We start from the raw sequence: 104,171 nt of genomic DNA, 5'->3' as shown, positions 1-104,171 counted from the left end.
GGCATCGGCGGCTGCATCGTCGGCGGCTACGTCTGCGACCGCATGGACCGCAAGCAGGCCTACCTGCTGTTCGGCCTGGTGATGGCGGCCTCGTCGCTCGCCATGGCCTTCGGGCCGCGCACGCCCATCACCTTCCTGCTGTTCGCGACCGCCTACAACATCGCCGTGGGTCTCAGCTACGCGGCCTATTCGGCGGTGACGCTGGAAGCCATCGGCCGCGGGGCCGCGGCGACCAAGTTCAACCTGATCTCCTCCATCTCCAACGTGCCGCTGCTGGTCGTGGTGCTGGTCGACGGCTGGGCGCAGAGCCGCTGGGGTTCCAGCGGCATGCTGGTCGGCGAAACGATCATCGGGGTTGCGGGGGTGATGCTCTACGCGGTGGTCGCCTACGCCACGCGAAACCTGACATGGGCCAGGCTGACGGGCCGCCCCGCCGCCGCCTAGGCCGCGCCGCGCAGCACCCGCGCCCGGCGGGCGTGGGCATGGGCGATGGCGACGGCCAAGGCGTCGGCGGCGTCGGCGGTGGTGTCGCCGGCGGTCGGCAGCAGGCGACGGATCATGAAGCCCACCTGGGTCTTGTCGGCCGCGCCCGTCCCCACCACCGCCTTCTTGACCACCGTGGCGGCATATTCGGCCACCGGCAGCCCGGCCCGGGCCGGGGCGATCAGGCAGCAGGCCCGCGCATGGCCGAGCTTCAGCGTCGAGGCGGCGTTGGTGTTGACGAAGGTCTCCTCGACCGCGGCCTCGTCGGGGGCGTGGGCGGCGATCACCTCGCAGATCCCCTCGAACAGGGTCAGCAGGCGGATGGCGAAGTCGGCCGTCTCGTCGGGCTTGATCACCCCGTGGGCCACATGGGTCAGTCGCGCGCCCTCGATGCTCACCACGCCCCAGCCGGTGCGGCGGAGCCCGGGGTCTAGACCGAGGATGCGGACGGGGCGATTCGGGGTCATGGCGTCACCGGCGAGGATGCCCGGTGGCGCGGCTCAGCGCCAGAAGTGGAAGTTGCCGTAGCCGATGCGGATCGCGTCGATGGGCACGCCGAGATTGGCGGAGAGCGTCATGCCGCCGCCGAACAGGAGCCGTCCGCCCACCGGCGAGATGAAGATCAGCAGGAACAGGCCGACCATGGCCAGGCCCTCGAACTTGCGGATGCCCGGCGTCCATTCGAGCGGCAGGAACGGCCGGATCGCGCCGAACCCGTCCAGCCCCGGGATCGGCAGCAGGTTGAGGATCAGGGCCGTGGCCTGCAGGAAGGCCAGGAACGCCGCCGCCGGGAACAGCGCGCTGTCGGTGCCTGCGCCCATCCAGATGCGCAGCACGATGGCGAGCCCCAGCAGCACCATCAGCGTCGCCATCGGCCCGGCGAGCGCCGCGGCCGCCCGCCAGAAGGGTCCGCGCATCAGGTCATTGCGCAGATAGACCGCCCCGCCCGGAAAGCCGATGCCGCCCAGCGCCAGGAAGATCAGCGGCAAAACGAGGCTGGTCCCCAGGTCGCCGTACTTGCGCGGATCGAAGGCCAGATAGCCCTTGGCGCGCACCGTCACGTCGCCGGCCATGTAGCCGGTCAGGGCATGGCTGAACTCGTGGGCCATCACCGAAAGGGTCCAGCCCAGCATGGTGAAGGCGAAGGTCAGCGGCTTCACCGCCAGGCCGCGGTCGAGGCCGTAGCCGGCGGCGACGAAGGCTGCGAGGACCGCCACGCCCACCAGGTTGTTCGGCGGCGAGGGCGACTTGGCCGGCGCGGCCGGCGGCGGCGGTGGAGACTCCGGCCGGGGCGCAGGCGTCGGCGGGACGGCGGTCACCCCACCACCACCTTCTCCTCGCCCCACCAGAGCGGCGACTTCGGCAGGTCGATGAACCGCTTCTCGTCTTCCAGCAGCAGGGCGCCGGCGGCCTGGGCTTCCGGCCGCTGGCCGTTCTCGAGAATGGCCTGCAGGCTGTCGAACCGCAGCTCGGCCACGCCATCGAATTCCTCCGGCGCAGCGCGGCTGGTCCGCAGCGCCGAATGGGTCTCGGCCGGCAGCGAGTGCAGCTGCACATAGCGGCGGATGCGCAGGGTCTCGGCCACGCTCGCCACCAGGGGCCCGTGGGTGTTGAACCAGTAGTCCTGGAAGGCCGCGCGGCTCAGGTGCGGCAGCCGCACCAGGCAGAAGGTCAGCTTGATCATCCGCTCTTAGCCCTCGACGCCCACCAGCTGCAGGAAGCTCACCACCGGCACGGGCCTGGCGTGCGGCGCCTCCGGCTTGGCCTCGACCCACAGCGGGATGACCACCCAGGCCGTGGGGAAAGCCTTCAGCGTCTTGTCCTCCATCCCGCCCAGGTGCGGACAGCGAGCCAGCGAGGCCTCGGCGCAGGCGCGGTGCAGGGGCGCGATGGCGCCGCAGTTGAGCAGGGCCTGGCCGTCGGCCATGTCGGCGGGCAGGGCGGGGCCGAAGCCGCGGAGGCGGAGCTCTCCCGCGGTGGTCGGGTGGCCGGTCTGGCTCCAGCGGTCGCCCTCGGCGGTCGGCTGGCCGCACATCGGGCACAGCATCTCGCGCACCGACTTGCGTTGCCGGAACAGGTGGTTGCGGGAATAGAGCGGCCGGCCGCGGCCGGGTTTCTCCGCCTGGGCGATGGCCAGCTCGCCGTCGACGCTGGGGCAGGGCCCGACGCCGAGCTGTGGCTCTTCCGACCAGCTGGTCACCCAGGGCACGTCGAGCCCGACCTTCAGCCGCGAGGTCGCCTCGCTCACTGCGGCGCGCCCGGCGCAGGCGCCGCCGGGGCGGGCGCAACCGCTGGCGCGGCGGCCGGCGCGGGCGCCGTGGTGCGGCGCACGGTGAGGATCGGCACGGGATGGGCCAGCATCTCGCCCTTCATCACGCCGACGCCCTTCACCGGGTCGCGCGGCGCGGCCAGCAGGGTCTTGACCACCTCCATGCCCTCGACCACCCGGCCGAAGGCGGCATAGCCGGGATTGGCCTTGGGATCCTTGGGATCGGCGTCGAGATAGGTCTGGTCGCCGACGCAGATCGAGAAGTTGGCGGTCGCCGTCCCCGGCGCATAGCGGGTCATGGAGATGGTCCCGTCGGTGTGCGACAGGCCGGTCTTGGCCGTGCTCTCGTGGGCGATCGGCGGATAGAGCTTCTTGGGGTCCGTGCCCGCCCCGCCCTGCAGGATGCCGTAGGTGAAGGTCTTGTCGCCCGGCGGGGTGGATGACCGGTAGAAGGTCGCCCCGTCCAGCTTCCGGGTGTCCACGTAGTGCAGGAAGTTGCGCACGGTGATCGGCGCCTTGTCGGCATAGAGCTCGAGGACGATGTCGCCTTGCGGCGTGTGCATCTTTACGAACGGATTGGTCGAGGCGGCGGTTTGCGCGAAGGCGGGCGCGGCGGCGAGGCTCATGACGAGGGCGAGGAGCGTGCGTTTGGTCAGCATGGCCGCCACTTAAGCCCACTCCGCCGGCAAAGTCAGCGGCAGGGCGTCACGGTGTCGATCTGGCCCTTGGAGCGCACCCCCGCCGCGGTCAGGACGATGGTCTGCAAGGTCTCGGCGCAGATGTGGCGGCTGCGCTGCGGATTGGCGATCACTGCGTCCTCGTGGCCCACGATCCTGGCGCTCCGGCCGTCCGGCGCGATCCGCACCGACACGATCGCCACCGTCTCGCGGGTGCGGGACTTTGCGAAGAACCTGGTCGCCTGGGCGCGGGCCTGGGCGAGCGTGCTGGTTCCATAGACGACGATCCGGCCGTCCTTGGCGCGGGCCTGGTCGGTGAAAGCCGCGTCCGGCGTCGCGAGGGCGAAGAAGCCGACCACGTCGCCCGCGTTCCAGGCCTTCTCCTGCCGCGCCACGAAGGCCCTCGCCTCCGCCTCGTTCAGCCGTGCGGGCGCAGCTTGCGCGGCGCCGGCCAGGACGGCGGCAACGATGGCCAGGCGCAGGCCGGCGGTCACGGCGTCATTCCCCCGCGTCTCCGATAGATATTAGACCTTCGACAAACATCGCGCGCCGAAACGCGCCAGGGCCTATGATGGCCCCATGACATATCAGGTGGAATTCGAGATGCTGGTCGGCGCCAGCAGGACGGTCGCCGTCGTCGAGGGTCAAGAGGTCACCATCCAGCGGGTCAAGGACACGCTGCGCCAGGGCGCCGCCGTCCACGCCACGGTCCGCACCGCCGCCGGCGTCACCGTCTGGTCCGGCAAGCACGCCTGAGGGCGAGGCCCTCGAGGCGCGCAGCCGGCCTCGGCCATCACATCGGCGGCTTGGCGCCGTTCTCCCCGACCGAGATCGAACCGGTGGCCATGGTGCCGTCGGCGTTCTTGCGCACCACCATGAACACCGGCACGCCCGCCTTCACCAGCTCGCGCGCGCCGCCGGTGATCTGCACCACGGGAACATTGGCCGGCACCACGATGTGGCGCATGCCCGAGCCATTGTAGGCGACGTCCAACTCGCGGCTGCCCTTCTTGCCGGCCACCACCTTGCCGACCGTGCCGTTGGTCATCTTCGAGCCCGGCTTCAGGTCCCAGTCGTAGTGGCCTTCGCCCATCTTCACGCCCGGCGGGAAGACGTGGACCTCGAGCGCCGAGCCTGAGCCCTCGCCCTTGGGCATGTTGGTGGTGCCGATGAAGCTGCCGGGCTGGATGGCGTCGATGGCCACCGGCTTCATGACCGCCACGGTCCAGGTCGGGGCCAGCGAGACCTTCTGCTCCACGCCCTTGTCGGTCTTCACGGTGACGGCGTCGGCGGCCAGCGCGGTGACCTTGCCGCGCACGATAGTCGGCCCGGGCGGGGCGGCGGGCGCCTGGGCGGCGGCGACGGAGGCGAGCAGGGCGAGCGTGGCGGCCCCAATGGCGGCCCTGGCGGCGATCTTGAGCATGGCGTTTTCCCGAATGCGAGGCGGCAGGCGCCGTTCGCCGGCGCTCTGAACGGCGATCACATAGCGAGGTTATCCCTCGGCGGTCAAACGGCCAGGCTGGCGCCCAAAGGAAAACGGCGGCCGCCGGGGCGACCGCCGTCCTCAGGGATCCGGACCGCTGCGCCTAGGTCTTGGCGCCGGCGATCTTGGCCTGCAGCTTCTTGGCCATGTCGGAGTGCATCTGCACCTTCGGCACGGCCTTGCCGGCGCCGGCTTTCAGCCCCGCGTCGGAGCCGTCCTTGGCGTAGCCCTGCATCAGGGTGAGCGCCTCGTCGTGGGCCGCCACCTGCTGGTCCATGTAGGTTTTGTCGAAGTCGCCGGCGTTGGCGGCCTTGAGGTTGTCGAGGAAGCCCTTGCGGCGCTGATCGAGATCGGCGGGCGGCGTCTGGCCGGCGGCCTTCACCAGCGGTCCCATCTCCTTGGACAGCGCCGTGTGGTCCTTGATCATCATCTTGGCGAAGGCCTTCACCTCGGGGTTCTTCGACTTCTGCTCGGCGATCTGGCCGGCCTGGATCTCGTACATGTCGCCCTGGGCGGCGTTGGAGACGAAGGCGCCGGTGTCGTGCGAGCCCAGCGTGGCGGCCGACATCGAGCCCACGGCCGCGCCGGCGGTATCCTGCGCATGGTTCACCGGCTCGGCCTGGCCGACGCTGGAGGTATTGCTGACCGAATTGACGTCGGACGTGGCCGGGGTCTGGTTGGACGCCTGGTTCTTGTTGCAGGCGGCCAGCGACAGGGCGGCCATCGCCGCGGCGCAAAGCAGGACTGTGCGGTTCATGTTGGGAGCTCCCTCTGATGCAATCTCACGAAACCGAGAGCAGCGAAGCTTGGTTCCGAGGTCCGTCATTTGAGGGCGACGGCTACTTCAGCGCCGCGTCCGTCTGGGCGAGGCCGGCCCTGAGCCAGCCGCTTTCGTTGGAGTTTCGCGAAGCGGCGAGCAGCGCCTCCAGGGCGCGGCGTCGGACCATGAGCGCGGCGTGGTTCTTCGGATCGGTGGCGAGCGCCGCGCTGGTCAGGCGCAGGGCCAGCGCCGGCTGGGTCGCCACCAGCGCGCTCGCCCGCGCCGCGATCGGCTCGGCCCCGCCCGCCAGCCGCGCCAGCTCCGCGTCGCTGTCGGCCGGCGCGGTGGCGTACATGCTCGCCGGGTCGCGGTCGTACCAGCCGGCGTAACCCTCGTAGATGCCGCGGATCGACCACACCAGGTTGCCGTAGCTTTCGCCGACCTGCAGGGCCCGCGGCAGCTTGATCTCGCGCATCAGGGTGTAGACGTCCTTGCCGTCGTTCATGCCGGCGACCACCGCGTCGTGCACATAGAGGATGGCGTCGCGGTACTGGGTCAGGGTCCGCTGGACATTCTCCGCCCCGACGATCGGCACGCCATGGCTCGGCAGCACGATCTCGGGCTTCAGCGCCAGCACCCTGTTGAGCGAGTTCACATAGTCCAGCGCCCAGCGTGGCTCGGTCCCCCTCAGCGTGTAGAGGTTCGGGAACGAGGCGTAGTAGTTGTCACCGACGAACACCGCCTTCAGCTCGGGAATCCAGACATTGAGCATGTCCGGCGTCTCGCCCGGCGCGGCGAAACAGTCGAAGGTCAGGTCCCCCAGCTTGAAGCGGTAGTCCTTCTCCACCAGCACGTCGGCGAGCTTCGGAGCGGCGTAGTCCCCCGGGTTGCGGTTGAAGTCCGGCCCCCGGCCCGGGCCGCCGAACTGGGCGGCGTTGCGCCCGGCGAAGAAGCCGGCGAGCCGGGTCTGGTAGTTGTTGAACTCCACCTCATTGGCCTGGCCGATGACGTGGGTCCCCGGTCCCTTCCAGGCCGCAACCCCGCCGGTGTGGTCGCCATGGGCGTGGGTGAGGATGATGTCGCGCACCGGGCCTTTCGAGATCGCGCCGAGCAGGGCCCGATGCCGCGCCACGTTGAAGGGGCTCGAGGTGTCGATCACCACGTCGCCGGCCTTGGTGGTGACCAGGAAGGTGTTGGAGAAGCCGGTCGCCTGGTGGATGCGCCCGCCGGCGAAGCTCAGCGCCTGGGTCTGGCCCGCGCCCGCGACGGTCGGCTGCTGCGCCCCGCCGAACGGCGGCTGGGCCTGGGCGAGGGCCGCGCCGTTCAGCACGACCGCCGCAAGGGTCCCGATGATCGCGCTTCGCATGTGGCGTCCCCCCGTGGCCGCACCGTCGCGAGGCCCGCGTCCGCGGTCAAGCTTGCGTCGCTGCGCCCATCCGCGGGATGGTGCGGCGATGGCCAATCCCGATTCCGACAGCGAAGACCCGCAGGCCCGGCGCCGCAAGCTGACCGGGCGCCTCGTCGTCGTCGGCTTCGGCGTCCTGGTGCTCATCTACATCCTGGCCACCTTCGTCCGGTGAGCTGGCGAACGTGAGCTGGCCCCAGTGAGTTGGTCCCAGTGAGTTGGTCCCTGTGAGCTGGATGGTGGGCGTGATGCTGGAGCTGCCGGAAGAGGCGGCCCCGGTCCGGCATTTCTACGCCGTGGGCCACGAGGACCGCAGCCGCGCCGAATGGGCGGCCATCGACCAGGCCGTGACGCTCGGCCATGTGGCGACCAGCCCGTTCGGCGGCGTCGAGCCGGTGGAGGCCTTCGCCCGCCTCTCGCCCAAGGTGGTCAAGCGGATGAACCTGGTCCCTGGCCGCGTCCACGCGCTGGGCCGGCTCTGGCCCAGGCGCTGGCTGGGGTAGCGCCTCTCCCGCCGCGCGGGAGAGGCTGCCGTGGTCCTACTTCGCCTCGGCGATGCCCTTCATGGTGTTGATCACGCGGGTGAACATCGCCGTGCGGTTGGCCACGTCCTTGGCCTTGTCGGCGGTGGCCGGCAGGGCCGCGGCGTCATAGACGAGCGTGTAGTAGAGCTTCGATTTGCCCTTGCCGTCCGGCCGGATCTCCACCGTGCCGTGGTAGTCGATCGGCGACTTCGGCTGGGCGTAGCTGTAGGACCAGGCGGTGCGCGCCACCTGCACCTCGTCCACCCGGTCGGCGATGCGGCGCACCGCGCCCATCTCGTCGGCCTTGCCCGAGGTGATCACGCAGGTGGTCTTCATCCAGGCGCCGATATCGCAGAAGCCGCTGATCTTCTTCCAGGCGACGTCGGCCGGCGCGTTGACGCTCGCCTCCAGCGGAATGGTCACATAGTCGGTGGCCGCCTGGGCGGTTCCGGCCCCAAGGCCCAGGCCGGCGGTCGCGGCCAGGGCGGCGGCGCAGAGTTGCAGTTTCATGGTGGTCTTCCCCCCAAACGGTTGTTCGGGAGAGTTGAGCCTATTGCGCCGTCCGCGCCAAGCCTTCGCTAGATATGGCCTTGCAGATAGGCCATGGCCGCCAGGATGGCGATCGCCAGGATCAGGAACACCCCCGCGTTGCGCCGGCCGCCCAGCAGCTTCTCGTTCGGCGGGGCCGGCTTGCGCGCCGCCCGGCTCGCCCGCTCCCGCTCCCTCCGATAACGGCGCAGGTCGGTGACGCGCGGGTCCTGGGGCGGGTGCGGGGCCATGGTTCTTACGAGGCGAGCCGTTCCAGCTCGTCGGCCGCGATGTCCTCGTTGGAATAGAGCTTCTGCACGTCGTCGTCGTCGTCCAGCGCGTCGAGCAGCTTGATCAGGCTGGCCGCCGCCTCGCCGGTGACCGGCGTCTGCGACTTCGGCCGCCAGACGATGGCGGTGGAGTTCGGCGCGCCGAGCGCGGATTCCAGGGCGGCCGCCACGTCGGAGAGCTGCTCGAAAGCGGTGAAGATCGTGTGGCCGTCCTCGTCGGACTGCACGTCCTCGGCGCCAGCCTCGATGGCGGCGTCCATGACGGCCTCCTCGGAACCGGCCGCCGGCGGATAGACGATCTGCCCCATGCGGTCGAACATGAAGGTCACCGACCCGGTCGCGCCCAGGTTGCCGCCATACTTCGAGAAGATGGAACGCACGTTGGAGGCGGTGCGATTGTGGTTGTCGGTCAGCACCTCGACGATGACGCCGACGCCGCCCGGGCCGAAGCCCTCGTAGCGGATTTCGTCATAGGTCTCCCCTTCGCCCCCCGCGCCCTTCTTGATCGCCCGGTCGATGACGTCCTTGGGCATGGATTCGGCCTTGGCGTTGGCCACCGCCAGCCGCAGCCGCGAATTCATGTTGGGGTCGGGGAGGCCGGCCTTGGCGGCCACGGTGATCTCCCGCGACAGCTTGGAAAACGCCTTGGACCGGGCGGCGTCGGCGCGGCCCTTGCGGTGCTGGATGTTCTTGAACTTGGAATGTCCGGCCATCGACCTGCGCAGCATCAAGACGGGGAGAGGGTGGCCGCCTTCTACCCTCGGCCCGGCCCGGGCGGAACCCCCGCGCCGACGGAACCACAACTATGGGCGCGGGTTAGCCCAGGGGGACCCACCCAACTGGCGGAGGCTGCAGCCATGACCGAGCGCATGATCGACGAGATCGACGACGTCCTGCCCCCGACGCCCAATGGCGAGCTGGTGCACTGGATGGAGGCGCGGCCGCTGACCGTCGGGCCGGCCGGCATTTCAGTTGCGACCATCGCCGCCCTGGCGGTGGGCGCGTTGGCGACGTTCGCGGTGCTGGCGGCCATGCATCGCCTGGCCCCACAGCCGGAGGCCAGATGGCATCGGCTGGTCCGCCGCCGACGCCTCGACTAGCCGTCCCGCCACGACCAGACACGAAAAGAGCCCCGGCGGCTGGGAGATCGCCGGGGCTCGTCGTGTGACGCAGATCGGGGTTTGGGGGGGTCGATCGGGCGTCGGACGGAGTTCACCGCGCCAATGTGGCGTCATTTGGTCGAGCTTGTGCGGCTGGGAAGGCGATTTCCTCTTGGCCGAGCGCGCGCGACCCACCTTGGGTCTCAGGCCTCGTCCAGGGGCTCGCAGTCGAAGCGGTCCACCTGGCCGTTCATCAGCCGATAGACCGCGTCCTGCGGGACCGGCAGGGTCAGCATCTCTTCCTTTCCGAGGCCGCCGTAGAGGCCGCGGAAGACGCGGCCGGCGGCCCCGTGGCTGACTATGATCAGCCGATCTTCCCGCCTTACCTCGGCCAGGAAGCCGCCAATCCGCTGACAGAGCGCTTCGTAGGTTTCGCCGCCCGGGACGTGGAAGTGCCGTTCGTGACGCGGTAGGTCCTGGCGGAGCTGCGGGACGACATCGTCGGCCCGTTCCCCGTCGAACTCGCCGATCGAGTGTTCCCGCAGCCGTTCGTCGAACGCTATGGGCAGGCCCAGGCGTTCGCTGACGATCGCCGCGGTCTGGCGGGTGCGGCCAAGCGGGCTGGCCACGATCCGCCAGGGCCCGGGATCGCGGACCGTGAGGTCGGCCAAGAGGCCGGCCATGGCGCGGGCCTGCCGCACTCCGAGCTCGGTCAACGGCGAATCCTTGATTCCCTGCCAGCGCCGCTCGCGGTTGAACTCGGTCTCCCCGTGCCTGACGAGGTAGATCAACGCCGGCGCCGCACCACCGGGTGCGAGGACGACAGCCCGCCATCCACCGCGATGAACTGGCCGTTGACGTAGCTGGCCTCATCGGACGCCAGGAACAGCCCCATGCCCGCGATCTCGTGCGGCTCGCCGCCGCGCATCAGCGGATTGAGCTGGCCGATCTTGTCGTCGGTGCCGCGCTCGCGCGCCTGGTCGTAGATCGGCTTGGTCATGCCGGTCTCGATGAGCCCCGGACAGATGGCGTTGACCCGCACGCCGGTCCCGTAGAGCTCGTTGGCCGCGGTCTGCGCGAGGCTGATGACGCCGGCCTTCGAGGCCGAATAGGGCATGCCGCCGGCGCCGGAGCGGATGCCGGCCACCGAGGCGGTCATGATGATCGAGCCGCGGCCCTGGGCGACCATGATCGGGCTCGCGTGCTTCAGGGCCAGGAAATGGCCGATCAGGTTGACGCGCACGATTTCAGCCCAGTGGGCGGCGTCCTGCTCGGGCATCGGGACCCAGCCGCCGGAGATGCCGGCGTTGGCCCAGACCACGTCCAGGCCGCCGTGGACGGCCACGGCGCGCTCGACATATTGCTTCACGAAGCCCTCGTCGGCGGCGTCGCCGACCATGGCCACCGCCTTGCCGCCCGCGTCGGTGATCGCCTTGGCGGTCTCGGAGACCGTCTCGGCCTTGTCGACGCAGACGACGCTCGCCCCCTCGCCGGCGAAGATCTTCGCCGCCGCCCGGCCGATGCCGCTGGCGGCCCCGGTGATTACCGCCGAGCGGCCCTCAAGACGTCCCATGGGCTTCCCCTTCAATCTCGAATTCAGGCCGCGGCCTTGGCCCGTGTCGCCGCCGCCACGATGGCGTCGATGACGATGTCATAGAGGCCCGGCGGCAGGTCGTGACCCATGCCGGGCACGATCCTGAGCTCCGCGCCAGGGATCGCCTTGGCGGTCATCTCGCCGCCATAGGGCTTGAGCAGCGGATCGTCCGCGCCATGCAGCACCACCGCCGGGACGTTCAGCTTCGCAAGCCGCGCGGTGCGATCGCCGTCGGCGCGGATGGCGCTCATCTGCCGCCCGACGCCGGCCGGATTGAAGGCGCGGCGGTACTCCGAAATCACCCGCTCGCGCAGCGCCGCCTCGTCCCACGGATAGGCCGGGCTGCCGATGGTCCGCGCGTTCTTCATGCCGTGCGCCACGAAGACCTCGAAATCGGCCTTCGGGTCCGGCGGCGGGACGTTGAGCACCGCGGCGGCTTCGGGCGTCGAATCCATGGTCCCCGGCGCACCGGTCGCCGACATGATCGAGGTGATGGAGAGCACGCGCTCCGGATGCTCGATGGCCACGATCTGGGTGATCATCCCGCCCATGGAGACGCCGGCCACATGGGCCTTCTTGACGCCGGCCGCGTCCAGCACGGCGATGACGTCGGCGGCCATGTCCTGGATCGAATATTTCTGCCCATCCAGCCAGCTCGACAGGCCCACGTCGCGGTTGTCGAAGCGGATCGCGCGGTAGCCGCGGGCCACCAGCTTCTCGCAGAAGGCGACCGGCCAGCGGGTCATCTGCGAGCCCAGTCCGTTGATCAGGATCACCGTCTCGGGGTTTTGGTCGCCGAACGTCTCGTACTCGATCTCGACGGCGCCGTTCTTCGCACGCGGCATGTCTTCCCTCCCTGTCTAAGGAACCAGCAACACTCTTCCCACCGCCTGCCGGCTCTCGATGAAGCGGTGGGCGGCGGCGGCTTCGGACAGCTTGAACTGGCGGTCGAGGATCACCTTCAGCTCACCCTTGGCCACGTCCTCGATCAGGCCCTGGATCAGGTTGTAGACCCGATCCGTCCCGATCTCGGCGCCGAGGAAGACGCCCGACAGGCTCCGGTTGCCGCCCATCATGGTCGAGACGTCGACCTTCATCGGCTCTCGGCCGGCGGCGCCCACCATCGACACCCGCCCGCGATAGGCCAGCGAATTGATCGAGGACTGCAGCACCGCCCCGCCCACCGGATCGACGATCACGTCGGCCCCCTTGTTGCCGGTCAGGCGCATGACCTCGCTCGCCACGTCGTCGCGGTCGTAGTTGATGCCGTGGGTCAGGCCGAGGGGCTTGAGCTTCTCCAGCCGCTCGTCGGAGGACGCCGTCGCCAGCACCATCGAAGCGCCCGCGCGCGCCGCCAGCTGGATCGCGGCGATGCCCACGCCCGAGGCGCCGGCCTGCACCAAGACGACCTCGCCCTTCTGCATCCGGCCGAACTCGAACAGGCACTCGTGCGCCGTCCCGAACGGGATCGGCACGCAGGCCGCGACCTTCAGGTCCATGCCGTCAGGGACCGCCCAGGCCGAGCGCGCCGCGACCGCCCGCAGCTCCGCATGGCTGCCGAACGCCCCGGTGGTGACCACCTTCTGGCCGACCTTGAAGTTCGTGACCTCGGCGCCGACCTCGACCACCTCGCCGGCGGCCTGGTAGCCCACGATGTGCGGCTTGGTCGCCAGCGCCCCGCGCAGCCGGTTCAGCGTGTCGCCGCCCTCGATGGAGACCGCCTCGACGCGGATCACGATGCCCTTGGGATGGACCTGCGGGTCCGGGACCTCCTCGTAGCGGAACACGTCCGGACTGCCATTCTCGTAATAGACCGCCGCCTTCATACGAGCCTCCTCCCAAGATCAAACATCTGTTTGACTTCACGCATCCCACGGCCGTGCTGGCGGCGCAAGAGCGGCCGTGGCGCGGCCCTTGGCGGGAGGTTGGAGCCCGCCGCCATCCATGGTCAAACTGCGCCCTGCGCATCGAACCCCAGGGGGCATATCCATGGCCGACACGGCTCCGACGACACCCGCTCCGAAGCCCCTGTCGCTGGACGAGTTCCGCAAGCGCCGGAAGGTGCTTCCCAACCGCCATGAGGAGGTGAAGGAGAAGCTGAAGCCCCTCCAACGCCTGGCGCTGTGGATCACCCGCCACGTCGGCACCATGGGCTTCTTCCTGGTCATCTTCACCTGGACGGTGATCTGGCTGGCGTGGAATTTCCTGGCGCCGAAGTCGGCCCGCTTCGACCCGCCCATGGGCTTCGTCTTCTATCTGTTCATCTCCAACGTCATCCAGATCCTGCTCATGCCGCTGATCATGGTCGGCCAGAACATCCAGGGCGCGGAGGCCGACGCCCGCGCCCAGCACGACCTGGACGTCAATGTGAAGGCCGAGGAGGAGATCGAGGTCATCCTCTCCCACCTCGAATACCAGAACCATCTGCTGCTCCAGGTGATGAACCGCCTGCAGGTCCAGACCGGCCAGGTGCTGGACAATGTCACCGCCCGGACGCGAGCCCAGACGGCGCGACCGAAAACCACCCGGAAATCCGCGCCAAAGACCGCCCCGAAGAGCCCGCGGAAGCGCTGAGGGGTCGCCCACTCACCCGGCCGTAGACAGGGCCCCGCCGGCCGCCGATGCTGGCGCAAACGAAAGGACGCCGTCATGTCGCGAGCGTTGGTGCTGGGAGGCGGCGGTCCGGTGGGCATCGCCTGGGAGTGCGGGCTGATCGCGGGGCTCGCGAAACAGGGCGTCGACCTCGGCCAGGCGGACTTCATCCTCGGCACCTCGGCCGGGTCCTTCGTGGGCGCCAGGCTGGCCATGGGCGACGAGCCTGCCGGTCTCGCCGAGCCGATCCTGGCGGAGGCCGGTCGGGCCCCGCCGCCGGCTCCGGGACCGCAGGGCGAGCGGCGGCCGCCGGACCTGTCGAAGCTCATGGAGATGATGGGCGAGGCCCAGGCCGGGCTCGGCAATCCGGCCGAGGCGCGCGCCCGCATCGGCGCCTTCGCCCTCGAGGCCCAGACCATCGGCGAAGAGGCCTTCATCGCCAGCTTCGGACGCACCCTGGCGGGCCTCGACGAGGCCTATTGGCCGCCCCGCGAATTCGCCTGCACCGCCGTCGACGCCGAGACCGGCGGCTTCCAGCTGTGGACGCGCGGGTCCGGGGTTGGCCTGGCGCGCGCGGTCGCCTCCAGCTGCAGCGTGCCGGGCATCTATCCGCCGGTCACGCTCAAAGGCCGGCGCTACATCGATGGCGGCATGCGCTCCTCGACCAACGCCGACCTGGCGACGGGGCACGCGCGGGTCGTGGTGGTGGCCATCCGGGTGGCCGGCGGGCTCGGCGGGGCGGCCGCGGAGCGCATTCGCGCGCGCCTCGACGAAGAGATCGCGACCCTGCGCGACGGCGGGGCGGAGGTGGCGCTGGTCACCCCGGACGAGGCCAGCCAGCAGGCCTTCGGCCCCAATCTGATGGACTTCCGGCGCCGCCCCGACGCGGCCGCCGCCGGCCTCGCCCAGGGCGCGGCCCTGGCCGCCGAACTCGCCGCGCGCTGGCCCTGACGCCGCGCCTAGCTGTTCTTCTTCACGAAGGCCCTGACCGCGGCGATCACCTGGTCCTGGTCGTCCTCGGTCAGATAGGCGTGCATCGGCAGGCTGATGACCCGGCCCGCCTTGGCCTCGGTGACCGGCAGGCCCCCCGGCGCCGTCGGATAGCCGGAATAGACGCCCTGTCTATGGATCGGGATCGGATAGTAGACCGCGCTCGGCACGCCCTGCTCGCGCAGCGCCGCGCCCAGGCCGTCGCGGTTGGGCGTCTCGATGGTGTACTGCGCCCAGACGCTGACCCCGCCGTCGATCACCTTCGGCGTGCTGACCAGGTCGCCCAGGCCCGCCGCGTAGCGGTCGGCCACCCGGTTCCGCGCCACGATCTCGTCGGCGAAGATGGACAGTTTCTGCAGCAGCACCGCCGCCTGGATGGTGTCCATCCGCCCGTTCAGGCCGATGCGCAGGTTCAGGTATTTGGGATCGTGTTCGAAGGTCTTGCCCTCGGTGTCCGATTTCACCGCCTGGCCGTGCACCCGCAGGCTGACCAGCAGGTCGTGGAAGCGCGCGTCCTTCGACAGCACCGCGCCCGCGTCGCCATAGCCGCCCAGCGGCTTGGCCGGGAAGAACGAGGTGGTGGCCACATCGGCCCAGTGGATCGGGTGCTTGCCGCCCAGCGTGCAGCCGAAGCCCTGCGCCGAGTCGGCGATCAGCTTCAGTCCGCGCCTGCGGCAGATTTCGGCCAGCGCCGGATAGTCGGCCGGCTGGCCGAACAGGTCGACGGCGATCACCGCCCTGGGCTTGAGCTTGCCCTCGCGCGCCACCGCCGCGATCGCCGCCTCCAGCGAGGCGGGGCTCATGTTGTAGGTGTCGGGGTCGATGTCGACGAACACGGGCGAAGCGCCCACCAGCGGCATCACCTCGGCGGTCGCCGCGAAGGTGAACGACGGGCAGAACACCGCGTCCCCCGGACCGATCCCCCAGGCCATCAGCGGCAGAATCAGCGCCTCGGTGCCGGAGCCGCAGGAGAGCGCGAACGGCGCCTCACCGAACGCCGCGAGCGCGGTCTCGAACTCGGTGACCTCCGGGCCCATGATGTAGGCGCCGGAGCGCACGACCTTCAGGATCGCGTCTTCCAGCGGTTGGCCCAGGCGCTTGCGCTGGGATTGCAGGTCGATGAAGGGAATCGGCATTCGTAAGCTCTCGCGCCGCCACGGCGAATCTGTCGCCGGCCTATCGCATGGGCGATCAGGCCAAGCCAAACACGCTTGTTTTCGAAAGATTTCGGCCCAAGGACGCCTCAGGCCCAGCTCATCGCGGCCGGTCCGCCCATCTCCGGATCGCTGACCCCGGGCCGACCGTTTTCGACCCTTCCGGCGTAGCGCTGCAGGAAGTCCGGATCGCCGGCCGCCGTGACGGCCAGGTCGTACCAGCCGCCGGACTTGGCGAGCGGCCAGCTCCGCCGGACGGTCTTGCCCGGCGCCAGCCGCACGCGCTGGGGCAGGCAGGCCTTCACATAGGCGTTGGGCGCGATGGCGAGGTCCATGGGCCTGGCGGTCGGATTGTGGAAGGCCAGCGTCAGGGCGCCGTTGGCCGGGTCCTCGTGTGCGGTGACGCGCGGCCCACCCTGGCCGCGGAACCGGCGATGGAAGCCGTTGGGGCCGAGCACCCACAGGTCGTGACCTTCGGCGGGCGCCGCCGCGGTCAGCGTCTTGCCGGCTTCCACGGTGTAGCGGCGCGGGACGGCGGCCAGGTCCTTCAGGTCGTAGACGTGGAACACGGCCCCCGCCCGGCCACGGTTGGCGAAGGTCAGGCGAGGCCCGTCGGCCGCGCGGCTCAGCGACACGTCCAGCGCATAGGGCAGAGGCCGCGAGGGCCGCACGCCTTTCGCCTGCACCGGCGGCGTCGGCTCGGCCGGGGTCGGCGGCCGCACGTGCGGCAGGCCCGCGGCGCGGGCGGCGGTCTGCGCGGTCGGCGGCAGGCGCAGGGGCGCGGGCGGCCGGTTCGGCGTCTTGAAGTCGAAGGCCGAGGTCAGGTCGCCGCAGACCGCGCGCCGCCAGGGCGAGATGTTCGGCTCCTTCACCCCGAAGCGCGCCTCCAGGAAGCGGATCACCGAGGTGTGGTCGAACACCTGCGAATTGACCCAGCCGCCGCGGCTCCAGGGCGAGATCACATACATCGGCGCGCGGGGCCCCAGGCCATAGGGCCGGCCGACCAGATCGGCGCGGTCCGCCAGCTCCCCCTTGGGCCGCACCAGATGATGCTCGCCCGCCAGGTCCACCGTCGATCCGCCCAGCAGCTTGCCGCCCGCGTCCCGCGACGGCGGCGCCGGCGGCGGCAGGTGATCGAAGAAGCCGTCGTTCTCGTCGAACATCACCAGCAGCACCGTCTTGGCCCAGACCTGCGGGTTGGCCGTCAGCGCGTCGAGCACGCGGGCCGTGAAGTCCGCCCCCTGCGCCGGGCTCGAGGGGCCGGGATGTTCGCTGTCCTTCGCCCCGGCGACGATCCAGGAGACCTGCGGCAGCGTCCCGGCTGCGACGTCGGCCTTCAGCCGGTCCAGCCGATAGGTGGTCAGCCCGTCGCGGACCAGCCGCGCGTCCGATCCGGGCGCGCCGGCACGGGCCTTCCGATATTGCTCGAAGCCCACCAGCGGGTTGTCGGAGAACAGGTCCGCCATGTCCTGATAGATGCGCCAGCTGACGCCCGCCCCCGTCAGCCGCTCGGGATAGGTCGTCCAGTGATAGGCGTCTTTCGCCCCGCCGGCCTCGGCGAAGCTGTCATGCGAATTGCTGATCGCCGGCCCGCCGCCGGCCCCGGTGGGGTCATTGGTCCCCGTGAAGAGAAACAGCCGGTTGGAATTGGTCCCGCACTGCATCGAGGAATAATAGGCGTCGCAGACCGTGAAGGCGTCGGCCAGGGCGTACTGGAAGGGCAGGTCCTGCGGTCCGTAGTGGCCCATGGCGTGCTCGCCCTTCACCGCCGGCCAGCGATGGATTCGCCCCTCGTCCCAGGCGTCCTGGGCGTCGGTCCAGTTGTGCGGCGTGCCCTCGATCCGCATGTGGGCGAAGGTCTGGGCCGTGTTCAGCGGAAAGGGCGCGATCATCGCCGGCTTGCCGGGCCCCTCGCGGTTGGCCTGGGTCCACACCGTGCGCCCACCCGGCAGCGGGATCGGGAAACGGTCGGCGAAACCGCGCACCCCGCGCATGGCTCCGAAATAGTGATCGAAGCCGCGGTTCTCCTGCATGAACACCACCACGTGCTCGACATCGGCGATCGTGCCGGTGCGCACATGGGCGTCGATCGCTTTGGCCCGCGCGATGGCGGCCGGCAGGGCGGCGGAGGCCGCCGCGGCGCTCAGGAATGTCCGGCGATCCAGCATGCGCGTTCCCCCCGCCCAAGCTTTAGCACCCTTCGCCTGTCGGCCTAGAGGATCGGCGGCAGGGCCATCGTCAGTGATCCCACCAGGGCCGGGCTGCAGATCCGCGGGTTGAAGCCGCACTGGATGCGGTCGAGGTCCGTGCCCTGGTACTTCACCTCGACGAGGTAGCGCGGGCCCGCCAGCGTCTTTCCAAACCCGAGGGCGGCCCCAACGCTCCAGTAGGTGCGGTCGACCCCGCGGTGGCCCCAGCGGCGGCCGGCCATGGCCTTGAGCGTGAGGCGCGGGCTGAGCGCAAAGTCGGCCTCGCCTTCCGCCAGCCACGTCTCGCCGCCGCCGTAGGACGCCTGCGGCGTGAACGCCGTCGTTCCCAGGAGCGTCAGGGGCCCCTGCCGCCGCCTGGCCTCCAGCTTCAGCTCCAGAAAGTCGAACGTCGGACCCGGCGTGTGGTTGTCCGGGAATGTGGAGTACAGCGTCTCGGGGGTGATCTCGGTGCGGCCGCCGTCGAGCTCGAAGTGCTTGCCGGCGTAGGCGTCGACCTCGAGTTTCGGGCCGCCGTCGTAGTAGTGCACCTGGCTCGTGAACACGCCCGCGAACATTCCGTCGGCCCGCTGCCAGTGGACATAGCCCTGCAGCGCCGGGCGCAGGTCGGTGCTGCTGACCCCTTGGTAGCGATAGTCGCTGACGTAGGTGACGGCGGAGAAGATCCCGCCCCAATCGCCGGCCTGGGCCGGGGCGGCGGCGAGGCCGGCGAGCCCCGCGAAGGCTGCGGCGAGCGGGCGCGCAAAGCGGTTCATTGGGGGGTCCCCTCGGTCGATGACCGCAGGACTAGCGCCGGGATGAGTTCCGGATTACTGAATTCGCTTCATGTCTGATATCGACGCAAATAAACTACGTCGTCTCGACGGCGGCCTGCTGCTGGTGTTCCGCGAGCTGCTGCGCACCCGCCGCGCCAGCGAGACCGCCACCCGGCTCGGCCTGTCGCAGCCGGCCATCAGCCACGCGCTGCGCCGGCTGCGCGAGCTATTCGACGACCCGCTGTTCGTGCGCCGGCCGCACGGCTTCGAGCCGACCAAGCGGGCGGTGGAGCTCGGCCCTCAGGTGGAGGCCCTGATCGAACTCGCCGGCCAGGCGCTGACGCCCGACGCGCGCTTCGACCCCAAGCTCAGCCGCCGGCAGTTCAACTTCGGGGCGCCGGAATTCGTCACCGCCCTGATCGGCGCTGCGCTGATCAATCGGCTGCGCGCCGAGGCCCCCGGCGTCACTTTCGGCGTCGACCACGTGGCGGAGGACGACGCCTACAAAGCCCTTCGCCGCGGCGAGATCGACCTGGCGCTCGGCCGTTTCGGCGCGGCGCGACCAGGTTATGTCACTGAGCCCTTGTTCGAGGACGCCTATTGCGTTGCGGTGCGCCGCGGTCATCCGCAGATCGATGGCGCGATCACCGAGCCGCAGTGGCGCGAAACCGGCCACATCTTCGCCTGGTCGCACAGCGAGACCGGCGCCGACGCCGGCAATTCCGGAACCGGGGTCAAGATGCTGGCCGCGGTTCCGCAGTGGCTCACGGTGCTGATGTTGGCGGCCTCCACCGATGGCATCGCCACGGCGCCGCGCCGGCTCGTCGAGCGGCATGCCGACAAGCTCGGGCTGCAAGTCCTCGACCTGCCCTTTCCGCCGAACTCCATTGCGGTCTCGGCGGTGCGCCGCGCCGGGCATGAAGACGCCGGCCTCGACTGGTTCCTGGATCAAATCCGGGCGGCGGCCGGGGCCTGAGGTCGCTCAGTAGTCATACTCCATCGTCACGTCATCCGCCGAAACCTCCGCGACGCGGCCTTGTGCGAGGGTGAGGGCGATGCGAACGCCGCGGCAGTCCCACGGCAGGCAGCGCTCCTCCTGCAACGCCATCGAACGGTCGCCGGGCTTGCCGACGATGAAGACAAAATGCTCCTCGGCCAGGGTGTGCAGCGCCTCGCGCTCCGGTGTGCCCAGCGGAATCCAACGCAGCGCCGCCGCGCGGCGGGCCGCCGCGACCGCCGTCGCATAGGCGGGAATGCGCGGATCGTAGGGGCGGACCGGCGTCGGGCGCGGGACTCGCGCCTCCGCGGCCCACACGTCGTTCTCGAGGCTCGGCCGCCAGGTCGGCGGAACGCAGCCCGTCAGCGCCAGGCCGGCGGCGGCGAGCAGGATGGCGCGGCGCAGCGGCTTGTCTCAGATCTGGCGGGCGCGGCCTTCCCAGTAGGGGGCGCGGACCTTGTTGCGCTGGATCTTGCCGGCCTCGGAGCGCGGCAGGTCGGTCACGAAATCCACCCCGCGCGGGACCTTGAAGCCGGGCAGGTTGGCGCGGGCGAAGCCGAGGATCTCCTCCGCCAGCTCCTCGGATGGCGCATAGCCGTCTTTCAGGAGGATCACCGCGCGCACCTGCTCGCCCCATTCGGCGTGCGGGATGCCGACCGTCGATGAATCCGCCACGGCGTGGTGCTTGATCAGCTCGTTGTCGATCTCCTGCGGATAGATGTTGACCCCGCCGGAGATGATCGTCTCGGCGTCGCGGCCGGTCAGGAACAGATAGCCGTCCTCGTCGTAATAGCCGACGTCGCCCAGGGTGAAGTGGTCGCCGACCCGGTTCTTCTGGGTCTTGGCCTCGTCCTTGAAATAGGTGAAGCCGCCGCCCGGCGGCAGCTGGTGATAGATGGTCCCCGGCACGCCCGGCGGGCACTCGTTGCCCTGCTCATCGAGGATCTTCGAGCCCAGCAACGCCGGCCGCTTGCCGACCGAGCCCGGCTTCTTCAGCCACTCGTGGCTGTCGATCACGAAGCCCGCCCCGCCCTCGGAGCCGGCGTAGTACTCGTGCACGATCGGGCCGAACCACTCGATCATCGCCAGCTTCACCTCCGGCGGGCAGGGCGCCGCGCCGTGGACGATATATTTCACGTGGCTGATGTCGTGCGCCCGCTTCACCTCGTCGGGCAGGGCCAGCAGCCGCTGGAACATGATCGGCACCAGGTGCATGTGCGTCACGCCCTTGTCGACGATGGTCCGCAGCACCGTCTCGCTATCCCACTTGTCCATGAAGACCAGCTGGCAGCCGGCGCCCATCGCCCCGTTCACGTCGAAGGCCAGGGGCGCGGCGTGATAGGCCGGCCCCGCGCACAGCTGCACCGAGGTTGCATGGTCGTAGCCGCGGAGCGCGTAGATGCCCGGCGGGGCGATCACCGGATTGGGCCGATAGACCCCCTTCGGCCGGCCCGTGGTGCCGGAGGTGTACATCATCTGGTTGCCCAGCACCGGATCGTCGATGTCCGATCCGTCGAGTTCGGAGAGCGCCTTGTCGTACTCCACGAAGCCCTCGATCGGCCCGCCGATGGCCACCTTCAGCACCAGGTTCGGGCACTGGGCGGCGGCGGGGCCCGCGGCCGCCACGCGATCCTCCGCGAACAACGCCTTGGCCTCGCAATCGGCCACGATGTAGGCGATCTCGTCGGCGGTCAGATGCCAGTTCACCGGGGTGATCCGCATCCCCGAGCGCTTGGTCGCGGCCAGCACCTCGACGAACTCCGATCGGTTGGAGCAGAGGAGCGCGACCGAGTCCCCGGCCTTCAGCCCGGCCTGGCGCATCAGCCGCACGATGCGGTTGGCCGCCGCGTTCACCTCGCCGAAGCTGTGGGTCTTGCCGGAAGGATCGTGGATGAAGGCGGCGTCGGGCTTCAGCTCCGCCCAGACGGCCAGGGTCATGCCGGTCAGCTGGGCGGCCGCCAGCCGGTCGTCGAGGCTCACGCGTTCCTTCACGTCTTCCATCAAATTCCTCCCGCTCAACGCTAAGCGCGGCGCTTTCAATATGTTGGAGGCCGGCCGGACGACGAAATGCGCCGTCCCCGAGCTGCCAGCCTCGCGTCTCACCAAAACACGCCGCAAGCCGGGCGACAATTCCCCAGCGGCAGGACAGCCTGGCCTTGCGCACAGGCCCGGCGGGTCCATCATCCGGTTCACGGAGGGGCTGAGGATGATGAGACTTGCATTGGGATTGGCGGCCGCCGCCATGCTGGCCGGCGCCGCGCAGGCCGCCAGCCTGGATGACGAGCTGATCGCCCTGGAGAAACAGTCCTGGGTCGCCTGGCAGACCCATGACCAGGCGTTCTTCGCCCGCTTCCTCTCCGAGGACCATGTGGAGATGCAGGGCAATGGCCCGGCCGGAAAGGCCGGCGTCGTGGCCGGCGTCGGCGGCGCCTGCACGGTGAAGAGCTATCAGGTCGACCACTTCAAGGTGACCCGCTTCGGGCCCGACACGGCGCTCGTCACCTACCGCGCCGCCCAGGACACCACCTGCGGAAGCGCCAAGGTCCCCAGCCCGGTCTGGGCCACCTCGCTCTTCGTGAAGCGCGACGGCCGTTGGCAGAACGCCCTCTACGTCCACAGCCCGGCGCAGTAGCGCGGCGCCGACTTGTTGAACGCCGGCTGAACGCCCACGTCTCCCGCAGTTAAGCTGGACCGGGCAATATGCCGGTCACGGGGCGGCCCAACGGCGCCGCCCGCAACAAGGAGAGATGAACATGCGTCGCAAGATGCTGATGGCGAGCCTGGCTCTGGCCGTGGTCCTGCCGGCCGCCGCCCACGCCCAGGAGACCTGCGAACAGCGCAGCCAGAACCGCACGGCCGGCACGGTGGCCGGAGGGCTCGTCGGCGCTCTCTTGGGCAGCGCGGTCGCGGGTCACGGCCACAAGACCGACGGGGCGGTGGTCGGCGGGGTCGCCGGCGCCGTCGTCGGCAACCAGGTCGCCAAGGGCCCCAAGGACTGCCAGCACGCCTATGGCTGGTACGACAACCGCGGCGCCTGGCACGCCAACAATGTCGATCCCAACGGCGCCTGGGGCTACTACGACCGCCGCGGCGAATGGATCGAGGGCCGTCCCGCCGACTATCGTCCGGTCGAATATCGTCCCGGCGAGGGTGGCTATGATCGCGACCATGATCGCGACCGCGGCGACTGGGACCATTTCGACTTCCTCGATGGCCCCGGCTATCCGGAGTTCCGCGAGGTCGAGTTCCGCATCCGAGACCAGATCCGCGAGGGCGTGCGTGACAACCGCATCCGTCGCGAGGACGCTCACGACCTGATGGACCGGCTGCGCGACATCCGCGCCGACGAGGTGCGCCTCTACCACGATGACGGCGACCGCCTGCGCCACGACGACCGCCAGCGCCTGCGCATGCGCCTGCGCGACCTGGACCGCCGCGTCGACGAAGTCCGACACGGCCGCCGCTAGGCCGAAGCTTCCGACCGCGGACGGCCGCAGAAAACGCAGAGGGCTCCGGCCTTCTGCGTTGTTCTGCGTTTTCTGCGGTTCCCTCGTTTCGGACGCCGCGGTGTTTCATCCCTGACGTCAGATTCGGTTTGGCGTCCCTCCGTCCGGCGCCTCAGAATGGCGGCGTCACAGAGGACATTCGGGATGAGTGATTCGCCCCCCGACCGGCGGGGTGCGGCGCTGTCTGACGCTCAGACGGTCGACGTGTCGGCCATGCCCAAGGTGCTGGCCCGGATCGCCGGGCTGGCGATGCGCTACCCCGGCCGGGTGGCGCTGACCGTCGTCACATCCCTGTTCGCCGCGGCCGCCAGCCTGGCGCTGCCCCGCCTGCTCGGCCGCGCCGTCGACGAGGCCCGCCACCTGCTCGCCAGCGGCGGCGCCACAAACGCCGAGGCCGCCCGCCACGCCCTGATGATCACCGCGGGCCTGGTGATCCTCGCCACCACCCTGCGCGGCTTCCTGACCGCCGCCGCCGGCTACCTCGGCGAATATCTCAGCCAGCGGGTGGCCCAGAACCTGCGCCTGCAGTTCTTCCAGCAGCTGCAGCGGCTCTCCTTCGGCTTCCACGACAAGGTGCATTCCGGCGACCTGATCACCCGCGGCATGCTCGATCTCGAAGGCGCCCGGGTGTTCATCCAGAACGGCATGATGCAGGGCCTGACCATGGCCCTGCTGCTGGGCTTCTGCGCCTACATGATGGTCTCGACCGAGCCGCTGCTGGCCGTGATCGGGCTGGGATTCGTGCCGGTGGCGGGCTTCGCACTCGGCCGCATGGGCTTCCTGCTCAGGGTCACCTGGCTGCGCGTCCAGCGGCTGATGTCGGTCCTGACGCTGACCATGGAGGAGAACCTGCAGGGCATCCGCGTGGTGCGCGCCTTCTCCGGCAAGCGCTTCGAGCTTGGCAAGTTCGACGCCGCCTCCGAGGAGGTGCTGGATCTGCAGGCCAGCCGCATCACCCTGCGCTTCCGCGGCGTCTCGGCCATGCAGGTCAGCTTCTACGCCTCGCTGACCATCCTGCTCTGGTTCGGCGGGGCCAAGGTGCTGAACGGCCAGATGACCGCCGGCCGGCTCACCGAGTTCGTCAGCTACATGATGCTGCTGCAGGCGCCGATCCGGCAGATCGCCATGATCGTCAACACGGCCGCCCGCGCCACCTCGGCCGGGGGCCGGCTCTTCGAGGTCTTGGACCTGGAGCCCGAGGTCGCCGATGCGCCGGACGCCAGGCCGCTGGCGCCGACCCAGGGGGTGCTGCGCTTCGACCGGGTGGGTTTTTCCTATGCGCCGGGCGGCAAGCCGATCCTCAGCGACATCAGCTTCGAGGTCGCGCCCGGCAAGACGCTCGGCATCGTCGGCCCGCCGGGCTCGGGCAAGTCGACGCTCGCCAACCTCATCCCGCGCTTCTACGACGCGACCTCCGGCGCCATCACCATCGACGGGGTCGACATCCGCCAGGTGACGCTGGCCTCGCTGCGCCGATACGTCGGCCTCGTGCAGCAGGAAGCCTTCCTGTTCGACGCCTCGGTCGGCCACAACGTCGCCTACGCCGATCCCTGGGCCGAGGATGCGCGCATCGAGGACGCCGCCCGGACCGCCCAGATCCACGAGCACATCGCCCACCTGCCGGAGGGCTATGAGACCCGGGTCGGCGAGCGCGGCGTGGCGCTCTCCGGCGGCCAGCGCCAGCGGATGAGCATCGCCCGCGGCGTCGTCCCCGAGCCCGGGATCATGGTCTTCGACGATTCCACCGCCGCCATCGACGCGGTCACCGAGCGCAAGGTCCGCGACGGCCTGGCCCACGCCACCCGCGCCATGGCCACCGTGATCATCGCCCATCGCCTGTCGTCCCTGATGCACGCCGACGAGATCCTGGTCATCGACGATGGCCGCGTCGTGGAGCGCGGGAGCCACGCCTCGCTCGTGAAACAGGGCGGCCTCTATGCCGACCTCTACGCCCTGCAGACCCGATCGAGCCTGATCGAGGCAGCCGCCGAGCCGCAGGAGGTCCGCGCATGAGCCACGCCGCCGCCGGCACCGAAGCCAGGCCGCGCCGCACGCCGCGCGCGTCCTTGGGCTCGCCCGAGGGCGACGACATCTTCGGGACCTTCGACACCCGCGTGGCGCGGCGCTTCTTCAGCTATCTCGGCCCGCACAAGCGCGCCTTCGTCCTGGCCCAGGTGGCCGCGGTCTGCACCGCCGCCGCCCAGATCCGCATTCCCTTGCTGATCGGCCGCATCACCCACGCGGTGGTGCAGCACGACCTCGCTGGCTTCCAGGGCCTGCTCGTCCAGTTCGCGCTGACCGCCGCGGCGCTCGCCATCAGCTTTTACGCCGCCGAATGGCTGTCCCAGCGTCTGGCGCAAAGGGTGATCTTCGACGTCCGCCGCGCCATGTTCGCCCATCTGCAGGACGTCTCGCTCTCGTTCATGGACAAGACCCATGTGGGCCGGATGATGGCCCGGCTGCAGGGCGACGTGGGCGCGCTGCAGGAGTTCCTGGAGACCACCACCGGCTCGGTGGGCGACGTAGTCCTGCTGGTCGGCATCGCGGTGGTGATGCTCACCACCAACCTGCGGCTCGGCCTGCTGGCGCTCACCGTCCTGCCGGCGCTGATCGCCATCCGCGCGGTCTGGCTGCCCTATTCCAAGACCAGCTTCCGTCAGGCGCGCGACGCCTCGTCCACCGCCAATTCGGCCTTGGCCGAGAACATCAATGGCGTCCGCACGGTCCAGGAGACGCGGCGCGAGCAGCTCAATTTCGAGCTCTACAGCAAGATGACCTGGGCCAATTTCCGCGCCCAGACCCATGCGTCCTGGATGACCCAGATCATGGTGCCGACGGTCGACGTCCTGACCGGGCTGGCCACCGCCATCGTCATCTGGGTGGGCGGCACGGCGGTCCTGGGCGGCCAGCTCGACGTCGGGGTCCTGGTCGCCTTCTTCCTCTATGTGCAGCGGTTCTTCGACCCGGTCCGCATGCTCTCCATGCAGTACACCATCATGCAGCGCGCCATGGCCGCCGCGCATCGCATCTTCGAGGTGCTGGACGTGCCGGTGACCATCACCGAGAAGCCGGACGCCGAGCCGCTCACGGCCTTCGAGCCCACCGTCGAATTCAGGGACGTGACCTTCGGCTACGATCCGGCGCGCCCGATCCTGCACGACATCTCGTTCAAGGTGCGCCCGCGCGAGGTGGTGGCCCTGGTCGGGCCCACGGGGTCGGGCAAGACCTCGATCATCTCGCTCACCCACCGCTTCTACGAGGTCGACAAGGGCCAGGTGCTGGTGGGCGGCCACGACGTGCGCGACGTGACCCTGGATAGCCTCGGCCGCCACATCGGCATGGTGCTGCAGGAGCCCTTCCTGTTCACCGGCACGATCGAGGCGAACATCCGTTACAACACCGAGGCCGCCACCCACGACGACGTGGTGGCCGCCGCCAAGGCCGTCTCCGCCCACGACTTCATCACCCGCCTGCCGGACGGCTATGCGACCGAGGTGGGCCAGCGCGGCCGCAACCTCTCGGTCGGCCAGCGGCAGCTGATCTCCTTCGCCAGGGCCCTGGTCGCCGACCCGCAGATCCTCATCCTCGACGAGGCCACCGCCAATATCGATAGCTTCACGGAACAGGCGATCCAGAAGGCGCTCAAGGTGCTGTTCGCCGGGCGGACCTGCATGGTCATCGCCCACCGGCTGGCCACCATCCGCGACGCCGACCGCATCGTGGTGCTGCAACAGGGCCGCATCCTCGAGGAAGGCCCGCATGGCGCCCTGATGCGCAGGAAGGGCCTCTACCACCGCCTCTACACCTCCGCCCACGCCAGCTTCGACGACGAGGTGGTGGCCAAGACCGGCGACGCCGAATTCGCCACGCGCACCTAGGTCCGGGAGTCCCAAGGAATGCTCGCCAACGCCCGCCTGCAGACCATCGTCTGGACCTCCGACAAGGCCCGGGCCGCCGCCTTCTATGAGGGCGTCCTCGGCCTCGCCCGGCTGCGCGAATCCCACGGCGCGCTGGTCTATGAGGTCGGCGGCGGCGAGTTGCGGGTCTCGCCGGTGCCCACGACGGAGCCGTCGGCCCACACGGTCCTGGGCTTCGCCGTGACCGACATCGACGCTGTGGCGGCGGCCCTGGCCGGCAAGGGCGCGAGCGTCGAACGCTTCCCCGGCTTCGCCCACGACCCCCGCGGTGTCTGGCGCGCCCCCGACGGCGCCCAGGTGCTTTGGCTGCGCGACCCCGACGGCAACCTGCTCTCGGTGGTGCAATACGCCTGAGGACCTAGCTCCCGCGAAACACCCAGATGTCGCCGACGTCGCCCAGCACCGCGGGCTCGCGGTCCGGCGTCAGGCCGGCGGCCTGGGCCAGCGGAACCGGGTCGGCCATGTAGTAGGCGAGCCGCTCGGCGGAACGGCGCAGGCTCTGTCCGCGGGCGTCCAGCTCCTCGTATTCGATCACCTGCTCCAGCCGGCCCACCGGCTGGCGGAAGCCGCGCTGCAGGACGCGCAGCCGCAGCCGCCCGCCGCCCGGCAACGGCTCGTCCAGCACGACGGCGCCGGGGTCGGGCGGGCTCACCTGGCTCATGAGCGACAGCCGCGGCAGGTGGAAGGCCGCCAGCCCGCCCGGCGCCAGATGCCGCGCGGCCGTCCGAAAGCTGTTCTTCCACGCCTGGCCGGCCGGCACGTGCGCCAGGGTGAAATAGGGGCAGATCACCAGGTCGAAGCCCCGCTTCAGGTCGAGCGCGGTCATGTCCCCAAGCTTCAGCGCGATGCGCGCCGCGACCTCCGGCGCCAGCGCCGCGCGCCGCCGCTCCGCCTGCTCCAGCATGGTCCGCGAGAGGTCGACGCCGGTCACCTCGAAGCCGCGCTGCGCCAGCTCCGCCGTGATCCGTCCCGATCCCGCGCCCAGCTCCAGCACCGATCCGCCGGCCGGGGCGAGCCCCGCATAGACCTCCACGTCGCCGGCCAGCCGCGCGTCGGCGGCGGTGACCACGTCGTAGAAGGCCGCGCTCATCGAGCCGGCCGAATAGTAGGGCCTGACGGCCGCCATGGCGCCTCGCGGTTGGCGATGCTTACCGATTGCTCATGCCAGAGCCCGTTGCGCTGGATCAATGGCGGGGCCACATTCCGGCATGACCCTGCTCAAGCCAGGGTCTTTCGGGGAGCTCCATCACGTGACCAGCCTTCGCCATCGCCTCTCGCGCGTCGCCCTGATCGTGCTCGCGCCGCTGCTGCTCGCCGCCTGCGGCTACAACGTCATCCCGACCCAGCAGGTGAAGGCCCAGCAGGCCTGGGCTGAAGTGCAGAACCAGTACCAGCGGCGAAGCGACCTGATCCCCAACCTGGTGAACACCGTGAAGGGCTACGCCGCCCAGGAGAAATCCACCCTCGTGGAGGTCACCGAGGCCCGCGCCTCGGCCACCCAGGTCAAGGTCGACGCCTCGACGCTCACCGATCCCGCCAAGTTCCAGCAGTACCAGCAGGCCCAGGACAAGCTGTCGGGCGTGCTCGGCCGGCTGATGATGATCCAGGAGAAGTACCCGGACCTGAAGTCGAATGAGAACTTCATGGCTCTGCAGAGCCAGCTCGAGGGCACCGAGAACCGCATCGCCATCGCCCGGCGCGACTACAACTCGGCGGTCGGCGACTACAACACCACCCTGCGGACCTTCCCGCAGATGATCTGGGCCCACCTCCAGAACGCCCAGCCGATGCAGCTGTTCTCGGCGACCGCCTCGGCCCAGTCGGCGCCCACCGTCAGCTTCGACACCACTCCGCCGCCGGCCCCATCCGGGACCGCCCCGCCGGCGCCCGCGCCCGCCGCGCTGCCGCCCGGCCAAGCGCCGGCGCCCAAGTGAGCGCCTCCGCGGGGCTGAAGGCGGCCTTTGCGGCCGTCGTCCTCATCGGCGCCATCGCCTTCGCGGGCGCGGCGTCCGCCGCCGACCTGAAGTTCCCGCCGCTCAGCGGCCGGGTGGTGGACGACGCCCACCTGCTCTCGGCCCCGACCGTCGAGAAGCTCACCGGCGAACTCGCCCAGCTCGAACAGCAGACCGGTCACCAGCTGGTCGTGGCCACCGTGCCCGACCTGCAGGGCGACGAGATAGAGGACTACGGCTACCAGCTCGGCCGCGCCTGGCAGCTCGGCCGCAAGGGGGTCAACGACGGCGCCATCCTCCTGGTCGCGCCCAACCAGCGGAAGGTCCGCATCGAGGTCGGCTACGGGCTCGAGCCGGTGCTCACCGACGCGCTGTCCAACGTCATCCTGCAACGCAAAGTCCTGCCGCAGTTCAAGGCGGGCCACATGGAGCAGGGGATCGTCGACGGGACCGACGCCCTCGTGCAGCAACTGTCCCTGCCCGACGACCAGGCCAAGGCCCAGGTGGCCCAGGCCGCCCAGGCGCCGGTCCAGGCGCAGTCGGGCAGCCACATCCCGGCCGCGGCCTTCTTCGCCATCTTCCTCATCGTCTGGGTGATCTTCGGCCTGTTCCGCAGCCGCGCGCGCTATGGCGGCGGCGGCGGGCTGTGGTGGCTTCTGCCGCTGATGATGTCCGGCCGAGGCGGCGGGTTTGGCGGTGGGTTCGGCGGAGGGGGCGGCCTGGGCGGCGGAGGAGGCTTCTCCGGCGGCGGCGGCTCGTTCGGCGGCGGCGGCTCCTCGGGAGGCTGGTGAAATGACGCGCGCCCTGACCCCTGCCGACCTGGAGGCCATCGAGGCCGCCGTGCGCGGCGCCGAGGCCCGCACCTCGGGCGAGATCTATTGCGTGGTCGCCGAGCAGAGCGGCCACTACGGCGAGACCCCGCTGGCCTGGGCGGCGGGCGTGGCCCTGCTGGGCCCGGCCCTGCTGCTGCTGGGCGGGGTGCACGTCACCGTCAGCGCCCTGTTCGGCGACTGGACCGCGGCCCAGGTGGGCGCGGCGGCCGAGGCCGCGGCCCGCGACGTCCTGGTGGGCGCGATCCTGCTGCAGGCGGTGCTGTTCGCGGTGGTCGCCATCGTCGTGGCGCTGCGCCCGGTGCGCCTGGCGCTCACGCCGGGCTTCGCCAAGCGCCACGAGGTCAAGCGCCGCGCCCACGAGGTCTTCCTGACCAAGAACCTGCACCTCACCCAGCACCGCACAGGGGTGCTGATCTTCGTCTCCCTGGCCGAGCGCATGGCCGAGCTGGTGGCCGACGACGGCATCGCCGCCCACGTCGAGCCGCACGTCTGGGACAAGGCCATGGCCGCCCTGTCGGAGGGCCTCAGGCGCGGCGAGCCCGCGGCCGGCTTCGCCGCGGCCGTCGGCCTCTGCGGCGACGTGCTGGCCGAGCGTTTCCCGGCCGATCCCAAGGACAACCCCAACGAGTTGCCCGACGCCGTGGTGCTGCTCCCGCGCGGCTGAACCGTGAGTCGCGGCGATTCGTCGCGAGCCTCGGTGGCGCACCATTTGGTGTTGTGGGCGTCACAACCCCACATCAGTTTGTCGGACTGCGGAACAAGGGTTTCTGGGTTGGCAGACACTCGCAGCGAGGTTGAAGGCGTCCACACGCCGCCGTTTGCGGACGTGGCGGAGGCGCTCGGCCTGGGCGTCGCCTACCAGATCGCCGTGCCGCCCGACGGGATCGGCCGCCGCTTCACCTATGTCTCGGCCAACTGCGAGGCGATGACCGGCGTTCCGGCCGCCGCCGCGCTCGCCGACGCCGGCGCGCTCTACGAGCTGATCGTGCCCGACCAGCGCGCGCTGTTCGACCGCGCCGAAGCCGAGGCCCTGGCCGGCGACGGCCGCTTCGACATCGAGGTGCAGATGCGCGGGCGTGGCGGCGAGGTGCGCTGGCGGCGCATCGCCTCGGCCCGCCGCGACCTGCCCGACGGGTCCACCCTGTGGGACGGCCTGGTCAGCGACATCCATCCCGCCAGGACGCTCGCCGACCAGCTCGAGGACCAGCGCCGCCGCCTGGAGGTGGCCGTGGAGGCCACCGGCCTCGGCTTCTGGGAATGGAACCCGCGCAGCGGCGCGCTCAACTGGTCCGACCGCAACAAGGCGATCTTCGGCCTGCCGTCCGAGGCGCCGGTGACCATCGAGCTGTATGTGGCGACCATCCATCCCGACGATCGCGAACGGGCGCTCGAAACCTACCGCCGGGCGCGCGACGCGGCCGACGGCGGCGACTTCGCCATGGAGTACCGGGCCGTCGCGCCCAACGGCCAGCTGCGCTGGATCCTCACCCAGGGCCGGGTCATCACCGATGGCGAGGGCCCCTGCCTGGTGGTCGGCACCACCCTCGACAACACCGACCGACACGAGGCCGAGGAGCGACGCGCCCTGGTGCTGGGCGAGCTCGCCCACCGCGCCAAGAACGGCCTGCAGGTGATGATGGCCATCGTCTCCGAGACCGCCCGCTCCGCCCGCGACGTCAAGGGCTTCGAGGGCGTGCTGATCGCCCGCCTCCAGGCCATGGCCGACGCCCAGGACCTGGTCACCGCCTCGGGCGGCCGGCCGGTGCCGCTGGCCGAGCTCGCCTCGCGCACCCTGACGCCGTTCGGCCTCGACCGCTTCGACCTGGAGCCGCAGATCGCCGAGCACACCGTGCGCGGCGACGTGGCCGCGGGCCTGGCCCTGCTGCTGCACGAGATGGCCACCAATGCGGTGAAGTATGGCGCGCTTTCCAAGACCAAGGGCCGCGTCAGCCTCAAGGCCGAAGGCGCCGGCCCCGGCATGGCGGCCCTGCAGTGGCGCGAACGCGGCGGCCCCCTGGTCGAGCCCTCCAACCGCCGCGGCTTCGGCTCGCGCCTCCTGCAGGCGGCGCTGCGCCAGCAGGGCGGCAAGGTCGAACCGGCCTTCGAACCGGAAGGCTTCACCGCCCGCATGGAATTCCGCGTCGGGGGGTGACAAGGGGCCGCAAGCGCCTTTGCGCCGCTCCCGCTCGCGCGCTAAACTCCGCACGCTCGGTGGGAGGAGCGCGCCATGGCCTACAAGCTCAACGTCAACGGCAAGGTTCTGACGGCGGACGTCGACCCCGACACCCCGCTGCTCTGGACGCTGCGCGACACGCTCGGGATCACCGGACCGAAGTTCGGCTGCGGCGTCGGCGCCTGCGGGGCCTGCACGGTCCACCTGGACGGCAAGCCGATCCGCTCCTGCGCCACGCCGGTCTCCTCGGTGGCCGAGACCGCCCGGATCACCACCATCGAAGGCATCGGCGCCGATGCGGTCGGCAGGAAGGTGCAGGCCGCGTGGGCCGAGCTCGACGTGGCCCAGTGCGGCTACTGCCAGCCCGGCCAGATCATGAGCGCCACCGCGCTGCTGAAATCGAAGCCCAGGCCCACCGACGCCGACATCGACGCGGCGATGAGCGGCAACATCTGCCGCTGCGCCACCTACAACCGCATCCGCGCCGCCATCAAGCGCGCCTCCGGCCAGCCGGTGGAGGTCTAGACCATGACCCTTCAAGCCACGGGCGCCTCGCGCCGCGACTTCATCCAGGCCAGCGCCTCGGCGGCCGGCCTGCTGCTGACCTTCTCCATCGCCCCCAAGGCCGGCGCGGCCGAGGCCGGCGTCAAGCCGCTCAACGCCTACGTCCACGTGGCGCCCGACGGCATCGTCACCATCATGGCCAAGAACCCGGAGATCGGTCAGGGCATCAAGACCTCACTGCCCATGATCATCGCCGAGGAGCTCGACGTGCCGTGGGAGATGGTCCGGATCGAGCAGGCCGACAACGATCCCAAGGCCTACGGCCGCCAGTTCGCCGGCGGCTCCATGGCCACGCCCCTGCACTGGGACGATCACCGCCGCGTGGGCGCCGTCGCCCGCGCCATGCTGATCCAGGCCGCGGCGCTCGCCTGGAACTGCCCCACGGGCGAGTGCTCCACCGACAAGGGCATGGTGGTCCACGTCTCCACCCGGCGGAAGGCCAGCTACGGTTCGCTGGCCGCCCAGTGCTCGGCGGTCAATGTCCCGGATCCCAAGTCGCTGACGCTGAAGGATCCCTCGGCCTACAAGATCATCGGCAAGGCCACGCCCCAGTACGACACCGCCAAGATCGTCTCGGGCCAGCCGCTGTTCGGCATCGATGTGCGGCGTCCCGGGATGCTCTACGCCTCCTACGAGAAGGCCGGCGTGTTCGGGGCCAAGGTGGCGAGCTGCGATCTGGACGCGGCCAAGGCCGTGAAGGGCGTCCGCGGCGCCTTCGTCGTCGAGGGCGGGACCGCGCTCGATGGCCTCTTGCCCGGCGTCGCCGTGGTGGGCGACAGCTGGTGGGCGGCGCGCAAGGGCCGCAAGGCGCTCAACATCAAATGGGCCGACCATCCGACCTCGGCCCAGAGCTCGGCGGGCTTTGCGAAGCGCGCTCATGAGCTCGCCGCCGGCGCGCCGCAGATGGTCACCCGCCACGACGGCGACGTGGACGCCGCCCTGAAGGGCGCCGCCAAGACGGTCAAGGCGGCCTACGCCTATCCGTTCATCGCCCACGTGCCGATGGAGCCGCAGAACTGCACGGCCGAATACAAGGACGGCAAGCTCGAGATCTGGGCCCCGACCCAGAACCCGGAGTCCGGCCGCCAGCTGGTCGCCCGCACGCTGGGCCTCAAGCCCGACGACATCACCATTCACATGACCCGCTGCGGCGGCGGCTTCGGCCGCAGGCTGTCCAACGACTACATGGTCGAAGCCGCCTGGATCGCCCGCGAGGCCAAGGCCCCGGTCAAGCTGCTGTGGACCCGCGAGGACGACGTTCGCCACGACTTCTACCGGCCGGGTGGCTTCCACTTCTTCGAGGCCGGCGTCGACGCGGCCGGCAATGTGGTCGCCTGGAAGAACCACTTCGTGACCTACGGCGAGGCGCCGGACCGGCCGGCCCCCTCGGCCGGCATGTCGGCCTCGGAGTTCCCGGCGCGGTTCGTCCCCAACTATCAGCTCGGCGTGTCGGCCATGCCGCTCGGCGTGCCCACCGGTCCGCTGCGGGCGCCGGGCTCCAATGCGCTGGCCTTCGTGCACCAGTCCTTCATCGACGAGCTGGCGCACGCCGCCGGCATGGATCCGGTGGCCTTCCAGCTCAAGCTGCTCGGCGAGGAGAAGATCGTCGGCCAGCCGCCGGCCGCCTACAACGCCGAGCGCATGCGCGGCGTGCTCAAGGCCGCGGCCGAGATGTCCGGCTGGGGCAAGACCCAGCTGGCCGCCCGCACCGGCATGGGCGTCGCCTGCTATTTCAGCCACCAGGGCTATTTCGCCGAGGTGGCCAAGGTGCATGTGGCCGCCGACGGCCAGGTGAAGGTCGACAAGATCTGGGTCGCCGCCGACGTGGGCCACCAGATCGTCAATCCGTCCGGCGCGCTCAACCAGGTGCAGGGCGCGGTGATCGACGGCCTCTCCGCGGCGCTGTTCCAGAAGATCACCATCGACAACGGCGCCGTTCAGCAGGGCAACTTCGGCGCCTATCCGCTGCTCAGGATGGCCGACGCCCCGCCGGTCGAGGTGAAGTTCCTGAAGACGCCTTATCCGCCCACCGGCCTGGGCGAACCCGCCCTGCCGCCGGCCATCCCGGCAGTCACCAACGCCATCTTCGCCGCGACCGGAAAGCGCATCCGCGAACTGCCGATCGACACCAGCCTGCTGAAGGCCTGACACCGCGCGCCCGTCCGCCTCTTGAGGGGCGGGTGGCGCGAGGGAAGCGATACCCGCGGGTAAGGCCGCGCGCAGCGCCGTCAGGTCCAGACCGCCGTCGAAGGCCTCATCTGGACTGAAGCCGAGAGCGACGAGACCGAACGCGCGCTCCGCGTCGAGCTCGACGAGCTTCTCGACATCGAAGTCCAGGACGCCGACACCTTCGAGGCCGAACCCCTCGACGATCAGGTGGCGCGGTTCGCCAGGAAACTGGGACTTTCCGACCGCGCCTCCACGCCCGTCATCGCACCACCACCCGTCATCCCACGGTCGGGCGATCGGCCCGATCCGGGGGACCCAAGCGGCCTCCCAGACGGCCCGCCTCAGCTTGGGTCCCCCGCATCGCCCTGCGGGCGAGCGGAGGATGACGGTGGAGATGGTGATCGGTGGCGCTCCTCGGCCTAGAGCTGACCGTCTGCTCGAAACCGCTTCCCTTGCGAACAGGCGTTTGCATGATGGCGCCCGCGCGGCCGCAAGACCGCCAGGGGAGTGCGCTTGTGAAGAAGCTGCTGATCGCCAACCGCGGCGAGATCGCCGTCCGCATCGCGCGCACCGCCGCGGAGATGGGGATATCGACCGTGGCCGTCTTCTCAGTTGACGACGCGGCCTCGCTCCACACCCGCAAGACCGACGAGGCCCACGGCCTGACCGGCTCGGGAGCCGCCGCCTATCTCGACATCGCCCAGATGGTCGAGACGGCGCGCGCTTATGGCTGCGACGCCGTCCACCCCGGCTACGGCTTCCTGTCGGAGAACGCCGCCTTCGCCCGCGCCTGCGCCGAGGCCGGCCTGACCTTCGTGGGTCCGACGCCGGAGACCCTGGAGCTGTTCGGCGACAAGGGCCGCGCACGGGCGCTGGCCCAGCAGTGCAAGGTGCCGGTGTTGCCGGGCGCCGATGGGGCGACCACGCTGGATCAGGCCCGCGCCTTCCTGAAATCGCTCGGCAAGGGCGGGGCGGTGATGGTCAAGGCGGTGGCCGGCGGCGGCGGCCGCGGCATGCGCCCGGCGACCTCGCTGGAAGAGCTGGAGCAGGTCTTCGAACGCTGCGCCTCGGAGGCCAAGGCGGCGTTCGGCGAGGCGGCGCTCTACGTCGAACAGTTCCTCCCCAGGGCGCGGCACATCGAGGTGCAGATCGTCGGCGACGGGGAGCGCGTGAGCCACCTCTGGGACCGCGAATGCTCCCTGCAGCGCCAGCGCCAGAAGGTGGTCGAGATCGCCCCGGCCGACACCGTGCCCGAGGCGCTGCGGGCGGAGCTGTTCGCCGCGGCGATCGCGCTCGGCGAAGCTTCCGACTACCGCAGCCTCGGCACCATGGAGTTCCTGGTCGACGCCGACCAAGCTGGCCGCTTCGTCTTCATCGAGGGCAACGCGCGGCTACAGGTGGAGCACACGGTCACCGAGGAGGTCACCGGCCTCGACCTCGTTCGCCTGCAGTTGCAGATCGCCGCCGGCCGCACCCTGGCTGAACTGGCCCTCACCCAGGACCGGGTTCCCGCCCCCCGCGGTCACGCCGTGCAGGTGCGCGTCAACCTCGAGACCATGGCCGCTGACGGCTCGGCCAGGCCGGCCGGCGGGACCCTCTCAGTCTTCGAGCCCCCGTCGGGTCCGGGCGTGCGCGTGGATAGCTTTGGGTATGCCGGCTACAAGACCTCCACCCGCTTCGACAGCCTGCTCGCCAAGCTGATCGTCCATGCGGGCGCGGGCGGCCTCTCCCGCGCGGTCGCCAAGGCCTATCGCGCCCTGTCGGAATTCCGCATCGACGGCTCGCCCACCAACATCGCCTTCCTGCAGAACCTCCTGGCCAACCCCGCCGTCGCGTCGGGCGAGGTGCATACCCGCTTCATCGAAGAGCACATGGCCGACCTCGCCGGCCAGCCGGAGGCCCATCCGAAGCTCTACTTCGACGCCGCTGCGAGGGGCGCGGCGCCCGCCGCGGCCGGGCCCAAGCGCGTCGGCTACCAGGTCGATGCGGTGGATCCGCTGGCCATCCTCGACCTCGGCAAGCAGGCCCCGGCCACGGCGGCCGAGGACGAGGCGCCGGAGGGTCCCGAGGGCACGCGGGCCCTGCGCGCGCCGCTGCAGGGCACGGTCATCAACGTCCAGGCCGCCGTCGGCGATACGGTCCGCAAGGGCCAGGCGCTGATGATCATGGAGGCCATGAAGATGGAGCACGTGATCACGGCCGAGTTCTCCGGCGTGGTCCGCGAGATCGCCGTCGAGGCCGGCGACACCGTCTTCGAAGGCCACCCGCTGGCCTTCCTTACCGAGACCGAGCTGGCCGGCGCCGATGGCGCGGAGGAAGAAGCCGTCGATCTCGATCACATCCGGCCCGACCTTGCCGATGTGCTGGAGCGCCACCGCCTGACCCTCGACGCCGCGCGGCCCGAGGCGGTCGCCCGGCGCCGCAAGACCGGCCAGCGCACGGCCCGCGAGAACATCGAGGACCTCCTGGATCCCGGCAGCTTCGTGGAATACGGCCCGCTGGTCATCGCCGCGCGCCGGCGGCGCAACACCATCGACGAGCTGATCGCCACCACGCCCGCCGATGGCATGATCATGGGCCTGGGCTCGGTGAACGGCGACCTGTTCGGCGAGGACAAGTCCCGCGTCGCGATCATGCACTACGACTACACGGTGCTGGCCGGCACCCAGGGCGGCAACAACCACTGGAAGCTCGACCGGATGAGCGAGCTGGCGCTGAAGTGGAAGCTGCCGGTGGTGTTCTTCACCGAGGGCGGCGGCGGCCGGCCCGGCGACACCGAGGGCGGCGGCTTCACCCGCGGCTTCGAGTTCTGGGGCCGGCTCTCCGGCGCGGTGCCGCTGGTGGGCGTCAATTCGGGGCGCTGCTTCGCCGGCAACGCCGCCATCCTCGGGTGCTGCGACGTGATCATCGCCACCAAGGACTCGGCGCTCGGCATGGGCGGGCCGGCCATGGTCGAGGGCGGCGGCCTGGGCGTCTTCCGACCCGAGGAGATCGGTCCGATCAAGGTGATGCAGGAGAACGGCACGATCGACGTGCTCGTCGAAGATGAAGAGGAAGCGGTCGCGACGGCGAAGCAGTACCTCTCCTACTTCCAGGGCCCGCTCAGCGACTGGTCCTGCGCCGACCAGCGGCTGCTGCGCCGCGCGATCCCGGAAAACCGGCTCCGGGTCTACGATATCCGGAAGGTGATCGAGCTGATCGCCGACAAGGGCTCGGTCCTGGAATTGCGGCCCAAGTTCGGCCTGGCCATGGTCACCGCCCTGATCCGCGTCGAGGGCCGGCCGGTCGGCGTCTTCGCCAACAATCCGATGCACCTCGGCGGCGCGATCGACAGCGACGCCTCGGACAAGGCCGCCCGCTTCCTGCAGCTCTGCGAGGCCTTCGACATCCCCGTCCTGTCGCTCTCCGACACGCCCGGCAACATGGTGGGGCCCGAGGCGGAGAAGACCGGCCTGATCCGCCACTGCTCGCGGCTCTTCGTCATCGGCGCCAACCTGACCGTGCCGCTGTTCTCGGTGATCCTGCGCAAGAGCTATGGCCTGGGCGCCATCGCCATGACCGGCGGCTCCTACCAGGGCTCGATGTTCGCCGTCGCCTGGCCGACCGGCGAGTTCGGCGGCATGGGCCTGGAGGGCTCGGTCAAGCTCGGCTACCGCAACGAGCTCGCCGCCATCGCCGACCCCGTCGCGCGCAAGGCCAAGTTCGACGAGATGGTGGCCGCCGCCTACGCCCGCGGCAAGGCGCTCTCCCAGGCGCTCGGCCCCGCCCTCGACGACGTCATCGACCCGGCCGATACCCGAAAGTGGCTCGTCGCGGGCCTGAAGTCCTTGCCACCGCTTCCGGTCCGCACGGAGAAGAAGCTCCGCTGGATCGACAGCTGGTGAGGATCATCCGCGCGGCCGCGCGCGCCGTATTGGAAGAGGATCGCGGCGCCGCTAGCTTCGCCGCCGGGAGGGGCTGATCATGGATCTCACACGCAGGGGCGCGGTCGCCGCCATGGCTGCCGGCCTCGCCGCCGGCCTGCCATTCTCCGCCTTCGGATTGGCCGAGCAGACCGGCCGCGCCGCCGTGCCGGGCGGGACCATCTGGTGGAAGAAGGTGGGCTCGGGCTCCAAGCCGCCGCTGCTCACCCTGCACGGCGGGCCGGGCGCCGGACACAACTACCTCTTGCCGCTGGCCGTGCTCGCCAATGACCGGCCGGTGATCTTCTACGACCAGCTCGGCTGCGGCCAGGCCGACAGTCCGCCCGACGAGAAAATTTACACGATCCAGCGCTCGGTCGATGAGGTCGATGCGGTGCGCCAGGCGCTCGGGCTGCGCCAGATCGTGCTGTTCGGCCATTCCTGGGGCTCGATGCTGGCCATCGAATACCTCTGCCAGGGCCGTGGCCACGGCGTCGACAAGCTGATCCTCGGCGGGGCGCTCGCCAGCGTGCCGCAATGCAACGCCGGCCAGATGCGGTTGATCGCCGAGATGCCGAACGGGGGCGGGGCGCGGATGCACGCCCTGGAAGCGGCTCACAAGGAGGAGTCCGAGGAGTACCAGAAGCTCACCGAGCTCTTCTATCATCTGCACGTCTGCCGGGCTGACCCATGGCCGCCGGAGGTGAACCAGTCGATCGAGATCGTCGGCAAGTCGATCGCCTATCGGGTGATGAACGGGCCCAACGAGTTCACCATCGTCGGCGTCATCAAGGACTGGGACCGCCGCAAGGACCTGCATCGCATCAAGGTCCCGACCTTGATCACCACCGGCGAGTTCGACGAGGTGACGCTGGACTGCCACGAGACCATCCACCGCGGGATCAAGGGCTCGCGTTTGCAGGTTTTCAAGGGCTGCTCGCACATGACCATGAACGAGAAGCCCGCCGAGTACGTGGCCGCGTTGCGCCGCTTCATGGCCTGAGCCGGGGGGCCTGCGCCGCTGCTGACAAAACGCTGTCAGCAGTGCGGGCGTATCTGGAACAAACAAGGAACCGACGATGGCCCACGACCCCAAGATCCTGCAGGCGCAGCTCTCCAAGGCCGCGCCGCCGGACCTCGACCTGGCGTTCCGGCCGATGTTCGGCGGCATCATGGCCTATGCCGACGGCAAGGCCTTCGCCTCCCTGTCCGATGTGGGCCTGGCCCTGAAGCTTTCCGGCGCCGACTACGCCGAGCTGCTGGGCGCGCCAGGGGCCCGGCCGCTGCAATACACGCCGTCCATGCCGCCCTCGAAGTCCTATGTCGTCGTGCCCGACGCCTGGCTGGACGACCGCGACGCCCTGCGCCCGTGGATCGTTCGCGGCGCCGCCAACCTGAAACCTGCCGCGCCGAAGACGCGCCGCGCGAAATAGAGGAACCCCATGGCCCGCCCCAACTTCATTGAGCTGCCCGCCGCCGATCTCGCCGCCGCCAAGCGTTTCTATTCGACCGTCTTCGGCTGGACGCTCACCGACTTCGGCCCGACCTATAGCTGCACGCTCACCGGCGACGTGGACATCGGCCTGCAGGCCGACATGGCCGAGGCGACCAAGGCGCCGCTGCCGGTCATCGAGGTGTCCGACCTGGAGGCCTCGCTCGCCCAGGCGCAGGCGGCCGGCGCGACCATCGTCAAGCCGATCTTCGGCTTTCCCGGCGGCCGCCGCTTCCACTTCCGCGACCCCAACGGCAACGAGCTGGCCGTGATGCAGGCGGACCCCGACTAGGGCTCAGTGCGGGACGTAGGTCCGGAGCACGTCCTCGACGATCCGCTCAAGCTGGGCGAGCGTGTTGCAAGGCTTGGCCACGTGGCAGAACCGCTCGTAGCGGTGCATGACGCTGTCGCCCTGGCTCCAGTAGCTCTCCGGCTCCGGGTTGAGCCAGATCACCGCCCGCGACCGGTCGTGGATCTGCTTCATCAGGTCGAGCCTCGGCTCGGCGAAGTTGGAGCGGCCGTCCCCCAGGATGATCACCGTGGTGTGGCGGTCGAGCCGGTCCAGGTACTGCTCGGAGAAGTCCTGCAGCGCCCGGCCATAGTCGGTCTGCTGGAAGCCGATGGTCTGCAGCACCTTGAGGATGGCGCCCTCGACGCCGTTCTCGTCGAGGATCTCGTTGACGCTGATCATCCGCCCGGAGAAGGCGAAGGCGTCCAGCCGCTCGACCACTTCGTTCAGCGAATAGAGGAAGGTCAGCAGGAACTGGGCGGCGGCGGCCACCGACTTGGAGACGTCGCAGATCGCCACGATCGACGGCTTGTCGATCTTCTTGATCTTCCACTCGATCTCGAAGGGCACGCCGCCGTGGGCCATGGACTTGCGCAGGGTCTTGCGCACGTCGAGGTGGCCCTTGTTGGCGATGTGCCGACGGCGCGAGTAGCGGTCGGCCAGCCGCTTGGCCATCCGCTTGACCAGCGCCTGCATCATGGCGAGATCCACAGGATCGATGCCGCCGTCGGCGTTCAGCGCCTTCTTGGCCAGCATCTCCTCGCGCAGCGACCGGGCTGAGCCGGCGGCATAGAGGCTGTGCTGGCGCTCGACGTAGGCCTGGGCCTCGGCGACCAGCGCCTTGCGCCGTGCGTCCAGCCGTTCGGCCAGAGCCCGGCCCTCGGCCTGCCGCCGCGCCGCGGCGATGATCTGCTCGATCTCGGCCAGGCCCATCTCGTCCAGCAACCGGCGCGTCATGCGGCTGCGCTGCGTCGAGAGCCGGATCTCGGCGACCCCCGCCCGCTGCGCCGCCTGCTCCATCGCCTGGGCCAGGCCCGCCGCATCGCCGGCCAGCAGCATCTGCGCCAGCGCGGAGCCCTCGGCGGCGGCGTCGGACTGCGGCGTGTCGTCGGCGCTATCATCCGGCCGTCCGCCGTCGTCCGGCGGCGGCATGGCGAGGGCGTCGCGGGCGAAGAAGGTCTCGAAGGTCGCGTCGAACCGCTCGACCTCGTCGGGGCTCTTGGCCAGGCTGACGCAGAGCGCGTCCTTGAAGAGCTCGCGGTCGCCGTAGCCGGTGACCGTGATGGCGCGCGCCGCATCGATCGCCTCGGCCGGCGAGACCCGCACGTCGGCGGCTCGCAGCGCCCGGATGAACTCTTCCAGCGTGTGCTGCATGGCGGCCTAGCGCCTCGCCAGCAGCTCGACGATCTGCGGTTCGACCGCCTGGATGTCCTGCTCGAATTTCAGGATCACGTTCAGGGTGTCGCGCACCATCGCCGGGTCGAGGCTGTCGGCGTGCAGCAGGATGAGGGCCCGCGCCCAGTCGACGGTCTCGGAGATCGAGGGCGCCTTGCGAAGGTCCAGCGTCCGCAGGGTCTGGACGAAGGCGACCAGCTGCTTGGTCAGCGTCGCCTCGATGTCCGGCACGCGGGTGGCCACGATCCGCTCCTCCAGCGCCGGCTCCGGCAGCGGGATGTGCAGGTGCAGGCAGCGTCGCTTCAGGGCGTCGCCCAGGTCCCGCACATTGTTGGAGGTCAGGAAGACGAAGGGCGGCGTCTTGGCCACCACCACGCCCAGCTCCGGGATCGACACCTGATAGGCCGACAACACCTCCAGCAGGAAGGCCTCGAACGCCTCGTCCGACTTGTCGATCTCGTCGATCAAGAGGACGCAGCCGCCGTCCTCCTTGAGCGCCTTCATCAGCGGCCGGGGTTCCAGGAATGGCTCGGAGAAGAACAGGTCGCCCATGCCGTGCAGCCGGTCCATGGCCGCGTCCATGGTGGCGGCGTCGGCCAGGGTCTCGCCCATCCGGTCCTTGAGGATTTGGGTGTAGAGCAGCTGCTTGCCGTACTTCCACTCGTACAGCGCCTTGGACTCGTCGAGCCCCTCGTAGCACTGCATGCGGATCAGCGGCAGGTTGAGCAGCTTGGCGGTGGAGAGCGCCAGCTCGGTCTTGCCGACGCCGGCCGAGCCTTCCACCAGGATCGGCTTCTGCAGGTTCACCGCCATGTAGAGGGCGGTGGCGATACGGCGCGAGGCGATATAGCCCACGCTGCCCAGGCCCGCGATCAGGGCGTCGACGGACGCGAGCGGGCTCGTCGCCGGGGGGCGGGTGGCCGTGGTGGAAATGGTCAAAGTGTCGAACTTTCGAAATGGGAACGTCGAAAGGATCGATTGTGCCCAAGGCCGGCGGGAAGGGCAAACGCCGGCTCGCGGCGGCCGGCGTCAGATGTCGAACTTCACGCCCTGGGCCAAGGGCAGGGTCGCGCCGTAGTTCACCGTGTTGGTGGCGCGGCGCATGTAGGCTTTCCAGCTGTCCGAGCCCGCCTCGCGCCCACCGCCGGTCTCCTTCTCGCCGCCGAACGCCCCGCCGATCTCGGCGCCCGAGGGGCCGATGTTGACGTTGGCGATGCCACAGTCCGAGCCGCGCTCGGAGATGAAGGTCTCGGCCTCGCGCACGTCGTTGGTGAAGATCGACGAGGACAGGCCCTGCGGCACGTCATTGTTCAGCGCGATGGCCTCGGCGAGGTCGCGGTAGCGCATGACGTAGAGGATCGGGGCGAAGGTCTCGCGGCGCACGATATCGGCCTGCCCACCTTGAGCATTGAGCGGCATTTCGACGAGGGCGGGGCGCACATAGGCCGCCACCTGGCCGCCGGGCACCTCAACGGGATCGCCGCCGGTCACCTCGCCGCGGGCCTTGCGGGCCTCGGTCAGCGCGCGCTGCATGGCGTCGAAGGCGGTCAGATCGATCAGCGGGCCGACCAGGGTCCCGGCCTCGCGCGGATCGCCGACCGCGACGGAGGCATAGGCCGCCTTCAGGCGCGGGACGAAGGCGTCGTAGATGCTGTCGTGCACGAAGAGCCGCCGCAGCGTCGTGCAGCGCTGGCCGGCCGTGCCCATGGCGGCGAAGGCGACGCCGCGCAGGGCGAGATCGAGATCGGCGGACGGCGCGACGATGGCGGCGTTGTTGCCGCCCAGCTCCAAAAGCGCGCGGGCGAAGCGGGTGGCCAGACGCGGCGCGACCGCGCGGCCCATGGCCGTCGAGCCGGTGGCCGAGACCAGCGGGACCTTCGGGTGATCGATCAGGGCCTCGCCGACCTCGCGGCCGCCGACCACCACCGCGGACAGCCCTTGCGGCGCATCGGGGCAGCGGCCGGCGGCGCGCTCGAACAGCGCCTGGACGGCGAGCGCGGTCAACGGCGTCTTCTCCGACGGCTTCCAGACCACCGGGTCGCCGCAGACCAAGGCGAGCGCGGCGTTCCAGCTCCACACCGCCACGGGAAAGTTGAAGGCGGAGATCACGCCCACCACGCCCAGCGGGCGCCAGCTCTCCATCATCCGGTGATCGGGGCGCTCGGTGGCGATGGTCAGGCCGAACAGCTGACGGGAGAGACCCACCGCGTAGTCACAGATGTCGATCATCTCCTGCACTTCGCCCTCGGCCTCGGAGACGATCTTGCCGGCCTCGAGCGTCACCAGCCGACCGAGGTCGGTCTTGGCGGCGCGCAGCTCCTCGCCCAGCAGACGGACCAGCTCGCCGCGCCGCGGCGACGGCACATTGCGCCAGGCCAGATAGGCCGCGTGCGCCGCCTCGATGGTCGCCTGCACCTGCTCGGGGCTGGCGTCATGCACCTGGGCGATCACCTCGCCGGTGATCGGGGACCGCACGGGGCGCTCGCCCCCGGTCCAGAGCTCTTGGCGGACGCCCAGACGCGCCAGCACCTGGGCGGCGTCCGACGCGGCGGCGGCGATCTTGGTCTGCAGGTTCATAGGGCGGGTTCGCTATTCGGCGGCGGCGCGGAAGGGGATGGCGTCGTCCGGCGCATAGAACCGTCCGAAGCGATTGGCCAGGAAATCGGCGAGCGGGATGTCCTCCTGCCGGATGAAACCCCGCTGCGGCAGCTGGCCCTCACTCAGCATGTCCAGCACCGCGCAGATGGCGCCGGCGGTGGTGATCTGGATGGCGCTCTTCAGCTCCCCGCCGATCACCTGGGCGAAAACCTTGTTGACGTAGGTCTCCTGCATCAGCCGGCCGTCCTTCAGGCCGGAGACCGTGACGAACACGATCACCACGTCCTGCAGGGTGGCGGGGACGGCGTTCTCCAGGATGTCCTTCAGGATGTGCCGGCGATTGCGCAGGTTCAGGTCGTTGAGCAGCGCCTTCATGATCGCCGCGTGGCCCGGATAGCGGATGGTCTTGTAGTTGAGGTTGCGGACCTTTCCCTCGAGGGTCTGGCACAGGGTGCCCAGGCCGCCGGAGGTGTTGAAGGCCTCGTAGGTGACGCCGTCGAGGGCGAACTCCTCGCATTCCTCCAGCGGCGGGACTTCGCGCAGTTTGCCGTTCTGCACCGCCTCGCAGGGCTCGCAATATTCGTTGATCACCCCGTCGGTGGACCAAGTGAGATTGTAGTTCAGCGCGTTGGACGGGTAGCGGGGCAGGGCGCCGACCCGCAGGCGGACGTCGTGCAGCTCGTCGAAATGCTTGGCGAGCGCCCAGGCGGCGATGGTGATGAAGCCCGGCGCCAGGCCGCACTGCGGGATGAAGGCGGTCTTCGAGGTTGCGGCGAGCTCGCGGGTGACGCGGCTCGAGGCCACGTCCTCGGTGAGGTCCAGGTAGTGGGCGCCGGCTTGCGCGGCGGCGCGGGCGACCGTCACGGTCAGGTGGAAGGGCGCGCAATTGACCACCGCGAAGCGGCCTTTGAGCCGGGCGGCGAGCCTGGCCGGATCGTCGATGGCCATGGCGGCGGTCTCGACCCGCGGATGGGTCTTCAGAGACGCCAGCGCCTCGGGAGCCTGATCGATGACCAGAACCTCGTAGGCGCCGAAGGCGGTCAGCAGGTCCACGACCGTGGATCCGATCTTGCCCGCGCCGATGACCGCGACCCTGCGCATGTGCGCCTCCTGATTTGCCGCGACTGAGAATTCGCCACGGCCCAGCCGGATTCAATTGGCGGTTCGTCGAATCAGATGGCTAATCTGGGCACATCGCCGAACAAGAACGCTGAAACGACGATGGACGACCTCGACCAGCACCTCCTCGCCCGCCTGCGGGAAAACGCCCGCGCCCCGGTCGCCGAGCTCGCCCGGGCGCTCGGCCTGTCGCGCACCACGGTGCAGAGCCGGCTCGCGCGCCTCGAGCGCTCCGGCGTCATCGCCGGCTATTCCGTCAAGCTGTCCGAGGCCGAGACGAGCCGTCAGATCCACGCCTACGTCATGCTGACGGTCGAGCCGAAGCAGGCTGTCGCGGTGATCTCGGCGCTGCGCCGCCTGCCGGGCGTCCGCGCGCTGCAGTCGGTGAGCGGCCCCTTCGACATGATCGCTGCGGTGGAGGCGCCGTCGGTCTCCGAGATGGACGCCGTGATCGACGAGATCGGCGCGCTGAACGGCGTCGAGCGGACCAACTCCTCGATCGTGCTCTCCACCAAGTTCGACCGCTAGAGGCCGGCGGCGCGCAGGCGGTTGTGGATGTCGGTCGCCGCGATCGCGCCCTCCGCCTCGGCGGTGGAGATCTGATTGAGCCCGCGCACCACGTCGCCCCCCGCATATAGGCCCGGGACGGAGGTCTCTTGGTGCTCGCCCACCACCAGCCGGCCGCTGTCGTCGAGCTTCACGCCCGCACGGACGGCGAGCTCCGTGCGGGGCCGAACGCCCAGCCCGGCATAGAGGCTGTCGAACCGGCGGGCGCGATCCGAGCCGAAACAGATCGCGGCGATGCGTTCCTGGTCGAGGACGACGCTGTCGATGGGCGCCTCGATCACCTCAACCCCGGCGGCGGCGAGCTCCGCTCGGCAGGCCGCGGAAAGCTCGGATGGCTTGCCGCCGTGGATCAGCGCCACCTCGTCCGAATAGGTGCGCAGGAAGATCGCCTCGTACGCGGCATGCTCGTCGCGGCCGACGACGCCGACGCGGGTCCCGATGGTCTCGTAGCCGTCGCAGATCGGGCAGATGCGGATCAGTCCCTTGGCCACCGCCTCCGCTGCGCCGGGGATGTCCGGCTCGATGTCGACGACACCGGTGGCGAGCAGCACGGTCCTGGCGGCCAGCTCGCCCCCTGAGGTCATCAGCCGAAAGCCGCCCTCGACCACTTGCAGGTCGTCCACCCGGCCGGTTTCGATCTCGGCGCCGTATTTCTCGGCCTGCTGGCGCATGCGGGCCAGCAGCTCTTCGCCGCCCACGCCATCGGGGAAGCCCGGATGGTTGCGGCTCAAGGGGATGCGCGCCGCACGGCTCGCGCCGGACTCCACGACGCGGAGCTTGCGTCGGAAGCGGCCGAGATAGATCGCCGCGGTCAGGCCCGCGGGGCCCGCGCCCACCACCACACAGTCGTCCATTCCGTCCTGGAATCCCTGGCTTCAAGTCGCGAACCGGTCGCGTCCCGCACAAGTCCGGTCATAAACCGGACCTCAACATCTGCCCTTCAAGGTCCGGCGTCGGTCCGGGTTCCCGGCGGGGGTCTATGAAGTCACTGTCGCGTAGGTTCCTGGTCAGCGTCGGCCTGCTGTCGCTGGTGGTGACCGTCCTCGGCGCGCTGGGCGCGTTCGAGGTCTTCCAGAAGGAATTATCGGACCGGCAGATCGCCTATCTGGGCGACTACGTGCGCGAGCGCAGCAGCAACGTCGACAAGCGGTTCTCCAACCTCAGCGCCCTGCACGAGGCGGCGGCCGAGGAACTGACGCGGCGCATGGATCGGCTCTCCGACCGCGAGGTCGACCGGCTCGCCGACCGCTTCTTCCCGCTCCGTCCCGACGGCACCCGGCGCAGCGATCCGAAATATTTCGACGGGACCATGGTCGAGGGCCAGTACACCTACGGCATGGGCGCCTTCATCGGTAACGCCAAAGCGATGACGCCCCGTGACAAGCGCGCCCTGGTCGCCGCCTTCGAGCTGGTCTCCGACTTCGGCGAGGCGGCGCGCAAGGACTACGACAACCTCTATTTCTTCACCCCGCCGGCGACCCGCCTGGTGATGTACGGCCCTGACCGGCCGGACCGCCTGATGTTCTACCGGCACGATGCGCCGGCCAATCTCGACATTTCCAAGGAAGAGATGGCGACCGTCACCGCGCCCGCCGCCGACCCGCAGCGGGCGACCCGCTGCACCAACCTGCAGCGCCTGGTGCAGGACAAGGTCGGCGAGCGCTTGGCCACCGGCTGCATCACGCCGGCCTATGTGCATGGCCGCTACGTCGGGGCCTTCGGTTCGTCCATCGAGCTCACGGGCTTCTTCCAGAACGCCGTCAACACGGTGATCCCCGGCGCCTCGACCCTGATCGTCACCCAGAAGGGCGAGCTGATCGCCTATCCGGGCTTCACGGGACGAGGCCGCGCCTCCGAACGCACCGTCGCCGGCTATGAACGCCACTTCGGCTTGCGGCAGCTCGCCGTCAGCCTGGCCCGCGACGGCCGCGCGCAAGGCGTGGTCACCAGTCCGGACGGCCGCCAGATCGTCGCCTTCGGCCGGCTGGAAGGCCCCGACTGGTACCTGCTGGTCACCTATCCGAAGGAGGCCGTGGCCGCCTCGGCGGCCAGGTCGGCGTCGTGGATTCTGGTCGTGGGCGCCATCGCCTCGGTGCTGCAGACCCTGCTGGTGGTGGTGCTCGCCCAGCGGACCATCGTGTGGCCGGTGCGCAAGCTCGCCGCCTCCTGCGAACCGGAGACCTTCGGGCGCGCCGAGCGGCCGGACGTCGCCGACGTGGAGCGCCGCGCCGACGAGATCGGCGTGCTCGCCAAGGCGCTTCGCCATGAGCGGGAGAAGGTCGAGGAGGTCATGGCCTCGCTGGAAGACCGTGTCCGCGACCGCACCGCCCAGTTGGAGCGCGCCAACGCGGAGAAATCCCGCTTCCTGGCCAATATGAGCCACGAGCTGCGCACCCCCCTGAACGGCGTCATCGCCATTTCGGAGACCCTCTCGAAGAAGCAAACCACCAAGAAGGGCCGCGAACTGGCCGAGCTGATCGTCTCGTCCGGCCGCCTCCTGGAGCGGGTGCTCACCGACATTCTCGACTTCTCCAAGATCGAGGCCGGCGAGATCAAGCTGGCCCGCGACGAGTTCGCCATGACCACGCTGGTGGCCGGCGTCGCCGAGCTGCATCGGGCCTCGGCGGAGACCAGGGGCCTGGCCTTCCGCTGGAGCGTGGCCGAAGGTGTCGCCGGACGCTTCGCGGGCGACACGGTGCGCCTGACCCAGGTGCTGTCGAACCTGCTCTCCAACGCCGTGAAGTTCACCGAGGCCGGCGAGGTGCGGCTGGCGGTGGTGGCCTATGGCGCCGGCGTGCGGTTCACCGTCGCCGACACCGGCATCGGCTTCGACGCCGAGACGAAGAAGCGCCTGTTCCGCCGTTTCGAGCAGGCCGACACCTCGATCCGCCGCCGGTTCGGCGGCACGGGCCTGGGTCTGGCCATCAGCCGCTCCCTGGTGGAGCTGATGGGCGGCCAGATCGAGGTCGCTTCCACCCCGGGCGAAGGCTCGACCTTCACCGTCGACCTGAACCTCGAGCGTCTGGAAGGCGAGGCCGCCGTGGTCGAGGCCCATGAGGACCACGCCGTCGACATCTCCGGCGCTCGTGTGCTGCTGGCCGAAGACCATCCGACCAACCAGAAGGTCGTGCAGCTGATCCTGGAATCGGTTGGCGTGAGGCCGATGATTGTCGAGAACGGCGCGCTCGCGCTCGAGGCGCTGCAGGCCGAGCGGTTCGACGTCGTCTTGATGGACATGCAGATGCCCGAGCTCGACGGCCTCTCGGCCACCGTCCAGCTGCGCGCCCACGAGCGCGAGGCGGGCCTGCCGCGCACCCCGGTGATCATGCTCACCGCCAATGCGCTGGACGACCACGTGCGCACCAGCCTGGAGGCCGGCGCCGACCTGCACCTCTCCAAGCCGATCCGGGCCATGGCGCTGATCGAAGCGATCGTGACGGTGATGAGCGCCCGCGACGGTTCAGGCGACCGCGCCGCGGTCGCCTGAACCCGCGCCGCCGGCTAGGGCGCCTCGTTCGAGAAGACGATAGTCCCCGAGGCGGCGAACATGCCGCCGACGCCGTGGGCGATGCTGATCTTCGCCCCCGGAACCTGGGCCGGGGCTGTGCCGCGCATCTGCCGCACGCTCTCCTGCAGGGCGTACATGCCGTACATGCCCGAGTGCATGTAGGAGAGCCCGCCGCCGTTGGTGTTCAGCGGCAGCTTGCCGCCCGGCTTTCCATTTGAGGGAGGAGCCGTATTGCGCCCGCGGATGAAGGCCGCCGCCTCGCCTGGCTTGCAGAAGCCGAGGTCCTCGAGGCCGTAGAGCGGCAGGTGGGCGAAGGCGTCGTAGATCATCAGGTGATCCACGTCAGAATGCTGGATGCCGGCCTCCTCGAAGGCCTTCTTGCCGGAGACCCGGAACGCCTTGGAGGAGGTGAAGTCCTCCATCTGGCTGACCATCGGGGTCTCGACGCTTTCGCCGGTCCCCAGGATGTAGACCGGCTTGGCCGCGAAGTCCTTCGCGCGGTCGGCCGAGGTCAGTATCAGCGCCCCGCCGCCGTCGGTGACCAGGCAGCACATCAGCATGCGGAACGGCCAGGCGATCATCGGCGAGTTCAGCACGTCGTCGACGGTGATCGGATCCTTGAAGCTGGCCCGCGGGTTCTTCGCCGCCCACTCCCGCTGGATCACAGCCACCCAGGCCAGGTCCTCCTCCGTCAGGCCGTAGGTCTTCAGGTAACGGAGCACCGGGATCGTGAACATGGTCGGCGGGCTGGTCACGCCGTAGGGCATCTCGAACTGGCCCATCAGGCTGGATGCCGAACGGCCGAAACCTCCGGCGCCGACCCGGCTGCGGCCGCTTTCGCCGTGGGTGATCAGGATGGTCTTGGCCAGGCCCTCGTTGATCGCCGCCGCCGCATGGCGCACGTGCAGCATGAAGGAGCAGCCGCCGACGCTGGTGCCATCGGCATAGGTCGGCGTGATGCCGAGGTAGTGGGCGAGCTCGACGGGCGAGATGCCGGCGGTGGCCACGCCGTCGATGTCCGAGGGCTTGAGGCCCGCATCGGCCATGGCGTTGAGCGCCGCATCGGCGTGCAGGCCGATCACCGACTGGTCGGGGATCTTGCCCATCTTGGTGGTCTCGGCGGCGCCGACGACCGCAACGGATTTGCGCTTCATCGGATCACGCCCCCGCCGGTTCGAAGAAGGGCAAGCTGATGTCGTCCGACTGCTTCTCGAACTTCACCTTCACCGCCATGTCGAGCGGCAGGGCCTCCGGCGTCTGCGGGCAACCGACGATGTTCGTCATCATCTTCGGACCCTCATCGAGCTTCACCACGGCGATGGCGTAGGGCTCGGTCCCCATGTCAGGGCGCGGCCGGTGGTTGATCACATAGGACCAGAGCACGCCCTTGCCCGAGGCCTTGAACACCTCGACCTTGCGGCTGCCGCACTTGGGGCAGAAGGGTCTCGGCGGGAAGTAGGCCTCGCCGTCGCAGTCGGTGCAGCGCTGGAGGCGAAGCTCGCCCTTGCTGCACCCGTCCCAGAAATGCCGGGTCTCCGGCGTGGGCTCGGGCAACATCCGTGGTGGCATCAATAGGATCCCCAAAAGACAGTCGTGCAAAGACTTGGCTGGAAAGGCGCGCACCAAAGCCGAGCCGCGCGGCCTTGTCATCCCTTTCGCGGCGTCAGCCGACGGCAAGCGGCCCGAATGCCGCCTCGAAGGCGCGCTGGCCCGGGGCGTTGAACTGCACGATGCGCGTGCCCGGACTGCGCCGCGCCCAGCCGAGGTCGTAGATGCGCGCCAAGAGCGCCGCGCCGAGCGCGCCGCCCAGGTGGCTGCGCCGCACGCTCCAGTCCAGGCAGGCCTTGCAGAGCGGCCGGCGGCCCGCCGCCTCGACGGCGACGCCGAACTCACGGGCGAAGCCGTGGCCGTCTGCCGTCAGCACGAGCGCGCCGCCCTGATCGGCGATGCGCCCGGCGGCCAGCAGGGCATCGAGCATGGCGACCCCGGCCGCGCCGGCCAAGTGGTCGTAGCAGACCCGGGCGCGGCGCAGCGCCGGATCGCGCGGACCGGGCCGCGTGCGCATATGGCCGGAGCGCTCGGCGAGCACGCTCAGCTGCTCCAGCAACTCGGCCACGTCCTGCCCGGCGAGCGCGAAATAGTTGTGCCGCCCCTGGGAGCGGCGCGTCACGAGGCGGTCGGCTTCCAGCTTCGCCAGGTGCGAGCTGGCGGTCTGCGGGGTGACGCCGGCCTCCCGCGCCAGCTCGCCGGCGGTCAGCGCCTCGCCGCCCATCAGCGCGGTCAGCATGTTGGCCCGCGCGGGCTCGCCGAGCAGGGCGGCGATGCGGGTGATGTCGGGTCCGAGCTTCATGACACGAGCCTAGCGCACCTGGCGCGCCGACGCTTCGATCTGCTTCGAAGCATTCCAGCGCTGCGCTGGCGTATCGGAGGACTGAACCGGAGCGCCCCATGACCGTCACCTGCTGCATCCGCTATGTCATCGATCCCTATCAGCGCGACGCCTTCGAGGCCTATGCCAGGGCCTGGGGGCCGATCATCCCCGCCGCCGGCGGCGACCTGCTGGGCTATTTCCTGCCGCACGAGGGCGCCAACAACGTCGGCCTGGCGCTGATCTCCTTCGACAGCCTGGCGGCCTACGAGGCCTACCGCGCGCGGCTGCGACAGGATCCGGCGGCCCTGGCCAACTTCCGATTCTCGCAGGAGAAGCGGTTCATCCTGGAGGAGACGCGGACCTGGCTGGAGGCCGTGCCGCATCCCGCCGTGTTACCGGGCGTGCGCCGGCGCTAGACTTGCCGAATGGCCGCCGATCCGTTCCATCTTCAGCGCTTCGTGGACGCCCAGGCGCCGGTCTATGCGACGGCGCTGGCGGAGCTGAAGCGCGGCCGCAAGCAAAGCCACTGGATGTGGTTCGTCTTCCCGCAGGTCGCGGGCCTGGGTCTCAGCCCGACCGCCCAGCTCTACGCGATCTCGGCCATCGATGAGGCGAGGGCCTATCTGGCCCATCCCGTGCTCGGACCACGGCTGCGCGACGCCACGGCCGCGGTGAACGCCGTCGCCGGCCGCACGGCGCACGAGATCTTCGGCTCGCCGGACGACCTCAAGTTCCGCTCGTCCATGACCCTGTTCGCGGAAGTCGGGCCTCGGGAGTCGGTCTTCCGCGCCGCGCTCGACCGCTACTTTGGCGGCCAGCCCGATCCGCGGACCCTGGAGCTGCTGGGGCGATAGCGCTAGACGACCCTTCGTCCTCGCGGGAGTCTCGGCGTGCGCGCATTCCTTCTCGGCGTTGTGTTGGCGACGCTTGCGGGCTCGGTCCTGGCCGCGCCCGGCGAGCTGGCGCGGCAGCGGGCCGAAGCGGCGCAGGTGCGGATCGTGCGCGACGACTGGGGTATCGCCCACGTGCACGGCCATACCGATCGCCAGGCGGTGTTCGGCATGGCCTATGCCCAGGCCGAGGATGACTTCAACCGCGTCGAGGAGAACTACATCACGGCCCTCGGCCGCTCGGCGGAAGAGCAGGGCCAGTCGGCCATCTGGCAGGACCTGCGGATACGGCTGATCGTCGATCCGGTCGAGCTGAAGACCGACTATGCCAAGAGCCCCACCTGGCTGAAGTCGCTGATGCAAGGCTGGGCCGACGGGCTCAATTTCTACCTGGCCGACCATCCGGCGGTGAAGCCGAAGGTCATTACCCACTTCGAACCCTGGATGGCGCTTTCCTTCACCGAGGGCAGCATCGGACCGGACATCGAACGCGCCGACCTCAAGTCGTTGCAGGCCTTCTACGGCGGCCAGGCTGTGGCGGCGCTCGCCGCGGCGCCGCGCTTCGACGATCGGACGCTGGAAGCCGGCGGCTCCAATGGCTTTGCGATCGCGCCCTCGAACACCAAGGACGGCCACGCCCTGCTGCTGATCAATCCGCACACCTCGTTCTTCTTCCGCTCCGAGCTGCAGATGGCCAGCGACGAGGGACTGGACGCCTATGGCGCCGTCACCTGGGGCCAGTTCTTCATCTACCAGGGCTTCAACCGTCACGCCGGGTGGATGCACACCTCCACCGGCGCCGACGTGGTCGACGAGTTCGCCGAGACCATCGTGCGCAAGGACGGCAAGCTGTTCTACCGCTACGGCGCGGCGCTGAAGCCGGTGACGGTATCGGAGGTCGTGGTGCGATACCGCGCCGCCGATGGCGCCATGGCCAGCCGGCGCTTCACCATCTATCGCACCCACCACGGCCCGATCGTCCGCGCCGACGGCGACAGGTGGATCGCCATCGCCCTGATGCACAAGCCGGCGCCCGCGCTCGAGCAGTCGTTCCTGCGCACCAAGGCGGCCGACTACGCGAGCTTCATGAAGGTCGCCGAGCTGAAGGCCAATTCGTCGAACAACACCCTGTTCGCCGACGACAAGGGCGAGATCGCCTATCTGCATCCGCAGTTCATCCCGCGGCGCGACAACCGCTTCGACTACACCCGGCCGGTGGACGGCTCCGACCGGGCGACAGACTGGCAGGGTCCGACCCCGCTGGCTGAGGCGCCGCACCTGCTGAACCCGCCGAGCGGCTTCGTCTTCAACAGCAACGATGAGCCGTGGAACGCCGCGGGACCCGAGGCCAGTCCACGCAAGGCCGACTTCCCGCGCTACATGGATCAGGCCGGCGAGAACACGCGCGGTCTCCACGACATCGCGGTGCTGACCGGGCGCAAGGATTTCACGCTGAAGAGCCTGATGCGGACCGCCTACGATCCCTGGCTGCCGGGTTTCGCCAAACTGATCCCGAGCCTTCTGGCGGCCTACGACGCGACGCCCGCCTCCGATCCCCTGAAGGCCAAACTCGCCGGGCAGGTCGCGGTGCTGCGCGGCTGGGACGAGCGGTGGGCGACGGACTCGGTGGCGACCTCGCTCGCGGTCCTTTGGGGCGATCAGCTCTGGAAGGGGATTCCGACCTCACGGGCGGCGCGGCTGGACACCTTCGAGGCGGTCGCCAACGGCGTCCCGGGCCATGACAAGCTGCAAGCCCTGGCCGAGGTGTCGGACCGGCTGAGCGCCGACTTCGGCTCGTGGCGCACGCCCTGGGGCGAGATCAACCGCTTCCAGCGGATCGACGATTCCATCACCCCGCACCACGACGACGCCAAACCCTCGATCCCGGTGGCCTTCACCTCGTCGCAGTGGGGCTCGCTCGCCGCCTTCGGCGCCAGCCGCTACCCCGGGACGAAGCGGTACTACGGCTACAAGGGCAACAGCTTCGTGGCGGTCGTGGAGTTCGGCCCAAAGGTCCGCGCCTACGCCGTCACCGCCGGCGGCGAGAGCGGGCAGCCAGACAATCCCCACTTCGCCGACGAGGCCGCGCGCTACGCCAGCGGCGACCTGCGCGAGGTCTATTTCTGGCCCGAGCAGCTCGCCGGCCATACCGAGCGGAGCTACCGCCCGGGCGAGTAGCGCCGGAGCTACTTCGCAGCTTCCTGCCGCCGGGCGCCGGCCAGGATGCCGGGCAGCGCGTAGTTGCCCTCGTGGCAGGCGAACTCGATCTGCCGGCCGCCCGGCCGGAACACCATCTCGCCGGTCCAGGGCCGGCTGTAGACCTGCGGATCCTCGACGGTGAACAGGTAGCGGATCTCCGCCGCCGAGGTTCGGGTCAGCCGCTCGGTGACCTTCGCCTGCGGCGACAGGTAGAGCTGGGCCGGGCCGCGCCAGGAGGCGAGCGGATGGAAGCCCTGCGTCTCGATCACCAGGGTGTCGCCCTCCCATCGCCCGATGGAATCGCCGGCCCACAGGCGCAGGTCGACCGGCGGATGGCGGGCGTCGCCGATGCGGATGATGCGCGCCTCGTGGTTCAGTTCCGCCACGATCACCACCGTCTGGGCGGTCTGCACGATCTGGTAATTGGCCTCATAGACGCTGTTGAGCATCGGCGGCCCGGCCATGCCGCTCGGCCCGATCAGGCAGCGCTCGGACGCCGGCCGCGCCTCCGGCCCGTCGAAATCCTTGAGCGCCGAGGCCTGGGCGTCGACGAGGCGCTGGCGTCCGGCCGGCGTGTAGGGCAGCCGCCCGTCCGCGGGATCGACGATCCAGCCGGAGCGGGCCTTGCCGTCGATACGCGCCAGCCGGTCGTGCGGATCGATCCACTCGCTGGTCGCCTGGCCGACCTCGTCGGGTCGGTCCTGGACGCCGCCGCCCTTTTCCCAGGCCGTGGCCTCCGCGTCCGTCAGGGTCAGGCTCTTCAGCGCGGTCGGGCGCTGCAGGTGGGTGAGCGAGGCGTTGGTCCAGTCGCCCTGCAGGTCGGGGTGGCCGTCGGCGGCGCGGGGCGCGCGGTAGGCGCCCGCCGCGGCCGAGCCTGCAGCCAGGGACAGCGCCACCGCAATGAGCGTCAGCCGCCGCATGGGATCCTCACACCGGCTGGTAGCCCGCCACCCCGGTCCGCCAGAGCAGGAAGGCGTAGGTGTCCACCGCCTCGCGGTCTTGCTGGCCCCGCGTCGAGCCGATCCCGTGGCCGGCGTCGAAGTCGACGCGCAGCAGGATCGGCTTGCCCGACGAGGTCGCTCTCTGCAGCCGGGCGGTCATCTTGCCCACGTGGAAGGGCGCGACGCGCGGGTCGGTGACGCCGGTGGTCAGCAGCACCGCGGGGTAGGGCGTCCCGTCCTTCACGGCCTGGTATGAGTCGATGAGCTTCAAGGCCTCGAAGCCCGACTTCTCGGCAATGGCGCCCCACTCCGGCTCCTCGCCATAGCCGTCCTGCTCGGCCACGTAGCGCAGCGGGTTCGACCAGCCGACGCCGTCGATCACCGCGGCGAACAGGTCCGGCCGCTCGGTCAGGGCGCGGCCGACGGTGATGCCGCCGGCCGAGCGGCCACCGATGGCCAGGCGGGCCGGGGCCGTATAGCCCTCGTGGCAGATGTGCTCGCAGACCGCGATCAGGTCGCGCCAGGTGTTGGGCTTGTTCATCAGCTGGCCGGCCTTGTGCCACTCGCGCCCATACTCGCCGCCGCCGCGCACATTGGCGTAGCCGACGATGAAGCCGGCATCGATCAAGGCGAGCGTCTTGCCGGCGAAGGCCGGCGTGTAGGCGCTCGAGCCATAGGAGCCGTAGGCCGAGATCCAGGCCGGCGTCTTGCCGTCGCGCTTCAGGCCCTTGCGGTAGATCAGCGTGTAGGGGATGCGCACGCCGTCCTTGGCCACCGCGAAGCCGCGGACGGTCTCGTAGGGGCTGGTGTCGATGGCGGGCCGGGGCGTGAGGCCGGTGTCGGCCACTTGGCCGGCGGGGTTGGCCGACCAGATGCCCGCTGGCGTCAGCCAGCCGGTGTAGGTCATGAGCGCGCCGTCCTCCGACGGCGTGGTGAACACCGCCCCGATGGTCCCGTCGAAGGGCAGGGCGATCTCGCTGACGTGGCCGTCGCGGGTCAGGCGGCGCAGGCGGCTGACGCCGCCATCCATGATGTTCAGGTAGAAGCCGTCGCGCGCTCGCCCGAGGCTCTGGATCACCTGCGGACCCTGCGGCACGACGAGAGTGGCCGACGCCAGCGACGGCTGGGCCGCGGCGGTGCGGACGATGCGGCCGCGCGGCGTCCCCCTGTTGGCCAGGAGGTAGAGCTGGTCGCCGTCGATCACCACGTCGGTGACCTCGTCGTCGAAACCGGCGACCTGGGTCCAACGGGCGTGGCCGCCCAGCACCTCGCGCAGCGGCGCGATCAGCGCGCGGAACTCCCGCCGCACGTCCGTCAGCGTCAGCACGGCGAAGGGCGAGCCTTCGAAGGTGAAGATGGTCGGGCCCTGGATCTTGTCGTAGGCGACCGCCGGATCGAGGCCGCGCTTCATCAGGATCGGATCGCTGGCCGGATCGGTCCCCAGCCGATGGAAGCGCGCCTGGCTGTCCAGGTAGCGCTCGGGGGTGGCCACCTTGCCGGTGAGCTGGTTGTAGAAGAATCCCGTGCCGTCATCGAGCCAGCTGGGCTGGGCGCCCTCGGTGTTGGCGATCGTCTCGGCGAGGTCGTGGCCGTCGGCGACGACCATGATGTGGGCGACCGAGTCCTCCGACCCGTTGGGTGACAGGCCATAGACCACGTGGGCGCCGTCCGGCGAGGCTTCCCACCAGTCCAGCGAGATGTGCCCGCCGCCGGCCGAAAGCGTCGTCGGATCGACCAGCACGCGGTCGTGGCCGCCTTCGCGGACGAACAGCTTGTAGTTGTCGGCGCCCGCCGGCCGCTGCTGGAAGAACAGCCGTCCGCCGGCCCGCTGCACCTTGCTGGTGAGCGCGGTGTCGCCGGAGAGCTGCTGGATGCGGCTGAGCAGCCGGTCGCGGCCCGGGATGGCGTCGAGGTAGGCCCTCGCATGGGCGTTTTGGGCCCTCAGGAAGGGCAGCCAGTCGGGATCCTTGTCGTTCTCCATCCAGCGGTAGGGATCGCTGAGCGTTTCGCCGAAGTAGGTGTCCTTGACCACGGCCACGCGGGCGACCGGCGCCGGCGGGGCGCTGACCGCGGCGCGGGCCGCGAGAGGCGCCAGGCCCACCGCGGCGGCGGTGAGCATCAGGCGTCGGCGATCGATCAACGGCATTGGTGGTCCCCAACTTGATAGGCGCGAGTAGGGCGCAGGCCGCGCCGGCTTTCAAGGCGCCGGTTCATACCAGGGACACCGAGAGCTTGCGGCGTTCGGTCGAGGCCAGGAGTTCGGCCCAGATGAGGTCTTGGCGGGCCGCGTCGTCGGATTGTTCGGCGGCGATGTGGGCCTCGATCAGCTTCGCGCGGAGCCCGTGGTTCTCGGCCGTGAGGGCCGAGAGGCGCAGGTCGTCGTCGCCGCCGGCCTGGCCTAACAGGGCGCGCAGCGCGCGGTTCTCCTCCACCAGACGGGCTGCGGCGCCGTCCCAGACCTCGGCGGCCAGCGTCAGCAGCATGGCGGTGATCGCAAGGTCGCTGGCGCGCTCGGCGTCGGGGACGCCCGGGGCGGCGTTGCGGGCCGCGACCTGGGCGAGCTGGGCGAGGACGGCGGGGACTTCGGGGGTCATAGCCTGCCCATCACCTTGAGGATCGCGCGGTCCTGGGCGTTGAGCAGCCACCAGGCCGGATAGATCATGATCGGCTCGCGGTTGCCGCCCTTGATGAAGGCGGCGGCCGAGCCCACCCAGATCGCCTGGCCCTTCACGCAGTTGAACAGCGTCCACCAGTGCAGGGCGGCGGGGTCGACGGTGAGGCCGCTGGCGCGCTCCCAGATGGCGACGGCGTCGGCTTGCGGCAGCAGGCCGCCGGCCAGGCCGCGACCGAACTGCCAGACCGGATTGAAGCCCCAGGCGAGGTCCTCCAGCGGATCGCCCAGGTGCGCCATCTCCCAGTCCAGCACGCCGTGGATCTCGCCCGCCGCGTCGTAGAGGAAGTTGCCGGTGCGGTAGTCGCCGTGCACCACGGCGAGCTTCTGGGCGCGCGGTGGCGGATGGGCGCGCAGCCAGCGGATGGCGGCCCGGGCGATCGGCAGCGGTTCGGCCTCGTCGCCGTCGAAGACGGCTTCCCAATAGTCGAGTTCCCGGGTCCAGCAGGCGTCGAGGGCCGGAACCTCCATCACCCCGGTCAGGCCGAGCGCGGCCGGGTCGGCCTTGGCGATCTCGCCCAGGATGGTCCACTTGCGCATCGCCAGCTGGGGCAGGACGGCGTCGTAGGCGCCGGCGAACAGCACCTGCGGCGAAGCCTGGAAGCCGGCGATCTCGGCGGCGATGAAGAACGGGTGGTCGAGGGGCCCGTCGCCCTCCTCGAGGAACAGCATCTCCGGCACCGGGACGGCGGAGCCGGCGAAGGCGCGGTAGGCCTCGAACTCGATGCGCCGCTCGGTGTCGATCAGCGAGGCCGGTGGATCGCGCCGCAGGATCATGCGGCGCTTCTGCGGTTGGCCGTCCTCGCGCCAGCGGGCCACGAAGCGATAGGTCTCGCGCGATGCGCCGCCGGAGATGCGTTCCATGGCCTCGACGCTCACGTCCGAGGCGGCCGGCATACGGGTCGCGAGATAAGCGGCCACGCGGGGGGCGAGCGGGTGCGTCATCCTCCCCTCCCCCTTGCGGGGAGGGGGCGGGGGGTGCGGGTGCTTGCGAGGCCTAGGACATTTCGCCCTCGAGCGGCGATCCTTCGGCGACTCCGCGCCGACACCCCCACCCCAACCCCTCCCCGCAAGGGGGAGGGGCCTCGCATTGGCTGGCTCGTCAAGGTCACGCCATCTCGAAGGCGACGGGCAGGCGCTTGGGGCCGTTGACGAAGACCGCTTCGCTCATGGCGGGCTCACCGGCCAGCTGCAGCTTCGAGAGGTGGGGGATCAGCTCCTCCCACAGGATGCGCATCTCCATCTTGGCCAGGTGCTGGCCCAGGCACAGGTGGGCGCCGTAGCCGAAGGCCAGGTGCTTGTTGGGGCGGCGATCGACGCGGAACCTGTCCGGCTCGTCGAACACCGCCTCGTCGCGATTGCCCGAGGCGTAGCAGAGCATCAGCCAGTCGCCCTTCTTGATGTCGCGGCCCGCGAATTCGACGTCGGCGGTGGCGGTGCGCATGAAGGTCTTCACCGGCGTCGCCCAGCGGATCGACTCGTCGACCAGGCTGGGGATCAGCGAGGGATCGGCCTTGACCTTGGCGAGCTCGCCGGGGTTCTCGGCCAGCGCCCAGAGCGCCGTGGCGGTCGACGAGGAGGTGGTGTCGTGCCCGGCGGTGGCGACGATGATGTAGTAGCTCATCGCTTCCAGGTCGGAGAGCGGCGCTCCGTCGACCTGGGCATTGGCGATCAGGCTTGCCAGGTCGTCCGATGGACCGGCCCGCTTCCGCTCCGACAACGCCCGGAAGTAGTTGAAGAAGTCGGTGATCACCGAGAAGTCGAGCTGGGCCTCCTCCTCGGGAAGGTCGGCGAGGTTGGCATTGGCATTGCGGCCGAGCTCCGGGTCGGCGGCGCCGAAGATCTCCTGGGTGAGCTTCAGCATTCGTGGCTCGTCTTCCTCGGGCACACCGAGGATCGTCATGATCACGTGCAGCGGATAGTGCAGGGCCACGTCGCGGACGAAGTCGCAGCGGCCGCCGGTGGCGGCCATCTTGGCCACGGCGGTCTTGGCGATGGCCCGGATGCGGTCCTCCAGGCTGCGCAGGTTCTGCGGCAGAAACCAGGCCTGGGTCAGCACCCGGTATTTCATGTGGTCCGGCGCATCCATGTGGATGAGGGTGCGCAGCAGGTGCGGGCTGCCGCCCATCATCTCGCGCACCTTCCTGTCGGCGGCCTGGCTGGTGATGATCGGCGCGCGGTCGCCATTGTGGAACAGGTCGTTCTGGCGGCTGATCTCCAGGATGTCCGCATGGCGGGTGACCACCCAGAACGGGTCGACGCCCTCGACCTCGGCGACGCCCAGCGGCTCATGCTTGCGCAGCCACCTGTAGGTCTCGTGGATGGTCCCGTCGGCGTAGGCGCTGGGCGTGAGCAGGCTCATCGCGCGGTCGGCGGGGATGCGGTGGTCGAGGGTTTCTGCGACGCTCATGATCCTTGCGCCAACCGGGTGACGCGCGGTCACCGGAGACGACGCCTCCCTTTTCTTCTTATGCTGCCGGCGAGTTGATACCCGGGCCGGCCGGCCCGCAAGACTGACGGCGCGTCAAGCAACAGGGGGAAACGGCCATGCTCACCCGCGGTGACGACTATCCGATCCACCAGACGCCGGAGCCGATCGCCTATGCCGGCAGCGACCGGAATTTCTACGACCGCTATTTCTTCAACGGCTATTCGCCGGACGGGTCGGAGTTCGTGGCGGTGGCCTTCGGGGTCTATCCGGCGCTGAACGTCGCCGACGCCCACGTCTCGATCATCCGCGGCAACGTCCAGCGCTGCCTGCACGCTTCGCGCGTGCTCGGCATGGAGCGGATGGAGCTCAGCGTCGGGCCGGTGAGGATCGAGGTGATCGAGCCGCTGCAGAAACTGAAGGTGATCCTGGCGCGCGCCGAGGGCCTGGCCTGCGAGCTCACCTTCGAAGGCCGCGCCTTCCCCATCGAGGAGCCGCGCTTCACGCGGCGCAACGGCCCCCGGATGTTCATGGACTACACCCGCCTGACCCAGAACGTGCGGGTTTCCGGCTGGATCGAGGTGGATGGCGAGCGCAGCCCGGTGGGGGCCGGCTGGACCGGCACGCGCGACCGCTCCTGGGGCATCCGGCCGGTGGGGGCGCCCGACGCGCAGCCGACGCCGGGCGGCGGGCTGGCCGGCTTCTTCTGGCAGTGGACGCCGATCAATTTCGACGACCGCAGCGTCTTCTTCCACGTGAACGCCGACCCGGACGGGAAGGCCTGGAACACCCGCGCGGTGATCCTGCCGGACGGGGCCAAGGCCGAGGGCGGCGTCCATTCGGACAGGCCGCGAATGGAAGACGTGACGCTCCGCCAAGGCACGCGGCACGCCGAGCGCGGGACCTTGCGGATCCCGGTCGAGGGCGGCGAGGCGGAGGTCCGGCTGGAGCCCATGGGCTATCCGTTCCTGATGCGCGGCATCGGCTATGGCGGGGAGTGGCGCCACGGGGCGCTGAAGGGCGAGCTCGCCGTGGGCCGCGAGGACATCGACCTGGCGAGCGTCGACATGGCGGCGCCGGAGAACTGGCACATCCAGGCGATCAGCCACGCGACGCTCACCGCGCCGGGCGAGCCGGAACGGCGCGGGATCGGGGTGTTCGAACAGCTGATCGCCGGGCCGTACAAGCCGTACGGGCTCTAGGCCAGGGTCAGCACCACCGGCCCGCGGCGGGTGGCGACGAGGGTGTGTTCGTACTGGACGGTGGGCTGGCGGCCGGTGGGGCGCAGCGTCCAGCCGTCGCCGGTCTCCTCGACCCAGTCGCCGCCCCGCGACAGGAAGGGCTCGATGGTGAACACCAGACCCTCGGCGATGACCCGGCGGTCGGAGGCGTCATGCCAGGTGGCGATCTCCTTGGGCTCCTCGTGCAGGGCGCCGCCGACCCCGTGGCTGGCGAGGTTCCGGATCAGGCTGTAGCCGTTCTTGTCGGCGAAGGCCTCGATGGCGCGCCCGATCTCGTTCAGCTTGCCGCCGGCCTTCACGGCGCGGATGCCGGTCCACAGCGCGCGGCGGCCGTCGCGGCACAGGCGCTGGGTGCTCGGGTCGTGCGGCGGGACCTGGAAGCTGGCGCCGGTGTCGGCGAAATAGCCGTCCACCTCGGCCGAGACATCGATGTTGATCAGGTCGCCGGCGGCCACGCGGCGGTCGTCGGGGATGCCGTGGGCGACGTCGGGGCCGATGGAGATGCAGGTGGCGCCCGGGAAGCCGTAGGTGAGCTCCGGCGCCGAGCGCGCGCCCTCGCGCGCCAGCATCGCGCGGCCGAGGTCGTCGAGCTCCTTCGTGGTGATCCCGGGCTCCAGCGCCGCGCCCATGGCGGCGAGCGTGCGCGCGACGATACGGCCGGCGATCTTGAGCTTTTCCAGGTCGTCTTCGCTGCCGATGGTCATGCTTCACCTGCTCGTCCCGGCGAAGGCCGGGATCCAGATGGAATGGCTCAGATGTGGGTTCGAGAAAAGCCGCGTTGTTCCAACCTATCCATAGATTTCCGATCTGGGTCCCGGCCTTCGCCGGGATGAGCGGAATTTGGGCGGTCACAAATCCGGTCGGATGATGGTCTTGCCGATGACCTTGCGGGCCGCCAGGGAGTCGAAGGCTTCGCGCCACTGGTCGAGCGGATATTCCTTGTCGACGCGGGGCTTCACCAGGCCGTCCTCGGCGAGCTTCCAGATCGCCTCGTGGTTCTCGCGGCCCTTGGCGGGGAACTGGCGGCCGTATTCGCCGGCCCGGACGCCGATCACCGAGAAGCCCTTGATGAGGGCGATGTTGACCGGCAGCACCGGCAGGCGGCCGGAGGTGAAGCCGATGGAGAGGATGCGGCCGCCGAAGGCGATGCAACGCAGGCTCTCGTCGAAGACGTCGCCGCCGACCGGGTCATAGATGACGTCGGCGCCCTTGCCGCCGGTGATCTCCTTGACCCGCTCGCGGAAGCCGCCGGTGACGTTGACCGTGGCGTCCGGGGCGTATTCGGCTTCCAGCACCGCCAGCTTGGCGTCTGAGGCCGAGGCCGCGATCACCTTGGCGCCCAGGAGGCGGGCGAGGTCGACGGCGGCCAGGCCCACGCCGCCCGCCGCCCCATGCACCAGCACCCACTCGCCAGCTTGCGTCTGGGCGCAGCGGACCAGGCCGACATAGGCGGTGAGGTAGGCGACGGAATAGCCGGCGGCCTGGGCGAAGGAGAGCGTCTCGGGCTTGCGGCGCAGGCCCTGGGCCGGCAGCACGACATATTCGGCGACGCCGCCGCGGCCGCCGCCGGCCACCGGATCGCCGATGCGGAAGGCCGTGACGCCCTCGCCCAGGGCGTCGACCTCGCCGGCCAGCTCCATGCCGGGGACGAAGGGTACGGTTGGCTTGTGCTGGTGCTCGCCGCGGGTCTGCATCAGGTCGGGGAAGTTGACGGCCGCCGCACGGACCTTGATGCGCACCTCGCCGGGGCCTGGCTCCGGGACGGGGATATCCTTGACGATGCAGCCGGCGTAATCGGCCGCCAGCCGCTCCACGACGAGGGCGCGCATCAGGCGATCCGGCCTTCGAAGCCCTCGCGGACCAGGCCGGCGATCTCGCGGCAGGCGACGTCGGCGCAGGGCACGGCTCCGGTGAAGGCCGTGAAGCCGTGGCTCAGGCTGTCGTAGCAGCGGTAGGCGACGGGGACGCCGGCGGCCTTGAGCTTGCGGGCATAGGCCTCACCCTGGTCGACCAGGGGGTCGAAGCCGGCGGTGACCACGACGGCGGGCGCGAGGCCCGCAAGGTCGGGCTCGGCGAGCGGGGAGAGGCGCGGATCGGAGGGATGGTCGGCGGCGCCCATGTAGTGGGCGGCGAACCAGTCCAGCAAGGCGCGGGTCAGGGGATAGCTCTCGCCATAGATGGTCATGGACGCGCTCTCGCAGGCCACGTCGACCCAGGGATAGATCAGCAGCTGCAGGGCGGGTTGCGGCTCCTTGGCCTTGCGCAGCGCCTGGCAGACGGTGGCCGCGAAGCCGCCGCCCATGGAATCGCCGCCGACGGCCACGGCGCCCTTGGGCGCACCGAACCGATCGGCGTTGTCGCGGCCCCAGCGGACGGCGGCGAGCATGTCCTCGAGCCCCGTCGGGAAGCGATGCTCGGGCGCCAGGCGGTAGTCGACGGAGATGACCGGCGCGCGGGCGACCTTGGCCAGGATGGTGCAGAAGGTATGGCAGGTGTCGAGGTCGCCGATCACGCCGCCGCCCATGTGGGCATAGACCAGCAGCGGAGCGTCGGGCGCCTGGGCCTCGGGACGATAGGCGCGGGCCGGAATGGCGCCGGCCGGGCCCTCGATCGTCAGGCTCTCGACGCGCACGCCGGGCTCGGGATCGCCGGTGACGAGCGCGATGCCGCCGGCGCTGGCGGCCCGCGCGTCGGGCGGGGTGAGCACCTGCATCGGCGGGGCGTTACGGGCCTGGGCGGCCAGGAACTGGATGCGCGGGTCGAGCGTGCGTCCGCCCTGGTAGACCACGCCCCCGCCGGACATCAGGCGCAGGATCGGCGCGGGCAGGCTGAGGAGCTTGTGGGCGATGAACCGCTGCGTCGAGGCGCTGGGCGGCATCAAGCCGGCGCCTTGGGAAGGCCCTTGAGGCCGTTGAGGATCATGGCGGTGGCGAATTCCGCGGCGGCCTTGGTGTCGATGGGGCGGCGCTCCAGCATCCGGTCGCCCACCTCGCGGGCCACGGCGATGCAGGAGGCGGCCATGAACACCGGGTCCGAGAGGTGGCCCCCGCGGCCGGCGATGGCCTGTTCCATGGCGTCGCGCACCTCGTTGAAGACCGCCGTGGTCTCCGGCGTCTCGCCCTGGATGTGGACGTGCGGCTCGTTGGGCGGCCGACGCGCGGTCCAGCTCTGGTGCTCGTCGGCGATGAAGTCGAAATAGGCCTGCAGCGCGCGGCGGACGAAGACCTCGAAGTCCCCGGAGGACTGGGCGCGGATGGCCTTGAGGATGGGGGCGAAGCGCCGCGCGCCGTCGTCGGCGAGGGCGGCGAACACCTCCTCTTTCGACCGGTAGTAGTTGTAGAAGGTGCCGGCCGCCAGGCCCGTGCGGCGGATGATGTCGCGCACGGTGGCGGTCTCGTAGCCCAGCTCCCCGAACACCGCGCGGGCGGCGTCGAGGATCGCCTGGCGGTTCTGGACCTTGGTCTGCTCGCGCTTGCCGACCGGGAGATAGGCGACCTGGGACATTGGGTTCTGGAGACTCAAAAAGTGACGCGCGTCATTCTAGCCTGCCCTTCCCGTTCACGGGAAGGGGGGACCGCACGCCGACGCCCGCGCAGGCGGGCGGTAGAGCGGGTGGTGGGAAGGGCGAGGGTTCTGCAGTGGGCTTGGCTCGCCCTCTCCACCATCGGCTCTTCGCTGCGCTCGGCCGACGGTCCCCCTCTCCCGCTTCGCGGGAAAGGAAGTCACACCGTCCTTTGCGCGCGATCCTTTTCGTTGGCGCCGCGGATGGCGTTGCGGGCCTGCTCCCACTCGGCGTCGCCCCAGCTGGCGAGGTCGGCGCGGCCGCGGCCCGCCAGGTGGCCGCCGCCGTCGATGGCGATGGTCTGGCCGTTGACGTAGGACGAGCCGGGATCGAGCAGATAGACGGCGAGGTTGGCGAGCTCGCGCATCTCGCCGGTGCGGTTCAGCGGGATGGTCGGGTCGGCCTTGGCCTGCTCCGTGGACTGGCCGGGCGACAGACGGGCCCAGGCGCCTTCGGTGGGGAAGGGACCGGGGGCGATGGCGTTGAGCCGGATGCCGCGATTGCCCCATTCGACGGCCAGCGACTGGGTCATGACGTTGAGGCCCGCCTTGGACATGGCCGAGGGCACGGTGAAGGGCCCGCCATGCCAGACCCAGGTGGTGAGGATCGAGACCACCGAGGCGTGGTTCCCATCGGCCAGCCAGCGCTTGCCGCAGTCGAGCGTGACGAAGAAGGAGCCGCGGAAGACGATGTTGGCGATGGCGTCGAAGCCTCTGGGGGAGAGGTCCTCGGTGCGGCTGATGAAGTTGCCGGCGGCGTTGTTCACCAGGCCGGTGAGCGGGCCGTCGGCCCAGACCTGGTCGAGCATGTCGTGGATGGCCTCCGGCACGCGGATGTCGCAGGCGAGGCCCGTGCATTTGCCGCCGTGGGCGTCTGTGAGCTGCTTGGCGGTCTCCTCGACCACCCCGCCGCGGCGGCCGCAGATATAGACCTCCGCGCCCAGCATCAGGCAGGCCTCGGCCATCACCTTGCCCAGGCCGGTGCCGCCGCCGGTGATCAGGATCCGCTGGCCCTTCATCAGGCCCTCGCGGAACATCAGGTCGCTCATCGAAAGCTCGGCCACGTCGCGTCCTCCCTCAGGTCAAGAGCCAGTCGGCGACTCTGACGCCGGGTCGGTCAAGGGCCTTCAGCCGGCGCGCGCGATCAGGGCCAGGGCGGCGGCGGGGGCGCGGACCTTTCCCTCGTGGATGACGAAGGCGTAGACGTCGCGGGGGACCTTGGCGGCCTCGTCGGGGGCGATGGCGGGCAGGTCAGCGGGACGGCCGCCCTGCGCGTAGGCCTTGAAGCGGCCGGCCCAGAGGTCGAGGTCGGCCGGCGGATAGGCCGTCTCGATGTCGTCGGAGCCGGTCTGCAGGCGGGCGTAGACCAGGGGCCCGGTCACGTCGGCGATCAGCGGATAGGATCCGTGGTCGGCCAGGCAGACCGTGACGCCGTATTTGCGGGCCAGCGCGATGAACTCCGGCGTCTGGAAGCTGGCGTGGCGCGGCTCGACCACATGGGTGAGCGGCAGGCCGTCGAGGGTGGCGGGCAGCAGCTTCAGGAAGCCCTCGAAGTCGGCGGCCTCGAACCGTTTGGTCCCCATGAATTGCCACAGGATCGGGCCCAGCCGGTCGCCCAGCTCGGAGATCCCCTGGTGCAGGAACTTCTCCATGGACTCGCCGATCTCGGCCAACACCTTGCGGTTGGTGCAGAAGCGCGAGGCCTTCACCGCGAACTTGAAGCCCTCGGGGGTCGAGGCGCGCCATTTGGCCCAGCTGTCCGGCTTGAAGGTCGAATAGTAGGTGCCGTTGATCTCGATGGCGGTCAGGTGAGAGGCGGCATAGGCGAGCTCGTCGGCCTGTTTCAGGCCCTTCGGATAGAAGGTCCCGCGCCAGGGCTCGAAGGTCCAGCCGCCGATGCCCGCCCGGATTTTCCCCGCCGCCACCGGACTACTTCCGGGCCGCCGCGGTCTTGTCGCGGGCCGCCTTGAACTCCGCGCCCGGCTTCCACTGCGGCCATTCGCGCGACGTCGCCAGCCGGCGGCCGAGGTCGTAGAGCACCTGGGTTTCCTGGACCATGCCGGAGAGATCCCAGTTGGGATCCCACTCGTCGGCGGGCTGGTGATACTTGGTCTTGACGTACTCCTCGCTGGCGGCGCGGCCGGCGGCGACGCCGCCCTTCTCCAGGTCGGGGCCCGCGCCGATCGACATGGCCGGCACGCCGCGCTTGGCGAAGGAGAAGTGGTCAGAGCGGTAGAAGGAGCCGGCCTCAGGATTGGGGTCGGGACTGAAGGACATGCCGTGGCCCTTGGCCACCGCCACCAGGTCGTCCTGCAGGGTGAGCGGGGCATTGCCGGAGCTGCTCACGTCGCGGGTGCGGCCGTTGACGTTCATGGAGTCCATGTTGATGTCGGCGACGGTGGTGGCGAGCGGATAGAGCGGGTTCGCGGCGTAGTACTCCGAGCCCAGCAGGCCCTTTTCCTCGGCGGTGACCGACATGAACATGACGGTGCGATCGGGGCGCGGCGCCTTGCCGTAGAGCCTCGCGAGCTCGATCAGCTCGGCGACCCCGGAGGCGTTGTCGACGGCGCCGTTGTAGATGCGGTCGCCCTTCGCATCGGGCAGGCCGACGCCCAGATGATCCCAGTGGGCGGTGTAGATGATCCGCTCGTTCGGCCGCGCCTTGCCGGGCAGGACGCCCACGACATTGTGGCTGACCACATGCTCGGCCTTGACGGCCATGTCGGTGGACCAGGTGACGCCCTTCAGGGTGACCGGCTTGAAATCCCGGGTCTGGGCTTCCTTCTTCAGGGCCTCGAAGTCGAGGCCGGCGGACTTGAAGAGGGCGACGGTCGGATCGCGCTGGATCCAGCCCTCCAGCGGGCTGTGGGCCTTGGACGGGTTCTTGCGGATGATGTCGAAGATGGCGTTGGTGTTGGAGTTCTTGACGGTGTTCCAGCCGTAGGCGGCCGGCGCCCGCTCGTGGATCACGATCATGCCCAGCGCGCCCTGGCGAGCGGCTTCCTCGTACTTGTAGGTCCAGCGGCCGTAGTAGGTCATGGCCTTGCCGCCGAAGTCGCCGACCCCGGTCTCGAAGTCGGGATCGTTGACCAAGACGAGGGCGATCTTGCCGTGCAGATCGACGCCCTTGAAGTCATCCCAACGGCGCTCCGGCGCCTTGACGCCGTAGCCGATAAAGACCACCGGCGCGTCCTTGATCGCCAGGTGGGTCTGGCCGGTCTGGGCGGCGCGCAGCGCGACCTCCTCGCCCTGTTTGAAGGTCAGGGTCTGGCCGCGGGCCCGCACGGTGGTGACCGGATCGCGGGTGTTCTGGAACTCGGCCAGCGGCACGTTCTGGGTCCAGGCGCGGCCGGCGCCGGTCTTGTCGCCGCCCGGCTGCAGGCCGGCGGCTTTGAACTGGGCCTCGATATAGGCCAGCGTCTTGGGCTCGGCGCGGGTGTTGGGTCCGCGGCCTTCGAAGGCGTCGGAGGACAGCACCTTGATGTCGCGGCTCATCAGGGCGGGATCGATGGTTGCGGGTGCGGCGAGGGCGGAGCCGGACATCAGAACGGCCGCGGCCGCCAACAGCACAGGTCTTTGCATTCTACTCTCGGGCAGGGGTTCAGGGTCGCCGGACCCTAGAGCGCGGCCGTCGAAAGTGAAATCCAGATTTGCCGCGGCCGGCGGTTCACGGCGGCCGTGAGGCGAAATCGCCTGGCCGTGGGGCCGGGCTGGTTTATATCGGCGGCGAAATCGAAGATCGGCGTTCGCATGCTCTTAGGCGCGTGCGGCCAAAGGCGTTGTCGGCGTGAGCCAGCCGGCGGCGTCTTTTGATACTATATGCATCCGAGTCCCGCGCCGGCGGCGACTATCGGGCAGTCGGGGATCCCAGTTCCAAAGCACCATGCGTCTCTCCCGCTCGGCCATCCTGATCGCGAGCCTGGCGCTCGCCGCCTGCGCGTCGGCGCGCAAGCCGGACCTGCGGCTACCGGCCGCCTATGAGGCGCCGAAGACGACGGGGATCCCGGCCGACGCCGCGGTGCTCGACCGCTGGTGGACGGTGTTCGGCGACGCCCAGCTGGACGGGTTGATCGACACCGCCCTGGCGGCCAACCCCGACGCCAGGAGCGCCGCGGCCCGGCTCGCCGAGGCGCGCGCCACGGCGCAGAGCGGGTTCACCCAGTTCCTGCCGCAGGGCGACGCCTCAGGCTCAGCCAAGCGCACCCACACCACCCAGCTGTCCGGCGCGGTGATCAATTTCCCCGGCTTCTCGACCAGCGGCGTGACCGAGCAGGACACGGCGAACCTGAACGTCTCGTGGGAGCTCGACCTGTTCGGCCGCATCTTCGCGGTGCGCCGGGCGGCGCGGGGTGACATCGCCGCGGCGCGGTTCGACTACGAAGGCGCCCGCGCCAGCCTCGCCGCCCAGGTGGCCGACGCCTATTTCCAGGCGCGCGGCCTGGCCATCCAGCTCGCCGACGCCCAGGCCACGGTGCGGATCGAGCAGGAGCTCTACGACATCGCCAGCAAGCGCGGGCAGGCGGGGCTGGCGGCCACCTCCGACGCCGACCGCGTGGCCGGCGACCTGGCCCAGGCGCGCGCCCAGGCGGAATCGCTCACCGCCGAGTTGCAGGCGGAGCGGCGGACGCTGCTGATCCTGGCCGGCCGGCCGATCGAGCCCACCACCAGTGTCGATGTGGCGCCCAACGTCGGACGCATTCCGCCGGCGCCGGCGACGATCCCCAGCCAGCTCCTGGAGCGGCGGCCCGACGTGCGCCGGGCGCAGGCGCAGGTGCAGTCGGCGTCGGGGCGGCTGCTGTACCAGGATCTGGCCTTCTTCCCGCTCTTCAACCTGACTCCGGGCCTCGGCTGGTCGCGGGTGGTGGAGCCGGGACTCCGCACCACCGCCGACAGCTGGACGATCGGCGGCAGCTTCACCCAGCCGGTGTTCTCCATCCCCAAGCTGCTGTCCGACCTGAAGGCGCAGAACGCGCGGACCGAACAGGCGGTGATCGCCTATGAGAAGGCCGTGCAGACCGCCTTCGGCGAGGCCGAGAGCTCGCTCGTGCGGCTGGACGCCGACAACCGCCGCGTCGCCTTGCTGACCGATGGCGAGGCGCGCGCCGCCCGCGGCTATGCGGCGGCGCGCAAGGGCTATTCGTTGGGCCTGACGGATTTGCAGACCGCCTTGTCCGCAGAACAGTCGTGGCGGGCCACCCGCACCCAGCTCACCACCGCCCAGGTCGCGGGCTTGCGACAGGCGGTGACCACCTTCAAGGCGTTGGGCGGCGGCTGGCCGGCCGAGCGCTATCCGATCAAGGCCCAATGAAGTGAACGCCCCCATGAGCCGCCGCATCCCTCTCGTCGCCCTCGCCGCCCTGGCGCTTTCGGGGACGCTCGCCGGCTGCCGCAAGCCGCCGCCCAAGCAGACCGAGGCCCAGCAGGCCCGCGCGGTCAGCGTCGCGCAGGTCGAGCCGCGCGCCATCGTCGGCGCGCTCGCCGCCTCCGGCGACCTGGTCCCGCGGGAGGAGGCCGCCGTGCAGCCGGAGGTCACCGGCTATCGCGTGGCCGCGGTGCTGGCCGACGTCGGCCAGTACGTGAAGAAGGGCCAGGTGCTGGTGCAGCTCGACCCGACCCTGATCGAGGCGCAGATCGCCCAGGCCGAGGCCAACGCCGAGCAGGCCGCCTCCCAGGCCGCCCGGGTCAAGGGCCTCGACAAGGAGGGCGTGCTGCCCGAGGAGCAGATCCAGCAGCGCCGCTTCCAGGCGCGCGCCGCGGCCGCCCAGCTGAACGACCTGAAGACCCGCTATTCGAAGATGTCGGTGCGGGCGCCGGTTTCGGGCCTGATTCTCGAGAAGACCGTGCGGCCGGGCGACCTCTCGGCCGGCGGCGCCACGCCCTGGTTCCGGATGGCCCGCGACGGCCAGATCGAGCTGGCCGCCAATATGAGCGAGGAAGACCTGGCCCGCGTGCGCCCCGGCCAGTCAGCCACGGTCACCCTGCCGAGCGGAGCGGTGGTGCAGGGCCACGTGCGCCTGATCAGCCCGCAGATCGACCCGCAGACCAAGCTCGGCCAGGCCCGCGTGCTGCTGCCGGTGTCGAACGCCGTGCGCTCCGGCGGCTTCGGCCGGGCGGTATTCGGCGACGCGGCCGGAACGGCCCTGGCGGTCCCGGAATCGGCGGTGCGCTATGACGCCGACGGGGCCAGCCTGATGACCGTGGGCGCCGACAACCGGGTGCACCGTGTGCTGATCGAGGCCGGGGCCCGCGGCTCGGGCCTGGTGCAGATCGTCAAGGGTCCGCCGGCCGGGACGCGGGTGGTGGCCAACTCGGCCTCCCTGCTGCTGGAAGGCGACCTGATCAGGCCGATCGACGCGGCGCCCCACTCATGAGCGAGCCGGCCCGCCGCAGCTTCGCGATCTCCGCCTGGGGCATCCGCAACCCCGTCCCGGTGGCTGTGCTGTTCCTCGGCCTGGTGCTGGCGGGGCTGATTTCCTATTCCAGCCTGGCGATCAAGCAGTACCCGAACATCCAGTTCCCGGTGGTCGCCGTCACGGTGACCGAGAACGGCGCCTCGCCGGCCGGCATGGAGACCCAGGTCACCCGGCCGGTGGAGGATGCGCTCTCCGGCGTCACCGGCGTGAAGAACCTGCAGTCGGTGGTGACGCAGGGGGTCTCCACGACCTCGATGCAGTTCGAGATCGGCGAGAACCTGCAGAAGAAGACCGACGAGGTTCGCTCGAAGATCGCCCAGGCGCGCGCCGCGCTGCCGCGCGACATCGACGAGCCGATCGTCCAGCAGGTGGAGGTCGACGAGGTCGCCCCGATCCTGACCTATGCGGTCTATGCGCCGGCGATGAGCGACGAGCAGCTGTCGTGGTTCATCGACGACACGGTGTCGCGCCAGCTGCAATCGGCCAAGGGCGTGGCCCAGGTCAACCGCGTCGGCGGCGTGGCCCGCGAGATCAACGTCATCGTCGATCCCGACAAGCTGGCGGCGCGGGGGCTCACCGCGACCCAGGTGAACAATGCGCTGCGCGGCTTCCAGATCGACGCGCCCGGCGGACGCGCCCAGGTGGGCGGCCGTGAGCAGAACCTCCGCGTGCTGGGCAACGCCGCGACGCTGGACGACCTGCGCCAGCTGACCATCCCGACCGGCGCCGGGCGCTATGTGCAGCTCTCCGACGTGGCCGACATCGGCAACGGGGCCAGCGAGCCGCGCGGCTTTGCCCGGCTGAACGGCCGCCCGGTGGTGGGCTTCCAGGTTTCCAAGACCAAGGAGGCCTCCGACGTCACCACCGACGATGCGGTGACCGCGACGCTGGCCAAGCTGCACAAGGACAATCCGGGCGTCACCTTCTCGAAGATCTCCTCGACCGTCGACACCACCCGCGACAGCTTCAAGGCCACCACCCACGTGCTCACCGAGGGCATGCTGCTGGCGGCGCTGGTGGTGTTCTTCTTCCTGCGCGACTGGCGCGCGACCCTGATCACAGCGGTCGCCATGCCGATCTCGCTGATCCCGACCTTCTTCGTGATGAAGATGGCCGGCTTCTCGCTGAACATGGTGACGCTGCTGGCGCTGACGCTGGTGATCGGCATCCTCGTGGACGACGCGATCGTCGAGATCGAGAACATCGAGAAACGGGTGGAGCGGGGACTGCGGCCGTTCCAGGCGGCGCTGGAAGGGGCAGACGCCATCGGCCTGGCGGTGGTGGCCACCACCATGGCCATCGTGGTGGTGTTCACGCCGGTGAGCTTCATGCCGGGCATCCCGGGCCAGTTCTTCCGCGAGTTCGGCCTGACGGTGTCGGTGGCGGTGCTGTTCTCGCTGGCCGTCGCCCGCCTGGTGACGCCGCTGATGGCGGCCTACCTGCTGCTGCCCAAGGCCCACTCCAAGCCGCGCAAGCCGTTCGACGGCTTCTATCGCCGAGTCCTCGACTGGGCGCTCGCCCACCGGATCATCTGCGCCATCGCCGGCGCGGTGCTGTTCTTCTCGACCTCCGGCCTGGTGGTGCTGCTGCCGCAGGGCTTCCAGCCGCCCGGCGACCCGGATTTCCTCTATGTCGACATCCAGGGCCCGCCCGGCGCGACCGTGCAGGACATGAGCCAGACGGCCCAGGAGATCACCGACCTGTTCCAGAAGCAGCCGGAGGTCAGGGGGACCTTCATCCAGGTGGGCTCGACGGTGGCGGTGTTCGGGCCGGGCGGCGGGGGCGGCGGCAGCGACCTGCGCAACGGCACCGCGACCATCCTCCTGGACCCGCACCGCAAGGTGAGCGGCGATCAGCTGCGGGCCCGCCTGCGCGAGGAGCTGCGCAAGATTCCCGACGCGCGGCTGACGTTCCTCGATTTCCAGGGCACGCCCGGCTACCAGCAAATCCTCACCGGCGACAATCCGCAGAACCTGCAGGCCGCCTCGCTGGAGCTGGAGCGCGAGATGCGCAAGCTGCCGCAGCTCGCCGACCCGCGGCCCTCGAGCCCGCCGGTGGGACCCGAAATCGTGATCCGCCCGAAGGCGGCCGAGGCGGCGCGGCTGGGGGTGTCCTCCGACGCCATCGCCACGGTCGCCCGCGTGGCCACGGTCGGCGACATCGACGCCAATGTGGCGAAGTTCGAGGAAGGCGAGCGGCGCATCCCGATCCGCGTCCGCCTGCCGGAGACCGCGCGCGCCGACATCGAGCGTCTGCGCTCGCTGCACGTGCCGACCGCCAGCGGCGGGGCGACCACGCTGGAGAGCGTCGCCGACATCGACTTCGAGGCCGGCCCGGCGCGCATCGACCGGCTGAACCGTCAGCGCCAGATGACAGTGCGGGCCGAGCTGAACGGCGTCGAGATGGGCGTGGCCCAGAAGGCCGTGAACAACCTGCCGATCATGAAACACCTGCCGCCCGGCGTGCATCCCGCGGCGATCGGCAACCAGCAGGCCATGGCCGAGCTGTTCGGCGGCTTCATCGTCGCCTTCGGGACGGCCATCTTCCTGATGTTCGCGGTGCTGGTCCTACTGTTCCGCAGCTTCTTCAAGCCGATCGTCATCCTGGCGGCGCTGCCGCTGTCGTTCGGCGGCGCGTTCATCGGCCTGCTGATCTTCAACCTGTCGCTGTCGATCCCGTCGCTGATCGGCTTCCTGATGCTGATGGGGCTGGCGGCGAAGAACTCGATCCTCTTGGTGGAGTACGCCATCGAGCGCGAGCGCGAGGGCATGAGCCAGCACGACGCCCTGCTGGAAGCCTGCCGCGAGCGGGCGCGGCCGATCATCATGACCACCATGGCCATGGCGGCCGGCATGCTGCCGACGGCCTTTGCGCTGGAGAAGGGCTCGGAGTTCCGCCAGCCGATGGCGGTGGCGGTGATCGGCGGCCTGATCACCTCGACCATGCTGTCGCTGGTGCTGGTGCCGGTGGTCTATGAGTTCGTCGACGATTTCGAGCAGTGGCTGAAGCCGAGGCTGGCGAAGCTGATCACCCCGCCGAACGCGCCCGTGACGCCCGCGCCGGAGGACAGGCTCTGATTTCCCTCCCCATCAAGGGAGGGAATCAGACTTCGCCCTTGATCACTTGCGCGAACAGCTCCGGGTCGACGTTGCCGCCGGAGAGGACGAGGCCGACGGTCTGGCCCGGCTGGACCTTGAGCTTGCCGGTGAGCAGGGCCGCCAGGCCCACCGCGCCGCCGGGCTCGACCACCAGCTTGAGGGTCTCGAAGGCGTAGCGCATGGCCTCGGCGACCTCGGGATCGGTGATGGCCAGGGCGCCGGCCAGGTTCGCCTGCAGGATCGGGAAGGTGAGTTCGCCAGTGACGGCGGATTCCAGGGCGTCGCAGAGCGAGCGGCGGAAAGGCTTGATGGCGGTGCGCCGGCCAGCCTCCAGCGACAGCCGCAGGTCCTCGAAGTCGGTGGGTTCGACGCCCCACAGCGTGGTGCGCGGCGACAGCGCCCGGACGGCGAGGGTGATGCCGCCCAGCAGACCGCCGCCGCCCACCGGGGACAGCAGCTGGTCGAACTCGGCGCCCAGCGCCTGCGCCTGGCGGACCATCTCCAGGCCCACCGTGCCCTGGCCGGCGATGATATGCGGATCGTCGAAGGACGGGACGGTGACCGCGCCGGTCTCGGCGGAGATGGCGGCGGCGATCTGCTCGCGGCTCTCCGTCAGCCGGTCGAACAGCTCGATCTGCGCGCCATAGGCCTTGGTGGCGGCCATCTTGATGGCGGGCGCATCGGCCGGCATGACGATCCGCGCCGGAGTGCCCAGCAGCTTGGCGGCGAGCGCCACGCCCTGGGCGTGGTTGCCGGACGAATAGGCGACGACGCCGCGCTTGCGCTCGTCGGGGCTGAGCTGAACCAGGCGATTGTAGGCGCCGCGGAACTTGAAGGCGCCGACCCGCTGCAGGGTCTCGGGCTTGATCAGCACGCGGGCGCCGATCCGCGCGTTGAGCGCCGGGCTTTCGATCAGCGGGGTGACCACGGCGTGGCCTGCCAGGCGCTCGGCGGCGGCCTCGACGTCGGCGAAGGTGACGCTCCTGTTCAAGGTCTCGCTCATCTGGCGAACACCTGGGCGTCGTCGGCGAAAGCCTTGAACTCCAGGGCGTTGCCGGAGGGATCGAGGAAGAACATGGTCGCCTGCTCGCCGGGCTGGCCCTTGAAGCGCACCTGCGGGGCGATGATGAACCGGGTCCCGGCGGCCTTCAGGCGCTCGGCCAGGGCTTCCCACTCCGGCAGTGTCAGGATCACCCCGAAGTGGCGGACCGGGACGTCCTCGCCATCGACCGGACTGGTGGCGCGGGAGGCGGCTTCCCCGGGCGAGAGGTGGGCGACGATCTGGTGGCCGCGGAAGTCGAAGTCGACCCAGTCGTCGCTCGAGCGCCCCTCCGGGCAGCCCAGCAGCTCTCCGTAGAAGGCGCGGGCCTCGGCGAGGTCGCGGACCGGGAAGGCGAGGTGGAAGCGCGGCAGGTCGGTCATGTTCGCCTAAATATCGCGCCGCCGCGCCGCGCGCGAGAGGCCTTCCGCTAACAGCCGGGACAGCTAAGCTGCCGTCGGGATCGGGGAGCGCGACTCATGTTCGGCAAGTGGGCCTTGATGGCCGTGGGCGCGGCCCTGGCGACGGCCGGACCGGCTGCGGCGGCGGAGCTGCTCGCCGGAGCCTTCATCCACGACGCGGCCTTCATCGGCGGCGCCTTGGGCACCGGCTCGGCGGACCGTGAGAAGGGCGCCGACATCGAGCTCGGCATCCGGTCGGACCGCATCGAGGCGCTGGGCCTGATCGGCGCGCCGCAGGCCCACGCCTTCGTGTCCGTGAACACCAGCCACACCTCGGACTTCGTGGCGGCGGGGCTCTCCTGGCCCATCGGCCTGACCCACGGCCTCTATCTCCGCCCCGGGATCGGCCTGGCCTACACCGACGGCAAGACCAACCTGCCGCCGGTCAATGCGCCGGGGCTTGCGCCGGCCGAGATCCAGCGACGGCTCAACCTCTTCGAGACGCGCATCGATTTCGGATCGAGGTTCCTGTTCGAGCCGGAGCTGGCGCTGGGGGCCCGCTTCAACGACCGCTGGAGCGCGGAGCTCAGCTGGGTGCACATCTCCAACGGCGAGATCTTCCACCACGGCAAGAACCAGGGGCTTGACGATGCGGGGGTGCGGGTGATCTACGCCCTCGGCGCCAGATAGGCGAAAGAGCTGGGCCGGTAGGCTCCGCGCCCCACAATCGATCACGATCCCCCGCCGAGCACCTGTCGAAGGGCGGGAGGGATCCGACCCGGCGGGTTGCAGGATCGTACCCATGGCCAATGTGACGGTGATCGGCGCCCAGTGGGGTGACGAGGGCAAGGGCAAGCTGGTGGACTGGCTGTCCAACCGCGCCGACGTGGTGGTGCGCTTCCAGGGTGGCCACAACGCGGGCCACACGCTGGTGGTGGGCAATGAGGTCTACAAGCTCTCGCTGCTGCCGTCGGGGGTGGTGCAGGGCAAGCTTTCCGTCATCGGCAATGGCGTGGTGGTCGATCCCTGGCATCTCCTGGAAGAGATCGCCAAGATCGGCGGCCAGGGCATCGCGATCACCCCGGACCTGCTGGTGCTGGCCGACAACGCCTGCCTGATCCTGCCGCTGCACAAGGACCTCGACCAGGCGCGCGAGGCCGCCGCGACCCAGAAGATCGGCACCACGGGGCGCGGCATCGGCCCGGCCTATGAGGACAAGGTCGGCCGGCGCGCGATCCGGGTGGCCGACCTGGAGGACCGCGAGGCGCTGGAGGCCAAGATCGACCGGCTGCTCGCGCACCACGGCCCGTTGCGGCGCGGGCTGGGACTGCCGGAGGTGGACGCCGCGGCGCTGCTGGCGGCGCTGGAGACGATCGCGCCCAAGATCCTGCCGTTCGCCAAGCCCGCCTGGCTGCTGCTGGACCGGGCGGTGAAGGCCGGCCGCCGGGTGCTGTTCGAAGGGGCGCAGGGGGCGCTGCTGGACGTGGATCACGGCACCTATCCGTTCGTGACCTCGTCGAACACTGTGGCGGGGCAGGCGGCGGCGGGTTCGGGGCTGGGCCCGAAGGGCGCCGGCTATGTGCTGGGCATCGTCAAGGCCTACACCACCCGGGTCGGCGAGGGGCCGTTCCCAACGGAGCTGTTCGACGAGATTGGCCAGCGGATCGGCGAGGTCGGGAAGGAATTCGGCACCGTCACCGGCCGGGCGCGGCGTTGCGGCTGGTTCGACGCGGTGCTGGTGCGCCAGTCGGTGGCGTTGAGCGGCATCAGCGGCGTCGCCCTGACCAAGCTGGACGTGCTGGACGGCTTTGCGATCCTGAAGATCTGCACCGGTTATCGGCTGGCCGGCCAGCCGCTCGACCACCTGCCGGCGGGGCTGAAGGCGCAGGGCCAGCTGGAGCCGGTCTATGAGGAGATGGAGGGCTGGAGCCAGAGCACGCAAGGCGCGCGCTCCTGGCGCGAGCTGCCGGCCAATGCGGTGAAATATGTGCGCCGCATCGAGGAGCTGATCGGCGCGCCGGTCGCCTTGCTGGGCACCAGCCCGCAGCGCGAGGACATGATCGTGGTGCGCGACCCGTTCCAGGATTAGGGAGAGATACCCGGGTTCTCGTAATGCGTTCTTTACCGACGCAGCCCTAGGCAAGCTCTACGGAGCAGAGCCTGTGTTCGACAACGACGCCAAGATCATCGAGCGGATGGCCCCCCTGCTGCGGCGGGTGCTGATCGCCGATCCGCATACGGCGAACGCCCGCCAGCTCGGCGAGCTGATCCGCAGCATCGTCCGTTGCCAGGTCTGGGCGGCGCCCAATACCGACAAGGCGCTGAAGCTGGCGGGCACGGTCGAGCCCGACCTGATCTTCGTCGAACTGAGCGCCGAGCGCCTCGACGGCGTGGAGTTCACGGCCAAGCTGCGGCGCAGCGCGCTCAGCTGCCGTCAGGCGCCGGTGATCATCGTCACCGGCCAGGCGACAGCGGCGGCGATCCTGGCCGCGCGCGACGCCGGCGTGCACGAGTTCCTGCGCCGGCCGTTCACGGTGAAGGACCTGCTGCGCCGGCTGGAAGCCATCACGCTTCGCCCCCGCGACTGGATCGAAGCGGTGGACTATGTCGGGCCCGACCGGCGGCGGTTCAATTCCGGCGACTATTCCGGCCCGCTGAAGCGCCGCTCGGATGCGCCGGTGACGCCGGATTCGGCGCGCACCTCCCAGGCGCTGAAGATCGTGCGCTCGGCGATCGCGGCGGTGCAGAAGGACCCCGTGCAGGCGCTGCGCGCCCTGCAGACCCAGGGGCTCGACCTGCAGAAGGCGGGCGTCAAGGCGGGCGACATGAAACTCACCAACGCCGCCATCGAGTTCAACCGCTACCTCGGCCAGGTCGAGCGGGCCGGCGGCTTCGACGTGGCCGAGCTCGAGCGGCGCGCGGCGCCCCTGCTGGCCTACCTGCCGAAGGACGAGAGCGGGGCGGTCGCGGCGTAAGAGACCTTCTCCCGTAAGGGGAGAAGGGAAAGATATCTATGCGCTGACCAAATTGCGTTCTTCGGCGGCGGTGCGCATGGCCTTCTGCAGCTTCTCGAAGGCGCGGACCTCGATCTGGCGCACGCGCTCGCGGCTGACGCCGTATTCGGTGGCCAGCTCCTCCAGCGTGGTCGGATCGTCCTTCAGGCGCCGTTCGGTGAGGATGTGGCGCTCGCGATCGGTGAGCTCGGCCATGGCCTCCTCCAGGAGGCCCATGCGGATGGACTTCTCCTGGCTGTCGGCGACCACGGTCTCCTGGCTGGGCGTCACGTCGTCGACCAGCCAGTCCTGCCACTCGCTCTCACCGTCGGCGCGCAGCGGCGCGTTCAGCGAGGCGTCGCCGCCGGACAGCCGGCGGTTCATGGAGATCACCTCGGAGTCCAGGACGCCGAGCTTGGTGGCGATCTGGCTCACCTGCTCGGGGCGCATGTCGCCTTCCTGCAGGGCCTCGATCTCGCTCTTGGCCTTCCTGAGGTTGAAGAACAGCTTCTTCTGCGCCGCGGTGGTGCCCATCTTCACCAGCGACCAGGAGCGCAGGATGTATTCCTGGATCGAGGCGCGGATCCACCACATGGCGTAGGTCGCCAGGCGGAAGCCGCGATCCGGATCGAACTTCTTCACCGCCTGCATCAGGCCGACGTTGCCTTCGGAGATCACCTCCCCGATCGGCAGGCCGTAGCCGCGGTAGCCCATGGCGATCTTGGCCACCAGGCGCAGGTGGCTGGTGACCAGCCGGTGGGCGGCCTCGGGATCTTCGTGTTCCTGCCAGGCCTTGGCGAGCATGAACTCCTCGTCCTTGGCCAGCATCGGGAACTTGCGGATTTCAGACAGGTACCGGCTCAGTCCGCCTTCCGGCGACATGACGGCGAGCGCATTGGCGGCCATGGATCATCCCCTCATATGTGGCGGACGTTCGGGTCGATCGCCGCGCCTTAGCCAGCGGCGCGCAAGGACCATCCGCCCCCTCCAACCTCTCAGATAGGTACGGGGTTGCGGCGGCGGTAGATCGCTGGGGAGGCGACCCGAAAATCCGACTGCTCTAGTCGGGTTTTTTAGGCCCCGAAGTGGGCGCCTTCAAGGCAGGCTTTCTCACATGGTTCGCAGCAAAGCTTCACGAAGCCGCTGTCGGAATTGGACCGCGCTGACCGTCCTTGGGATAGTCGCGCGACCCGAAGGAGTTTTCCGCATGCCGAAGATCACCCCGTTCCTGTGGTTCGACACCGAGGCGGAGGCGGCCGCGACGCTCTACACCTCGCTGTTTCCCAACTCGAGGATCGGCAAGACCGCCCGCTACAGCGAGGGGATGCCGGGTCCGGCGGGCAGTGTCATGACCATCGAGTTCGAGCTGGACGGCCAGAAATTCGTCGGGCTGAACGGCGGCCCGATCTTCAAGTTCACGGAAGCCGTCTCCTTCCAGATCGACTGCGAAGACCAGGCCGAGCTGGACCACTACTGGAACGGCCTGCTGGCCGGCGGCGGCCAGGAGAGCCAGTGCGGCTGGCTGAAGGACCGCTTCGGCGTCTCCTGGCAGGTCGTGCCGCGCCGCATGGGCGAGTGGATGAGCAATCCCGGGACCGGCGCGAAGGTGGCGGCGGCGTTCATGCCGATGAAGAAGCTCGACATCGCGACGCTCGAAGCGGCGGCGGCCGGCTAGCGGCGGGCCGCCAGCATCCGGCGTCGGCCGAGGTTGGCCAGGACGATGAACGGCAGGGACCAGATCCAGACGCTGGAGTCGGCGCCATACCAGGCCGCCACGGAGGCCGCGCCCAGCGCCATGGGCACCAGCGCCAGGGTAAGGGTCATGAAGAGGCGCTCCCGTGAGGCCATGGCCGGGTCCGTCACCTTGAAAACGAAGGCGGCGAAGGTCCAGAGCAGGGCCTGGGCCGCGCCGATGGCCGCGATCAGCCCGAGATAGGCGGCGAAGGGCTCGCCGCGCGGGCCTGAGTCGAAGATCAGCTCGGCGGCGAACGGCATGAGCACCACGAGGCTCAACAGCACGAGGTTGAGGAAGATCAGGCCGGGGTGGAAGCGAACGACCCGGGCGAACAGCCTGCGGTGCGCGTTCCAGTAGGCGCCCACGGCCAGGAAGCTGACCGCATAGGCGAGCAGCGACCGCCACTCGGCGCCCCACAGGCCCGCCAGCGTCCGGTCCCAGCGTTGCGGCGGCCTGAGTTCGATCACCAACAGGGTGATGGCGATGGCGAACACGCCATCCGAGAAGAAAATCAGCCGCTCGAGGTCGTAGGACTTTTCCGGCGTGTCGTGAGTCTGCATGCCCGTTCCCCCCACCGGGAGGATGGCGCGATCAGAGCGCGGCGAGCAATCCCTGCAACTGCGCCATGTCGGCGGGCGGCGGGCTTTCGAAGCGCAGGGCCTCGCCGGTGATCGGGTGGACAAAGCCCAGGACGGCTGCGTGCAGCGCCTGGCGGGCCAGGCCGGCCTCAGCGATCGCCCGGCGCACCGGCTCGGCCGGCGGGCCGGAGCCGTAGAGGGGGTCGCCGAGACACGGACAGCCCTGGGAGGCGAGGTGCACGCGGATCTGGTGGGTGCGGCCGGTCTCCAGCCGGCAGGCGAGGCGCGCGGCGAGCGGCTTCGCCTCCGGCCCGAACACCTGATCGACCCGATAGTGGGTGACGGCCGGGCGGCCGCCCGACTTCACCAGGGCCATCTTCTTGCGGTCGTGGGGGGAGCGGGCGATGGCGCCCTCGATGGTCCCGCGCCGGGCTCGCGGGCTCCCACGGGTCAGGGCCACGTAGACCCGCTCGATATCGTGGGCGGCGAACAGGGCCGAGAGGCCCTGGTGGGCGGCGTCGGTCTTGGCCGCGACGATGACGCCGGAGGTCTCCTTGTCGATGCGGTGGACGATGCCGGGCCGGGCGACGCCGCCGATGCCCGACAGGCTGGCGCCGCAATGGGCCAGCAGCGCATTGACCAGGGTGCCGTGCGTCGAGCCGGGCGCCGGATGCACTGCCATGCCGGCCGGCTTGTCGATGACGATCAGAAAGGGATCCTCGAACAGCACGGTGAGCGCGATGGCCTCCGCCGCCGGCTCGGCCGGCTCCGGCGGCGGCACGAGAACGGCGTAGTCGCCGGCCTGGGCCTTGGCCGAGGGGTCGGAGAGCGCGACCCCATCGCGGCTGACGTGGCCCTGGGCGATCAGGGCCTGCAGGCGGGCGCGCGACAGCTCCGGCAGGAGGGCGGCCAGCGTCTTGTCGATCCGCCGGCCCGCGATCTCCGCCGCCACGGTCACCAGGGTGACCTCGCCCGGGCTCTCGGCGAGGGCCTCGTCGTCCGGTGGGGCGTCGGGGTCAGAGCCCATGCTTTTCGCTGGCGTCTTCCTCGCGGCCGGTGATCGACTCCTCGGTGAACAGATATTCCTTGAGCTGGGCGTTCAGCTCGCCGTCGTTGCGGCGCATCCACTCCAGCACCATCGAGGCATGTTCCAGCTCTTCGCGGGCGTTGTGCAGCAGGATCTTCTTGAGCTCCGGGTCCTCCGTGTCGTCGGCCCGCTGGCGGTACCAGTCGACGGCCTCGAACTCCTCCATCAGCGAGGTGATGGCGTAGTGCATGTCGAGCGTCTTGCGGCTCAGCTTGTCGCGGGCGACGTGGAGGACTTCACTGGACATCGAGGGCCTTGGCTCCTGGTGGGATGGATGGTCAGCGCCGCTCGAAGGCGAGGCGCACGCCGAAGCCTAGGAAAACGCCGCCGGTCAGCCGATCGAGCCACCGCACAACACTGGTTTTTCGCAAGGCGCCGGCGATCGGCCGCGTGGCGCCGATCAGGAGCGCGAACCAGACGACGCCCATAAGGGCGTGCAGGCAGGCCAGCATGAAGAGGAAGGGCGCCGCCGGGACGCCGGCCGGCAGGAACTGCGGCAGGAAGGAGACATAGAACACGCCCACCTTCGGATTGAGCAGGTTGGTGAGGAGGCCCCGCCGCAACCAGGCCGCGCCGCTGAGTTCGGGCCCCGAGGCGGCGCCGACATCGAACCGCTCCCGCGGCCGCGCGATCAGCTTGACGCCGAGCCCGACCAGATAGGCGGCGCCGGCCCACTTCAGCACCTCGAAGGCGAGGCTGGAGGCGGCCAGAAGGGCGCCCAGGCCGAAGGCCACGGCCGCGCCCCACACGACAGTGCCCAGGCAGATGCCGGCGGCGGCCAGCGCCGCGCGCCGCGCGCCGTCGACCGCGGCCGTGCGCAGGACCAGCGCCGTGTCGAGGCCCGGCGTGATGGTCAGGAGCCCCGCGGCGAGGCCGAAGGCGATGAGGGCGGCGGTGACGGTCACGGCGCCGCCACCAGCTTGCCGTTCTCGATGGCCCGGTAGAAGCAGGAGCGCGCCCCGGTGTGGCAGGCCCCGCCGTCGCCCTGCGGCCAGACCTTCAGCCAGATGGCGTCCTGATCGCAGTCGATCCGCGCCTCGGCCACCACCTGCACCTGGCCGGAGGTCGCGCCCTTGTGCCAGAGCTCGTCGCGGGAGCGGCTGAAGTACCAGGCCTCGCCGGTCTCCAGGGTCTTGGTCAGCGCCTCGGCGTTCATCCAGGCCAGCATCAGCACCTCGCCTGAGTCCGCGTGGGTGGCCACCGCCGCGATCAGGCCGTTGGCGTCGAAGCGCGGAGCCAGGGTCTTGCCGTGCTCCAGAGCGGCGGGGTTCGGGGCGGTGGGGAAGTCGGTCGCAGCCATGGCCGCTTATGGCGCCGTTGCCGGGCGCCGCGCTAGCCTCAGGCCTCCACCACCGCCTTGCCGACCGGGGTGAGCGACAGGACGGCGAGTTTCACGTGCTGCCAGGCGAAGGGGATGCCGATGATGGTCACGGCCAGCGCCATGGCCAGCGCCAGGTGGTGCAAGGCGAGCCACCAGCCGGCGAGGATCAGCCACAGGATGTTGAGCACGAGGCTCGACGCGCCGATGTCGCGGTCGACCACGACCTTGCCGAACGGCCAATAACTAAAGCCCGCCATCCGGAACGCCGCCGGCGTCCAGGGCAGGCCGACGACGGTGACGGCCAGGAGCAGGCCGGCGAACAGCCACAGTGTGCCGGAGATCCAGCCGCCGAACACGAACCAGAGCAGATTCATCAACAGGCGCATGGGGCCTCCGTGACCGTGAGGGCGTGATTGCAAACCGCCCCGGATATCGCACACTCAAGCTCATGGCCGCTCTGCCCGATGGCGCCAAGCCAGATGATCTGCGACACGCGCCGGACCGGCGCGCGACACTGCTCTCCGTGGCCTTCATCGTCGACCAGGCGAACATCAGCCGCGCGGGCGGCGACTTCCTGGAGCCGCTGGTGTCGGCCGCCATCGTCCAGGCGAACCTGGCGGGCCTGCGCCACGACCCCGAGTTGCAGCGGCGCTACGGAAATTCCGGCGACGCCCTGCCGGACTCGGCGCGCCGGCCGATCAGCATCCACGCCGTCGCCGAGTCCCTGCGCCTGCCCTACGAAACCGTGCGCCGCCGCGTGCACCAGTTGATCGACGGCGACCTCTGCGTGATGACGCCGGCCGGCGCCTATATTCCGCGCGCGGCGATCGTTGGGGCGCGGCACGCCGCCATCCAGGCCGCCCGGATGCAGCGGATCGTGCAACTGCACACGGCGCTGATGGCGGCGGGGTTCCTGCCGCCGCCGGAGCCCGCGACCCCGGACCTCGCGGCGGCGCCGGTGCGGGCCGCCAACACCGCGCTCGCCCACTACATGCTGCGGACCTGCGAGCGGCTGGTGGAGCTGGTGGGCGACGTGGTGGACGGTTTCATCCTGCTGGGCCTGGTGGCGGCCAATACCGAGCGTCAGTTGGGCGTGGCGCCCGGCGTCCATCCTCGCGGCCTGCTGGCCCGGCGCAGCCCCTGCAGCGGCTCGGACCTGGCGCGGCGGCTTGGCATGGCGGGCGAAACGGTGCGCCGCCGCCTGCCCGTGCTGGCGGCGGCCGGCTTTGCGCGGCGCGTCCGGGGCGGCTGGCTGGTGGCCGCCCCGCCGGCCCGCCAGACGGAGATCGTCCGCGCTGTGGCGGAGAACCAGGCCGAGCTGCGGCGGCTGTTTTCGCGCCTGCGTGAACTGGCGGCGGCCAACGCCGCGCCCCGATCGGTGACCTAGGCCCGGCGCCGGCGGGCGAGCGCCGCCGTGGAGGGCATGGCGAGGTCGATGAGCGGGCTGCCGCGCAGGTGGGCCTCGACGGTCTCGGCGGGCATGGGGCGGGCGAAGAGGTAGCCCTGCATGCGCTCGCAGCCGGCGGCGCGCAGGAACAGCGCCTGGCCCTCCTCCTCGACCCCTTCGGCGACGATGCGGACGTCGAGGGCGCGGGCGGCGTGCAGCATGGCCGAGACCAGCTTGGAGACGCGGGCGTCCTTGCCCACCGCCTCGATCAGGCTGCGGTCGAGCTTCACCGTCTGGATCGGCAGGCTCATCAGGGCGCGGATGTTGGAATAGCCGGTGCCGAAGTCGTCGAGCGCGATGCGCACGCCCTTGGCGGCCAGCCGCTCGATGTGGCGGCGCGCCAGCGCGAAGTCCTGCAGCAGGAAGGTCTCGGTGACTTCGACCGTGAGCGCGGTGGCGGGCAGGGTGGTGCGCGACAGCCGCCCGATCAGCTTGCGCGAGAAGGCGGGGTCCAGGAGGTCGCGGGGCGAAACGTTGCAGGAGATGCTCTCGATGAGCCCCTCCGCCACCCAGGGCGCGGCGCGCGCGCAGGCGATCTCGAAGACGGCCTCGTCGATCTGGCCGATCAGGCCCAGCTCCTCGGCGATGGGCACGAAGGCGCCTGGCAGCAGCAGGCCCTGCTCGGGGTGGTTCCAGCGGGCCAGCACCTCGACGGCGACGATGCGGCCGGAGTTGGAATCGATCACCGGCTGGAACCAGGGCTCGATCTCGCCGCCGGGGATGGCGCGGCGCAGTTCCGCCTCCAGGGTCTGGCGTCGCGTGTTCTCGGCGCGCAGCTCGGCGTCGAAGGCGCTCCACCGCCGGCCGCCGCGGGTCTTGACCCGATAGAGCGCCATGTCGGCGAAGCGCTGCAGGTCCGAGGCGTCGGCCGCGTCGGTGGGGAACACCGCCACGCCCATGGAGGCGCCTGGCGAGACCACGCGGCCGTAGATGGTCTGCGGCTGGGACAGCTTGGCGAGCAGCCGCTTGGCGCGGGCGGGGACGTCGGGATCGTCGGAGATCAGGGCGAATTCGTCGCCGCCCAGCCGCGCGGTGAGCTCGCCCGGGGCGGCGTCGGCGCGCAGCCGCTCGCCGACCTCGGCCAGCAGCAGGTCGCCGGCGTGGTGGCCGAGCGTGTCGTTGAGATGCTTGAAGCGGTCGAGGTCGATGACGAACAGGGCGACCTGGCGGCCGTCGCGCCGCGCCGCCTCCAGCCGCTCACACAGGGCCGCGGTGAAGGCCCCGCGATTGACCAGGCCGGTGAGCGAATCCGTCTGCGCCAGGCGCAGCGTCAGCTCGCGCTCGGCCTCCAGCTCGGCCACGCGGCGGCCAAGCCTTTCGAGACGGTCATCGGTGTCGGACACGGGGGCGCTCAGCCTCGACGGGAGGATGGGACCCTCACCCATGCCGCAACGAGGCGAATGGGCCGTTAAACGATATGGCTAATGCGCCGTTTCCTCTCGCCGTCAGGCAGGGAGAGGAGTCGCGCCCGCGGCTTCCGGGACCTCGATCTGGTTTTCCCACTTGGCGACCACGGCGGCGGCGACCGAGTTGCCGACCACATTGGTGGCCGAGCGGCCCATGTCGAGCAGGTGGTCGACGGCCAGGATCAGCAGCAGACCGGCCTCCGGCAGGCGGAAGAAGCTCAGCGTCGCGGCGATCACCACCAGCGAAGCGCGCGGCACGCCGGCCATGCCCTTCGACGTCACCATCAGGAGCAGCAGCATGGTGACCTGCTGGCCGATCGAGAGCGGGATGCCATAGACCTGGGCGATGAACAGGGTCGCGAAGGTGCAGTACATCATCGACCCGTCCAGATTGAACGAGTAGCCGAGCGGCAGGACGAAGCTCGCCACCTTGCGGGAAATGCCCCACTTCTGCAGCTCCTCCAGGGTGCGCGGATAGGCGGCCTCCGAGGAGGCGGTGGAGAAGGCCAGCAGGGCCGGGCCGCGGATCGCGCCCATGAGCCTGAGCGCGCGGGGCCCCACGATCAGCACGACCACGGCGATCAGCAGCGCCCAGAGCAGGCCCAGCGACAGGTAGAAGCCGCCGACGAACTTGGCGTAGGTGGCCAGGATCGACAGCCCTTGCGTCGCCACGGTGGAGGCGAGCGCGGCGAAGATCGCCAGGGGGGCGGTGCGCATCACATAGCCGGTGACCTTCAGCATGATGGCCGCCACCTGCTCGACCAGCGCCAGGACGGCCGGCGCGCGGTCGTCGATGGCCGCCACGGCGGTGCCGACGAAGACCGAGAACACCACGATCTGCAGGATCTCGTTGTCGGCCATGGCCTGGACGATGGAGGCCGGCACCATGTGGGTGACAAAGGCCTTCAGGGTGAACTTGGTCACGTCGACTGCGCCCGCGACCTTGGCGGCGTCCGGGGCGTGCAGCGCCAGGCCCGACCCAGGTTGCAGCAGGTGGACCATGATCAGGCCGATGGTCAGCGAGACCACCGAGGCGGAGATGAACCAGCCCATGGTCTTGACGCCCACCCGGCCGATGGCGCCGGCGTCCTCCATGTGGGCGATGCCGGCCACCAGGGTGGAGAACACCAGCGGCGCGATGATCATCTTGATCAGCCGCAGGAAGACGTCGGTGACGATCGACAGGTTCTCGGCGACCGCCTTGGCCTGGTCGGGCGAGGCGTATTGGTTGAGGCCCCAGCCGACCGCCACCCCCAGCACCATGGCCGCGACGATGAAGGTGGTGAACAAGCGATTCATGCGGATGGCGCCCCCAGGAGTTCCGGCCTTTTGTGACCGGGATGGGCGGCGGCGTCCATTCCGCCGGCTCGCCAAACGGCCCCAGCGTGGCTATAAGGCGCCCGATGAATGAGCAGAAAGCAGCCGGCATCGTTGATCGGCTAGAAGAAGAGTACCGGAGCAGCGTCGATGCGCTCCGTAACGCCCTTCGAGACTTCCTGGCGGGGGGAAGCCCGCCGGACCCCAGGCTCCGCGCAGACCGGGCCTTCACCTATCCCGAACTCCGGTTGCACTGGCCCGAGGGCCAGGCCTATCCGCGGATCGGCCGCGCGTTCGCGCGCATCGGCCTGCCCGGACGCTATTCGGTGACCGTCACCCGGCCGGACCTGTTTCGCGACTACCTGACCGAGCAGCTCTCGCTGATCCAGCAGGACTTCCAGGTGGAGATCGAGGTCGGCCGCTCTCGGCAGGAGATCCCCTTCCCCTATGTGCTGGACGGGGCGGCGGCGGTGGAGCTCGCCGACCGGTCGTCCATGGAGATCGCCCGCCACTTCCCGACGACGGAGCTGGCGCATATCGGCGACGAGATCGCCGACGGCTCGTGGATGGCGCCCGACGACCAGCCGCGGCCGCTGGCCCTGTTCGACGGCCTGCGCACCGACTTCTCGCTGGCCCGGCTCGCTCACTACACCGGGACGCCCGCCGAGCACGTGCAGCAGTACATCCTGTTCACCAACTACCACCGCTACGTCGACGAATTCGTCCGCTGGGGCTGCGAGCAGCTGAAGGCCGGCGGGCCCTATACGGCGCTGTCGGCGGCGGGGCAGGTCTATGTGACGGCCGAGACGCCCAATCCCGAAGCCGCGGTGGCGGCGGGAACCTGGCGCAAGCACCAGATGCCGGCCTACCACCTGATGGCCGAGGGCCGTCGGGGGATCACCCTGGTCAACATCGGGGTCGGCCCCTCCAACGCCAAGACGGTCTGCGACCACCTGGCGGTGCTCAGGCCCCAGGCCTGGCTGATGATCGGCCACTGCGGGGGCCTGCGCGGCTCCCAGACCATCGGCGACTATGTGCTGGCCCACGCCTACCTGCGCGACGACAATGTGCTGGACAGGGTCTTGCCGCCGGAGATCCCGATCCCGCCGATCGCCGAGATCCAGGTGGCCATGAACCGCGCCGCCGAGATCGTCACCGGCGAGGAGGGCGAGGTTTTGAAACGGCGCCTGCGGACCGGCACGGTGGTCACCACCGACGACCGCAATTGGGAGCTGCGCTATTCCTCCTCGGCCCAGCGGTTCAACCAGAGCCGGGCCGTGGCCATCGACATGGAAAGCGCCACCATCGCGGCCCAGGGCTACCGCTTCCGGGTGCCGTACGGGACCCTGCTCTGCGTCTCCGACAAGCCGCTGCACGGGGAGATCAAGCTGCCGGGCCAGGCCAACGCCTTCTACGACCGCGCCATCGGCCAGCACCTGCAGATCGGCATCGCCACCATGGACCTGTTGCGCGAAGGCGGTTCGCGCCTCCACTCGCGCAAGCTCCGCAGCTTCGACGAGCCGCCGTTCCGATGAGCCGGCACATCGATTTCGAAGGCATCGAGAACTTCCGGGATTTCGGAGGCTACGCCACCGCCTGCGGCCGCGGCGTGCCGCACGGCCGGCTCTACCGCTCCGGCGCCCATCATGCGGCGACCGAGCAGGACCTGCAGCGCCTGCGCGAGCTTAGGGTGTCGGTGGTCGTCGACCTGCGCCAGCCGCATGAGCGCCAGCGCGAACCGTCGCGCCGCTGGCCGGGGTTCGAGGGGCGGGTGATCGAGAACGACCTGGTCTCCGAACATCCTGACTGGCTGGTCAAGCTGAAGACCTGCGACCTCTCCGCCAGCTGGTTCTTCGAGGACACCCGGCAGTTCTATCGCCACGGGCCGCTCGAGCCGCGGCACATCGCGCTGTTCGGCGACTATTTTCGGGCGCTGGCGGAGGCGCAGGGGCCGGTGCTGGTGCACTGCGCCGCCGGCAAGGACCGCACCGGCATGATCTGCGCCCTGACGCACCATATCGCCGGCGTGCACCCCGACGACGCCATGGCCGACTATCTCTTGACCAACGACGAGGCGCGGATCCGGCGGAAGATGGATGCGCTGGAGCCCTATTTCAGCCAGCACCTGGGCCGGCCGGTGACTGAAGACGCGGTGCGCATGGCGGTCTCGGTGCATCCCGCCTACCTCGAGGCCGCGTTCGAGGTGATGACCGAGAGCTACGGCTCGGTGGACGGCTATCTGGAGAACGGCCTGGGCGTGGATGGCCCGGCCCGCGACCGCATCCAGGCGCGCCTGCTGGGCTGACAGCGCGGCCCGCGACCCTTAGGGAGAGCCGATGCAAAGCTTCCAGCCGCCGCGCCGCTTCCTCATGGGGCCCGGCCCCTCCGACGTCAGCCCGCGCGTTCTGGCCGCCCTGGCGCGACCGACCATCGGCCACCTGGACCCCGAGTTCCAGGCGCTGATGGAGGAGATCAAGGCGGCGCTGCAGCGGCTGTTCAACGCCCCCGACCACGCCTGCGTGCCGCTGCCGGCGCCGGGCACGGCGGGCATGGAAGCCGCCATGATGAACCTGCTGGAGCCGGGCGACCGGGCGGTGATCGCGGTCAACGGCGCGTTCGGCGCACGGATGGCCGACATGGCCGGGCGCGCCGGGGCGAGCGTGGTCACCGTCGACCACGAGTGGGGCCAGCCGGTGGACCCCAGGCGCGTCGAGAAGGCGCTAGCCGAGGCGCCGACGAAGGTGCTCGCCTTCGTCCATGCGGAGACCTCGACCGGGGTGCGCAGCGACGCCGGCCCGCTGTGCGCGCTCGCCAGACGGCATGGCGCGCTATCGGTGGTGGACTGCGTGACCTCGCTGGGCGGCATCGCCGTGGACGTGGCCGGCTGGGACGCCGACGTGGTCTATTCGGGAACCCAGAAGTGCCTCTCGGCGCCGCCCGGCCTGTCGCCGATCGCGCTCTCCAAGCGCGCCCAGGCGGCGATCACCGGGCGCAAGGAAAAGGTCCGCAACTGGCTCTTGGATTTCAACCTCTTGATGAGCTACTGGGGCGACCCTGATGGACGTGGGGGCGGCGGCCGGACCTATCACCACACGGCGCCGATCAATGCGCTCTATGGGCTGCATGAAGCGCTGGCGGCGCTGTTCGAGGAGGGCCAGCAGGCGGCCATCGTGCGCCATGCCCGGATGCACCAGGCGCTGGCGGCGGGCATCGAGGCGGCGGGGCTCGCCTTCTTGGTCGACGAAGCCCATCGCCTGCCGCAGCTGAACACCGTGCGGGTTCCCGACGGCGTCGACGAGGCGGCCGTGCGCGCGCACGTGCTGACCCACTGGGACCTGGAAATCGGCGCGGGGCTCGGGCCGCTGAAGGGTCAGGTCTGGCGGATCGGCCTGATGGGCGCCTCGGCCACGGCCTGGCACGTGCGCCTGTGCCTGACCGCGCTCTGCGAAGCCCTGGCGGCGCAAGGCTGCAAGGTCGACGCGCCGGCGGCGCTGGCCGCGGCGGACGCCAAGCTGGCGGCCTGACAAAGCCCGGTCTAACCTCGGCCCCGACCGCCACATCCAAGAACGGCGGCGACAGGGGGATGCCGGTGAGCGATGTGAAGCCTCTGGACGCCGACGGTCCGGCCGCGGTCTTCGAGCCGCCGCTGATCGCCCAGCTGGGCGGCGACGGGAAGCTGACCCGCGGCGGCTACGCCTGGTCGATCCACCAGGGCGGGCGCGACCCGTTCATCATCCTGGTCACCATCTACATCTTCATGCCCTACGTGGCCTCGGTGCTGGTGGGCGATCCCGTGCGCGGGCAAGCCACGATCTCCAGCTGGGACCAGATCATCGGCTGGGTGGTGGTGTTCACCGCCCCGTTCCTGGGCGCCTCCATCGACAAGCTGGGACCCCGGAAGCCCTGGCTCGGCCTGATCGTCGGCCTGATGGTCCCGATGATCGCGGCGCTGTGGTTCGGCCGGCCCGGCGGCTGGATGACGCTGACCATGCTCGCGACGCTCTACATCGGAGCCCGCCTGCTGTTCGTCTATGCCGAGGTGCTGCACAACTCGATGCTGATCCGCGCCGCCGGGCTGAAGGCTGCGCACAAGGCCTCGGCGCTTGCTCTGTCATTGGGCAACGGCGCCTCGGTGGTGGCGCTCGCCTTCACCGCCTGGGCCTTCGCCCTGCCGGGCAAGGTGCACTGGAGCTGGGTGCCCGCCGCGCCGCTGTTCGGACTCAACCCGGCGACCCACGAGCCGGAGCGCGTGGTGGCCCTGATGGCGGCGGCCCTGCTGGCGCTGGGCGTCATCCCGCTCATGCTGCTCACCCCCGATGCGCCGCGCACCGGCGTCCCCATGCTGACCGCCTGGCGCGATGGCGCGGGCGAGCTCTGGCGGATGCTGAAGACCGTGCGGCGCTACAAGGACGCCGTGGTCTACCTGGCCGCGCGGATGTTCTTCGTCGACGGCATGAACGCGGTGCTGATCTACGCCGGGGTCTACGCCATCGGCGTCATGAAATGGGGTCCGCTGGAGATGCTGGTCTACGGCATCATGCTCAGCGTGGTGGCGGTGTTCGGCGGCTTCGTCGCCCGCTGGACCGACGGCGCGCTGGGCCCGAAGACCGCGTTGCGCATCCAGATCGCCGTCACCGCGGTCAGCCTGACCCTGATGCTGGGCATTGCGCCCGACCGGCTATTCTATCTGTGGCCGTGGGACGCCGCGGCGCATGCGCCGATCTGGAGCGGGCCGGTGTTCCGCACCGTGCCGGACTGGGCCTTCATCGGCATCGGCTTCGTGAATGCGATCTTCATCACCGGCCAATACGCTTCCAGCCGCACCCTGCTCACCCGGCTGACGCCGCCGGAGCAGACCGGCGCCTTCTTCGGGGTCTATGCCCTGTCGGGCGTGGCCACCCTGTGGCTCGCCCCGACCCTGGTGAACCTCGGCACGCGCATCACCCACACCCAGCAGGGCGGCTTCGCGGCCATCATCGTGCTCCTGGTGATCGGCCTCATCGGGCTCGGCTTCGTGCGCGGCGGAGGTCGGCAGGCGGCGTGATCCCCAAGGACGATCGCGGCTTCGCGCTCGGCGACGGTCTGTTCGAGACCGTGCTGGCTGAGGCCGGCGCGCTCCGGCGGCTGGACGACCACCTGGACCGGATGACCGCCGGCTGCGCGGTGCTGGGCCTGCCGGCGCCGGACCGGGCGGCGGCCGAGCGGCTGATGATCCAGGCGCTGGGCGAGGCCGGCCTGGCGGGCGCGCGCGCCGCGGTGCGGCTGACCTGGACGGCGGGCGGCGGCGGGCGGGGGCTCGATCGCCCGCAGACGCTGCAGCCGCGGATGGTCGCCACCGCCGCGCCGGCGCCGAAGCCCGCCGGCCCCGCCCGGCTGATGGTCAGCGCGGTGCGGCGCAACGAGCGCTCGCCCACCTCCCGGCTGAAGACACTGGCCTATCTGGACAATGTGCTGGCCCGGCGCGCGGCGCGCGCGGCGGGCGCCGACGAGGCCCTGATGCTCGACACCGGGGGACGGGTGGCCTGTGCGGCGGCGGCCAACCTGTTCTGGCTGAGGGACGGGCGGCTATTCACGCCGGCGCTGGACTGCGGCGTGCTGGCCGGCCTTGCGCGGGCCCGGGTGATCGCGGCCGCGCGAGGCCGCGGCCTGGGCGTCGAGGAGGTCGCCGAAGGGGCGGAGATCCTGGCGGCGGCGCAGGCGGTCTTCCTGACCAACAGCCTGATCGGCGTTCGTCCGGTGGCTGCGATCGGCGATCGGACGTACGAAGAAAGTCGGCTCGTCGACGTTTTCGCGAACGTCCTGGCCGAATCCTAAGTCGCTGATTCAACGACAGGATCAAGAACTTGGACGTGGCTTGATTAACCGATGGTCATGATTAATCCAAGTAAACCAAGGAAAAAATCAGACGAATACTTGTATCTTTACTGGGAATTAAGCGCGACGAGCGAAATTGCCCTGGCGTTTGGGCGAGCAGGCGGTGCTTGAAAAGCCTCCCGCCGCCTGCCCGCCAATGGAAGGAGTTCTCTTATGTCCAAGTTCGTTTCGCGCTTTCTGAAGGACGAGTCCGGCGCCACGGCCATCGAGTATGGCCTGATCGCCGCCCTGGTCGCCGTCGCCATCGCCGCGGTGCTGCCGCTGCTCGGCGGCCGCCTGACCAACACCTTCGGTACGGTCGCCAACAAGCTGCCGTAAGCCTGGCTTCCAGGTTTCCGATGGCAAGGGCCCCCCGGCGACGGGGGGCCCTTTTGCTGTCCGGAGCAATGTACTCACGAGGGCGTGGTAAATATAATTAAACCACGACATCTTCTAATACTTCGGGAGATTCACGGTGGATTAAACCCTGCGGGGAATATTCGACTCTCCAAACCGGCGGTTGGGCCTGGCCCGGTCGCCCTCCGTGGAGACCACCATGTCCAAGTTCGTCACGCGCTTCCTGAACGACGAGTCCGGCGCGACCGCCATCGAATATGGCCTGATCGCCGCCCTGGTGGCCGTGGCCATCGCCGCGGTCCTGCCGCTGCTGGGCGGCCGTGTGACCAACACCTTCGGCTCCGTCGCCAACAACCTGCCCTAAGCCGGCCCCACGGCTAGGTTGTCGAGGGCCCCGCGCGCCAGCGTCGGGGCCTTCGTCGTTGCGGGAAACCCTCCGTTCATGGCTCGGCTTCATGCTGACCCCATGCTCCACCTCGTCCAGGCCTTGCTCGTCGCGGTCTTCCCCGCCTTGGTGATCGCCGCGGCCCTGCGCGACGTGACGAGCTACACCATCCCCAACTGGATGCCGCTGGCGCTGCTGGCCGGCTTCGTTCCGGCGGCGCTGGCCATGGGCCTGGCGCCCGCGGCGATCGGCCTGCACCTGGGCGTCGGCCTGGTCGGTCTCGTGGCCGGCATGGCGATGTTCGCCCTGGGCTGGATCGGCGGCGGCGACGCCAAGCTGTTCGCCGCGGCGACGCTGTGGCTCGGCTGGCCCGCCGCGGCCGTCTTCGCCGGCGTGACCGGTTTCGCGGGCGGCGCGCTGGCGGTGACCCTGCTGGCGCTGCGCTCGGGCTTCGTGCGGCCGTTCGTGGTCACCGGCCCGGCCTGGTTCAGCCGGCTCGCCGAGCCCGGCGAGAATGTGCCCTACGGCCTGGCGATCGCCATCGGGGCGCTGGCCGCCTTCCCGGGCTCCCCCTTCATGAGCGCGTTCGCAGGGTTCTAGCGGTTGCGGGCGCCGGCCAGTTGGGCGAGAGGAATGGGCCCAGCGGAGGCCCGCCCATGTCCGAAGTGATCCTCGATACCGCCGACCCCGCCGCGATCCCGGTGCGCGCGCTGCTGGAGAGCGAGACCGGGCCCGCGCTCGACGCCGCCCCGCCGGCGGCCAAGGCGTTCGCCGCCACCTCCGACTTCAAGGGCAAGGCCGGCCAGGTGCTGGCCGTGCCCGGCGCGGACGGCGCCCTGGCCAGCGTGCTGTTCGGGCTGGGCGCCAGCGCCAACCCGATGGAGTTCCGCACGCTCGCCGCCAAGCTGCCGGCCGGGACCTACAGGATCGCCCACGCGCCCAAGGCCATGGCCCCGGACCAGATCGCGCTGGCCTTCTCGCTGGGGAGCTACAAGTTCGACCGCTACAAGGCCCACGGGGCGGAGAAGGCCCGGCTGGTGGCCGAGGGCTGCGATGTCGCCGAGGTCCGCCAGGTGGCCCACGCCTGCGCGCTCGCCCGCGACATGGTCAACACACCGGCCAACGACATGGGCCCGCTGCAGATCGAGACCATCGCCCGGGAGATCGCCGAGCAGCATGGGGCTGAGATCACCGTCGTCACCGGCGACGGCCTGCTGGAAGCCAACTATCCAGCGGTGCACGCGGTGGGCCGCGCGGCGGTCGCCGAGCGGGCGCCGCGTTTCATCGAGATCAGCTGGGGCCAGGCCAAGCATCCGCTCGTGGCGCTGGTCGGCAAGGGCGTGGTGTTCGACACCGGCGGCCTGGACATCAAGCCCTCGGCCGGCATGCGGCAGATGAAGAAGGACATGGGCGGGGCGGCCCACGCGCTCGCCCTGGCGCGGATGGTGATGACCGCCAGGCTGCCGGTGCGGCTGGCGGTGTTGATCCCGGTCGTCGAGAACGCCATCTCCGGCGACGCCATGCGGCCGGGCGATGTGCTGGCCTCGCGCAAGGGCATTTCCATCGAGGTCGGCAACACCGACGCGGAAGGCCGGTTGATCCTGGCCGACGCCCTGACCCGGGCGGGCGAGCTGGCCCCGGCGCTGACCCTGGACTTCGCGACGCTCACCGGGGCGGCTCGGGTGGCGCTGGGTCCGCAGTTGCCGCCGTTCTACACCGACGACGAAGAGCTCGCGGGCCAGATCGCGGCGCATGCGGAGGCGGCGTCCGACCCGGTCTGGCGCATGCCGCTCTGGAAGGGCTATGTCGACGCGCTCGACAGCGACGTGGCCGAGATCAAGAACGATCCCGACGCCTGGGCGCAGGCGGGCTCGGTGACGGCAGCGCTGTTCCTGCAGCGGTTCGCGCCGCCGGGACCTTGGGCGCACTTCGATATCTTCGCGTGGAATCCGCGCAACCGGCCGGGCTGGCCGGCGGGCGCGGAGGCGCAGGCGATCCGCGGCCTCTACGGCCTGCTGCGGGAGCGATTTGTTTGAAGCTCGACCCGCGCATCACCCCGCTGCGGGACGGCGTGGCGAGCCGCGCGCTGGAAGGCGTCGAGCCGGCGGAGGTCTATGTGGATCCGAACCCCATGGTCTGCGCGGCGCCGGCCGCCGGCGTGCACCGCGAACCCTCCGCCGCCTCCGAACAGCTGGACCAGCTGCTGTTCGGCGAGACCTTCCAGGCGCTGGAGGAGGAGGCCGGCGGCTGGGTCTGGGGCCAGGCGCCGCGCGATGGCTATGTGGGCTTTGTCGAGGCCGCGCGGCTGGCGCCGATCGGGCCTGCGCCAACCCACCGCATCTCCGCGATCCGCACCTATGCCTTCGAGGGGCCGAGCATCAAGGCCCGCGCCCTCGGGCCCTATTCAATCAATTCGCTGGTGCGGGTGGAGGCGCAGGAGGGCCGGCTGAGCCAGGTCGCCGGGGCCGGCTGGATGCCCATCGAGCACCTGGCCCCCATCGGCGTGTTCGAGGCCGACCCCGTGGCCGTGGCCGAGCGGTTCCTGGGCGCGCCCTATCTGTGGGGCGGACGGGAGAGCCTCGGCTGCGACTGCTCGGGCCTGGTGCAGCAGGCGTTCCTGGCCTGCGGCCGCGCCTGTCCGCGCGACACCGACCAGCAGGAGCGGCTAGGCCACGAGATCGGCCGTCAGGCCTTCGGGCGCGGCGACCTGGTGTTCTGGAAGGGCCACATGGCCATGGGCTTCGACGCGGTGCGGATCATCCACGCCAACGGCCATCACATGGCCACTGCCCTCGAGCCGCTGGACGAGGCCATCGCGCGGATCGAGGCGGCCGGCTACGGGCCGCCGACCAGTTTCCGGAGACTCCCTCCTCTTTAGGGGCGGGATGAGGAGGCTACTTCGGCGCGGCGCCGGCGGTGCTGGTGGTCTTGTCCGGCGCGCCGCCGGGAGCGCCCTTGCCTTGGCCGGCAGGGCCGCCGGCGGGGGCGGTGGCGTTCGTGCTGGCGGTGGAGCCGGTGGCGGTGGGCTGGCCCGCGGCGGCGGCGGCAGCAGCCGGCTTGGTCGCGCCCGCAGGTCCGGTGGTCGGCGCGGCGGCCGCCGCGGCGGCCGGGTTCGGCGCCGGGATCGGCAGGGACGAACCCTTGGTGTGCAGGAAGGCGATGACGTTGATGCGGTCTTCCGGCTTCTTCAGGCCGACGAAGGTCATCTTGGTGCCGCTCACATAGGCCTGCGGGTTCTTCAGGTACTCGAAGAGGTGCTCATAGTCCCAGATGGGCTGCTTGCCGCCGAACGCCTGCATGGCGGGTGAATAGGAGAAGCCGGCCTCGGTGCCGGGCTTGCGGCCCTCGACGCCGGTCAGGTTCGGGCCGGTGCCGTTCGCGGTCAGGCTGTGGCAGGACTGGCACTTGGCGAACACCTGCTCGCCGGCGGCGACGTCGGCCTTCGGCAGGACCGTGCCCCAGTCGGGTGGCGTCTCGGCGGCGGCCGCGCCGCCTTCAGAGGTGTCGGCCGCGACCTCGACGGCATAGCCGGGCTTGGCCGGGGGCTCCTTGGAGAAGACGCCCGAAGAGAGCTGCCCAAGGCCGACGACGGCCAGTCCGGTGGCCAGCACCGCGCCGGCGATCTTGTTGAACGTGAGGTCGCTCATAGATCCTAAATCGGCCCTCTCCGAGGCCGGCCACGAAGGGCCAGCGAACCCGCGGGAATCCCGCCCCTTATTGCGCCCGGCTCTCTTACACGCTACCGGCGCTCGCGCAACCGCCCACTGGCCCCCCAATTCCCAACCATGAACCCGATCGTCATCATCCCCGCGCGCATGGCCGCGACCCGCCTGCCGGGCAAGCCGCTGGCGGACATCGGCGGCCTGCCGATGATCGTACGGGTGCTGCGCCAAGCGCAGGCCGCCGGCGCCGGTCCCGTGGCCGTGGCGGCGGGCGATTCCGCGATCGTGGCGGCGGTGGAGGCGGCCGGCGGCCGCGCCGTGCTGACCGACCCGGACCTGGCCTCCGGCTCCGACCGGATCCTCGCGGCCCTGGCCGAGCTCGATCCCGGCGGTGAGCACGACGTGGTGATCAACCTGCAGGGCGACATGCCGTTCGTGGAGCCCGCGGTGCTGGCCGCCTGCGCGGGCCTGCTGGCCGAGCAGCCGGACTGCGATATCGCCACCGTCGTCGCCCCCGAGCAGTCGGCCGCCGACCGGGGCAATCCCGACGTGGTCAAGGCGATCCTGTCGCTGGAGGCGGGCGCGCGGACCGGCCGGGCGCTCTATTTCACCCGCTCGACGCTCTATGGCGAGGCGCCGGTCTGGCGCCACATCGGCATCTACGGCTATCGCCGCGCGGCGCTCGTGGCCTTCAACGCCGCCGCGCCCTCGCCGCTCGAGCGGCGCGAGAAGCTGGAGCAGCTGCGGGCGCTGGAGCTGGGGCTCTCGATCTGGGCGGCGGTGGCCGACGCCGCGCCGATCTCGGTGGACACCCCGGCGGACCTCGAGGCGGCGCGCGCCCATGCTAGGAAGGCCCGATGACCCAGCGCCGCATCGCCTTCCAGGGGGAGCTCGGGGCCAACAGCCACGAGGCCTGCTCGACCTACTATCCGGACTACGAGCCGGTTCCCTGCGCCACCTTCGAGGAGGCGTTCGAGGCGGTGAAGACCGGCGCCTGCGAGCTGGGCATGATCCCGGTGGAGAACTCCATCGCCGGCCGGGTGGCCGACGTGCACCATCTGCTGCCGTCCTCGGGGCTCAGGATCATCGGCGAGCGGTTCAAGCCGATCCATTTCCAGCTGATGGCCAACCCCGGCGTGAAGCTGGAGGACATCAAGACCGTCTCCAGCATGGCCATCGCGCTCGGCCAATGCCGCAAGACCGTGCGGCGGCTGAAGGCCCGGCCGGAAGCCGTCGGCGATACGGCCGGCGCCGCCAAGGCGCTGGCGGAACATCCCGATCCGACCAAGGCGGCGATCTCGCCGGCCCTGGCGGCGGAAATCTACGGCCTCGACATTCTCATGCGCGACATCGAGGACGAGCACCACAATACGACGAGGTTCCTGGTGATGACGGCGGACGCCAGTCCGCCCGCCCCGCCGTTCACCGCGCCCTGCATCACCAGCTTCGTGTTCCGGGTCCGCAACCTGCCGGCCGCGCTCTACAAGGCCATGGGCGGGTTTGCGACCAACGGGGTGAACATCTCCAAGCTGGAGAGCTACATGGAGAACGGCGCCTGGACGGCGACCTTCTTCTACGCCGAGGTCGATGGCCGCCCCGAGGACCGCGGCCTGGCGCTGGCCTTCGAGGAGCTGCGGTTCTTCTCGGAGAGGTTCGAGATTCTCGGTGTCTATCCCGCCGACCCGTTCCGGACGCGGGGCTAGCCCTCTTCCGCCCAGGCCTTGAGGAGCTGGTGGGCGATGGCCATGGGGTTGGGCGCCGCCATGCCGTCGAGCTCGCCCTTGATTAGCTTCCTGGCCTCGTCGCGGGTGATCCAGCGGATTTCCGACAGTTCGGTCTGGTCGGGCGCCCCCTCGTCGTCCTCCACCTCGGCGATCAGGCCGATCATCAGGGAGGACGGATAGGGCCAGGGCTGGGTGGAGTGGTAGCGGACCTTGCGCGTGCGCAGGCCGGCCTCTTCCGAGAGCTCGCGGGCGCAGGCCTCCTCGATGCTCTCGCCGGGCTCGAGGAAGCCGGCCAGGGCGGAGAACATGCCCTTGGGCCAGGCCTCCTGGCGGCCCAGCATGCAGCGCTCGCCGTGCCAGGGCAGCATGATCACCACCGGATCGGTGCGCGGGAAGTGCTCGGCCTCGCAGGACGGACAGCGGCGCTTCCAGCCGCCGTCGATGGCCTGGCTGGGCTGGCCGCAGACCGCGCAGTGCCGGTGGCGGCGGCGCCATTCGAACATCGCCTTGGCGGTGCCGATTATGGCCGCCTCGGTGGCGGGCAGCTGCAGGGCGATGCGGCGCAGGTCCTCGAACTTCCCCATGCCGGCCAGCGGCCCCTCGGCGGGATTGGCCTCCCCCTCCAGATCGACGGCGAAGACAGCGGTTTCCTTCCACAGCCCCAGGAACAGCAGGTGCTCGCGGCCCTCCGACAGCTGCTCGGCGAGCCTGGTGGGCACATAGGCGATCTGCACCCCGCCGTCCTTGGCCGGCTCGACGAAGGGCCGGCCGTTCCAGACGGGGAAGGCCAGCGCCTCGGGCGAGGCGAGCTGGGCGGCGATCCACGCGGCGTCGGGCCGCTTGTCGCTGGCGCGGTCCAGCGGATTGCCGGCGAAGGTGTTCATGAAGGCGTCGAGAGGCATGGCCGCCTACTTAGGGTGTCCGGGGCCCCGCGTCACCGTGCCCGCGCAGCTTGCGGAAGCTGTCGGCAGCGGCGATATAGGGCGTGGAGATCGGCGGCGGACGGGCGCCTCGCCAACTTGGTCAGGTCCGGAAGGAAGCAGCCACAACGAGTTACGCTCCGGGTTGTCGTTCGGTCTCCACCCTCTCTCCCTAAAGAGACCGATGGCCGACGAAGACCTCACGCTCGAAGACGACACGCCAAAAGGGTCTGAGGGTGGGCGTGATCCCAATGCGCCGGACATGTTCGGCGCGGCCCCGACGGCGCCGGCCGCCGACGAAAGCGCCGCCTACACCGTCATCGCGCGCAAGTACCGGCCGAAGACCTTCGAGGACCTCTATGGCCAGGAGGCCATGGTCCGCACCCTCAAGAACGCCTTCTCCAGCGGCCGCATCGCGCACGCCTTCATGCTCACCGGGGTGCGCGGGGTCGGCAAGACCACCACCGCGCGCCTGCTGGCCCGGGCGCTCAACTACGACACCGAGACGATCCACGAGCCGACGCTGGACCTCAGCGAAGAGGGCCGCCACTGCAAGTCGATCATCGAGGGCCGGCACATGGACGTGCTCGAGCTCGACGCCGCATCGCGCACCGGCGTGGCCGACATGCGCGAGCTCCTGGAAGGGGTGCGCTACGCGCCGGTGGAGGCCCGCTACAAGGTCTACATCATCGACGAGGTGCACATGCTCTCGACGGGGGCGTTCAACGCGCTCCTGAAGACGCTGGAAGAGCCGCCGCCGCACGCCAAGTTCATCTTCGCCACCACCGAGATTCGCAAGGTGCCGGTGACCATCCTGTCGCGCACCCAGCGGTTCGACCTGCGCCGCGTCGAGCCGGACGTGATCGTCAAGAACCTCGAGATGATCTGCGAGAACGAGGGCGCGCGCGTCGAGGCCGAGGGGCTGATGCTGATCGCCCGGGCCGCGGAGGGCTCGGTGCGCGACGCCCAGTCGATGCTCGACCAGGCGATCGTCCAGGCCGAAGCCGGGCAGACCGTCACCGCGGAGAGCATCCGCGACATGCTGGGTCTGGCGGATCGAGCCCAGACCATTTCTCTCTTCGAGCAGGTGATGCGCGGCGAGGCGGGGGCGGCCATCGAGACCTTCCGCACCCTCTACGGCTATGGCGCGAACCCCGACCAGGTGATGCTCGACCTCTTGGACCACGGCCATGGCGCGGCGGTGGCCAAGGCGATCGGCCCGCAGGCGTTGGTGATGCCCAAGGAGCAGGCCGCGCGGCTGGCGGCGGTGGGGGCCTCGGTCTCGGCCGGGACCCTGTCGCGCATCTGGCAGCTGACGCTGAAGGCCTATGACGAAGTGCGCCGCGCCCCCGACGCGGCGGCGGCGGCCGACATGGCGCTGATCCGGCTGGCCTATGCCGCCGACCTGCCGGGGCCGGAGGAGGCCCTGAAGCGATTGCAGGAGGGCCAGCCGGCAGGCGCGTCATCTGGCGGCGGATCGTCCGGCGGCCCTCCTTCGCCGAACAGATCGGCTTCGGAGGGTTCCGGCGGGGCCGCGGCGGTGGCCCGCTCGCCCGCGCCGCAGATGCAGGTGCAGCCCGCCAAGGACCCTGCGGTCACCCTGCAGACCTTCGAGGACATGCTGGCGCTGATCGAGGCGCGGCGCGACATCTCGCTGAAGCTCGACGTGGAGCGGTTCGTCCGGCCGATCAGTTTCCGGCCCGGGGCCATCGAATACGAGCCGGCCCCCGGGGCGCCCGCCAACCTCGCCCAGCGGCTGGTGGGCCGGCTGAAGGAATGGACCGGCGAGCGCTGGCTGATCGCCGCCCAGGGCGGCGGCGGGGCGGAAAGCGCCTGGGAGCGCCAGAAGCGCCAGGAGCGCGAGGTGCGCGCCGAGATCGAGCAGGACCCGTTCGTGCGCGACGTCATGGAAGCCTTCCCCGGCGCCGAGATCGTCGGCATCCGAAACATCGCCGGCCCCGAGCCCGATGCGGCCCCGCCGCCGGACGACGACAACGACAGTGAGGATTGAGCCGTGAAGGACCTTTCGGCCCTGATGAAGCAGGCGCAGGTCATGCAGCAGAAGCTGGCCGAGGCGCAGGCCAAGCTCGCCGAGCTGGAGATCGAGGGCACGTCCGGCGGCGGCATGGTGAAGCTGACGCTGCGCGGCTCCGGCGAACTCGCCAGGCTGGACATCGACGAGAGCCTGATGGCGCCCGGCGAGGCCGAGGTGGTCGCCGACCTCGTGGTCGCGGCCCATTCCGACGCCAAGCGCCAGCTCGACGCGGCGCAGGCCGAGCTCATGAAGCAGGCCGCCGGCCCGCTCGCCGGCATGCCCGGCATGCCGAAGCTGTTCTAGGCG

106 protein-coding genes and 1 other RNA gene are annotated in these 104,171 nt (G+C 70.2%); 52 read left to right on the top strand and 55 right to left on the bottom strand.

Annotation, left to right across the window (positions count from 1 at the left end; translation table 11 throughout):
• A partial coding sequence (locus tag VGT80_RS15540; protein ID WP_327457368.1) for a hypothetical protein occupies window positions 1-444 on the top strand: 444 nt, incomplete at its 5' end.
• Here the strand turns inward: VGT80_RS15540 and ruvC are convergent.
• The 6 genes from ruvC to VGT80_RS15510 are packed head-to-tail and all read right to left on the bottom strand — an operon-like array spanning window position 441 to window position 3,923.
• Complete coding sequence (gene ruvC / locus VGT80_RS15535) at window positions 441-950, bottom strand: crossover junction endodeoxyribonuclease RuvC (RefSeq protein WP_327457366.1); 510 nt, start codon at window positions 948-950, stop codon at window positions 441-443. The two genes, VGT80_RS15540 and ruvC, sit on opposite strands and share 4 nt — an antisense overlap.
• 33 nt (window positions 951-983) lie before the next feature.
• Window positions 984-1,802 carry a site-2 protease family protein gene (locus tag VGT80_RS15530; RefSeq protein WP_327457364.1) on the bottom strand — a complete coding sequence of 273 codons (819 nt, stop codon included), beginning with the start codon at window positions 1,800-1,802 and terminating at the stop codon, window positions 984-986.
• Window positions 1,799-2,167, bottom strand: a complete 369-nt coding sequence (locus tag VGT80_RS15525; RefSeq protein WP_327457362.1) for an EthD domain-containing protein — start codon at window positions 2,165-2,167, stop codon at window positions 1,799-1,801. The genes VGT80_RS15530 and VGT80_RS15525 overlap by 4 nt, the downstream gene beginning before the upstream one ends.
• A 6-nt stretch (window positions 2,168-2,173) precedes the next feature.
• Complete coding sequence (locus VGT80_RS15520) at window positions 2,174-2,731, bottom strand: hypothetical protein (protein WP_327457360.1); 558 nt, start codon at window positions 2,729-2,731, stop codon at window positions 2,174-2,176.
• The gene (locus tag VGT80_RS15515; protein WP_327457358.1) at window positions 2,728-3,411 is read right to left on the bottom strand and encodes a peptidylprolyl isomerase; all 684 of its coding nucleotides are present in this window, start codon (window positions 3,409-3,411) and stop codon (window positions 2,728-2,730) included. Before VGT80_RS15515 ends, VGT80_RS15520 begins: the two co-directional genes overlap by 4 nt.
• A gap of 32 nt (window positions 3,412-3,443) precedes the next feature.
• Complete coding sequence (locus VGT80_RS15510) at window positions 3,444-3,923, bottom strand: hypothetical protein (RefSeq protein ID WP_327457356.1); 480 nt, start codon at window positions 3,921-3,923, stop codon at window positions 3,444-3,446.
• A gap of 85 nt (window positions 3,924-4,008) precedes the next feature.
• Between VGT80_RS15510 and VGT80_RS15505 the strand changes: the two genes are divergently transcribed.
• Window positions 4,009-4,185 carry a hypothetical protein gene (locus tag VGT80_RS15505; RefSeq protein WP_327457354.1) on the top strand — a complete coding sequence of 59 codons (177 nt, stop codon included), beginning with the start codon at window positions 4,009-4,011 and terminating at the stop codon, window positions 4,183-4,185.
• A gap of 37 nt (window positions 4,186-4,222) precedes the next feature.
• On the opposite strand, the gene VGT80_RS15500 is transcribed toward VGT80_RS15505, so the two are convergent.
• The 3 genes from VGT80_RS15500 to VGT80_RS15490 all read right to left on the bottom strand — a co-directional run bounded on the left by VGT80_RS15500 (window position 4,223) and on the right by VGT80_RS15490 (window position 7,038).
• On the bottom strand, window positions 4,223-4,852 hold the full coding sequence (locus tag VGT80_RS15500; RefSeq protein ID WP_327457352.1) for a hypothetical protein: 630 nt from the start codon (window positions 4,850-4,852) through the stop codon (window positions 4,223-4,225).
• Between the two features lie 163 nt (window positions 4,853-5,015).
• The gene (locus tag VGT80_RS15495; protein ID WP_327457350.1) at window positions 5,016-5,669 is read right to left on the bottom strand and encodes a DUF4142 domain-containing protein; all 654 of its coding nucleotides are present in this window, start codon (window positions 5,667-5,669) and stop codon (window positions 5,016-5,018) included.
• Window positions 5,670-5,751: 82 nt separating this feature from the next.
• Window positions 5,752-7,038, bottom strand: coding sequence for an alkyl sulfatase dimerization domain-containing protein (locus VGT80_RS15490; protein ID WP_327457348.1), 1,287 nt, complete (start codon window positions 7,036-7,038; stop codon window positions 5,752-5,754).
• An 88-nt stretch (window positions 7,039-7,126) separates the two neighbouring features.
• Here VGT80_RS15490 and VGT80_RS15485 point away from each other — a divergent pair, with 88 nt between their 5' ends.
• Both VGT80_RS15485 and VGT80_RS15480 read left to right on the top strand, forming a co-directional pair.
• Window positions 7,127-7,252, top strand: a complete 126-nt coding sequence (locus tag VGT80_RS15485) for a hypothetical protein (RefSeq protein WP_327457346.1) — start codon at window positions 7,127-7,129, stop codon at window positions 7,250-7,252.
• A gap of 61 nt (window positions 7,253-7,313) precedes the next feature.
• Window positions 7,314-7,580, top strand: a complete 267-nt coding sequence (locus VGT80_RS15480; RefSeq protein WP_327457370.1) for a hypothetical protein — start codon at window positions 7,314-7,316, stop codon at window positions 7,578-7,580.
• A 36-nt stretch (window positions 7,581-7,616) separates the two neighbouring features.
• On the opposite strand, the gene VGT80_RS15475 is transcribed toward VGT80_RS15480, so the two are convergent.
• The 3 genes from VGT80_RS15475 to VGT80_RS15465 all read right to left on the bottom strand — a co-directional run bounded on the left by VGT80_RS15475 (window position 7,617) and on the right by VGT80_RS15465 (window position 9,132).
• Window positions 7,617-8,111 carry an SRPBCC family protein gene (locus tag VGT80_RS15475; protein WP_327457344.1) on the bottom strand — a complete coding sequence of 165 codons (495 nt, stop codon included), beginning with the start codon at window positions 8,109-8,111 and terminating at the stop codon, window positions 7,617-7,619.
• 68 nt (window positions 8,112-8,179) lie between these two features.
• Window positions 8,180-8,380 carry a hypothetical protein gene (locus VGT80_RS15470; RefSeq protein WP_327457342.1) on the bottom strand — a complete coding sequence of 67 codons (201 nt, stop codon included), beginning with the start codon at window positions 8,378-8,380 and terminating at the stop codon, window positions 8,180-8,182.
• Between the two features lie 5 nt (window positions 8,381-8,385).
• Entirely contained in the window at window positions 8,386-9,132 is a 747-nt protein-coding gene (locus VGT80_RS15465) for a YebC/PmpR family DNA-binding transcriptional regulator (protein ID WP_327457340.1), read from the bottom strand.
• 144 nt (window positions 9,133-9,276) lie between these two features.
• On the opposite strand from VGT80_RS15465, the gene VGT80_RS15460 reads away from it, so the two are divergent.
• Window positions 9,277-9,519: a hypothetical protein gene (locus tag VGT80_RS15460; protein ID WP_327457339.1), complete on the top strand. Its 243-nt coding sequence runs from the start codon at window positions 9,277-9,279 to the stop codon at window positions 9,517-9,519.
• 203 nt (window positions 9,520-9,722) lie between these two features.
• On the opposite strand, the gene VGT80_RS15455 is transcribed toward VGT80_RS15460, so the two are convergent.
• The 4 genes from VGT80_RS15455 to VGT80_RS15440 are packed head-to-tail and all read right to left on the bottom strand — an operon-like array spanning window position 9,723 to window position 12,939.
• The gene (locus VGT80_RS15455; RefSeq protein ID WP_327457337.1) at window positions 9,723-10,310 is read right to left on the bottom strand and encodes a histidine phosphatase family protein; all 588 of its coding nucleotides are present in this window, start codon (window positions 10,308-10,310) and stop codon (window positions 9,723-9,725) included.
• Window positions 10,307-11,092, bottom strand: coding sequence for an SDR family NAD(P)-dependent oxidoreductase (locus VGT80_RS15450; protein WP_327457336.1), 786 nt, complete (start codon window positions 11,090-11,092; stop codon window positions 10,307-10,309). The genes VGT80_RS15455 and VGT80_RS15450 overlap by 4 nt, the downstream gene beginning before the upstream one ends.
• A gap of 23 nt (window positions 11,093-11,115) precedes the next feature.
• Window positions 11,116-11,958 (bottom strand): alpha/beta hydrolase, encoded by an 843-nt coding sequence (locus tag VGT80_RS15445; RefSeq protein WP_327457334.1) that lies wholly within the window; start codon window positions 11,956-11,958, stop codon window positions 11,116-11,118.
• 15 nt (window positions 11,959-11,973) lie between these two features.
• Window positions 11,974-12,939: a zinc-binding alcohol dehydrogenase family protein gene (locus VGT80_RS15440; protein WP_327457332.1), complete on the bottom strand. Its 966-nt coding sequence runs from the start codon at window positions 12,937-12,939 to the stop codon at window positions 11,974-11,976.
• A 163-nt stretch (window positions 12,940-13,102) separates the two neighbouring features.
• Here VGT80_RS15440 and VGT80_RS15435 point away from each other — a divergent pair, with 163 nt between their 5' ends.
• On the top strand, window positions 13,103-13,687 hold the full coding sequence (locus VGT80_RS15435) for a DUF1003 domain-containing protein (protein WP_327457330.1): 585 nt from the start codon (window positions 13,103-13,105) through the stop codon (window positions 13,685-13,687).
• 75 nt (window positions 13,688-13,762) lie between these two features.
• Window positions 13,763-14,656: a patatin-like phospholipase family protein gene (locus VGT80_RS15430; protein WP_327457328.1), complete on the top strand. Its 894-nt coding sequence runs from the start codon at window positions 13,763-13,765 to the stop codon at window positions 14,654-14,656.
• Window positions 14,657-14,664: 8 nt separating this feature from the next.
• Here VGT80_RS15430 and VGT80_RS15425 read toward each other — a convergent pair whose 3' ends face one another.
• From VGT80_RS15425 to VGT80_RS15415, 3 genes are all read right to left on the bottom strand, one after another.
• Window positions 14,665-15,831 carry a DegT/DnrJ/EryC1/StrS aminotransferase family protein gene (locus tag VGT80_RS15425; protein ID WP_327457327.1) on the bottom strand — a complete coding sequence of 389 codons (1,167 nt, stop codon included), beginning with the start codon at window positions 15,829-15,831 and terminating at the stop codon, window positions 14,665-14,667.
• A 107-nt stretch (window positions 15,832-15,938) separates the two neighbouring features.
• Window positions 15,939-18,017 carry a phosphocholine-specific phospholipase C gene (locus tag VGT80_RS15420; protein WP_327457325.1) on the bottom strand — a complete coding sequence of 693 codons (2,079 nt, stop codon included), beginning with the start codon at window positions 18,015-18,017 and terminating at the stop codon, window positions 15,939-15,941.
• A 44-nt stretch (window positions 18,018-18,061) separates the two neighbouring features.
• Complete coding sequence (locus tag VGT80_RS15415) at window positions 18,062-18,811, bottom strand: TorF family putative porin (RefSeq protein ID WP_327457323.1); 750 nt, start codon at window positions 18,809-18,811, stop codon at window positions 18,062-18,064.
• Window positions 18,812-18,881: 70 nt separating this feature from the next.
• On the opposite strand from VGT80_RS15415, the gene VGT80_RS15410 reads away from it, so the two are divergent.
• Window positions 18,882-19,787: a LysR family transcriptional regulator gene (locus VGT80_RS15410; protein WP_327457321.1), complete on the top strand. Its 906-nt coding sequence runs from the start codon at window positions 18,882-18,884 to the stop codon at window positions 19,785-19,787.
• A gap of 6 nt (window positions 19,788-19,793) precedes the next feature.
• Here VGT80_RS15410 and VGT80_RS15405 read toward each other — a convergent pair whose 3' ends face one another.
• Complete coding sequence (locus tag VGT80_RS15405) at window positions 19,794-20,126, bottom strand: hypothetical protein (protein WP_327457319.1); 333 nt, start codon at window positions 20,124-20,126, stop codon at window positions 19,794-19,796.
• Window positions 20,127-20,222: 96 nt separating this feature from the next.
• Entirely contained in the window at window positions 20,223-21,809 is a 1,587-nt protein-coding gene (locus VGT80_RS15400; RefSeq protein ID WP_327457317.1) for an AMP-binding protein, read from the bottom strand.
• A 205-nt stretch (window positions 21,810-22,014) separates the two neighbouring features.
• Here VGT80_RS15400 and VGT80_RS15395 point away from each other — a divergent pair, with 205 nt between their 5' ends.
• The 5 genes from VGT80_RS15395 (at window position 22,015) to VGT80_RS15375 (ending at window position 27,585) form a co-directional block, all read left to right on the top strand.
• A complete protein-coding gene (locus tag VGT80_RS15395; protein WP_327457315.1) occupies window positions 22,015-22,440 on the top strand; it encodes a nuclear transport factor 2 family protein in 426 nt (141 codons plus the stop codon).
• 121 nt (window positions 22,441-22,561) lie between these two features.
• The gene (locus VGT80_RS15390; RefSeq protein ID WP_327457313.1) at window positions 22,562-23,275 is read left to right on the top strand and encodes a glycine zipper 2TM domain-containing protein; all 714 of its coding nucleotides are present in this window, start codon (window positions 22,562-22,564) and stop codon (window positions 23,273-23,275) included.
• Window positions 23,276-23,458: 183 nt separating this feature from the next.
• Complete coding sequence (locus VGT80_RS15385; RefSeq protein WP_327457311.1) at window positions 23,459-25,327, top strand: ABC transporter ATP-binding protein; 1,869 nt, start codon at window positions 23,459-23,461, stop codon at window positions 25,325-25,327.
• Window positions 25,324-27,192, top strand: coding sequence for an ABC transporter ATP-binding protein (locus VGT80_RS15380; RefSeq protein WP_327457309.1), 1,869 nt, complete (start codon window positions 25,324-25,326; stop codon window positions 27,190-27,192). Before VGT80_RS15385 ends, VGT80_RS15380 begins: the two co-directional genes overlap by 4 nt.
• Before the next feature lie 18 nt (window positions 27,193-27,210).
• Entirely contained in the window at window positions 27,211-27,585 is a 375-nt protein-coding gene (locus VGT80_RS15375) for a VOC family protein (protein WP_327457307.1), read from the top strand.
• A 4-nt stretch (window positions 27,586-27,589) separates the two neighbouring features.
• Here VGT80_RS15375 and VGT80_RS15370 read toward each other — a convergent pair whose 3' ends face one another.
• The gene (locus tag VGT80_RS15370) at window positions 27,590-28,357 is read right to left on the bottom strand and encodes a class I SAM-dependent methyltransferase (protein ID WP_327457306.1); all 768 of its coding nucleotides are present in this window, start codon (window positions 28,355-28,357) and stop codon (window positions 27,590-27,592) included.
• 124 nt (window positions 28,358-28,481) lie between these two features.
• Between VGT80_RS15370 and VGT80_RS15365 the strand changes: the two genes are divergently transcribed.
• The 10 genes from VGT80_RS15365 to VGT80_RS15320 all read left to right on the top strand — a co-directional run bounded on the left by VGT80_RS15365 (window position 28,482) and on the right by VGT80_RS15320 (window position 40,608).
• A complete protein-coding gene (locus VGT80_RS15365) occupies window positions 28,482-29,165 on the top strand; it encodes a LemA family protein (RefSeq protein WP_327457304.1) in 684 nt (227 codons plus the stop codon).
• On the top strand, window positions 29,162-29,974 hold the full coding sequence (locus VGT80_RS15360; RefSeq protein ID WP_327457302.1) for a TPM domain-containing protein: 813 nt from the start codon (window positions 29,162-29,164) through the stop codon (window positions 29,972-29,974). The genes VGT80_RS15365 and VGT80_RS15360 overlap by 4 nt, the downstream gene beginning before the upstream one ends.
• Window position 29,975: 1 nt before the next feature.
• The gene (locus VGT80_RS15355) at window positions 29,976-30,680 is read left to right on the top strand and encodes a TPM domain-containing protein (RefSeq protein ID WP_327457300.1); all 705 of its coding nucleotides are present in this window, start codon (window positions 29,976-29,978) and stop codon (window positions 30,678-30,680) included.
• Window positions 30,681-30,788: 108 nt separating this feature from the next.
• A complete protein-coding gene (locus VGT80_RS15350; RefSeq protein ID WP_327457298.1) occupies window positions 30,789-32,168 on the top strand; it encodes a sensor histidine kinase in 1,380 nt (459 codons plus the stop codon).
• Window positions 32,169-32,243: 75 nt separating this feature from the next.
• Complete coding sequence (locus VGT80_RS15345; RefSeq protein WP_327457296.1) at window positions 32,244-32,714, top strand: (2Fe-2S)-binding protein; 471 nt, start codon at window positions 32,244-32,246, stop codon at window positions 32,712-32,714.
• 3 nt (window positions 32,715-32,717) lie between these two features.
• Window positions 32,718-34,901 carry a xanthine dehydrogenase family protein molybdopterin-binding subunit gene (locus VGT80_RS15340; protein WP_327457294.1) on the top strand — a complete coding sequence of 728 codons (2,184 nt, stop codon included), beginning with the start codon at window positions 32,718-32,720 and terminating at the stop codon, window positions 34,899-34,901.
• A 536-nt stretch (window positions 34,902-35,437) separates the two neighbouring features.
• Window positions 35,438-38,806: a carboxyl transferase domain-containing protein gene (locus VGT80_RS15335; RefSeq protein WP_327457292.1), complete on the top strand. Its 3,369-nt coding sequence runs from the start codon at window positions 35,438-35,440 to the stop codon at window positions 38,804-38,806.
• A 79-nt stretch (window positions 38,807-38,885) separates the two neighbouring features.
• Entirely contained in the window at window positions 38,886-39,827 is a 942-nt protein-coding gene (locus tag VGT80_RS15330; RefSeq protein WP_327457290.1) for a proline iminopeptidase-family hydrolase, read from the top strand.
• A 76-nt stretch (window positions 39,828-39,903) separates the two neighbouring features.
• Window positions 39,904-40,257 carry a TfoX/Sxy family protein gene (locus tag VGT80_RS15325; protein WP_327457288.1) on the top strand — a complete coding sequence of 118 codons (354 nt, stop codon included), beginning with the start codon at window positions 39,904-39,906 and terminating at the stop codon, window positions 40,255-40,257.
• A gap of 9 nt (window positions 40,258-40,266) precedes the next feature.
• Window positions 40,267-40,608 carry a VOC family protein gene (locus VGT80_RS15320; RefSeq protein WP_327457286.1) on the top strand — a complete coding sequence of 114 codons (342 nt, stop codon included), beginning with the start codon at window positions 40,267-40,269 and terminating at the stop codon, window positions 40,606-40,608.
• 3 nt (window positions 40,609-40,611) lie between these two features.
• Here VGT80_RS15320 and VGT80_RS15315 read toward each other — a convergent pair whose 3' ends face one another.
• From VGT80_RS15315 to VGT80_RS15300, 4 genes are all read right to left on the bottom strand, one after another.
• Window positions 40,612-41,979, bottom strand: a complete 1,368-nt coding sequence (locus VGT80_RS15315) for a vWA domain-containing protein (protein ID WP_327457284.1) — start codon at window positions 41,977-41,979, stop codon at window positions 40,612-40,614.
• 6 nt (window positions 41,980-41,985) lie between these two features.
• A complete protein-coding gene (locus tag VGT80_RS15310; protein WP_327457282.1) occupies window positions 41,986-42,939 on the bottom strand; it encodes a MoxR family ATPase in 954 nt (317 codons plus the stop codon).
• Between the two features lie 90 nt (window positions 42,940-43,029).
• Window positions 43,030-44,577, bottom strand: coding sequence for an aldehyde dehydrogenase family protein (locus VGT80_RS15305; RefSeq protein ID WP_327457280.1), 1,548 nt, complete (start codon window positions 44,575-44,577; stop codon window positions 43,030-43,032).
• 12 nt (window positions 44,578-44,589) lie between these two features.
• Window positions 44,590-45,699: a saccharopine dehydrogenase family protein gene (locus VGT80_RS15300; protein WP_327457278.1), complete on the bottom strand. Its 1,110-nt coding sequence runs from the start codon at window positions 45,697-45,699 to the stop codon at window positions 44,590-44,592.
• Window positions 45,700-45,819: 120 nt separating this feature from the next.
• Here VGT80_RS15300 and VGT80_RS15295 point away from each other — a divergent pair, with 120 nt between their 5' ends.
• Window positions 45,820-46,245 carry an Lrp/AsnC family transcriptional regulator gene (locus VGT80_RS15295; protein ID WP_327457276.1) on the top strand — a complete coding sequence of 142 codons (426 nt, stop codon included), beginning with the start codon at window positions 45,820-45,822 and terminating at the stop codon, window positions 46,243-46,245.
• On the opposite strand, the gene VGT80_RS15290 is transcribed toward VGT80_RS15295, so the two are convergent.
• Window positions 46,242-47,138, bottom strand: a complete 897-nt coding sequence (locus VGT80_RS15290) for an NAD(P)/FAD-dependent oxidoreductase (RefSeq protein WP_327457274.1) — start codon at window positions 47,136-47,138, stop codon at window positions 46,242-46,244. The two genes, VGT80_RS15295 and VGT80_RS15290, sit on opposite strands and share 4 nt — an antisense overlap.
• A 125-nt stretch (window positions 47,139-47,263) precedes the next feature.
• On the opposite strand from VGT80_RS15290, the gene VGT80_RS15285 reads away from it, so the two are divergent.
• On the top strand, window positions 47,264-49,771 hold the full coding sequence (locus tag VGT80_RS15285; RefSeq protein ID WP_327457272.1) for an ATP-binding protein: 2,508 nt from the start codon (window positions 47,264-47,266) through the stop codon (window positions 49,769-49,771).
• A gap of 14 nt (window positions 49,772-49,785) precedes the next feature.
• Here VGT80_RS15285 and VGT80_RS15280 read toward each other — a convergent pair whose 3' ends face one another.
• The 3 genes from VGT80_RS15280 to VGT80_RS15270 form a co-directional block, all read right to left on the bottom strand.
• On the bottom strand, window positions 49,786-50,946 hold the full coding sequence (locus VGT80_RS15280; RefSeq protein WP_327457271.1) for a thiolase C-terminal domain-containing protein: 1,161 nt from the start codon (window positions 50,944-50,946) through the stop codon (window positions 49,786-49,788).
• Between the two features lie 4 nt (window positions 50,947-50,950).
• Window positions 50,951-51,361: a Zn-ribbon domain-containing OB-fold protein gene (locus VGT80_RS15275; protein ID WP_327457269.1), complete on the bottom strand. Its 411-nt coding sequence runs from the start codon at window positions 51,359-51,361 to the stop codon at window positions 50,951-50,953.
• 94 nt (window positions 51,362-51,455) lie between these two features.
• Window positions 51,456-52,142 carry a helix-turn-helix domain-containing protein gene (locus VGT80_RS15270; RefSeq protein WP_327457267.1) on the bottom strand — a complete coding sequence of 229 codons (687 nt, stop codon included), beginning with the start codon at window positions 52,140-52,142 and terminating at the stop codon, window positions 51,456-51,458.
• 98 nt (window positions 52,143-52,240) lie between these two features.
• Here VGT80_RS15270 and VGT80_RS15265 point away from each other — a divergent pair, with 98 nt between their 5' ends.
• The 3 genes from VGT80_RS15265 to VGT80_RS15255 are packed head-to-tail and all read left to right on the top strand — an operon-like array spanning window position 52,241 to window position 55,231.
• Window positions 52,241-52,579: an NIPSNAP family protein gene (locus VGT80_RS15265; protein WP_327457265.1), complete on the top strand. Its 339-nt coding sequence runs from the start codon at window positions 52,241-52,243 to the stop codon at window positions 52,577-52,579.
• Window positions 52,580-52,588: 9 nt separating this feature from the next.
• The gene (locus VGT80_RS15260) at window positions 52,589-53,017 is read left to right on the top strand and encodes a DUF1810 domain-containing protein (RefSeq protein WP_327457263.1); all 429 of its coding nucleotides are present in this window, start codon (window positions 52,589-52,591) and stop codon (window positions 53,015-53,017) included.
• A 36-nt stretch (window positions 53,018-53,053) separates the two neighbouring features.
• The gene (locus VGT80_RS15255; RefSeq protein WP_327457261.1) at window positions 53,054-55,231 is read left to right on the top strand and encodes a penicillin acylase family protein; all 2,178 of its coding nucleotides are present in this window, start codon (window positions 53,054-53,056) and stop codon (window positions 55,229-55,231) included.
• Window positions 55,232-55,239: 8 nt separating this feature from the next.
• Here VGT80_RS15255 and VGT80_RS15250 read toward each other — a convergent pair whose 3' ends face one another.
• From VGT80_RS15250 to VGT80_RS15230, 5 genes are all read right to left on the bottom strand, one after another.
• Window positions 55,240-56,172, bottom strand: coding sequence for a hypothetical protein (locus VGT80_RS15250; protein ID WP_327457259.1), 933 nt, complete (start codon window positions 56,170-56,172; stop codon window positions 55,240-55,242).
• 7 nt (window positions 56,173-56,179) lie between these two features.
• Window positions 56,180-58,339, bottom strand: a complete 2,160-nt coding sequence (locus VGT80_RS15245; protein ID WP_327457258.1) for a prolyl oligopeptidase family serine peptidase — start codon at window positions 58,337-58,339, stop codon at window positions 56,180-56,182.
• Between the two features lie 64 nt (window positions 58,340-58,403).
• Complete coding sequence (locus VGT80_RS15240) at window positions 58,404-58,787, bottom strand: hypothetical protein (RefSeq protein ID WP_327457257.1); 384 nt, start codon at window positions 58,785-58,787, stop codon at window positions 58,404-58,406.
• Window positions 58,784-59,809: a phosphotransferase family protein gene (locus VGT80_RS15235; protein WP_327457255.1), complete on the bottom strand. Its 1,026-nt coding sequence runs from the start codon at window positions 59,807-59,809 to the stop codon at window positions 58,784-58,786. Before VGT80_RS15235 ends, VGT80_RS15240 begins: the two co-directional genes overlap by 4 nt.
• Window positions 59,810-59,972: 163 nt before the next feature.
• On the bottom strand, window positions 59,973-61,274 hold the full coding sequence (locus VGT80_RS15230; protein WP_327457253.1) for a cytochrome P450: 1,302 nt from the start codon (window positions 61,272-61,274) through the stop codon (window positions 59,973-59,975).
• A 137-nt stretch (window positions 61,275-61,411) separates the two neighbouring features.
• Here VGT80_RS15230 and VGT80_RS15225 point away from each other — a divergent pair, with 137 nt between their 5' ends.
• Window positions 61,412-62,494, top strand: a complete 1,083-nt coding sequence (locus tag VGT80_RS15225) for a hypothetical protein (protein ID WP_327457251.1) — start codon at window positions 61,412-61,414, stop codon at window positions 62,492-62,494.
• On the opposite strand, the gene map is transcribed toward VGT80_RS15225, so the two are convergent.
• The 7 genes from map to VGT80_RS15190 form a co-directional block, all read right to left on the bottom strand.
• Complete coding sequence (gene map, locus VGT80_RS15220) at window positions 62,491-63,237, bottom strand: type I methionyl aminopeptidase (RefSeq protein WP_327457249.1); 747 nt, start codon at window positions 63,235-63,237, stop codon at window positions 62,491-62,493. The two genes, VGT80_RS15225 and map, sit on opposite strands and share 4 nt — an antisense overlap.
• Window positions 63,238-63,381: 144 nt before the next feature.
• Window positions 63,382-64,362, bottom strand: coding sequence for an NADPH:quinone oxidoreductase family protein (locus tag VGT80_RS15215; protein WP_327457247.1), 981 nt, complete (start codon window positions 64,360-64,362; stop codon window positions 63,382-63,384).
• Window positions 64,362-65,411 (bottom strand): alpha/beta hydrolase, encoded by a 1,050-nt coding sequence (locus tag VGT80_RS15210; RefSeq protein ID WP_327457245.1) that lies wholly within the window; start codon window positions 65,409-65,411, stop codon window positions 64,362-64,364. The genes VGT80_RS15215 and VGT80_RS15210 overlap by 1 nt, the downstream gene beginning before the upstream one ends.
• Window positions 65,411-66,037 (bottom strand): TetR/AcrR family transcriptional regulator, encoded by a 627-nt coding sequence (locus VGT80_RS15205; RefSeq protein WP_327457243.1) that lies wholly within the window; start codon window positions 66,035-66,037, stop codon window positions 65,411-65,413. Before VGT80_RS15205 ends, VGT80_RS15210 begins: the two co-directional genes overlap by 1 nt.
• Before the next feature lie 218 nt (window positions 66,038-66,255).
• On the bottom strand, window positions 66,256-67,158 hold the full coding sequence (locus VGT80_RS15200) for an SDR family oxidoreductase (protein WP_327457241.1): 903 nt from the start codon (window positions 67,156-67,158) through the stop codon (window positions 66,256-66,258).
• A 63-nt stretch (window positions 67,159-67,221) separates the two neighbouring features.
• Window positions 67,222-68,019 (bottom strand): DUF72 domain-containing protein, encoded by a 798-nt coding sequence (locus tag VGT80_RS15195; protein ID WP_327457239.1) that lies wholly within the window; start codon window positions 68,017-68,019, stop codon window positions 67,222-67,224.
• 4 nt (window positions 68,020-68,023) lie between these two features.
• Window positions 68,024-69,637: a M28 family metallopeptidase gene (locus VGT80_RS15190; RefSeq protein ID WP_327457237.1), complete on the bottom strand. Its 1,614-nt coding sequence runs from the start codon at window positions 69,635-69,637 to the stop codon at window positions 68,024-68,026.
• A 340-nt stretch (window positions 69,638-69,977) separates the two neighbouring features.
• On the opposite strand from VGT80_RS15190, the gene VGT80_RS15185 reads away from it, so the two are divergent.
• Genes VGT80_RS15185 through VGT80_RS15175 form a run of 3 tightly spaced genes read left to right on the top strand, consistent with a single transcriptional unit; the run spans window position 69,978 to window position 75,584 of the window.
• Window positions 69,978-71,402 (top strand): TolC family protein, encoded by a 1,425-nt coding sequence (locus tag VGT80_RS15185; protein ID WP_327457235.1) that lies wholly within the window; start codon window positions 69,978-69,980, stop codon window positions 71,400-71,402.
• A 13-nt stretch (window positions 71,403-71,415) separates the two neighbouring features.
• Window positions 71,416-72,465, top strand: a complete 1,050-nt coding sequence (locus VGT80_RS15180) for an efflux RND transporter periplasmic adaptor subunit (protein WP_327457233.1) — start codon at window positions 71,416-71,418, stop codon at window positions 72,463-72,465.
• The gene (locus VGT80_RS15175; RefSeq protein ID WP_327457232.1) at window positions 72,462-75,584 is read left to right on the top strand and encodes an efflux RND transporter permease subunit; all 3,123 of its coding nucleotides are present in this window, start codon (window positions 72,462-72,464) and stop codon (window positions 75,582-75,584) included. Before VGT80_RS15180 ends, VGT80_RS15175 begins: the two co-directional genes overlap by 4 nt.
• A gap of 25 nt (window positions 75,585-75,609) precedes the next feature.
• Here VGT80_RS15175 and VGT80_RS15170 read toward each other — a convergent pair whose 3' ends face one another.
• Complete coding sequence (locus tag VGT80_RS15170) at window positions 75,610-76,608, bottom strand: threonine/serine dehydratase (protein ID WP_327457231.1); 999 nt, start codon at window positions 76,606-76,608, stop codon at window positions 75,610-75,612.
• The gene (locus tag VGT80_RS15165) at window positions 76,605-77,027 is read right to left on the bottom strand and encodes a VOC family protein (protein WP_327457230.1); all 423 of its coding nucleotides are present in this window, start codon (window positions 77,025-77,027) and stop codon (window positions 76,605-76,607) included. Before VGT80_RS15165 ends, VGT80_RS15170 begins: the two co-directional genes overlap by 4 nt.
• Window positions 77,028-77,123: 96 nt before the next feature.
• On the opposite strand from VGT80_RS15165, the gene VGT80_RS15160 reads away from it, so the two are divergent.
• The 3 genes from VGT80_RS15160 to VGT80_RS15150 all read left to right on the top strand — a co-directional run bounded on the left by VGT80_RS15160 (window position 77,124) and on the right by VGT80_RS15150 (window position 80,020).
• A complete protein-coding gene (locus VGT80_RS15160; protein ID WP_327457229.1) occupies window positions 77,124-77,735 on the top strand; it encodes an acyloxyacyl hydrolase in 612 nt (203 codons plus the stop codon).
• A 112-nt stretch (window positions 77,736-77,847) separates the two neighbouring features.
• Window positions 77,848-79,134 (top strand): adenylosuccinate synthase, encoded by a 1,287-nt coding sequence (locus tag VGT80_RS15155; protein ID WP_327457228.1) that lies wholly within the window; start codon window positions 77,848-77,850, stop codon window positions 79,132-79,134.
• A 73-nt stretch (window positions 79,135-79,207) separates the two neighbouring features.
• On the top strand, window positions 79,208-80,020 hold the full coding sequence (locus VGT80_RS15150) for a response regulator (RefSeq protein ID WP_327457226.1): 813 nt from the start codon (window positions 79,208-79,210) through the stop codon (window positions 80,018-80,020).
• Window positions 80,021-80,056: 36 nt separating this feature from the next.
• Here the strand turns inward: VGT80_RS15150 and rpoH are convergent, their stop codons facing one another.
• Window positions 80,057-80,944 (bottom strand): RNA polymerase sigma factor RpoH, encoded by an 888-nt coding sequence (rpoH, locus tag VGT80_RS15145; protein ID WP_327457224.1) that lies wholly within the window; start codon window positions 80,942-80,944, stop codon window positions 80,057-80,059.
• A 301-nt stretch (window positions 80,945-81,245) separates the two neighbouring features.
• Here rpoH and VGT80_RS15140 point away from each other — a divergent pair, with 301 nt between their 5' ends.
• Entirely contained in the window at window positions 81,246-81,713 is a 468-nt protein-coding gene (locus VGT80_RS15140) for a VOC family protein (RefSeq protein ID WP_327457223.1), read from the top strand.
• Here the strand turns inward: VGT80_RS15140 and VGT80_RS15135 are convergent.
• Genes VGT80_RS15135 through VGT80_RS15110 form a run of 6 tightly spaced genes read right to left on the bottom strand, consistent with a single transcriptional unit; the run spans window position 81,710 to window position 85,145 of the window.
• A complete protein-coding gene (locus VGT80_RS15135; RefSeq protein ID WP_327457221.1) occupies window positions 81,710-82,333 on the bottom strand; it encodes a TMEM175 family protein in 624 nt (207 codons plus the stop codon). The genes VGT80_RS15140 and VGT80_RS15135 overlap by 4 nt on opposite strands.
• 31 nt (window positions 82,334-82,364) lie before the next feature.
• Window positions 82,365-83,378, bottom strand: coding sequence for an RluA family pseudouridine synthase (locus VGT80_RS15130; protein ID WP_327457219.1), 1,014 nt, complete (start codon window positions 83,376-83,378; stop codon window positions 82,365-82,367).
• Window positions 83,368-83,685 (bottom strand): ferritin family protein, encoded by a 318-nt coding sequence (locus tag VGT80_RS15125; RefSeq protein ID WP_327457218.1) that lies wholly within the window; start codon window positions 83,683-83,685, stop codon window positions 83,368-83,370. The genes VGT80_RS15130 and VGT80_RS15125 overlap by 11 nt, the downstream gene beginning before the upstream one ends.
• A 31-nt stretch (window positions 83,686-83,716) precedes the next feature.
• A complete protein-coding gene (locus tag VGT80_RS15120; protein ID WP_327457217.1) occupies window positions 83,717-84,343 on the bottom strand; it encodes a LysE family translocator in 627 nt (208 codons plus the stop codon).
• The gene (gene hisI / locus VGT80_RS15115; protein ID WP_327457216.1) at window positions 84,340-84,738 is read right to left on the bottom strand and encodes a phosphoribosyl-AMP cyclohydrolase; all 399 of its coding nucleotides are present in this window, start codon (window positions 84,736-84,738) and stop codon (window positions 84,340-84,342) included. The genes VGT80_RS15120 and hisI overlap by 4 nt, the downstream gene beginning before the upstream one ends.
• Before the next feature lie 38 nt (window positions 84,739-84,776).
• A complete protein-coding gene (locus tag VGT80_RS15110) occupies window positions 84,777-85,145 on the bottom strand; it encodes a YccF domain-containing protein (RefSeq protein WP_327457214.1) in 369 nt (122 codons plus the stop codon).
• Window positions 85,146-85,207: 62 nt separating this feature from the next.
• Between VGT80_RS15110 and VGT80_RS15105 the strand changes: the two genes are divergently transcribed.
• Window positions 85,208-86,146, top strand: a complete 939-nt coding sequence (locus VGT80_RS15105; RefSeq protein ID WP_327457212.1) for a DeoR family transcriptional regulator — start codon at window positions 85,208-85,210, stop codon at window positions 86,144-86,146.
• Here VGT80_RS15105 and VGT80_RS15100 read toward each other — a convergent pair.
• Both VGT80_RS15100 and VGT80_RS15095 read right to left on the bottom strand, forming a co-directional pair.
• Window positions 86,143-87,549, bottom strand: a complete 1,407-nt coding sequence (locus VGT80_RS15100) for a putative bifunctional diguanylate cyclase/phosphodiesterase (protein WP_327457210.1) — start codon at window positions 87,547-87,549, stop codon at window positions 86,143-86,145. The genes VGT80_RS15105 and VGT80_RS15100 overlap by 4 nt on opposite strands.
• A gap of 102 nt (window positions 87,550-87,651) precedes the next feature.
• Window positions 87,652-88,911: a dicarboxylate/amino acid:cation symporter gene (locus tag VGT80_RS15095; protein ID WP_327457208.1), complete on the bottom strand. Its 1,260-nt coding sequence runs from the start codon at window positions 88,909-88,911 to the stop codon at window positions 87,652-87,654.
• Window positions 88,912-89,015: 104 nt separating this feature from the next.
• Here VGT80_RS15095 and VGT80_RS15090 point away from each other — a divergent pair, with 104 nt between their 5' ends.
• The 10 genes from VGT80_RS15090 to VGT80_RS15045 all read left to right on the top strand — a co-directional run bounded on the left by VGT80_RS15090 (window position 89,016) and on the right by VGT80_RS15045 (window position 98,402).
• On the top strand, window positions 89,016-90,464 hold the full coding sequence (locus VGT80_RS15090; RefSeq protein ID WP_327457206.1) for an AMP nucleosidase: 1,449 nt from the start codon (window positions 89,016-89,018) through the stop codon (window positions 90,462-90,464).
• Window positions 90,461-91,234, top strand: a complete 774-nt coding sequence (locus VGT80_RS15085; protein ID WP_327457205.1) for a tyrosine-protein phosphatase — start codon at window positions 90,461-90,463, stop codon at window positions 91,232-91,234. The genes VGT80_RS15090 and VGT80_RS15085 overlap by 4 nt, the downstream gene beginning before the upstream one ends.
• Window positions 91,235-91,265: 31 nt before the next feature.
• Window positions 91,266-92,453, top strand: a complete 1,188-nt coding sequence (locus VGT80_RS15080; RefSeq protein WP_327457203.1) for an alanine--glyoxylate aminotransferase family protein — start codon at window positions 91,266-91,268, stop codon at window positions 92,451-92,453.
• A gap of 65 nt (window positions 92,454-92,518) precedes the next feature.
• Window positions 92,519-93,973 carry an MFS transporter gene (locus VGT80_RS15075; protein ID WP_327457201.1) on the top strand — a complete coding sequence of 485 codons (1,455 nt, stop codon included), beginning with the start codon at window positions 92,519-92,521 and terminating at the stop codon, window positions 93,971-93,973.
• Entirely contained in the window at window positions 93,970-94,743 is a 774-nt protein-coding gene (locus VGT80_RS15070; RefSeq protein WP_327457200.1) for an aminotransferase class IV, read from the top strand. The genes VGT80_RS15075 and VGT80_RS15070 overlap by 4 nt, the downstream gene beginning before the upstream one ends.
• Window positions 94,744-94,956: 213 nt before the next feature.
• Window positions 94,957-95,121: a Flp family type IVb pilin gene (locus VGT80_RS15065; protein WP_327457199.1), complete on the top strand. Its 165-nt coding sequence runs from the start codon at window positions 94,957-94,959 to the stop codon at window positions 95,119-95,121.
• Window positions 95,122-95,338: 217 nt separating this feature from the next.
• Window positions 95,339-95,503: a Flp family type IVb pilin gene (locus VGT80_RS15060; RefSeq protein WP_327457197.1), complete on the top strand. Its 165-nt coding sequence runs from the start codon at window positions 95,339-95,341 to the stop codon at window positions 95,501-95,503.
• 102 nt (window positions 95,504-95,605) lie between these two features.
• Complete coding sequence (locus VGT80_RS15055) at window positions 95,606-96,124, top strand: A24 family peptidase (RefSeq protein WP_327457196.1); 519 nt, start codon at window positions 95,606-95,608, stop codon at window positions 96,122-96,124.
• 56 nt (window positions 96,125-96,180) lie between these two features.
• Window positions 96,181-97,560, top strand: a complete 1,380-nt coding sequence (locus VGT80_RS15050; RefSeq protein WP_327457194.1) for a leucyl aminopeptidase family protein — start codon at window positions 96,181-96,183, stop codon at window positions 97,558-97,560.
• A complete protein-coding gene (locus VGT80_RS15045; protein WP_327457192.1) occupies window positions 97,557-98,402 on the top strand; it encodes a C40 family peptidase in 846 nt (281 codons plus the stop codon). Before VGT80_RS15050 ends, VGT80_RS15045 begins: the two co-directional genes overlap by 4 nt.
• A 16-nt stretch (window positions 98,403-98,418) precedes the next feature.
• Here the strand turns inward: VGT80_RS15045 and VGT80_RS15040 are convergent, their stop codons facing one another.
• A complete protein-coding gene (locus VGT80_RS15040) occupies window positions 98,419-99,171 on the bottom strand; it encodes a cytochrome c family protein (protein WP_327457190.1) in 753 nt (250 codons plus the stop codon).
• A gap of 138 nt (window positions 99,172-99,309) precedes the next feature.
• On the opposite strand from VGT80_RS15040, the gene VGT80_RS15035 reads away from it, so the two are divergent.
• Window positions 99,310-100,047 carry a 3-deoxy-manno-octulosonate cytidylyltransferase gene (locus VGT80_RS15035; protein ID WP_327457188.1) on the top strand — a complete coding sequence of 246 codons (738 nt, stop codon included), beginning with the start codon at window positions 99,310-99,312 and terminating at the stop codon, window positions 100,045-100,047.
• On the top strand, window positions 100,044-100,889 hold the full coding sequence (locus VGT80_RS15030; RefSeq protein WP_327457186.1) for a prephenate dehydratase: 846 nt from the start codon (window positions 100,044-100,046) through the stop codon (window positions 100,887-100,889). The genes VGT80_RS15035 and VGT80_RS15030 overlap by 4 nt, the downstream gene beginning before the upstream one ends.
• On the opposite strand, the gene nudC is transcribed toward VGT80_RS15030, so the two are convergent.
• A complete protein-coding gene (gene nudC, locus VGT80_RS15025) occupies window positions 100,886-101,812 on the bottom strand; it encodes an NAD(+) diphosphatase (RefSeq protein ID WP_327457185.1) in 927 nt (308 codons plus the stop codon). The genes VGT80_RS15030 and nudC overlap by 4 nt on opposite strands.
• Before the next feature lie 84 nt (window positions 101,813-101,896).
• On the opposite strand from nudC, the gene ffs reads away from it, so the two are divergent.
• The 3 genes from ffs (at window position 101,897) to VGT80_RS15010 (ending at window position 104,168) form a co-directional block, all read left to right on the top strand.
• An RNA gene (gene ffs / locus VGT80_RS15020) (signal recognition particle sRNA small type) lies at window positions 101,897-101,995 on the top strand.
• Window positions 101,996-102,014: 19 nt separating this feature from the next.
• Window positions 102,015-103,841: a DNA polymerase III subunit gamma/tau gene (locus tag VGT80_RS15015; protein WP_327457183.1), complete on the top strand. Its 1,827-nt coding sequence runs from the start codon at window positions 102,015-102,017 to the stop codon at window positions 103,839-103,841.
• Between the two features lie 3 nt (window positions 103,842-103,844).
• The gene (locus VGT80_RS15010) at window positions 103,845-104,168 is read left to right on the top strand and encodes a YbaB/EbfC family nucleoid-associated protein (protein WP_327457181.1); all 324 of its coding nucleotides are present in this window, start codon (window positions 103,845-103,847) and stop codon (window positions 104,166-104,168) included.
• Window positions 104,169-104,171: the final 3 nt, after the last annotated feature.

The organism is Phenylobacterium sp. (assembly GCF_035944335.1).
Classification (GTDB): Bacteria; Pseudomonadota; Alphaproteobacteria; order Caulobacterales; family Caulobacteraceae; genus Phenylobacterium.
This window is presented reverse-complemented; position numbering and strand designations above follow the sequence as displayed.

Coding starts and splice junctions, on each gene's coding strand:
- ruvC (WP_327457366.1), bottom strand. CDS start 950: ATGACCCCGAATCGCCCCGTCCGCATCCTCGGTCTAGACCCCGGGCTC.
- VGT80_RS15525 (WP_327457362.1), bottom strand. CDS start 2,167: ATGATCAAGCTGACCTTCTGCCTGGTGCGGCTGCCGCACCTGAGCCGC.
- VGT80_RS15515 (WP_327457358.1), bottom strand. CDS start 3,411: ATGCTGACCAAACGCACGCTCCTCGCCCTCGTCATGAGCCTCGCCGCC.
- VGT80_RS15505 (WP_327457354.1), top strand. CDS start 4,009: ATGACATATCAGGTGGAATTCGAGATGCTGGTCGGCGCCAGCAGGACG.
- VGT80_RS15500 (WP_327457352.1), bottom strand. CDS start 4,852: ATGCTCAAGATCGCCGCCAGGGCCGCCATTGGGGCCGCCACGCTCGCC.
- VGT80_RS15495 (WP_327457350.1), bottom strand. CDS start 5,669: ATGAACCGCACAGTCCTGCTTTGCGCCGCGGCGATGGCCGCCCTGTCG.
- VGT80_RS15490 (WP_327457348.1), bottom strand. CDS start 7,038: ATGCGAAGCGCGATCATCGGGACCCTTGCGGCGGTCGTGCTGAACGGC.
- VGT80_RS15485 (WP_327457346.1), top strand. CDS start 7,127: ATGGCCAATCCCGATTCCGACAGCGAAGACCCGCAGGCCCGGCGCCGC.
- VGT80_RS15480 (WP_327457370.1), top strand. CDS start 7,314: ATGGTGGGCGTGATGCTGGAGCTGCCGGAAGAGGCGGCCCCGGTCCGG.
- VGT80_RS15475 (WP_327457344.1), bottom strand. CDS start 8,111: ATGAAACTGCAACTCTGCGCCGCCGCCCTGGCCGCGACCGCCGGCCTG.
- VGT80_RS15470 (WP_327457342.1), bottom strand. CDS start 8,380: ATGGCCCCGCACCCGCCCCAGGACCCGCGCGTCACCGACCTGCGCCGT.
- VGT80_RS15465 (WP_327457340.1), bottom strand. CDS start 9,132: ATGGCCGGACATTCCAAGTTCAAGAACATCCAGCACCGCAAGGGCCGC.
- VGT80_RS15460 (WP_327457339.1), top strand. CDS start 9,277: ATGACCGAGCGCATGATCGACGAGATCGACGACGTCCTGCCCCCGACG.
- VGT80_RS15450 (WP_327457336.1), bottom strand. CDS start 11,092: ATGGGACGTCTTGAGGGCCGCTCGGCGGTAATCACCGGGGCCGCCAGC.
- VGT80_RS15445 (WP_327457334.1), bottom strand. CDS start 11,958: ATGCCGCGTGCGAAGAACGGCGCCGTCGAGATCGAGTACGAGACGTTC.
- VGT80_RS15440 (WP_327457332.1), bottom strand. CDS start 12,939: ATGAAGGCGGCGGTCTATTACGAGAATGGCAGTCCGGACGTGTTCCGC.
- VGT80_RS15435 (WP_327457330.1), top strand. CDS start 13,103: ATGGCCGACACGGCTCCGACGACACCCGCTCCGAAGCCCCTGTCGCTG.
- VGT80_RS15430 (WP_327457328.1), top strand. CDS start 13,763: ATGTCGCGAGCGTTGGTGCTGGGAGGCGGCGGTCCGGTGGGCATCGCC.
- VGT80_RS15425 (WP_327457327.1), bottom strand. CDS start 15,831: ATGCCGATTCCCTTCATCGACCTGCAATCCCAGCGCAAGCGCCTGGGC.
- VGT80_RS15420 (WP_327457325.1), bottom strand. CDS start 18,017: ATGCTGGATCGCCGGACATTCCTGAGCGCCGCGGCGGCCTCCGCCGCC.
- VGT80_RS15415 (WP_327457323.1), bottom strand. CDS start 18,811: ATGAACCGCTTTGCGCGCCCGCTCGCCGCAGCCTTCGCGGGGCTCGCC.
- VGT80_RS15410 (WP_327457321.1), top strand. CDS start 18,882: ATGTCTGATATCGACGCAAATAAACTACGTCGTCTCGACGGCGGCCTG.
- VGT80_RS15400 (WP_327457317.1), bottom strand. CDS start 21,809: ATGGAAGACGTGAAGGAACGCGTGAGCCTCGACGACCGGCTGGCGGCC.
- VGT80_RS15395 (WP_327457315.1), top strand. CDS start 22,015: ATGATGAGACTTGCATTGGGATTGGCGGCCGCCGCCATGCTGGCCGGC.
- VGT80_RS15390 (WP_327457313.1), top strand. CDS start 22,562: ATGCGTCGCAAGATGCTGATGGCGAGCCTGGCTCTGGCCGTGGTCCTG.
- VGT80_RS15385 (WP_327457311.1), top strand. CDS start 23,459: ATGAGTGATTCGCCCCCCGACCGGCGGGGTGCGGCGCTGTCTGACGCT.
- VGT80_RS15380 (WP_327457309.1), top strand. CDS start 25,324: ATGAGCCACGCCGCCGCCGGCACCGAAGCCAGGCCGCGCCGCACGCCG.
- VGT80_RS15375 (WP_327457307.1), top strand. CDS start 27,211: ATGCTCGCCAACGCCCGCCTGCAGACCATCGTCTGGACCTCCGACAAG.
- VGT80_RS15370 (WP_327457306.1), bottom strand. CDS start 28,357: ATGGCGGCCGTCAGGCCCTACTATTCGGCCGGCTCGATGAGCGCGGCC.
- VGT80_RS15355 (WP_327457300.1), top strand. CDS start 29,976: ATGACGCGCGCCCTGACCCCTGCCGACCTGGAGGCCATCGAGGCCGCC.
- VGT80_RS15345 (WP_327457296.1), top strand. CDS start 32,244: ATGGCCTACAAGCTCAACGTCAACGGCAAGGTTCTGACGGCGGACGTC.
- VGT80_RS15340 (WP_327457294.1), top strand. CDS start 32,718: ATGACCCTTCAAGCCACGGGCGCCTCGCGCCGCGACTTCATCCAGGCC.
- VGT80_RS15330 (WP_327457290.1), top strand. CDS start 38,886: ATGGATCTCACACGCAGGGGCGCGGTCGCCGCCATGGCTGCCGGCCTC.
- VGT80_RS15325 (WP_327457288.1), top strand. CDS start 39,904: ATGGCCCACGACCCCAAGATCCTGCAGGCGCAGCTCTCCAAGGCCGCG.
- VGT80_RS15320 (WP_327457286.1), top strand. CDS start 40,267: ATGGCCCGCCCCAACTTCATTGAGCTGCCCGCCGCCGATCTCGCCGCC.
- VGT80_RS15315 (WP_327457284.1), bottom strand. CDS start 41,979: ATGCAGCACACGCTGGAAGAGTTCATCCGGGCGCTGCGAGCCGCCGAC.
- VGT80_RS15305 (WP_327457280.1), bottom strand. CDS start 44,577: ATGAACCTGCAGACCAAGATCGCCGCCGCCGCGTCGGACGCCGCCCAG.
- VGT80_RS15300 (WP_327457278.1), bottom strand. CDS start 45,699: ATGCGCAGGGTCGCGGTCATCGGCGCGGGCAAGATCGGATCCACGGTC.
- VGT80_RS15295 (WP_327457276.1), top strand. CDS start 45,820: ATGGACGACCTCGACCAGCACCTCCTCGCCCGCCTGCGGGAAAACGCC.
- VGT80_RS15290 (WP_327457274.1), bottom strand. CDS start 47,138: ATGGACGACTGTGTGGTGGTGGGCGCGGGCCCCGCGGGCCTGACCGCG.
- VGT80_RS15285 (WP_327457272.1), top strand. CDS start 47,264: ATGAAGTCACTGTCGCGTAGGTTCCTGGTCAGCGTCGGCCTGCTGTCG.
- VGT80_RS15280 (WP_327457271.1), bottom strand. CDS start 50,946: ATGAAGCGCAAATCCGTTGCGGTCGTCGGCGCCGCCGAGACCACCAAG.
- VGT80_RS15275 (WP_327457269.1), bottom strand. CDS start 51,361: ATGCCACCACGGATGTTGCCCGAGCCCACGCCGGAGACCCGGCATTTC.
- VGT80_RS15270 (WP_327457267.1), bottom strand. CDS start 52,142: ATGAAGCTCGGACCCGACATCACCCGCATCGCCGCCCTGCTCGGCGAG.
- VGT80_RS15265 (WP_327457265.1), top strand. CDS start 52,241: ATGACCGTCACCTGCTGCATCCGCTATGTCATCGATCCCTATCAGCGC.
- VGT80_RS15260 (WP_327457263.1), top strand. CDS start 52,589: ATGGCCGCCGATCCGTTCCATCTTCAGCGCTTCGTGGACGCCCAGGCG.
- VGT80_RS15250 (WP_327457259.1), bottom strand. CDS start 56,172: ATGCGGCGGCTGACGCTCATTGCGGTGGCGCTGTCCCTGGCTGCAGGC.
- VGT80_RS15245 (WP_327457258.1), bottom strand. CDS start 58,339: ATGCCGTTGATCGATCGCCGACGCCTGATGCTCACCGCCGCCGCGGTG.
- VGT80_RS15240 (WP_327457257.1), bottom strand. CDS start 58,787: ATGACCCCCGAAGTCCCCGCCGTCCTCGCCCAGCTCGCCCAGGTCGCG.
- VGT80_RS15235 (WP_327457255.1), bottom strand. CDS start 59,809: ATGACGCACCCGCTCGCCCCCCGCGTGGCCGCTTATCTCGCGACCCGT.
- VGT80_RS15230 (WP_327457253.1), bottom strand. CDS start 61,274: ATGAGCGTCGCAGAAACCCTCGACCACCGCATCCCCGCCGACCGCGCG.
- VGT80_RS15225 (WP_327457251.1), top strand. CDS start 61,412: ATGCTCACCCGCGGTGACGACTATCCGATCCACCAGACGCCGGAGCCG.
- map (WP_327457249.1), bottom strand. CDS start 63,237: ATGACCATCGGCAGCGAAGACGACCTGGAAAAGCTCAAGATCGCCGGC.
- VGT80_RS15215 (WP_327457247.1), bottom strand. CDS start 64,362: ATGCGCGCCCTCGTCGTGGAGCGGCTGGCGGCCGATTACGCCGGCTGC.
- VGT80_RS15210 (WP_327457245.1), bottom strand. CDS start 65,411: ATGCCGCCCAGCGCCTCGACGCAGCGGTTCATCGCCCACAAGCTCCTC.
- VGT80_RS15205 (WP_327457243.1), bottom strand. CDS start 66,037: ATGTCCCAGGTCGCCTATCTCCCGGTCGGCAAGCGCGAGCAGACCAAG.
- VGT80_RS15190 (WP_327457237.1), bottom strand. CDS start 69,637: ATGTCCGGCTCCGCCCTCGCCGCACCCGCAACCATCGATCCCGCCCTG.
- VGT80_RS15185 (WP_327457235.1), top strand. CDS start 69,978: ATGCGTCTCTCCCGCTCGGCCATCCTGATCGCGAGCCTGGCGCTCGCC.
- VGT80_RS15180 (WP_327457233.1), top strand. CDS start 71,416: ATGAGCCGCCGCATCCCTCTCGTCGCCCTCGCCGCCCTGGCGCTTTCG.
- VGT80_RS15175 (WP_327457232.1), top strand. CDS start 72,462: ATGAGCGAGCCGGCCCGCCGCAGCTTCGCGATCTCCGCCTGGGGCATC.
- VGT80_RS15170 (WP_327457231.1), bottom strand. CDS start 76,608: ATGAGCGAGACCTTGAACAGGAGCGTCACCTTCGCCGACGTCGAGGCC.
- VGT80_RS15165 (WP_327457230.1), bottom strand. CDS start 77,027: ATGACCGACCTGCCGCGCTTCCACCTCGCCTTCCCGGTCCGCGACCTC.
- VGT80_RS15160 (WP_327457229.1), top strand. CDS start 77,124: ATGTTCGGCAAGTGGGCCTTGATGGCCGTGGGCGCGGCCCTGGCGACG.
- VGT80_RS15155 (WP_327457228.1), top strand. CDS start 77,848: ATGGCCAATGTGACGGTGATCGGCGCCCAGTGGGGTGACGAGGGCAAG.
- rpoH (WP_327457224.1), bottom strand. CDS start 80,944: ATGGCCGCCAATGCGCTCGCCGTCATGTCGCCGGAAGGCGGACTGAGC.
- VGT80_RS15140 (WP_327457223.1), top strand. CDS start 81,246: ATGCCGAAGATCACCCCGTTCCTGTGGTTCGACACCGAGGCGGAGGCG.
- VGT80_RS15135 (WP_327457221.1), bottom strand. CDS start 82,333: ATGCAGACTCACGACACGCCGGAAAAGTCCTACGACCTCGAGCGGCTG.
- VGT80_RS15130 (WP_327457219.1), bottom strand. CDS start 83,378: ATGGGCTCTGACCCCGACGCCCCACCGGACGACGAGGCCCTCGCCGAG.
- VGT80_RS15125 (WP_327457218.1), bottom strand. CDS start 83,685: ATGTCCAGTGAAGTCCTCCACGTCGCCCGCGACAAGCTGAGCCGCAAG.
- hisI (WP_327457216.1), bottom strand. CDS start 84,738: ATGGCTGCGACCGACTTCCCCACCGCCCCGAACCCCGCCGCTCTGGAG.
- VGT80_RS15110 (WP_327457214.1), bottom strand. CDS start 85,145: ATGCGCCTGTTGATGAATCTGCTCTGGTTCGTGTTCGGCGGCTGGATC.
- VGT80_RS15105 (WP_327457212.1), top strand. CDS start 85,208: ATGGCCGCTCTGCCCGATGGCGCCAAGCCAGATGATCTGCGACACGCG.
- VGT80_RS15095 (WP_327457208.1), bottom strand. CDS start 88,911: ATGAATCGCTTGTTCACCACCTTCATCGTCGCGGCCATGGTGCTGGGG.
- VGT80_RS15090 (WP_327457206.1), top strand. CDS start 89,016: ATGAATGAGCAGAAAGCAGCCGGCATCGTTGATCGGCTAGAAGAAGAG.
- VGT80_RS15085 (WP_327457205.1), top strand. CDS start 90,461: ATGAGCCGGCACATCGATTTCGAAGGCATCGAGAACTTCCGGGATTTC.
- VGT80_RS15080 (WP_327457203.1), top strand. CDS start 91,266: ATGCAAAGCTTCCAGCCGCCGCGCCGCTTCCTCATGGGGCCCGGCCCC.
- VGT80_RS15065 (WP_327457199.1), top strand. CDS start 94,957: ATGTCCAAGTTCGTTTCGCGCTTTCTGAAGGACGAGTCCGGCGCCACG.
- VGT80_RS15060 (WP_327457197.1), top strand. CDS start 95,339: ATGTCCAAGTTCGTCACGCGCTTCCTGAACGACGAGTCCGGCGCGACC.
- VGT80_RS15055 (WP_327457196.1), top strand. CDS start 95,606: ATGCTCCACCTCGTCCAGGCCTTGCTCGTCGCGGTCTTCCCCGCCTTG.
- VGT80_RS15050 (WP_327457194.1), top strand. CDS start 96,181: ATGTCCGAAGTGATCCTCGATACCGCCGACCCCGCCGCGATCCCGGTG.
- VGT80_RS15040 (WP_327457190.1), bottom strand. CDS start 99,171: ATGAGCGACCTCACGTTCAACAAGATCGCCGGCGCGGTGCTGGCCACC.
- VGT80_RS15035 (WP_327457188.1), top strand. CDS start 99,310: ATGAACCCGATCGTCATCATCCCCGCGCGCATGGCCGCGACCCGCCTG.
- VGT80_RS15030 (WP_327457186.1), top strand. CDS start 100,044: ATGACCCAGCGCCGCATCGCCTTCCAGGGGGAGCTCGGGGCCAACAGC.
- nudC (WP_327457185.1), bottom strand. CDS start 101,812: ATGCCTCTCGACGCCTTCATGAACACCTTCGCCGGCAATCCGCTGGAC.
- VGT80_RS15015 (WP_327457183.1), top strand. CDS start 102,015: ATGGCCGACGAAGACCTCACGCTCGAAGACGACACGCCAAAAGGGTCT.